Origin of the sequence: Avrilella dinanensis, from assembly GCF_002807015.1 — a bacterium.
In the GTDB taxonomy this organism is placed as follows: Bacteria; Bacteroidota; Bacteroidia; order Flavobacteriales; family Flavobacteriaceae; genus Flavobacterium; species Flavobacterium dinanensis.
In genome coordinates this window covers 1,264,199-1,379,541 of the sequence record NZ_NIPO01000001.1, presented here as the reverse complement: position 1 = coordinate 1,379,541, position 115,343 = coordinate 1,264,199, and the positions used below count along the sequence as shown (strand labels likewise).

Here is a 115,343-nt window from a genome sequence, read left to right as displayed (position 1 = left end):
TTTCTACCAAATCAAAGCGGTTGAAAGATTTTATTTTTTTAACCAGCACATCGCTGATGCCTTCCACCGACTTTAATTCTTTCGCATTCACTTCAAAAATTTTTTGAGGCGAATCAAAATGACGGAGTAGTTTTTTGGCAATAACACTTCCCACGCGGTCAATACGCGAGAGTGCCATCAGGTAATATAATTCTTCCTTTTTCATGCAAATTTTGTTGTCGGATAAAGATAGAAAAATACTTATAAACAACCTTATTCAAAATGTTGAAAAATTATCAATGAATAGTATTTGAATGTGTATGATTAATTAATATATTTGTATTATGAGATTAGAAAAGTATATATCCGATTTATTATACAGACACCAATGCGTGGTTGTTCCTGGGTTCGGGGCATTCATCGCGGAAGAAGTAAGTGCAACTTATAATCCGAAAAGTCAGACTTTTATTCCGCCAAGGAAATTGGTTTATCTCAATACGTTATTAAAAAATAATGACGGTTTGCTAGCTCAATATATTGCCAGAGAAAAGCAAATTACCTACTCAACTGCAGTAGAATTCATCAGTGAAAATGTTACTATGTGGAATAGTGCAATTGAGCAAAAAAAACCGATTGAATTGAGCGGTTTAGGGACAATATTAAAAAATGAAGAGGGTATCGTTGGTTTCGAGGCTTATGGTATTCAGAATTATCTGACTACTTCGTTTGGATTGAGCAATGTTATGGTATCTAAACTTCAGCAAGCAGAAAAAGAAACCAAAATAATTCCTATTCAATCCCGCAAATCCGGATACAGAAAATATGCACAAGCTGCTGCTGCGGTACTTATCGGTGCAGGAGCATGGTTCGGTTACAACAATTACCAGGAATATACTTATTTTGAATCACAGAAAAATGCAGTAACGCAGGCTGTGAACGACAAAGTGCAGCAACAGTTGCAACAGGCAACCTTTTTTATCGAACCTCCTCAAATAAAATTTGAAACCAATGAAACCAAAATCAATCATTATCTGATTGCAGGAGCTTTCAGAACAGAAAAAAGAGCCAGTGTACTTGTTGAAGAACTCAAAGAAAAAGGCTTTGAAAACGCCCGGTTTTTATCTAAAACCAAGTATAATCTCTACCCGGTAACTTATGGTTCTTATACCGACGAAACCGAAGCAAGAGAAAAGCTAAGAGAGATACAAAAAACAGACAATAAAGAAGCTTGGATTTTGACACAGGAAAGCAAATAAACAATATTCTTAATAACATACACTACCCCGAAGAGAAATTTTCGGGGTATTTTTATATGTAGATTATTTATTTATTGAATGTGTTAGGTCTATAAAACGAGATTGTCCAGCTATAGTATTTATACGGAAAAAAGCATAGATTATTCATTCTTCGCAGATGGATTGAATCATATCTTTTTAGAGAGGTTAGAGTGTAGAAAAGTCGACCTAAGGGTAAATATATATATGACGTGAATCGATTAAGCTAAAAGCCCTCTCTCATTCTGATAGAGCCTCGAGGGCTTGAAATCTTTACTCGAACAGACAGAGCAATCTCAAATAATCATATATGCCCCTTTTTGCTTTTCTATACACGAAATTAGATTATATTAGGTATTGAATAAATCGAATATAAACAAAAAGTCCTTTACATTTCTGTAAAGGACTCTTAAAACAAGGCGGCGACCCGAGTCCCGATAGTCATCGGGACGAACTGCGCCGCTCGTATAAAAAAAGAAAGCCTGTCTTTTTCAAGACAGGCTTCACTAAAACAAGGCGGCGACATACTCTCCCGCATGGTATTGCAGTACCATCTGCGCAATCGGGCTTAACTTCTCTGTTCGGAATGGGAAGAGGTGAGCCCCGATGCTATAACCACCTTAAGCTTTTCAGGCAAGAGGCATTAGCCATAAGGCATTAGCTTTTTACCCCCCATTAGCTATTGNGTAATCAGGTTGGCACCTGTGCCGTTATACAGCACTTATGAAGAAATGTATGAATTCGGACAAATTCTCTCTGAAGGAATCAGACAAATGAAGTAGTTTTTAGAGCCTGTTTAAAATTATCTAATAATTTGTTTATGCTTCTTTTTGGTCATAACTGCGTTAAATTTTAAAACGATAGCTCTGCTATCCTTTGAAAATTTGCCTTGTTCTGCCTCAAAAATAAACTATAAACATTTTTACAATACAAATTTAAACAGACTCTTACTTTTAAAATTATAAAACCCGCATCTTTCAATTTGATATGATGCGGGTTTATTTTGAACTTAATAGGTCTTCAGAACCTGAAAAAGGTTTATTTTTTCACTATTTCTTGTTAATACGGATTTCAAACATTTTATCCCAGTTTTTTCCGGTCACAAAAAAAGTATCTGTTTTTTTGTTATAGGCAATTCCGTTCAATACGTCCATATCCGGGTGGTGAGTTACTTTATCCTTCAAGGAAGCAAGGTTCAGCACACCTTCAACCGCACCGGTATTTGGGTCGATTATTGCAACAGCGTCCTGCGTATAAACATTGGCATAAATTTTACCGTTCACCCATTCCATTTCATTGATTGCCGGAATAACATAGCTGTTGGTCGCAACGGTCACATAATCAATCATTGAAAAATCTTCCGGATTTACTTTATAAATATTCGGACTACCGCCGGTCATATATAAATTTTCTCCGTCAGTAACCAATCCCCAACCTTGCATATTTTGAAAATATTTAAAGGTTCTTTTCTTTTCCAGCGTATGCACGTCATACACATAACCTTCGTTATGCTGCCATGTCAACTGATAGATTTCGTCATTCAGTACAGTAGCTCCTTCCCCGAAATATTGGTCGTCCAGCTCTACTATTTTCAGGACTTCTCCGGTTTTCGGGTTCACTTGTCTTATACTTGATTTCCCTCTGTTTCCGGTTTTTTCACTTGCTCCGTTTCCGGTACTTTCAATCAGCATATCTCCGTAAAATTCCAATCCTTGCGTATAGGCTTTGAGGTCATGCGGATATTCGTTCACAATATCAAAAGTCAATACTTCCGGAATATCCTGTGGCAAAACATCTATATTTACCTGTGCCGCACCGGTACTTTTTCCGGAAAAAACTTCAGCACTAATGCGTTTCGGCCCATATTTTTCGGCAGATAAATCATACTGAAAAACATCGTCGCTTTTCGCTCTACCGATTCGTTTATCATTGGCATAATACACCACAGAATCTATCGAAATATTATCCGGATTAGTGATTTGCAAAGGCACCGACTGTCCTATGTCATAAGTTTGATTGAGCTTTGACGAATCAAATTGAAAAGTAGTTTTTTCTGTTGCTTTTTTATCTTCGCATGAAATCAACACCAAAGTAGAAAAGGCTACAAGTGATAATGTGTATATCTTTTTCATTGTTTTTAAATTATTTTAGTAGAAAATATCAGCGAATATACCCATTTTTTAAACGCCAAAAAAACTAAGCAACAAAAAATTAACACTCCAAATACTTTGCTTAAATTTGCTCAGTAACAAAAGGATAATGAAAAGAAAAATCTGTGTAATTGACAATTACGACTCGTTTGTGTATAATCTGGTTCATATTATCGAAGGATTAGACACGAGCGAAATTGTTGTATATAAAAATGATGAAATAGATTTTGAGGAATTACGTCATTGTGATAAAATATTGCTCTCGCCCGGGCCGGGCGTACCTCGTGAATCCGGACAACTGATGGAAGTTATTCATCAATTTCATCAAACGCACGCTATATTGGGGGTATGTCTGGGGCACCAGGCAATCGGAGAGTATTTCGGCTGGAAACTTACCCAGCTCGACCGCCCTTTGCATGGTATCCCGACAATGATAAGCGTAACTGCCGACAATCTGTTGTTTCATCAGATTCCGAAAAAATTTCAAATTGGTCATTATCATTCCTGGATTATTACTCCACCAAAAGATATTACCAATAATGCTCTCGAAATAACTGCCGTAGATGAGCATCATCACGTAATGGCTGTCAGACACAATCATTTACCTGTTTATGGCGTGCAGTTCCACCCGGAATCTATCATGACGGAATTTGGTCGTGAAATACTAGCAAATTGGGTAAACAGCTAAATTTATCTGTATAAAAATTCTCAGTCTGTTGCAGAAAGATAAAAAAGTAGTATATTTGCACTGGCAAGTCCTACACGACCAGCTCCTGCAGAATCCCCCAGGGTGGGAACGCAGCAAGGGTATGTGGTTGTAGCGGTGCGATGTAGGTCGCTTGCCACTTTTTAACGAAATATCTTACATAAAAATACACAAAGGAACTGTTAATCAGTTCCTTTTTTGTTTGCTTAAGCTAATAAAAAACTGTCTGAAAAAAAATCCCAGACAGTCTTTTGTCAAAAAGTAACCAAGTAATTTAAATTAATTAATATTTAGCTGATAAGGCATAATAGCTTGTACACCTTTAGCTTGTTCCAAATAATTGATGCGTTCGAGCATTTCGTAATTTTCTTTTCCAATCTGTTCAATCATCATTGCTTTGTGATTGGCTTTCATCTTAACGCCAAGCAAATCTGCAATTAAATCACTAAATGAGATTTTATATTCAGGGAAAGACAATACTTTGTATTTACTTAATTCCACTTTACCGGCTGCGTATTCAATCGCATCGTCCAGCCCACCCAATTCATCTACTAAACCGATTTCTTTTGCTTTCACACCTGTCCAGACACGTCCCTGACCGATTTCATCAACTTGCTCTTTGGTCATGTTTCGTCCTTCAGAAACGTGTGTAACAAACGTATCATACACACGTTCAATACTTTCCTGAATTTCAGCTTTAGCCTCAGGCGATAATTCCTTAAGCAGGGAATATCCTCCGGAACGCTGGTGTGTTTTTACTTCTTCTACATTAATTCCCCATTTATTTGCCAGTTTTTCCAGATTCGGAATCATGCCAAACACACCAATAGAACCGGTTATGGTAGTAGGCTCAGCAAAGATATGGTCGGCTCGGCTGGCAATATAATATCCGCCGGAAGCGGCCACATCGCCCATGGAAACAATCACCGGTTTTACTTTACGGGTTAAATCTACTTCTCTCAAAATCAAATCTGAGGTCAAAGCACTACCTCCCGGACTGTTCACACGCAAAACAACGGCTTTTATATTATCATCGTTTCTTGCTTTAACCAAAGCTCTGTTAATTGAACCTTCTCCAATAATTTTTGCGTTTCCTTCTCCACCTCTGATTTCACCCTGAGCATAAATAACCGCAATAGCGTCTTTTACAGAAGAATTATTAAATTTAGGCTTAACCTCAGTAACGTAATCCAATACTTTTATTTCGTTATATTTTTCATCTTTCTTGACACCCAATGCTTTTTTAATGCCATTTTCAAATTCATCTACATAAGCCACTTTGTCCACAAATTTTTTCTGTAAAGCCAGCTGCGGTGTTCTCGCCCCGAGATTATTAGCAATGCTATTCAATGAATCCAGCGAAATATTTCGGGCATCAGAAATATCTGTCGCTATCGTATTCCAGATAGAATTCAGCATATCGGTAATCTGCTCTCTGTTTGCTTCACTCATATTTTGCTGTAAAAACGGCTCAACTGCACTTTTGTATTTTCCGTGGCGGATAACCTGCATTTCGATGCCTGTTTTGTCCTGAAAATCTTTGAAGTAGGCTACTTGCGATGCCAACCCTCTAAAATCAAAATCGCCAACCGGATTCACGTATAAAGTATCTGCAATCGAGCTTAAATAGTAAGTTCCTTGTGAATAAGCATCAGCGTAAGCTACCACGAATTTACCGGTCTTTTTGAACTCTTCCAGCTTTTCTCTCAATTCTTTAGATTGGGTCAAACCTAAACTTATTCTCGGATTGAAAATTTTTATTCCTTTAATACGGTCGTCTGTTTTGGCATATTCAATGGCATTCATCACATCAACCAAACCATCTGATTTTTGGTCGGAAAACTGAAAATCTTCGATATAGGTTTTTCCGCCGTAATCATCAGTAACCATTGTCAAATCTAAATCAATCACCGAATTGGATTTAGTTTTTACCGTGTTATTACTGCCGCTTGCGGAAAGAAAAACTCCGACAATCATCAGCATAAAAAAGCTGATAAACAGGAAAATAAAAATCCCGACAACTGTTGCTAATACATTTTTAAAAAAATTCATAATTCTGATTTGTTTTACCTAATAAGTAGTCATCATACGCGATTTGTTACAAACGGATAGATTTTTTTGCTTAATTTGCACCCATGCAACACAAAGTCATTCTTTCGTTAGGAAGTAATTTAGGTAACCGTGAAGATTATTTACAAGAAGCTATCCACCAGATTAATCTCCGGGTAGGTACTGTGGTTTCTGTTTCCGGACTATATGAAACACCATCGTGGGGTTTTGACAGTCATCATTTTTTAAATGCTGCCACGCTTGTTCACAGCTATTTTCCGGCTGAGGATATTTTAGCTGAAATCCTGCAAATAGAAAAAGAACTAGGGCGAAATCGAAAGGACAGCGAAGGTTATCAGGCGAGAACTATTGATATAGATATTATCGCTTATGACGATGCTATTATCAAAATGACTGATTTAATTATCCCGCACCCACAGCTGGCTCACAGAAAATTTGTGTTGATGCCCTTGGTCGATATATGCCCGGATTGGGTGCACCCGGAAAGCAAAACTTCCGTTAAAGATTTACTTAAAAATACTGGTGATACGTCCGCATTAACAGCGACCGGCACGCTGATTGCTCCGATTGACAAATATAAAAATCTGTTTGAAAAATATACAGTTATTGAAGGAAATATCGGTAGCGGAAAAACGAGTCTGGTCAAAAAAATAAGTGAAGATTTTAGTATTACACCTGTTTTGGAAAGTTTTGAAAATAATCCTTTTATTGCTGATTTTTACCAAAATCCGGAATGCAAAGCATTTACACTTGAAATGCACTTTCTGCTGGAACGCATAGACCAGCTCAGTGTTTTAAACAATTCCACCAAATACATCAGCGATTATCATCTAGAGAAATGTCTGCTTTTTGCCCGACAGACTTTGAATAAAAATGAATACGCTTTGTTTATAAAAGCATTTAACAAGTTGTCTTTCAACACCAAATCGATTGATTCGTATATTTATTTACACCAGCCGACTGATAAACTGCTGCGACAAATCAAAACAAGAAACCGTTCTTTTGAAACGAATATTTCTTCCGGTTATCTCGAAAAAATCGGTCAGGCTTACGAAAATCAGTTTGAATTAATCCATGCGGAAAACAAAAAAAGAATTGATATGAGCCAACTGGATTTTAAAAAAAATCCGGCGGACTATATGACAATTCTGTCTGATATTTTCAGCCGTTAAAGCTGTGCTATTTTCCTGTAAAAATCCCACATAGCTATTCCGGCACTCACCGAAACATTGAGTGAATGTTTGGTGCCTTCCTGCGGAATTTCAATAACCGCGTCGCAATTATCTACTACGGACTGTTGCACGCCCTTGACCTCGTTACCAAAAATAAGTGCATAAACCGTGTCTGGTTTGAGCGTAAAATCCTGTAACATTACCGAGCCTTCTGTTTGTTCCAAAGCTATGGTGCAAACTGATTGCTCTTTCAGTTCCTTCAAAAGTTGCATCACATCTTCTCGGTACTCCCACTCTACTGTTTCGGTTGCTCCCAATGCGGTTTTACGGATTTCTTTATGCGGCGGACAAGCTGTAATGCCACACAAATAAATTTTCTGAATTAAAAAAGCATCTGCCGTCCGGAACACCGCCCCGATATTGTGCAAACTGCGAATATTATCCAATATAATAATGACAGGCTTTTTCGCTGCCTGTTTAAACTCTTCCGTCGTTTTGCGATTAAGCTCGTCTAAGATTAGTTTTTTCATTTGTTGTTTATTTTTTCCCGTTTACCTGAAAATCCTTCAGGTAATAAGGTTCAAAATAGGCTACATCTTCAAAGGATTTTTCCTGATATTTCTTCAGATTCAACGCTGTCATATCTTTGGCTGAGGGATAAATATTATCTGGATAATAAACAAATTTCGGTTCGCTGAGTACTTCCCGACATTTCAACGCACCATCGCCGACAAGATGAATCTTATCTTTATATTCTGAAAAGCTGTTCGGCTCAATCACCTTCGCATTGGGCATTTCGATATAATGCTTATTACTGTCAAAAACACAGGTAAACACTTCCATTCGGCGGGCATCAATCATCGGAATAATCAGTCCATCTTCCGGATTGATTTGTTGTGCCAGCACTTCCAGCGTGCTGTGTGCCAGTAACGGAATATTCAACGCATAGCACAACCCTTTCGCCGCCGAGACACCTATCCGTAATCCGGTGTAGGAACCAGGACCTTTGCTGACTGCTACTGCATCTAAATCAGAAAAAGACAATCCTGTCTGCGTGACCACCTGATTGATAAACTCGTGTAGTTTTTCAGCATGGGTATATTGTTCTTTCGCCAATTCTTCACAAGCCAAAAGCTTTTCGCCTTCGGTCAATGCAACAGAACATTGCTTTGTTGCGGTTTCAACAGACAAGATTATGGGCAATGTATTCATTCTTATTTTTTGACTGTATCCAAATTATCTTTTACAAAAACTTTGGCACCGGGTATCAGCAACTTACTTACTGTAGAATATGGCCCTGTAATCACTTCATCGCCTTTTTCCAATCCGCTGATAATTTCGATATTTTTATCGTCCTGAATACCTGTTTGTACATACTTGATTTCTGCCAAATCACCGTTTTTCACATACACTGCTTCTTTTCTGGTATCCGAACCTTCTTCCTGGTGCATGATGATTGCCCCGATTGGCACAGCCAGAATATCACTTTTTTCGTTGGAAATGATGTCCACCGTAGCAGTCATTCCCGGTCTGAATGGCGAATAGGTTTCCGGTTTGCCTTCCATCAAATCTTCGTATGAGGATTTGTTAATTCTTATTTTTACTTTGAAATTTGTTACCTGGTCGGCAGTCAATGTTTCATCGGCTGAATTGGAAATAGACGTTACTATTCCGTCGAATTTCTTTTTCATATAGGCATCTACTTCTATGACCGCCTTATTTCCGACTGCAATTTTTACAATGTCATTTTCATTGACATCTACTTCTACCTCCATATTATTCAGATTGGCAATACGCATCAATTCAGTTCCTGTCATTTGTTGTGTACCCAAAACTCTTTCGCCCAGTTCCACATCTAATTTAGAAATAGTTCCGCTTGCCGGGGCATAAATCGTTGTTCTGTTCATGTTGTCATGAGCTTCAGTAACCGTTGCCTGAGCACCTTGCACATTGTAATATGCTGAGTTTTTAGAAGCTTTTGCCACTTCATAAGCCGCCTCAATTTTTTCCCATTCTGCTCTCGAAATCACTCCTTTATCTAACAAAGTTTTGTTTCGGTCGAAGTTATATTTGGCTTCTGCCAGTTGGGCTTCTGCCTGATTAAGATTTGCCCGAGCGGTGGACAATGAAGCTATGGTTCGGTCTATTGCTGACTGATACAAATCCGGATTAATCCGTACCAGCAGCTGTCCTTTTTCCACAACCTGACCTTCAACCACCGGTAAATCAATAATTTCGCCGGATACTTCCGAAGATATTTTCACTTCTACTTCAGGCTGTACTTTCCCTGTCGCAGATACTTTTTCTGTTATCGCCGAAGTGGAAATTGCTGTAACTTCTACTTCAGTGCCTTCGCCTTTGTTAGCAAATTGTTTGGACACAAACATTCCGATAACCAAAACAGCTGCAACAATAATGAGAATAATGATTATAATTTTTTTTCTTGACATCTTAATCTAATTTAAAAATGGGTAATCCGAAGTAATATTCTAATATTTTTGTTTTGAATATAAAATCATATTTAGCACGCAATAATTCTGACTGAGCTGCCACCAGCATATTCTGGTTTTGGTTTAAATCGAAGATATTAATCAGCCCGACATCATATCTTTGCTGTGCATATTCCATGGATTGCTTACGAGCCTCCAAAGTAGTTCTTGCTGCCTGATAGGCCTGCAAAGCACCTTGCGTATCTGTGTAAGCGGTGTACACTTTTTGTTCGAGCTGCAATTCATTTTCCTTTACAGCCAGCAAGGCTTTCTCATGAGCAAGCTTAGCTCTTTTCACATTATTCCGTACTGAAAAACCATTGAGAATTGGTATCGAAATTCCTATACCGAAATTATGCCCTTTGTTCATATCAAACTGTTCCAGCAACGGTGCCGGTTTACCGAAAACAGGTTGTGTACGAGGTGCCAATACTCTTTGATTAGTTCCTTCCACAATTCCAATTTGCTGCGGATTATTTACATCTACGATATAATCTGTAACCACATCAGCGTGGGCAGCTCTGGTCGCCAAGTTGTAAAAAGCCCGTATGGACGGAAGTCTTGCAGATTTGGCAATCGCTACATCGGTTTCTGCCAGTTCAACCTGCGTTTGGAGTATTTTATAATCCTGCAATACATCTTTAGACTGCTCAATAATCTGTTGCGGGTCTTGTAGCAAAACTTCAGACGCTTCTATTTCAAAACTTTCGTCAGCAACATCAAAATTCTGATAATCATCAATCTGCAACAGCTGTGTTAGTGAGAGTTTGGCTAACTTCAAATTATTTTCAGCAACAATCACATTTTGCTTACTCGCCTCTACGGTCGCCTGACTGTCTAACACATCGCCCTGCGGTGCAGAACCGGCATCAACTAAACTTTGTACTCTGTCGAGTTGCTGTTCATCAAAACGAAGCTGAGCTAAGTTTGCCTTTAGAATTTCTTTGGAAAAAATAATCTGCAAATAGGCATTTACTACATTAATGGAAACATCATCAACGATTTTTTCTGTCTGGTAGCGGGCTGCCAACGTGGACAAATCGGCTCGACGCATTCTTTTGTGATTCTGCCCGCCTTTGTATATGTCTATACCGACATCGAATCCGGCAGAAGTAAATTGTGTTGTTTGATTTTCCAACAACCCGGTGGTAATGTTCTGATTCAAACCAACTGTCCAGGAATGTGAGCCGGACGCATTAATTGTCGGGAAAAAATTTCCGACAGCATCTTTTTTATCCAGTTCTGCGGTTTTCTCATCTAAAAGATATTGCTGGATAGAAAGGTTATTCTGACGTGCATAACTCACGCATTCTTCTAATGTCCATTGCTTGTTCTGTGCATTGAGCCATGCGAATGTGAGTGTGAATATGCCTACTAATATTTTTTTCATACCTGATTAACTCTGTATGGTGTTAGTAGGGCTTTTGAGAAATATGTTACATTGTCAGGCGACTTTTTTTTGTTTTTTATCTTTCATGATTCTGTATATGGCAAAACCGACCAACGCCACCAATATATAAGGAAAAGCCATCAGATAGACAATTCCGTTGTTGATGCCTTCCGCTTTGTTGCCTCCATCTTCAGTAATTAAAGTTGCCCGGCACATGGCACACTGAGCCTGAGCCTGATAACAAAAACCAAGCATAAATATAACAAATAAAATTAATCTTCTTTTCATCATTTTAATGTTGATAATATGGGGAAATCATCAGATAAACAATCACACCGGTAACGGCTACATACAACCACAACGGGTATGCAATACGGGCAATTTTCTTGTGCTTTGCATAATTACCCAAAATTCCACGTGAATAAGTAATCAGCACAAACGGAATGATAATTATCGACAGTATGATATGTGTAATAAGAATAAAAAAGTAAACATATTTGATTGCACCTGTGCCACCATAGCTTGTTTCTACCGAAGTCATATGATAAGCAACGTACATCGCCAGAAAAGCAACAGAACAGCCAATCGCAATCTTTACCAATCGTTCGTGCAGATTTCGGTTTCCCCTTTTAATGGCTCTTACTGCCAAAACAAGTAATACTGCCGTAATCCCGTTAATGGTTGCGTAAATCGGTGGTAAAAAACTTAATGGTTTTACATCATAGCCCAACTTTTGCAGGTTCACGCCAAACAATAAAGCCACCACAGCCGGGATAGCAATGGACAAAACTTTTATCCAGAAATTATATTTTTTTTCTAAGGCTAATTTATCCTCCATTATTCTGCCAATAAAATTTTAATGTCTTCTTTTAACATTTCCACACCTTCTTGTTCTGTGCCGTCATAGTACAAAATCGGATTGCCTGAATTATCCTTCCGGCAACGGATATTTCCCTTTTTGTCTATCAAAGCAAAATAACCGGAATGCTCAAACCCTCCAGGGACATCATCGTTTTGTGCAGCATAGAGATTAAAATTTTTTACCAAAGCAAATATTTCTTCCTGCGTATTGGTCAAAAACTGCCAATTCGGATTCACAACGCCTAATGATTTGGCATGTGATTTTAATTCCTCGGGTGTATCGTTGGTTGGATCGATGGTAAATGAAGCTATACCAAAATTGTTTTCGAACTTGAAAGTGTTTTGTAGCTTCACCATATTTTCATTCATTATTGGGCAAATCGTCGGGCAGGAAGTGAAGAAAAATTCTACTAAATAAACTTTTCCGTCATAAAAATCATTGGTAATCGTTTCGTTATCCTGATTAGTAAAACTAAACTCCGGGGCTCTGCCAATGGTAAGCAATTCTTTTTCGGCAGATTTATTCAATCGATCATTTTGAACAATGGTATCATTCTTAAAGCCATCAACGATTTTCGGCACAAACAAAATTCCGAAAACCAAAACAGCAAAAGCTACGACGATGTAGGAATATTTTTTCATTCTGATTCTTGTGTTTTATAGTTTTTCTTTGTTGCTAATCGATATTCTGCCAAAACCACTTTCAGATCGTCTTCCATTTCGTTGTGCAAGATTTCTATTGGTTCTGAAGACAGATAACCGTCCTGATATTGCTGATTGTCTAATTTTTTCTTTCTCCCGCGAAGTTTAAAATCTTTATCTACGATAAAAACGTAAGGTGTATTGGCATCAACCATCGGAACATCTACCTGTAATTTTTGGTAATATTCCCGAATTTCTTCCGGCTGGGCAAAAATATAATTCCATGAAGGCATTTCGGTAGTTCTGCTTAACTTTTCGACATATTCCTCCACTTCATTCTTGCGTTCTTCCGGCACTACATACACGACCTGCAAATCGAGATAACGTTTGTTTTTTTGGTAAACTTCCTGACTAACATTAGTCATATTGGATTGATTCTCAAAAGACAAATCACCTATAAAGCCTAAAATTGTTACCTTGTCGTTCAGCCGAATATGTTGCCCATCGCTGGTTTGCCAATGATTCGGGATTTCGGGAATCTGCTCATTTACTACGGGTAACTTCACAAAGATGTTTACACCCGAAGAGAAAAAGAGATAAACAACAATAGGAATTACAAACAAAGCTATGAATAAACCTACTTTTTTCATCTGAAACTGTTTCGTGCAAATATAAAAAATGGCGGTCATAAAACCGCCATTTTAACTATATATTAATCTTTAGAATATCCATCTGTATCCGGCTACCGGCGAGTTATAAACATCATATACATATTGACCTTCATCAAGAATCAAAAGAGTCATATATATAATCAGGAATACCATTGTACCGGCAATCGTCCAGACGAAACCTTTTTTCTCGCCTTCCAGGTGCATGAACGCCCACATAATATAATAAGCTTTCACTATGGTAAGAATAATGAATATCCAGTTTAGTAAACTTAGGTGCAGAATCCAAAAACCTGCTTTGGTATGGAACAGAAAATCTGGTTTAAATATACCCAAGGCTACCTCGACAATCGTTAAAACTGACAAAATACCAAATACTGTCCAAATTCTTTTTGTGTTCGATTCGTGTGTATGAGCTGACATAATTTAAGCTGTTTTTCTAATTAAACAAGATAGAAGAATGTGAATACGAATACCCAAACAAGGTCAACAAAGTGCCAGTATAATCCTACTTTTTCCACCATTTCGTATGAACCTCTTTTTTCGTAAGTACCTAACAGTACATTGAAAAATATGATGATATTCAGCAATACTCCGATTGAAACGTGGAATCCATGGAACCCTGTAATGAAAAAGAACAGGTTCGCAAATGTTTTGTGTCCGAATTCGTTTCTTATCAGATTAGCTCCTTCCACCACATAGGTAAAGTCACTGATTCTTGCTAAGCTTTCTTCCCGTGATAAAACGATTTTTTCGTGAGCATTATCCGGTGTTGTATATTGCGTTCTGATTCTGATATTAGGATCAGCCTCCAATCCGGCAATTACCTGGTTTAATGATACCGACGTTGTAGATTTAGAACCTAAAAACCATGAACCGTCATTTCTGGACAAGGCGGCATCTTCTCTGTGTACTGAGGTATCAGCAAAATCAGCTAATGCTAATTTTTTCCCTTCCCCGTCAACAAAGTGCAAGATTTCTCCTCCTTTTGTTTCAACAGCTCCGTAGGTTCCGTTAATAAAGTTTTTCCACTCCCAAGCTTGCGAACCAAGGAAAATTCCTCCTCCTACAATAGTAAGCAGCATATAAAGGGCTACTTTGTTTTTTTTCATTTGATGTCCGGCATCAACTGCCAATACCATTGTTACTGATGAAAAAATCAAAATAAATGTCATCAAGGCAACATAGTACATTGGTGCATCTACCCCGTGCATAAACGGAAAGTGGTTAAACACCTCATCGGCAATCGGCCAAGAGTCTGCAAATTTAAATCTTGTAAATCCATAGGCTACCAGAAACCCACAAAAAGTTAAAGAATCTGATACGATGAAATACCACATCATCATTTTACCATAGCTGGCTCCGAAAGGCTTTACGGCTTCGCCTCCGCCCCAAACTTTTTGCTTTGTAGCTACTGAATCAACTGTCGCTCCCATAGTATTGTTAATATTTTTAAAAAGTGTTCAAATTTACATTTTTTTTTGTTCAACCAAAAGCAATTTCGTTATTTATAAAACGTGAAGAACAAAAATAAATACAACCACAAGAAATCCATAAAGTGCCAGTAAATCGCACCTAACTCAATTCCAAGCGTTTGAGAAGAAGTGTACTTTTGTTTAAAATGATTATAAATTATAACCAAAAGAGAAATCATTCCACCAAACAAGTGTGCCAAATGCACAATTACAATCACGTAAAGGAATGAGGTAGTAATGGTGCTTTCACTTCCTGTAAAATAATACCCTTGTTCAACAATCTGCCCAAAGCCAATAAACTGTAATATCACAAAAGCTACTCCGAGCAATAAAGTCAATAACAGAAAAAGCGTGGTATTAGACCGATTACCTTTTTTTATCGCACTCACTGCCAAGTGAAAAGTCGCACTACTGATTAGTATCACAATCGTACTCCAAAGGAAAGATTGTGGCAGGTCAAAATCAGTCAGCCAATCCGGACGTGATTTACTTACCACATAAGCACTGGTCAATCCTGCAAAAATCATTACAATACTTGCCATAGCAAGAAAAAGCATCGTTTTGTACGATTTTTCTTTTCTTTTTTGTCTAAGTGTTATTTCTTCCGGTTGATTCATTAGAATAAAAATTTATCTATCACGAATATGATTTGTATCAAAGATATATAAGTCACACTGACCAACATTAATGATTTAGCTGCTTTGTTAGTTCTTTTCTGATAAAGTTGAATGGCTGCCCAAATCATCCACAAACCACATACAAATACAATAATCGCAGCTGGAATGCTCAGATTTAAACTTCCTGTCAGTCCGGTTGCCGGAAACACAGAAACTACCGTTAACCAAATACTGTACAAAATAGCCTGTAATGCAGTTTTAGTATCTTTTCTTCCGGTTGGCAGCATAGAAAAACCTGCTTTTTGGTAATCGTCATACAAAAACCAGCCGATAGCCCAAAAGTGCGGAAACTGCCAGAAAAATTGTATCAAAAACAATGTTCCCGCCTCAACGCCAAATTCTCCGGTGCAAGCTACCCAGCCAAGCATGAAAGGAATAGCTCCCGGGAACGCTCCGACAAATACCGATAAAGGTGTGATGGGTTTGAGGGGCGTATATATACACGTATATAAAAAGATAGATATCGCACCGAACATGGCTGTTTTCGGATTGATGATGTACAAGATAACCACTCCGGCAATCGCTAATAACGACGCAACAGCAAAAGCGGTATTCACAGACATTCTACCAGACGCTACCGGCCGGTTTTTTGTCCTGTCCATTTTGGCGTCAATATCTTTTTCTATAATCTGATTGTAGGCGTTGGACGCTCCGACCATGCAATAACCTCCAATTGCTAACATAGCAACAATCGTCCAGTTGACTTCCGACCACGAATCTACTGCCAAAAAGTAACCGGCAATAGAAGAAAAAACAACGCTAACAGCCAAGCCTACTTTGGTCAATTCCTTAAAATCTTTGAAAACTGAATAAGTCGATGTTTTGGTATTCACTGCTCGCTGTGGTATAATCGTTGTTCTGACTGCAAATATACTTTAAAAAATATCTTTTCGCTAACTATTTTAAAATATTGTTTAGCAAACAACAATCAGTACCTTCAAAGCCGTAAAATCCACAAAGAAAAAAACACTAACAGCCCTTAACGGGTCGGTAACAAACATAAAAAAACCTCACTGTGTGTGAGGTTTTAGTTTGCGGTATATCAGACAAATGCCTGTTCCGGTTATGACTCCTGCAGTATTACACAGCACGTCCAACCATTCAAAGGAACGCCTTGTTGGAAATACATCTTGTAAAATTTCCACCATCAGTCCGAAGAGGATTAATCCGGCTACAATCAATATAATGATGAGTCCCGAAAGTTTTTTCTTTCTTGCTGATAATGCCCACAGCCACAAAAATGAAGCGGTGGTGTAAAACACAAAATGTACAATTTTGTCGATATGCGGAAAGGATATTTTCTGAACGCTGTCGATGTTTGACAGATTAATCAGACAGAAAATCAATATCAATACATTCCACAATACCGCCAAAAGCGTTTTTTTGTTAGGCACCTATCAATTCTTTGTATTGCTCGTCTGACAATAAATCTGCAATTTGTGATTCGTCAGAAAGCTTGATTTTTATCATCCAGCCTTTTCCGTACGGGTCTGTATTTACCAATTCCGGTTCGGTTTCCAATTCTTCATTGAATTCGATAATCTCTCCCGACAAAGGCAAGAATAAATCAGAAACTGTTTTTACGGCTTCTACTGTACCAAACACTTCTTCTCTGTCTAAATTTTGGTCAAGAGTTTCTACCTCAACATATACAATATCGCCCAATTCTTTTTGAGCAAAATCAGTGATACCCACTGTAGCGATATCACCCTCTACGTTCACCCATTCGTGATCTTTTGTGTACTTTAAATTAACTGGTATATTCATTGTGATTAAGTTTTCAGCAAATGTAACATTATTTTTTTAGTAGACGATGAAAAATTATTTATTACAGTTCAAGACATTGTTAAATAACAAAAAAATGTAGCAGTTTTCCGCCCTGATGTTATGTGACGTACAAATTTTCCTTTATGAGTTTTTCACTTTTTATCTGTGAAAGAACAATACTATGACTTTTTTTGAATATGCGATAAAAATTCTTGTTTGACAGCTTCATTCTCAAACTGTCCCGAATAACTAACCGTAACGGTTTTGCTATTGGTATCTGTAATGCCTCTTGAAGCCACACACAAATGGTCCGCTTCTATTACAACTGCCACATCATCGTGTTGCAATATTTCTTTTAATGCTTCCGAAATCTGAACAGTCAAACGCTCCTGAACTTGTGGTCGTTTGGCGTAATACTGCACCAATCGGTTGATTTTAGACAGCCCGATAACTTGCTTGTCGGGAATGTAAGCTACGTGTACTTTACCAATAATAGGCACAAAATGATGTTCGCAATTGGAATATAACGTAATGTCTTTTTCAATGAGCATTTTTTTGTAACCGTATTTGTTTTCAAAAAGACTGATTTCGGGTTTGTTGTCGGGGTTTAGTCCGCTGAATGTTTCCTTTACAAACATTTTTGCCACTCGTTTCGGTGTTCCGTTCAAACTATCGTCAGAAAGGTCGAGTCCGAGTATTTGCATTATCTCTGCAAAATGATGTTCTATCTGGTTTATCTTTTCACTGTCGCTCAACTCAAAAGCGTTGTTAAGAATAGGTGTATCTGTTACGATTTTGTCTAAACCGGTATTTAATAATTCCTGCATGATAAAATTATAATTCGTTAATTTTTTTCATTACATTTTCTACCATTGCGTCGCAATAAATCAAATTAAATTCAAATAATTCGCTGGCAGAATAAGCGTTTTCTATCTCACTTCGCAGCATTGTTTTTGCTCTGTTTAAACGCACTTTTACGTTTGCTTCACTGATATTCAGCATTGCTGCGGTTTCGGAAACATTTAATCCGTTTATTTCCCGTAACGAAAAAACCATTCGATAATCCAGTGGAATTTTTACAAGCGAATTTTCAATGATAGTTCCCAGCTCACGGCTTTGAATTACTTTGTCTGTCTCATTATTTCTATTGGTAAACATTGGCGTTGCGTGTTCGTTTACGTCTTGCATAATTTCATTTCTAAAACTTGATTTTTCTCTTTTCCGATAGCAGTTATTCATCATAATACGAATAATCCACGTTTTAAAACTGGAACGATTTTCAAATTGTGATAAACTTTTAAAAGCATCAATATAAGTATCTTGCATCAAGTCCTGTGTATCCTCGTGATTGTAATTGTACGACCTGCCAATTTTATATAAATAAGCATTAAACCGCCTTACGATAAGTTCGTAAAGCGATTTTTCTCCTTTTAAAACTCGTTCAATGATTTCTGTTTCTGTCAGTTTTTCAAATTGTTTCATACTTTATTCAACAATTTTAGATAATCTTGCCATAGCCAAAGCCGAAATTGCCATTACGAGGTCACGTACAGCTACGTCCACATAGTTGAAACCAAGTAATAATGTCAATGCAATAGCTGTTAACCAAGCGGCAACAATATATCCGCCAATTTCAGCTTTTTTCAGTACAATGATACCTGCAACAATTTCAATAACGCCTACAATCATCATAAAAGTTGAGGCAGAAAACGGTAATAAATCAGCCATTGCAGGATTGATGTATTGTTCCCAATTTATTAGCAAATTAGTGAATTTATCAGCTCCTGCAACAATAGGCACAATTCCGAATGTGTATTTTAACAGGTTGAATGTCTGTGTCAAAGATTGACTTTTAATTGTACTTTCCATTTTTGAAAATTTTAAATGTTTATACCTGATTAGAGTAAACATAAAATGAAAAGGTTACAAAAAGATGTCAGAAAGTGAATATTTCAGGTGAGGTTTCTGGCAATTTCAGACCAAATTGTTGTTATGGATATTTTTTATTTTTCAATCAGTTTTTTAGCATATTCAAGTTCTGTGTCGTAACCCTTAATGTACTCGTCAAAAGTGGGTTGAATTTGAAAATCAGGTATTATACCATTACCAAACTTTCCTTTTTTTACATCTAAAACAAATTTTAAAATTGGAATATCAACAACCAATTTGGTGTTTGGCAAAGTCAATTCTAAAGACGATCCACTCGTGTTTCCATAGTATCCGCCTCCGGTTTCTTCTCCGATAAAAATAGCATCTGTATATTCTTTCATTAAAGTCGAAAACTCGGCTCCTCCCGAATAAGTCCAGCCACTTGTTAAAACATAAACTTGTCCTTTAAACGGATTGTTTTTTAATGGTTCTTGAAGATAAATACCCGGTTTTCGGTAAATTTTCCCATCATCTGAGTTTTCGTTTTCTGCTCTTAACTCATTTTCTAATTCTTTTCTGTCTTCGGGACTTGAATAATCTGTATGATTAAGAAAACTAAACGAAAATCTTGATAATTCAACGTGTTTGTATTTATTGTAGGGTTTGTCAGTCAGATAAGAAAACAGATAATCCTCGTTTCCTTCCGAACCACCTCCGTTATCTCTCAAATCTATTATCAGATTCGTTGATTTTTGCTTTGAAATTTCTATAAATGATGAGTCCACAAATTGTTCGAAATTCATATTGTACTCTTCAAAATCGCTGTTACCAAAAGTCGTGAAAGTTAAAACCGCAGTGTTATTCTCTATAAATAGCAATTCTCCAGGTTTGTCTATTTCTTCTCTTATTTTGTTTTCATTAAAAACTTGTGCCGTAAGTTCGCTTAGTCTTTTGTACGAAACAGATTTTAACTGATGGGTTTCCGTTTTTCCTGTTGATAGGTCTTTTGTAGTTATTGTGTTTTCTTTTTGTTGGTCAATAACTTTTGCATACTCTCTTGAAAAACCTCTTAAATCTAAATATCTGTACTTGGACGATAGAATGAATCCATCTGAGGCGAATGTGTTGAATATTCTTTGATAGATTTCTTCAATTTTAACTCCGTTAATTTCTGTCAATGTCAATCCTTTGTATGGCTGATTTAAAATCAACGGTTTTTCATTGAGGTTTGTAATAATTAATGGAAGAAAAAATCCCTTTTCAGCTAATGCGTTGTTCAGTTCATCAGACAACGAAATATCGCAATGGTCTTCTTTAGAGAAAGCTATAATTGGAGAAACGATATTATAAAATTGTAAGCTGTTTAGATTGTCTTTTAATAAAGTTCGTTGAATGGAAACTAAACTATCAAATTGTTTTTCAGTCGAATACCAATATAATCCTGTATGAGCTTCTTTCAAACTATTTACTAATAAATCAAAATCAGCTTGAAGTTCAGAAAAAGAAAGTTGTTTTAGTTCTAAATTTTGGAATGATGATATTTTGTTGGTTGCGTTTTCATTCTGTTTACAAGAAAAAAGAAATAATAAACTTATAATTGTTAGTAAATTTTTCATAGCTTGGTTTTAAAATATCGTACAACGTCTCGAGCCTTGGCGATAGTGTATAACCCCACATTTAGCTTCGCTGAACCACTTCGTTAGGTTTCGCTAAGCCTTTGTGCTTGTTGGACAACTCAAATATAAAAAAAATTCGTATCTTGCTGTATGCAAGGACGAAAAGATTTTACCCCGCAGCTAAAAAAGTAACCTCCTTAAAATTGTTTTAAAGAGGTCGTTTTTTATGTTTTTTTCTGTTCTTGCTCTGAAAATTGGAGTTGTGCAATGGTTGGTTCGGGCTTTTCGTCAGCCTTTAATAGACGACAAATATACCCAAATAATGAAAAGAATTTGCAACGGTATTCTGAACCATAAATAAATTAGTCCATTTCCGTCAAAAGTTCCTTTCTGGTAGTCAATGTGTTTTATGGTTGCATAGATGTTTGCAGGAAGTATGAGTATGAAAAATGCAATTAACAACCACGCTGTAACCATTCGGAAATTTGGAATAAAAAGCCCGATTGCTGCGGCAATTTCAATAATACCTGTCAAGTAAACTGTTTCGCTTTTGAATGGAATAAAGTCGGGTAGCATCATTGCCATACCTTTGGTAAATGCAAAGTGTCCTATTGCAGTGAAGGCAAGCATTGCCGACATTGCAATTCGTCCTGATAATGCAAGTTCAAAATTTCCACGAACAATTTTTGTTGTCAAAAGCGAAACTGCAAATACTGAAAGTAAAACTATTAAAGGCTTCATCTGTTTTTATTTTGCGACAAAGGTCAATAGAATTATAGAGCGAAACAATGAACTTGGGTTAATAAATTCGCTTACGTATTCTGCTCAATGCTTGTGGTGTAACTCCAATATAAGAAGCAATGTATTTTAAAGGGATTTTTTCTATGAGTTCAGGTTGTTCTGTAAATAAATTCAGGTAACGTTGTTCGGCTGTTTCGTTTAGTAGTGAAAGTTCTCTTTTTGATTTTTTCAGGAATAAATCTTCACTCGCTTGTCGTCCGATTGTATTTCCAATCTCTGTTTCATCGTAAATTGTTTGAAGGTCGTTATATGTCAGTCGCCAAAGTGTAGTTTTTGTTAGGGTTTCCACGTGGTAAATTGATGGTCTTTGGGTCAAAAATGAGTCGTACCCACTTACGAAGTTGTTGTCAAATATAAAAGTAAATGTCAGGTCGTTTTCTTCTTTGGGAATATAGAAACGTATAATACCTGTTTCGACAAATGAAAGGTAATTTTCAACTTGCCCAACTTTTAATAGAACGTGTTTTTTAGAAAATTCCTGTTTCGTAAGTTTTGAGGAAAAAATCTGCCAATCTTTGTCAGTCAGCATAAATGTCTTTTCAAAATATTTTCGGATTTGTTCCATTGTTCATTTTTACACTGTCGTTCGTCAGCCTGACCGCTAACACTCAAATTAACGCAATCAAGCCAAATACTAATTCTACATTTTTCGTATGGCTAACATATTTCATTGTAAATTAATTTGCGAAATTATATCGCAGGGTTACTCCCGATCGAATGTTTGTAATCGGGTACATCGTAGATATAACCGCATTGTTAAACATGTGCTCGTAGAAGAAATCGCCTTGGAAATTTTTACTGAATGTGTATGTTGCTCTCAAATTAACCATCCAGTTATCTTGTCCGCCACCGAGTTGCGTGTTATCAAAATCGAGGTATCTGATATAGGTTTTGTTTTTTCTCCATGAAAAATTCACAACTACGTCCACATCGCTGACAATTCGTCCGCCGTTTCCTGCTTCCGCAAAATCGGTATTGATTGCCACATCTTTTATACGGAATCCGACTTCAACCGAGTAGGTATTTCCTTGTACCTCAGTGAGTAAGTTATTATCAAAACTCAATGACAACATTCTGTCTTTATCCATTCGGGCTTTGAAGCTGAATGCTGATTTGGTTGTAAAACCTACCTCTACCAACGGCATGAAACGCTCTATCATATTGATATTGCCCACCACTGTTGGCGAAGGATAATTTCCTGCTGCGTTGAGTGCGTCTGGATCGGCAATGTAATCATAATTGGTCTGGAAAGAATTTACCGAATATGACGATTGATATTGATGCTTGATTGTGAAATTGGTAAACTTATCTTTCAACCACGGTAATTTAGATAAACCTGAATAAGTGATATTCCAGTTCGGAAGCGGAATATTCATTTTAAATCCGCTAAGCTTATCCGAATTTTGTCCTGTATATGCCGAAATAAATGCCGGTATCAATACGTCTTGGCTTGTGCGTCCATATCCCACAGGATAACCGTATTCGTCAATATTATTCGGGTCAGATAAATCTATACCACGTTGGCGTGCCAAATCGAAAGCAATGTTCTGACGACTGTTCCGGAAAGCATCAAAAACCTCCGAACCGTTGATGTCACTTCTGCCAAAAGCTGTCGGCAACATAATTGTTGATATGGAATAATTACCAAATTCATACGGCGACCTCGAATTGTAAAATCCGTTGCTGTCCACATCATATTGTTCGCTCATGCTATTGGATTCCTGCATATTGGCTGTAAGGTCAATAACCAAATCATTTAATGGTCTTACTTCTGCTTTGAAAGACAAACTTTTTTGGTGTACTTCGCTATACATCTGGTTGAATCCTTGGTAGTTCGTCAGCCAGCCGTTGCGTGCAGCGAGATAACGAACATCTTCCTGACTACCGAACACAAAGCCTAAAGTTGGCTTACTCGACCCGAAGAATCCTAAGCCCGGCAAGTAACCCGGCAACACCGTTCCATTGCTTTCCGTATAAGAAAGCTGGACATTCTTCACGCTGGTAGCCAGATTAATCAACGCATCAACAAAGGCACTTCCTTCTTTTTCTTCTTCCTCATTTCCTTCTTGTTTGCCCTGCATTGCATTTGCCTCCAATTTTTGTCCAGGACGTAATCTTTGTTGTGTTGAGGCTGTTCGGCTGTTCAACGTTTTTTTCTTATTCTTAGTTGGTTCTAATCCGATATACTTGTAGAATCTTCCCATATCCAGCCTGGTGTTCAACTGGTGTTTGTTGGAATTCTGAATTGTATTCCCCAGATTGTAATAATTTCCGTCGAGGTAAATATTCGACATGGCATCAGATGAACGCTGCCAATGGAAATTACTTGTGTAGGTATATGTTCCGTTAATGAATGCTAAAAACGGTATTTTACTAAATGGTAACTGATAACTCGCATTGAATTGCTGCATGTGGGTGTTGTGTTGCCCCATATCAAAATAACCGTCCCAGATGCCCAGTGAATTATCGACATAATAATTATCGTCCATATAATTACGAACCAAATTATTGTTGTTCACTGTATATTGTACATTGATAGATTTTGTGAGCTTGAAATTCAATCCGTAGCCATAATTAAAGAAATAATTTCTTCTGTACAAGGGCTGGATTTCAATTCCCTGAATATCAATCATTCGATATTTCTGCTGATTCAACTGACGAACAATATTGGTATTGAAAGTCACATTTGACGGCATAAGATTCAGATTAAAATCAGTCAGCCATTTGAAATATTTTTTCTGTTTAAATTCTTTGCTGTTTTTAAACGGTTCGATATTCCATGGTTTGAATCCATAGTTATAATCCAACGAAGTCCGTGCTTGCTGGTCAACCAGTTTTTCAATCTCAAAGGTTTTTTGCTCGAGTTTGCTATAAGAATGTGACAATGTAAAATTCTCGATATTGTAAAACCGTTCTTTCTGGTTTTCGCCGAGATTTTTTCTCACTCCGGTAAAGTTAATACTCGTTCTTTTGGTATGTTCAACCGCCCGGTCTTTGATTCTGTCTTTTTCTTCCTGTGACTGTGCGTAATCTATGGCATCTTGTAATTTCACATCAGGGTCATTCGGATCCCATTCCGGTGTAATAAATTCTTCAGAAACCGAATAGCTTATCGGCAGAGTAACATTCCATTTTTTAGGCAGGAATTTATCGGCATTTACCGATGTTGCCACGCCGTACTGGAACACGTCTGCCCGGCTTCTTTCCTGCGGTCCTTGTTCCAATGCTCCGAACCCTGAAGTCGATGTATTGACTGATGCCGAAATCGAGGCTACATCAGCAATGTTCGCGTCCATTGTGGCGAGAGCAGCCCAACCACCGCTATTGTCCATATCCGACAAACGGAGTTCGTTGAACCAAACTTCTCCCCTCACGTCTTTTGGTTGCTGTGCTGTACTTTGGTATAAAATATCTGTCTGGTTTCTTACCCCCAACATCATGGTTCTTACCAAACCGTAATTCGGGTTTCCTTTTACCCCGATACGCAATCGGTTAGGTTTTGGCGAAACCAGCTCGGGTGCGATTTCATCTTCGTATTTAAAATAAATTCTGCTTGGGTCATAGTTCGGGTCTGACCGCATTGCCAGTTTGAGTTTTGTTAACAATTCCAACTGTACTTCAATTTCATTTTCCAAAGGCCATACATCGTAAGCAGAGCTTTGCCCCCATTCGGTCAATTTCAACGGCACTTCAATCTGGTAGAAGTTATCTGTAAAATCATTTCCGAAACGGATAAAGGCTACCAATTCATCATCTTCCAATCGGGTTGGGTCTTCTGGTCCGTCCAATGCTTCGGCATGTAGGAACATACGCATTTTTTTATAGCTACGCATGTCTATCGGATCATAGAAATTTTTGAAAACAGCTCTGGAATCTCCCGGCTCTAAACCTGACGGAACAGCGATATTTTTATTCTGCTGATAAACCGTCAACGACAATGATTGCTCATTTTGATTAATAACAGTGTTGTTCTGATTAATCTGCTCCCGGTCTATTCCCGGTGGCATTACATAAGGAATTGGCTGTCTGGAAAAGTTGTCAATCACATTGACAGATTGTACGTCAAAACCAGTATTGCTTCCGTCAACGATAAGGGTCGGATCTTCTACCAAATCTTTCTCATATCTGTACCACATGCTTTTTACCAAATCCAACGATGCGAAACGCAAAGTTACCTCATCAGAAAAGTCTGTTACATACATTCGCATAAACTGGATAGACTGCAAATCGGCAATTGCTCCGACCGCTCTGTCCGGGTTAGCCTGTATCGGCACTTTGTATTGCACCCATTTTACCGGTGTGGTTGAACCATCTGCAAGCTGAGCGTCTGTAAGCCGTACATCGGTTACATAATTTTCGCCTACCACCGGATTTGGTTTTACCTCCACTTTATACTCATAATAAGCATTGATGGTGTTCATCGTATTATCCCCATCAATGTCCTCTTTATCCGGGATATTATTGTTACCTCTATTATTATCCGAAAACTCAATAGGGTTGTTGCCTTCCAATCCGTTATAGTTTCTATAACGCTGGATAATATTACCTGACGCAGTCAAAAAGAATTCATAATTATCTGCGGAAGGGTCATCTAAATGAGCAAAATCCGGGAATTTTGCACGTTCATCATCATCAAGAAATCCGTCGAGTCCGGCATCTTGATAACGTCGGTTATTAGGGTCTGTGTCAAAAGCATAAATTAAGGCAGTTGATGCCGGCACTCTCCCCCAATCACTACTGATTGTCGGTGTGCTGTTATCAGCTCCCGGCAATCCGTTTTCGTATTGTTTCAATCCGTCCTGCAGAATATCTTCGGAAATATATCCGAAATTCAGATAAAGACTACCTTCGTTGGTAATATCTACCACATCTCCCGGATTGCCAGTATAAGGGTCCATCATCCAAAATTCAACATACTCGATATTATTTTGCTCAAAATTCGGCGATGACATCGAACGCATAATACCTGCCCAGTTTTGTGAAGGATTTAATGAACCTGAACTACTTAAATATTCCGGATTAAAGTTATATGGTCCTCTTTCTTTTGGATAATAAGTTAAATCCAACGTATTAATAACGAGTAATTCTCCGGCAGCTACGTCCATGCTCGGGAAAATTTCTTCTTTCAGAATACGACGGGTTCGGTTTGATGCTAAATCAACATCGGTAATTCCGTTTGGTCTTCTGCTTGGCGAATAGAAAATAGGGTCAATGCGATACCAAGCCATTTTAGCTCTGCGGTAACCACTTTGTAAATCCTGGAATTGTTCTCCAAACCCTACTGGCACACTCGACAAATACCACGAATTAGGTGCCAGCAAGCTGATGTTTGAATGACTCCCCTCAAAACTATCTACAAACGAGGTAGCCTCTCCATTCAGCTGATCGCGATTGGACGCTCCCGGAATCAGATAGGCAAACTCTCCTTTCAGGCTGATGTCAGACATAGCATCGGTATCAACATTTGGTAATTTGTTAACCCAGCGTGTCAGAAATGGTGCCTCGGTGTAATAATTAGCATTAAAGCCTAAAATCGTGTTGTTGACAGCTTCCTGTCCGTACGCACTTTTTATAGTCAGCGGTTGTTCGGATAGCCTTAGATAGGTTCCTCCGATAGAGAAATTTTCATTAAACTTATGGTCAACATGTACACCGAAAAAAGTCTTTTGTGTTTGATTGAACATATTGTTGCTTTCTACAGAAATTTCTATCTGAGAGTTTTCCAAAGACGGGTTGATAATTTCTACTCTTCCGGACTGGTAATCAACATTATAATCTTGTCCTTCAATCAATGTACGTCCGCTGGCAGTAACTGTAACAGAGCCCGGTTGTACGTTATACCCGACATTGATTCCGCCACCCGTTCCGGACGAACGGTATTTTCCTTTCATTTGGAATTTATTTTTCTGGCTGTCCTGCAATGCTTTGGTTGCATTCCGCCGGTATAAATCCCGGAAAACGTATTTTTTCTGATTGTCATTATATGACGCATCTACTTCATAATCCTCTCCGCTATTGGTGGAAAGTTTATCAAACAAATATTTACCAAATGGTTCTACTGTTGTAAAAATTATCAAGCCATTTCGCGGGTCGATGGTTATACCATCAAAAGTATTGGTATTGGTCATTTGACCGCCTTGGCTGCCCATACCTCCGCCTCTACCACCTTGGTAGCCACCTTGATTCCCTCCGTAAGAATTGCTATTATAATCCGGATTGGTCGTCATACTCGAACTGATAAAATCGAAGTAGCCGTCGCCTCCTTGCTGCGGGTCGTTGGTGTTGTTCAACCGGTCTAAATGAAATACATTCAGCAATGCGGTACTTTCCACATCTTCGGGGAGTGGCGTACTGCCAACCGGTGCAATATAATTCAGTGGTTGCGGGTCGGTATATAAGATATTGAATAAAAATCCTTCCTGAGAAATCTGTTGATATCCGCCACCTCCGATTTGATAAATGTTTTTCATCATCAAATCCCACACTGGCTGGTCGGTGGAAGTCAAACTGCTTTTCAGCATTTTCAAAATAATACTTTGTGTGGCCGGAATATCATCGCCATTATCATCTTGTGTGGTCACATTAGCATCTACGCCGTCGGTTCCGAATTCTCCAACACGATAGACTTCGCCCCCTATTGTATATTCATACGCCACCGCCAAAACTTCATTATTATTCAACGGCTGACGAAGTGAAATATACCCCAACTGCGGGTGGAAAGTAAAATCGGAAGAATTAAGTTTCCTTGCATTTTCCAGCTTTACATAATCCTTACCTTCGGTAACCTGAATATTAAATCCGCTGGCAATGGTGTTGATATTCCGCAAAGATTCATTGAGGAAGTTATTGCCGATGTTTCTCGGGTCATACTGGTTATTTCGGTTGTTCGGCGGTGTATCTGCCGGAACGTTAAAAAATCCCGGGTGCAGATTAAGGTCGGTAACAATGGTTCGTTCCAGATTAGCATTCATCAGGCGGGATTCCCCCAAATCCTGAATAGCCACAATATTCCTTTGGTTGTTGTTTACTTCATTTAAACGATTTTGCCTGTTTGTTACCCACACTTCAACTCTTGTAATACGAACACGACTGTTGATAAACGGATAGTTTTCCAAAGCCTCATCGTACTTATTTCTGAAATATTGCGACAGAAAAAAGTGTCTGTTTGCGTCATAATCGAGAGCAAAAAGTTCGAACTCTTCCACCATTCCTCCACCTTCAGCAACAATGGTTCTTCGTTCTGAATTTTGTCTGGAAAAAACACCGGTTACTGTTGTCGGTCCAAACTGCAAAGTAGATTTAACTCCAAACAAGTTTTGTGCTCCTCTTACCAGTGAATTATTAACTGGCATACTCACGTTACCCACCTCAAGAGCTTGCAGAATGTCGTCTTCGCCCGGCTGATAGTTGAGTTTTGCCATTTGCTGCTGCATACCGAACTGAGACTGCGTATCGTAATTGATATTCACGTCCATGTTTGTACCTACTTTTCCTTGTAATCCCACAGATATTCGCGGATCGAAGGACAAAGCAAAAACCGAACGGTTCCGTGGCGAAATCATCGGGTTATCTTGTTTAGAATAACGCACACCCAAATCCAATTCCAAACTTCCGCTTGGTTTGATATCAATGGTATTACTACCAAAAATAGACTCAAATAATTTAGAGTTTACCGTGTACATCGGCAACATATCCTGTTGTTCTTCTTCAGACAGCCTACCTTCGGTAGCACTCATTTTTTGTCTGAAAAAAGTACGCATATTGCGTTTGAGCAACAAAGCTTCGTACTCTTCACGGGTCAGAATTATCGGATAATTGATATTGTAATCTTCATATTTTTTTGAATAAATGTACCGGTCAGATTCCGGGTCATATTCATAGGATTCTATGATTTTGTCAATGTCTTCCAATACGACATTTCCTTTTATTACATTTTGCTCTTCCTGTTCGGGTTCATCTTCTTCATCAACCTGAGCAAAAACAGTGGCGGGCATACACAATAAAAGTACAACCAGCCACTTAAAAAACATATTTCTATCAGATGTCATCATCCAAATTACAGATTTTTCAGTGCTTGCTTAATAATCATTTCTGACGTAGCATCGGGATTGGTACTTACTATTTTTTTAATCACTTTCTCAGTTGATTTCCTGTTAAATCCTAATACTTCTAATGCAGATAACGCTTCTTCTGTATTTGTATTGTGATGAATGACCGATAAATCTTCGAAAGCACCCAATTTTAACACCTTTTCCTGTAATTCCAACACAATTCGCTGGGCGGTTTTAGGCCCGACTCCTTTAATCGCTTTTAATGTTGCGACATCAGCATTGGCTATGGCGGCCATCAATTCCGAAGGTGTAATATAAGACAACATATTACGTGCCGTATTGGCTCCGATGCCCGAAACGGATATCAGCAGTTTAAAAATCTGCCTTTCGGATTTTTCCATAAATCCATAAAGTACATGGGCATCTTCCCGTACCTGCAGGTAAGTGTATATCAAAATATTTTCCTCCGCAGGCAGCAAGGAATAGCTATGCAGAGAAATGCTCACTTCATAGCCTATACCTCCACATTCGACCACTATTTCAGTCGGTGATTTTTCTATTAATTTTCCTCTTAACAAGGTAATCATACACAGCAATTTTTTCGTAACAATGTGTTACTTTTTATTTTTCTTTCTTTTTTTCTTTTCGTCTGCATCTACCACAGCCACAGCGGTCATATTGACCATTTCCTCTACGCTTGCACCCAGTTGAAACACGTGAACCGCCTTGTCTAACCCCAAAATAATCGGTCCGATAGAAGTAGCTCCGTTAAGCTCTTTCAGCATTTTGTAGGTAGAATTCGCTGCGTCCAGATTAGCAAATATAAGCGTATTTACTTTCCTGTTAACTAACTTTGAGAAAGGAAAATTCTCTTTTAACAACTCTTGATTCAAAGCAAAATCCATTTGTATATCGCCGTCCACGATTAAATCCGGATATCTTTCATGTAAGGATTCTACTGCTTTCTGAATTTTTCTCGGCGATTCTAAATTAGACGAACCGAAATTACTGTATGAAATCATCGCTGTTACCGGCTCCATACCAAACATTTTCACTGTGGTTGCGGTCATCAGAGCGATGTCAGCTAATTCTTCTGCGGTCGGGTCGGGATTAATCGCCGTATCAGCCAAAAATACCGGTCCTCTTTTTTGGGTAAGCATCAGATTGGCTGATGATATTTTCCTCACGCCTTGTATTTTTGGTATCATTTCCAATACCGGTTTCAATGCCGTACGGTAACTTCTCGAATAGCCCGACAACATAGCATCTGCCTGTTCTTCCAACACCAACATTGAGGCGAAATAGCTCCGGTCTCTCATCATTTTACGGGCATCATTCAGGGTTACTCCATGACGTTCTCTGCTTTTCCAGAATTTTTGAGCAAAAATTTCTCTACGTTCAGCTTCTTCATCTGTTTTCGGGTCTATGATTTCAACATCGGCATGAAATCCTAATTCTTCTTTCAGTTCTAAAATAACCTTTTTATTTCCGAGTAGTATCGGTGTAGCAATGCCTTCTTCATAAACAATTTGAGCTGCTTTCAATACATTAATTTGGTCAGCCTCGGTATAAACAACTTTTTGTGAAGTTGTTTTTGCCCGGTTCATCAGTAACCGCACCATTTTATTGTCGTTCCCCAAACGGTCGGCAAGCTCATCTCTGTATTTGTCCCAATCGGTAATCGGCGAGGTTGCCACACCTGAATCTATGGCGGCTTTTGCTACTGCCAACGGAACCTCTGTAATCAGCCTTGGGTCAAACGGTTTTGGAATAATATATTCTCTGCCAAACGAAAGTTTCGTTTCGCCATAAGCAATATTCACCTGTTCAGGAACAGTCTCTTTAGCTAAATCAGCCAATGCCCGGACAGCTGCCATTTTCATTTCTTCATTGATTTTTGTCGCACGAACATCTAACGCACCTCTGAAAATATAAGGAAACCCAAGTACATTATTTACCTGATTAGGGTGGTCGGAACGCCCGGTTGCCATAATCACATCGTTTCGGGCAGCTATCGCCAAATCATATTTTATTTCCGGATTAGGATTTGCCATCGCGAACACAATCGGGTTATCTGCCATAGATAAAAGCATATCTGCCGAAAGAATATCTCCGGTAGAAAGACCGATAAAAACATCGGCTCCTTTCACAGCATCTGCAAGTGTTGAAACCGGTTTGTCGGTCGCATACTCCAGTTGTAACGAAGATAATTTTTCATTGTCTTTTTTCAGTACGCCCTTACTGTTCAGCATCAGAAAATTTTCTTTTTTCGCTCCTAATGCCACATACAGATTAGCACAGGCAATAGCTGCCGAACCTGCTCCGGACACGACAATTTCTATTTCCTCCAGCTTTTTTCCTGCCAGCTCTACCGCATTCAATAATGCTGCTGCCGATATAATTGCAGTTCCGTGCTGGTCATCGTGCATAACCGGAATATCCAGCTCTTCTTTTAATCTTCTTTCTATTTCAAAAGATTCGGGTGCTTTGATATCTTCAAGATTAATTCCGCCGAAAGTCGGTGCAATTCTTTTTACTGTTTCAACAAATTCGTCAATATTTTTAGTGTCGACTTCTATGTCAAAAACATCTATTCCTGCAAATATTTTAAACAAAAGACCTTTTCCTTCCATGACCGGTTTAGACGCTTCGGGACCGATATCTCCCAAGCCTAAAACAGCTGTACCATTAGAAATTACGGCAACCAGATTTCCTTTTGCCGTATATTTATACACATTATTAACATCTTTGGCAATCTCGAGGCACGGCTCTGCAACGCCCGGCGAATACGCCAGGGATAAATCCCGCTGAGACGAAGTTGGTTTGGTTGGAACTATGGATATTTTTCCCGGAGCAGGCTTAGCATGATAAAGTAAAGCCTCCCGTCTTTTGCTGTCTTTGTGCATATTTTATGTTTTTTTTAATAAACTGAACTCACAAAGATACAAATTCCTAATTAAACAACACTTATGATTTTTTTGTTTAAAGTTTTGAAAACTATGACGAAGTAACGAAATAACCGCTAAGACTAATAATGGCTTTTGACTAATAGCTATTTTGTTTCAGGTTTCAAAAGCTAACAGGATAGATTCAACAGGACATAAAAAAACCTGCCTGAAAAAAAACTTTTTTTCAGGCAGGTCAGGTTGCTTACAGCTTATCGCCTAAAGCTTTTATTTTATACTCGGAACCTGTACAAGCTCGTTGGTTTCTGCATCGTAATCGATATCATCTATATTGAATCCGAATAGCTGGAAAAAATCGTTTCGGTATCCTTCGATATCCGATATTTCTTCGATATTTTCTGAAGTCACTTTGTCCCAAAGCACAGCTACTTCCGCCTGAACATCTTCTCTCATTTCCCAATCATCTACACGGATTCTTCCGTTTTCATCCAAAAGAATTTCATCGGCATATAATCTGTCGGCAAACAAACGTTGCATCTGCTCGATACAACCTTCGTGGATACCTTTTTCTTTCATGACTTTATACAATAATGAGATATATAAAGGCACCACAGGAATCGCTGAACTGGATTGTGTAACCAGTGCTTTGTTCACAGAAACATACGCTTTTCCGTTCACTCCGCTCAAAATATCATTGATTACAGGAACGGTAGCCTCCAAATCGTCTTTGGCTTTCCCGATAGTTCCATTACGGTAAATCGGGTAGGTCAATTCCGGCCCGATGTAGGAATAAGCTACTGTTTTTGCATCATCAGCCAAAACACCTGCTTTAGATAATTCTTCCATCCAGAATTTCCAGTCTTCCCCACCCATCACAGCGATTGTGTTGGCGATATCTTCGTCGCTATCAATCGGGTCAATAGAAATATCGGAAACTACTCCGGTGTGGAAATCAACAGTTTTATTGGTAAAAGGCTTGCCAATCGGTTTAAGTACAGAAGCGTAACTCACACCGGTTTTCGGGTGCGTACGCCGTGGCGATGCCAAACTATACACCACCAAGTCAACCTGACCTAAATCCTGCTTAATCAAATCAATAGTCTGCTGCTTGATTTCATCAGAAAAAGCATCGCCGTTGATTGATTTAGCATAAAGTCCGGCTGCATGAGCTTCTTTTTCAAACGCCGCACTGTTGTACCAGCCAGCTGTGGCAGGACGCCCTTCTGTGGCAGGTTTTTCAAAGAACACACCAATTGTCGCCGCATCAGAACCGAAAGCGTTTGCGATACGAGAAGCGATTCCGAAACCGGTAGATGCTCCGATGACCAATACTTTTTTCGGTCCGTTGTTGATTTTACCTTTTGATTTTACGTAATCTATCTGTCTTTTGATATTTTTTGCAGCTCCTTCCGGGTGTGCTGTCAAACAAATGAATCCTCTTGTTCTCGGTTTGATAATCATATTTTGCTATTTTTTTGCTTTATTAAATACCCAAATAATTTGTCGGATTGATTTTTTTCAATTCTGCTTTTACTTCGGCAGAAATATCTAAATTTTCAATAAACTGATGGATACTGCTTCGGGTAATCGCCTCATTCGTTCTTGTTAAATCTTTCAGTGCTTCATACGGGTTGGGATAACCTTCACGACGAAGAATAGTCTGGATAGCCTCGGCAACTACCGCCCAGTTGTCTTCCAAATCCTGCATAATTGCTGCCTCATTGAGTAACAACTTATCCAATCCTTTTAATGTTGATTCAAAAGCGATGAGTGTATGTCCGAACGGTACACCAATGTTTCTGAAAACGGTACTGTCGGTCAAATCACGCTGTAATCTGGATACCGGAAGTTTGGCAGACAAATGCTCAAATACAGCATTGGCTATACCTAAATTTCCTTCTGAATTTTCAAAATCAATCGGATTAACTTTATGTGGCATGGCTGATGAACCGATTTCGCCTGCTTTAATTTTCTGTTTGAAATATTCCATCGACACATAAGTCCAAACATCTCTGTTCAAATCCAACACAATGGTATTGATACGTTTGAGTGCATCGAACAAAGCTGCAAAATGGTCATAATGTTCAATCTGTGTGGTCGGGAACGAATGTTTTAACGCCAAAGTTTCTTCCACAAAACTTTCTCCGAACGCCCGCCAGTCATATTCCGGATAAGCCACGTGATGTGCGTTGTAATTTCCGGTAGCTCCTCCGAATTTAGCCGCAAACGGAATATTGTTTAACAACCTCAACTGCTCTTCCAGACGCACCACAAAAACCTGAATTTCTTTTCCCAAGCGGGTTGGCGATGCAGGTTGTCCGTGTGTTTTCGCCAGCATCGGGACGTCTTTCCACTCGATGCTCAATTCTTTCAATCTCGTAATCAGGTTGATAAGCATTGGTTTGTACACATTCACAAATGCGTCTTTGGCAGAAAGCGGTATGGCTGTATTGTTGATGTCCTGAGAAGTCAGCCCGAAATGGATAAACTCTTTGTATTCCTGCAATCCTAAACGGTCAAAAGCTGATTTGATGAAGTATTCAACTGCTTTGACATCGTGGTTGGTTGTTTTCTCAATTTCTTTGATTGCCTGAGCGTCGTCTGCAGAAAAATTTCTGTAAATATCCCGCAAAGCGTCAAACAAATTTTTATCCACACCCATCAATTGAGGTAATGGCAACTCGCAAAGAGCGATAAAATACTCCACCTCAATCAAAACCCGATATTTAATCAAAGCTTCTTCCGAGAAATAATGAGCCAGAGCCTCTGTTTTTTTTCTGTATCGACCGTCAATCGGCGATATTGCGTTTAATTCTGTTAGCATATCTACATTCGTTGATGTTTTGCAAATATAACTATCATTTTTTAGATTTTAGAATGTAAATTTATAAATCAGTTGGATTCTATCAACTTCTACTAAACATATCTCTGAACTGATAAAGCAGTCGTTCTATCAATCGCAAATCTTCTGTGATGATGTCTGCTGTCCCGGTCATTTCTTGTTGGAATATAATTTCTTTATCGTAAGAGGTTTCTAAACCATCAGGCAGGGTTACGTCAATAAGCAGGTTGTTTTCTTTGTCGGGTGTTAGGGAAATGGTTTTTACTTCTCCTTTGACGATTCCAAACTCTCTGTCTGGGTAATTTGCCAAACGGATATTGACTGCCTGTCCTGTTTTAATTTTCCCGGAGTTTAATGCAGGTGCTTTGATTTTTCCCACAAAATCAGATTTCGTTTGCGGCACAATCACAAAAGTATTTTCTCCGGCGTTGATGGTTTGGTTTTCTGTCCAGATTTGCATAAACGAAACTTGTCCCGAAATAGAAGAACGCAAAACGTACGTTAATTCCCATTCTGTTATGGATTTTTTGAGTTGGTTGAAAGATAAGATAACATTTCGCAGTAAATTAATATTGTCTTTCGACTGATTTACCGTTGTCGTTTTTTTGTTTCGGTTTAAATCGTTGAGCGACGAACGCAATTGAGAAATTTGCGATTGTAAACTATTGTTGCTTTTTTCCTGTTGCAGATATTCTACATTTTTCTGTTCCCATTCCTGTGCAGAAATTACGCCTTTTTCATACAAGTTTTTATAGCGATTTAGTTCTGTTTTTTTGTATTGGAGTTCTTTTTGTCCGATTTCTTTCTGCCCGATAAGCAATTTCAGTCTTTCGTGCTGTTGAGAAGTTTCGATGTTTTGGGCAGTAATTTCAATTTGATAAGGTTCTAAATCTTTATTCAGTTTATACGCCAGATAATCTTTTTGGAACAGAGCATAGGCACTTTCAATGGTTCCTAAATTCAAAACAGGGAGCTTTTCTAACGGAAAAATAAAATCATCATTGTTTATTTTAATGCTATCAACCACCGATTTCAACAAAAAAACATCGTTGTAATCTGCCGGATTTTCGATAACTGCCAAAGGTGTATTTTCAGCAACAGAACTTCGGTCTTCTACAAATATCTTTTCAATTTTACCAGAACTGTTAGCTACTAATTTTTCAGGTGGAATTTGGGTTGTGATTGTTATTTCTGTTGTGATAATATCGGGATATCTGATAAGCCAGGAAAACAGAAAAATCAAAACGATAATAAACAAAATAAGCACATTTCCCCATCGTATCATCCAATGCGGAACACGAGTAAGAATGTCCTGAACTTCCTCACTTCTTAATTCAATCCTCCCCAACCCCTCCAAAGGAGGGGATTCGTTTTCTGTATTGTTATTGTCAAAATTCATTTTTATTTTTTAAGTTCAACAGCTCCTCCCTTTACTTCGTCAGTTCGCTTCGCTCGTGTGGGGAGGTCGGGAGGAGATTTAATTTCCTAACTGTAATTGATTTTTAACCAATTCGTAATAATTTCCTTTTAAGGCTACTAACTCTTTGTGACTTCCTTGCTCGATGATTTTCCCTTTGTCCAAAACCACGATTTGGTCTGCATTCATCACGGTACTCAGTCTATGAGCAATAACCACAACCGTTTTGTTTTTGAAAAAGATATTGAGTTTTTCCATAATTTCCTTTTCATTATTGGCATCTAACGCACTTGTTGCCTCGTCAAAAAACAACATTTCAGGATTTTTATAAACTGCCCTTGCAATCAAAAGCCGTTGTTTTTGTCCGGTACTCATCCCCATTCCTTCCATTCCTATTTTGGTATTGTAACCTAAAGGCAAACTATCAATATACGATTTTATGTTCGCTACATCTGTGGCATATTGAAGTCTGTGCTTGTCTATTATATCCACGCCCACAGCAATATTATTAGCAATTGTATCGTTAAAAATATATCCCTCCTGCATGACCGAACCTATGTGATTTCTCCACGATTTTTGAGAAATATTTTTTAAGTCTATTGTGTTATAAAAGATGTTTCCTTCAATAGGTTCATAGAATTTTAAAAGCATTTTCATTAAAGTAGTTTTGCCACTTCCACTAACTCCTACGATTGCCGTTATTTTGTTTTTCGGAATGGTAAGGTTTAATTTATCCAAAACAAACGTATCAGAACCTGTGTATCTGAAAGACACGTCTTTAAGAACAATATCCGCTTTTTCAGGAATATCTTTTATGGATTCGCTTTCGGTTTGTGATTCGTCTTCTTTATCGTGGATTTCTCCTAAGCGGGCTAACGATATTTTTGCATCTTGCAATTCTCTGACAAAGCCAATAAGTTGCATAACAGGAGCATTCAGATTTCCAACAATAGACGAAATTGCCATCATCATACCCAGCGTAATTTCTCCGTCAATGACTAATTTTGCAGAAAGAAAAACGATAAAAATATTTTTTAATTCATTGATAAAATTAGATCCAATACCTTGGGTTTGCTCTAATACTAATCCCTCCATTGATACTTTAAACAGTCGAGCCTGTACATATTCCCAACCCCAACGTTTTTGCTTTTCGGCATTGTGAAGCTTGATTTCCTGCATTCCGTTAATCAGTTCGATGACTTTGCTTTGTTCCTGACTTACTTCGGAAAATCTTTTGTAGTCTAACTTTTCCCTTCTTTTTAAAAATAAAATAATCCAACCGAAATACAACAAGCTTCCCAAAAAGAAAATTCCGAATATTTGTAGATTGTAGTACGCCAAAACGCTGCCCATAATCAACATATTTACCACCGAAAACAACACACTCAAAGAAGATGTTGTGAGTATTCTTTCGATTCGGCTATGGTCATTGATGCGTTGCATAATATCTCCTGTCATTCGTACATCAAAAAACGAAATCGGGAGATTCATCAGCTTGATAAAAAAGTCTGAAATCAGAGAAATATTGATTCTCGTTGATAAATGCAATAATATCCAGCTGCGGATAAACTCCAAGGCAGTTTTTCCGAAAAACAAAAAAAGTTGAGCAATAAGCACCAGCCAGATAAAGTGCATATTTTGGTTTTGTATGCCGACATCTACAATGCTTTGTGTCAAAAACGGAAAAATAAGCTGTAAGATACTTCCTGCTAAAAGTCCGATAGCCAGCTGAATGATAAACGATTTGTATTTGAAAAGATATTTGGATAGAAAGCGGAAACCGAAAATCCTCCCCCCAGCCCCCTCCTTTGGAGGGGGAGCTTGTTCGTAGAAGTTAGGTGTCGGTTCTAACAATAAAGCGATTCCTTCTTCGGTAGTTTCATCGGCATTATTCCCTATCCAGTGTTTTAAAAATTCTTCCTGAGTGTATTCCAATAAACCAAAAGCCGGGTCAGAAATCCCCACCCTAACCCTCCCCAAAGGGGAGGGAATTTGTTTGTTGCCTTTCCGAAAGAACTTCCCTCCTTTGGAGGGATTGAGGGAGGATAAAACCACATAGTGATTCTTATTCCAATGCAAAATACAAGGCAAAGGAGCTTCCAACAGTTTTTCTAATGATAGCTTAACTCCCAAAGTTCGGAAACCGATTTGCTCTGCTGCTTCACTTAATGACAATAGGTTTGCTCCCTCACGAGTAGTTTCTGAAAGCTCCCGTAAGGTTTGGATATTAAGCGTTCTGCCATAATGTTTGGCAATGATTTTAAGGCAGGTAGCTCCGCAATCTTTGGCATCGGCTTGTTTGTAGTGGGGGAACTTTTTAGGCATTTTTTTCTTCTAAATCCGAAATAAAATATTTCAGTTCTTCTAAATCGTAATCACTTGGATATACGTTTTTGTTGAAAACAATAACAGGTGTATAATTTAGATTATTTCCAACACAAAACAGATATTGCTTTTCTAGCTCTGATTTTGTGATTTCTGAAATTTCTGTTTGCTTCCATTTTCTAAGCCAATCTTCTAAAGACATTTTTTTTATATACCAATCATCAAGGGCATTTATAATAGTATTGTTTTCAGACAAAAATATTTCATACATACTTTCTACAACAGGAATAAAAGGGTTTTCTGTATTTTGAATGTTTACGTTAAACAATATTTCTAAAGAAATTTTTTCGGGATAGCTTTTAAAAAACTCCAATCCTTTTTTATAAGTGCTATAGCAATGTCCACAACTCGGACTTAAAAACAATTGTAGTTTAATTGAATTTTCTTGGTTGTTTATGGTTATTCCTCTTAATATTTCAATCTCTTCATTAACAGGATTTTTATTCGACAGAAATTCAAATATTTCAAATTTGCGTTTAAATCTGAACAAAGTTCTGTTTTTTGAAACCAAATCATTTCTGCTTATAAGGACTTTTTCAACTGTTTTCCATAAAAACCAAGCTACAATAACGGTTATAACATATTGTAAATATTCATAAATATTCCAAGCCATTTCATCGTATGAAAACAGAAAAATTATCGCTTGTAGAAATAAAACAAATGAGACTCCTAAACACAGAATACACCATTTTTTGATTTTGAATTGCTGTAAATAAACAGAATACAAAATAACAGGAACAGACAAAAGACAGAAAAATCCTATTGGCTCAAAAAATGTAGGTTTTGCAACAATCAGAAACAAATTTGCAAAAAAGAAAACAATGGGTAAATCCGAAAAACTGATTCCAAAAAGAAGTTTACTTTCGTTTGATTTTACAACAGAATCGCAGGAAACAGTTTTGTTTGAACCGTTACAAACTTTGGAAACAACAGGATTTGCTTCGCCCAAAGATTCCTGTACAATAAAAATTCCCAACAAAAGCCCGATTATTGAAAGCAGCAAAAATGCAGTATAATTCCAGAAAAATAGTTCAGAATTTATCTGATTTAGCAAACCTCCAAAAAACAATAAAACCAAAGGAACTGTAAACCAAATATTTTTATTTTCAAAAACAGAAGGTTTTGGTTTTTCTTTTATTTCGTTTTCTCCAATAGCTAAAATAAGTCCGTCCCAAATGTTTTTAAATTCATCAAAAGTAATTTTTATTGTTTTGCCTTTTCGGTTTTCATAAGAGATTCTTGCTTGGTCTTTATTGACCAAAACAAACTCTGTTTTGTTTTCTATAAAAATAGATGCCATGAATTTTTCAGGTAAATTTTGTAGCTGTTCTTTAGGTACTGTAGCAGTTACGATTTCAATTCCTGAAAGTTCCAAACTATCCGTAATAGCATACAAGCTCGGATAATTAGGGTGCGATAAATAATTTTCTTTAAACTCCTCAAAATATGACGGTTCGTACTTATTTTGAGATAAGTATTGAGAAATAAGGATTTGCATTTAAAAATTAGTTCTTTAAAAGTTTATCAAGTTCTTGTTTGATAATATCACTATCGGGACTTGGAGCGTTTTTGTGAACCAGATTACCTTGTTTATCATATAGTAAATATCTCGGAATAGAGCGTAAGTTCAATTCTTTATAAAAATCAGCATTCGGATAATTAACAGTTAATAAGCTAAAACGATTTTGTGATAGTCCTTCGTCCCTATTTGCCTTTTGCCATTTTTCAAAATCATTATCAATAGACAGATACAAAAACACGACATCTTTATCTTTGTATTGTTTGTGCAGCTCTCTTGAAGCAGGCATTAAAGCCCTACAAGGAGCACACCAGCTTGCCCAAAAATCTATGTAGATTACTTTACCTTTATTTTCTTCTAAAATTTGAGATAAGGTTTGTTTTTGTTTTTGGGAGTTTATAAAGTAAATTTCTTGGGTTTCTTTTTTTAGGTCTGTAAAGTTCAGTAAATACTTGTCTTCCAAAAAAGCAACTAAAGTTGTGTCTTTTGCTGTTTGCTTAAAGTTATTAAATCGATCTCTGAAATCATTGTATGAAAAACTTTCTGTCATTCGATCTAAATAATAAAACAACAAATAATCCTTTGCTTTTTCTCCATAAATGTCTGATTGATAAACCGAATCAAAAGCTGTTTTATAATTTGGAAAGGAACCGTTGTTACTTTTGATATTAGTTATATTAAATTTTTTAAAAGCTTGGTTTACAATATAACTTTGATATTCCTCTAAACCAATAATTGAATCATTCTTTAAAAATATATTATCGTCAAAATCGTTGCTTTTGATTTTTTGAGAATATAAGAATTTGATTTTTATAATTTTATAAAACGGTTCGAAAATTAAATTGTTCCTGTACAATGAATCTAATCTTTCTGCTGCTAAAATATAATTTAGGCTGTCTTTCTTTATAGCTTTTATCTTCAAGGCTACATTTTCAATCATAAAATCAGGTATAAATAGAATTGAATCTTTTATATTTGTCTTTTGGATATCTCCAACTAACGTATTACTATTTTTATAATATTCTTTTATATCTTCTAAGTTGGTATAATCGACTACGATAGTATCTCCTCTTTTAAGATAATAGGTGTTTTGTATTAGAGCTGAAAAATTTAAATTCACAAGCATAATGTTATTGGTATGCTTGATTCTTATTGTATCAACTTTACCGCTAAGGTTGTTTTTATAATTAGCTAAACTATTTTTATAATCTATTATTTCAACAAAATTCGGCTTATTAAGTGCATATATATGTTTTTCTAAAACTTCTGTTTCTCTTTCAGGAGAAAAGTTATTTAAGATCAAAACAGAATATAATGGACGAGTATTCTCTTTTATTTCTCTTTTATTTTCAGCACAGCTAATAAAAATAAATAGTATAAAAAAAAAACTAAATAAATTATTCATAAGATTAGTATGTAAAGATTAGAAAGAAACAATCTAAAGTAAAGAAAATAAATAATGTAAAATTACATGATTGATAAATTCAATAGAAAGTTTCTTTCTGTTTTTTTAAGAAATTAATACCAAGAGGCACCACCACAGCTATCACAGCACCATTTCCCGCCGTAAGCACCAGCTCCACCTTGAGCAGTTTCTTTATCCACATTTCTTACAACAATTGAACCCTGACCATAATTACATTGAGGACCATGTTCACCTGGTGCTGTACATTTTGGGATATAGAAAGCGCAAGTCCCAGTACCTGCACTTGCTGAAAGTCCAATATCAGATATTGCATAATTACCCCCTGTTAAGTTTATCTGTTGCTCTTTGGTTAAAACAGCAACACCTTCCAAATTTAAAATTGAATTTAACATAATTCAAAAAATATTTAATTACACATAATTTCAGCAAAGCCACTTTAGCTTTGCCTAATCCTTATCTTTCATCTTTTCAAATCTTATGCGCACTTAGTTCTGTTAAAACGAAGATAAGAATGTTTTTATCGTTACAAACATAAATCATTTACACAGATATGCTTATACAAAAAATAAACAGATTTTGGACAAATTTTAGACAAGTTTCGCACATTTATTTTGTATTTATCTAAAAGATTCTACTTTTGTAAAAATTGCTCTCATGAAAAAGACAAAATTAATTAATGCTCGGAAACAAAAGGGTCTGAGTATTAAAGAAGTAGCTGATTTGATGAAAATGGAAGATTACTCATACAGAAGACGAGAAAATGGCAAAGTAAAAATTTCTAATGAAGAATGGGTAAGATTAGCTGAAATCTTAGAAGTGAAATTTGAAGATATATTTGAATCAGAAAATATCACCTTCGCAGAAAGCCAAGACCAACCCTCAAATATATATACTGTTCCTGAACACCTCCTTGAAAACCAAAGAGAGTATATAGATACACTAAAGGGTGAAATATCTAAACTTAAGGCAGAAATACAATCTCTCAAAGCGAGGAAGATTGACAGAACCGACATTTACCCGGATTCAGACAAAACTATACAACCTCATGCCAAGCAAAATAAAAAGTAATAAAAACTCCCAAGTAGGTAAGACCACACCTGACCATAAAAAAACCGACTCTTCCGAGCCGGTTTGTTTTTAGTTTATTCAGACCATTCCTTGATGGATTGCTCATTCATTCTTACGTATTCTTTGTTTCCTGCCTTGGCAGCTGCCTCAGAAGATTTTTGAGCAGTTTCAATCGCTCCTTTTTTATCGCCGAGTTTTGCCTGGATTAAAGCCTTTTGTCTCAAGACATAAAACGGTGTTTCTCCGTCCGACATTTTGACACTTTGCTCAATAAATTCCATTGCTTTTTTCAATTCAATATCCTCAGTATAAAGATACTGTGCCGCCAGGAAATAATCCCGTGCTGACGAGGTTCCGGCATTGAGTCCTTTTTCAATGCTTTGCAGAGCTTTTTTCTGTGTAGGCACTTCAAACGGAACGGTCGCTTTTGTTTTTTCCCACGAAATAACCAATTCTCCGCTATTGTTATCTATCGGGTTAACGGCAATAGTCAGATATTCGGTAAAATCGGTCGGGCTGAGCTTTGCTCCGGCTTTCAAAGCAATTTTTTTATCGTCCCAATTTTGAGGTACGCCCCAGCTTTTGGTATCGCTATAAAAAATGACTGTCCAGCTGTCTTTTTCAGGAATAGTGTATAAGGCATATTCCCCTTTTGGCAAATGATTTCCACCAATAATCACATCGTCTGAAAAGCTGATTTTGGTATTTTCATTTGCACCGGTTCGCCAAATTTGTCCATAAGGAATCATATCACCAAAAACAGTTCTTCCTTTCACTCCCGGACGGGCATATTCCAATTCTATTTCTGTCAATCCGACTACTTGTTCAGATTCTATTTTCGGGCTTGCTGCCGGTACCTTAACTTGTGCATAAGTAGATAAACTCATGGCAAATACTGCGGTTAAAATTATTTTTTTCATGATATATTATTTATTATAGTTATCTAATCCTGATTGCAACCAACCGGCATATTCATCGACATTAGGTGTATAACCAACCGGTTCTGCCAGCTGGTTTTCGTTTTCATCTAAAAGAATATAATACGGCTGTGCATTCATCTGGTATTTTTCAATCTGGAAATCACTCCATTTGTTACCGATAGAACGGATTTTCTTTCCGGTTGTTTCTGAAATATATTGCTCACTTTCCGGCAACGGTTTTTTATCATCAACATATAATGAAATCAACACAAATTCATTTTTTATCTTAGATAAAACAGCGTCTTCCGACCAAACGTAATCTTCCATTTTACGGCAGTTCACACAAGCAAATCCGGTAAAATCCAATAAAATCGGTTTTCCGACAGATTTGGCATAATCCACACCTGTTTGGTAATCGGTAAAGGCAATAATGCCGTGAGGCCCTTCTTTGGCTCCTTCCGGTAATTCCTGAACAGCTGAGCTGCCACCCCCGCCTCCTACCCCGTGCGGACTTTCCGAATAGGTCATCGGTGGCGGAAATCCGGAAATGATTTTAAGCGGTGCTCCCCATAATCCCGGAATTAAATAAATAGTAAATGTAGATACCAGCAATGCCATAAACAATCGTCCAACTGAAAGTTTTTCGATAACACTATCATGTGGTAAACGTATTTTCCCGAGCAAATACAATGCCCATGTTCCGAATACAGCTATCCAGATAGCTAAAAACACTTCTCTTTCCAGCCAATGTTTTTGCAATACCAAATCTGCATTGGATAAAAATTTAAATGCCAAAGCTAATTCCAGAAATCCTAACGATACTTTCACGGTATTCATCCAACCACCCGAACGCGGCAAGGTGTTGAGCCAACCCGGGAACATTGCAAATAGCATAAAAGGCAAAGCCAATGCCAGTGAAAAACCAAACATTCCGATAAGCGGTGCTAAGCCGCCTTTTGACGCTGCTTCAACCAAAATCGTTCCGACAATCGGTCCTGTACATGAAAATGACACTACTGCCAGAGCTAATGCCATAAAGAAAATACCTACCATACCACCGCGGTCTGCCTGACGGTCAATTTTATTCGCCCAGGAATTAGGTAACATAATCTCAAATGCACCTAAAAAGGAAACGGCAAAAATCACTAAAATTCCAAAGAAAATGACATTAAACCAAACATTGGTGGACATGGCATTGAGGGCATCTGCACCGAATATTTTGGTTACTATCAGTCCTAAAACAACGTAAATCACAATGATAGATACGCCATAAATAATAGCATTCCGAATACCTTTAGCCCGGTTTTTACTTTGTTTGGTAAAAAAGCTGACCGTCATCGGAATCATCGGGAACACGCACGGTGTGAGCAATGCAGCAAAACCACCTATAAATGAGGCAATAAATATCCCCCAGAAACTTCTGCTTTCATCTTGCTTTACCGGTTTATCGGTCGCTTTATTATCATTTTCGGTTGTTGCTTTATCTTTTTGTTGTTGCTGGAAAGCCTCAAAATTTCTGACTTCCTGAGCTGTTAATTCTTTTAAATCAAATACAAAGTATTTATCTTGAGGAATACAAACATCTACGCAAGCTTGATAGAACAAGGTTAATTGTATATTTTCTGCCTCAGGATTGGTTACTTTTATTTTTTGTGTAAAAGTTACTTCATCAACAAAATAATATTCATCTACTTCAAAAATATCATTGAACTGAACCACATATTCACTTTCTTCGGCTTTGCCCACCGGCTCATAATTGCCCTCGGCATTTTCAAACACCAATTCGGTGGGTTGTGCACCTCCTTCTGGTGTAAACTGCGAATACATATGCCATTCGTCTTCAATCATTCCTTTTAAAGTAATAACATACTCATTGTCAGACGATTTCTCTATTTGAGATTGCCATTTTACCGGGTCTTGTATTTGGGCAAATCCGGCTGTGGTTAACAGAATAGTTAAAATAGAAATTAAAGTTCTCATTATATAATATACTTAATATTTAATTGTTTTTGTGTTTTAGCTGTTGTCTTAAACCGGTCGTCCATTCGGTGCCCGATTATCCAGATAACCCGGTCTTTATTATCAGTTAAAATCCACGTTTCTTCTTTCTCAAAAAGGCTAAATTTTTCATCTTTGAAATATTTACTCAGTTTTTTCTTTCCTTTCATTCCGAATGGATAAAAATAATCTCCTGCTTTCCACTTCCTTATACAAAGCGGAAAATCAAGCAAATCTTCATCTACTACAATCTGATTTTTATCCGTTACAGGATTTTTTTCTTCAAAAATACCCAAAGTTAATGATATTGGTTCAAAAACCTTCTTTTCATCTTTGTTAATTTTGTAATAATCTTTATTATTTTGAAAATTAATGGTTTTCAGCACGAGCCTTTCTCTATCTTTAAGCAAAATATGCGTAGGCGAAAAAACCTGTTTTCCACTTTCGGAATCCATAAGTTGGTTAATATCTTCCCAGGCTGTGAAATTATATTTTTTCAGAAACTGATAAAGAAAAGCCTGAGGATTTTTATAAGATTTCAATTTGCTAATATCTATATACACCTCATCATCTGATAGATAGCTCACACATTTATTTTCAAAGCCGGCAATGGCTTCTTCCAATATATCATTAACCTGATTGAGATTGGCTTTGGTTTGCAAAAAAGTTTGCAAAAACTGCGGATTGATAGTTTCCAAAACCGGCACAACATGATGACGAATCCGGTTGCGGGCATATTTATCGGAAGAATTAGACTTATCTTCTCGCCAATTCAGTTGGTTTTCTTCGGCATATTGCAAAATTTCCTGCTTAGTGAATGGCAACAACGGACGAATGATTCCGTTGTTTTCTTTGATACCCAAAAGTCCGCTCAAACCTGTACCCCGAACGAAATTAATCAGAAAAGTTTCTGTATCGTCATTCAGATGATGAGCCGTCGCCAGGCAGGAATAACCGTATTGTTTTTTCAGTTCGTCAAACCAATCATACCGCAATTTTCGGGCAGCCAATTGTATGGACAAATTATTTTGCCGGGCATAATTTTCCGTATCAAAATGCGTCAGATGCAGTGGCAGATTATTTTCCCGGGCGAAGTTTTCCACAAACTTCTGGTCTTCATCGCTTTCTTTTCCTCTCAATTTAAAATTGACATGTGCCACAGCAATATTAAAATCCAGTTTTTGAAGTATATATGCCAATACCACGCTATCCACACCACCGCTTACGGCGACAAGCACCGGGCAATCTTTGAGGTGGCGGTAATTTTCTGCGATGTGAAGTTCCATTTTAATGAAAAAACTAATGGTCAAAAATACATAAATTAGTTCACACTTATGACATAAAAAAAACTGCCCGGAAATTCCGGACAGTTTTTCAACAAATTTTGAACCTGTTTAAATTTGTATTGTAAAAATGTTTATAGGTTATTTCTGTGCTTTGGCTTTAACCACTTTATCAGCCATAATCAAAGCATTGTATAAGTTCACGAATTTTCCGGAAGTAGAAATATCCTGGAAATTACGTTTGTCGGAAGCATCTCCGGATACAATCACGTCAAAGTTTACCGGTACACCTGAATCTTTCATGATTTGTTTTACCTCAGGTGCTGTAAGGCTCGGGAAATAAGAACGAATCATCGCGGCAACACCGGCTGCGTTTGGCGAAGCCATTGAAGTCCCTTGTAAATACTCATATTTTCCATGAGGAACAGTTGCGTAAATTTTAACTCCCGGTGCGAAAACATCTACATCAACATGACCAAAGTTAGAGAACTCAGCAACCATTTTTTCTCCGAAAGTAGGGTTCAAGGCACCTACAACCAAAAAGTTATCAGCGATTTCATTTCTTTCGCCTACTTTTCTGTCGTTCGGATATCTTTTGATTTCGTCGCCTTCTACCGGATTCAAATCCATATTATCGTTACCGGCAGCAACGACAATCAACACGTCTTTTTCTGCAGCATATTTAATTGCGTCATATACCCACTCGCTGTGCTGAGCGAAATATTTACCGAAACTTCCATTGATTACTTTAGCTCCATTGTCGGCTGCATAACGAATCGCCAAAGCAACATCTTTATCATATTCATCTCCGTCCGGCACGGCTCTTACCGCCATGATTTCAACGTTTTTACTGGCAACACCGTCGCCGCCCAACTTGTTCCCACGAGCCTGAGCAATGATTCCGGCTACGTGTGTTCCGTGTTTGGCATGGTCTCTGTCACCCAACACATCATTGTTACCATAATCGGTATCGTTAATGTCGTCCGGATTGTCGCCAACGATTGCTCTTCCGTCGAAGTTTACATTCAAGTGACTGTTTGCTTGAGAGTTATAATATTCTGCGATATCGTCGATATAATCAAATCCATCACGTCCAGCCATGTAGATATTCAAGAAAAGACTCGTTCCTGCTATTACTTCTTCAGGAGCATCTTCTGGAATTGCCAACAAATCTTCTTTCTCGAATCTGTCTTTGCCTAAGTACTCTGTCACGGCATTACGCAATTCTTTAAATTGCTCTACACGCTTTCCAAGAGGCTCGATACCTGCAAGTTCTTCGTCTAATTTAGCCTTAGCTTCTTTGTATAATTCAGAACCGTCATCGCCTTTTTTCACGATACGGGTAAACTCTAAATTTTCTGCATTGGACTCACCTAACAAATTCCAACCATGTATATCATCTACATAACCATTGTTGTCATCATCAATACCATTTCCGGCTTTTTCTTTCGGGTTAGTCCAGATAGCATGTTTCAAATCTTCGTGGTCAATTTCAATACCAGAATCTATAACAGCAACCACGACTTTTTGTCCTTTTTTGTTTTTAATGATAGATTCGTAGGCTCTGTCCACCGACATTCCCGGAACGGTATCTCTCAAAATATCTAAATGACTCCAGCGTTTTAACTGGTCTTCACTTAAATCGGTCGTTCTCGCCGGGATATGGTCAACCGATTTGATTGGTGTCATATCACTTAAATCCGGCAAAGTTTGTACGGATTTACAGCTTGTTAATGCAATCGCTAATGCAGCGGATAAATAAAAGGGTTTTGTGAATTTCATGTTTATGTGATTTATCTCTTGAATAAGTTGTAAATATATTTCTTGTGTTACAGTTTACGTTTATTTTAACATTATTTTAAAACATCTTGCAGGGTCAAAACCTCATCAAGACGAGGTCCTTTTTCGGTATTTTGCAATGTAATTACCGGGTTATGGGCATCATGTTCCAAAAAGAGTAAAAACCGTTCATCAACTGCCATTTGCAAAAACTTTTGTTTCTCAGGCAAAGTCAATAGTGGTCGGGTATCATATCCCATTACATAAGGCAACGGAATGTGTCCGGCGGTAGGTAGCAAATCTGCACAAAAAGCAATGGTATTTCCCTGATAATCAATCAACGGAATCATTTGTTTTTCGGTATGTCCGTCAACGAAAAAAATCCCAAAACCCAATTCGGATTTTTTTAGCAAATCTCCGTCAGGGCGTTGGATAAAATGAAGCTGCCCGGATTCCTGCAACGGCAGAATATTTTCAGACAAGAAAGAGGCTTTTTCTCTTGCATTGGGCTTCGTTGCCCATTCCCAATGGTTTTCGTTCGTCCAATAACGGGCATTTTTAAACGTCGGCACATAACCGGTGCGGTCTTTATTCCACGAAACAGCTCCGCCCACATGGTCAAAATGCAAGTGCGTCAGAAAAACATCGGTAATATCATCGGGGCAAAAACCTTTTTCTCTGAGGGATTTTTCCAACGAATAATCTCCCCATAAATGATAGTAACCAAAAAATTTATCCGATTGTTTATCGCCCATTCCGGTATCAATCAAAATGAGGCGGTCGGCATCTTCGATAAGCAAGCACCGAGCTGCAATATCTATCTGGTTATTTTCATCTGCGGGATTAGTTTTGTTCCAAATCGCTTTTGGCACAACACCGAACATAGCTCCTCCGTCTAATTTGAAGTTTCCCGCTTCGATTGCATGTAATTTCATATTAAATCTGACTTTTGATGAGGTAAAGATACGATAATTCTGTTTAGCTGTCAGCAGTCAGAACTTGAAACAAGAAAAACCTGAAACTTTAAACTCCACTTCACACACCAATAACCGTTTAGTAATATTTGATTAACCACAAGATTAATTATCTCCAATAGTTTTGTGCCAGATAAAAATTACAATTTTAATTAGACAATGAAAAGAATTTTTACACTTATTACCTTAGGCATTACTTCCTTTACTTGGGCACAAAGTGGTGTTATTTCCGGTGAAGTTACCGACGCTTATGACGGTTTTGCCTTACCCGGAGCTTCTTTGTATATCGAAGACAGCAACCGCTACACCGTTTCTGACCAGAATGGCGGATATCAATTTTTGGACGTTCCGGAAGGGACATACACCGTATATGTGGAATATATAGGTTATACAACTGAATTTGGCGAAATAGTTGTCGAATCAGGAAAAACTGCCCGATTGAATTTCCAAATGCTTATTGGCGATAACACACTGGAGGAACTCGTTATTGTCGGAGATTTCCTTCGCGGTCAGGCAAAAGCTTTGAATCAACAAAAAAACAACAGCAACATCACGAACATCATTTCATCAGACCAGGTCGGACGGTTTCCGGACACCAATGTGGGTGATGCGTTGAAACGTGTTCCTGGAATTACTATGCAGAATGACCAGGGTGAGGCTCGTAATATCATCATTCGCGGACTATCACCTGAATTAAACTCTGTAACATTGAACGGCGACCGTATTCCGTCTGCTGAAGGCGATAACAGAAATGTACAAATGGATTTGATTCCGTCTGATATGATTTCGACCATCGAAGTGAATAAAACGCTTACTCCGGATATGGACGCTGACGCTATCGGTGGTTCGGTAAACCTGATTACCCGTGCTGTACCGGGCAGAGAAAGACTTTCTGCTTCATTGTCAGGTGGTTTTGCACCAATTCGTGACAAAGGAATTTACAACGGAAGTTTCATTTACGGAAACAGATTTCTGGACGACCGCTTAGGCATCGTGGCATCGGGAACTTACCAGACACAGAATTTCGGCTCAGATAACATCGAGGCTGTTTGGGATAAAGATGATAATGAAAATACTTATTTAAGCGAAATGGACATTCGTAAATATGATGTACAAAGGATACGAAGAAGTGTTTCCTTAGGTTCAGATTATATCATCGACGACAACAACCGTTTGGATTTCAACATTATGTACAACTGGCGTGACGACCGTGAAAACCGTTTCAGAACGCGATACAGAGATATTGAATTGCAAGACGACGGTACTTATATGGGAAGTATCCGCAGAGAAACCAAAGGTGGTATTGACAATAATCGCAACAAAAACGCTCGTCTGGAAGACCAAAGAGTTTTCAACACTTCCCTCAAAGGACAGCATTTGATTTCTTCCAAACTGGATATGGACTGGGCATTGTCTTACTCTAAAGCCAGCGAAGAACGTCCGAATGAGCGATATATTGATTTCCAGCAAAAAGATGTGTTGATGATGCAAGACCTCAGCAACCCTAACCTACCATTGGTTTCTGCTGTAAATGGAGAAAATCCGGCTGATTTCGAGTTGCGAAAAATCACTGAAAATTATAATTACACCGAAGAAAGTGAATTAGGTTTTAAATTGAACTTCAGAACACCGCTTTCTGTCATTGAAGGGCAAAAAGGACGACTTCGTTTTGGTGGAAGATTAAGAATAAAAGACAAAAACAGAGAAAACAACTTTTTCTCTTACGAAAGCATCGACGGAATCGGCAACCTGAATGAAGTTCCGAATCAATTTTTCTCCGGAAACGGTTTCAACCCCGGAAGTAAATACGCTCCCGGCTATTTTGCCCAGGAAAGTTATTTGGGCAACCTCGATTTGAAAAACCCCGCGTTGTTTGACGAAATCGACGAACCTTCAGAATATCTGGCTTTAAACTATGAAGCTAAAGAAAATATCGTTGCCGGATATATTCGCTGGGACCAGGATATTACAGATAAAACCTCAGTAATCATAGGTGCAAGGATAGAAAATACTTCTATTGAATATACCGGAAATTACGTTCTGGAAGAAGAAGAACTTGCCGGAAAATTAGAAAATTCCAACAGCTACACCAATATTTTGCCGGGCGTTACCGTTAAACATAATTTTACCAAAGATTTTATTCTTCGCGGGGCAATCACTACCGGATTAGCAAGACCAAACTATTACCAACTGGCTCCTTTCGTGAGTGCTACTGTGGAAGATGCCGAAATCGAAGCGGGTAATCCAAACCTAAAACCGACTTATGCGACAAACTTCGATTTGATGATTGAAAATTATTTTGAAAACATAGGAATTGTTTCTGCCGGTGTTTTCTACAAAAAACTGAATAATTTCATCTATACCTACCGCAACGGACAATTTACCAATCAGGATTTTTCAGATAATTTCTCAGGTATCAGCAACCCAATTCCTGCCGGCGAACGTTGGGAATTTACGCAGGCACGTAACGGAGAAAGTGTAGATGTATTCGGATTTGAAGTAGCTATTCAGAAAAAACTAGATTTCTTACCGGGATTCCTAAGCAATTTCAGCCTATTCGCTAACTATACGTTCACAGATTCTAAAGCAAAAGGAATTACCAACGAAGACGGCGACGTGCGTGACGACTTAGGTTTACCGAGAACTGCTCCGCATATGTTAAACGGCTCATTATCTTGGGAAAATGACAAATTCTCAGCGAGGATATCAGCCAATTTCACATCAGATTATCTGGACGAAATCGGTGGAAACGAATTTGAAGATGCTTATTACGACAAACAATTTTTCCTTGATTTTAATGCCGCTTACAAAATCACTCCACAGTTCAGGATTTTCGCTGAAGCCAACAACCTGACCAACCAGCCGTTGAGATATTATCAGGGAGCTTCCAACCGCATGAAACAATTGGAATATTACCAACCACGATATGTTTTAGGATTAAAATTTGATTTATAATGAACAGACACAGTAGATTTTTAAGCATACTTTTTTTAATACTTTTTTCATATTTCAATGGTTTGAGTCAGGAACGCCCTGACTCAAACCTTAATCATGTCATCACAGATACCAAAGACATTGAGGCTGTCGAGGACGGCTTGTCTTTTCTGGCGATTGGCGATTTCGGGCGACACGGGCATTTTACCCAGAAAGAAGTTGCCAGAGATATGGGTTCAGTAGCCGAAATTCTCGATTTGACTTTTACTGTTTCCGTTGGCGATAATTTTTATCCGAACGGGGTACAAAGCACACAGGATTACCAATGGATTTCTTCCTATGAAAGTATTTACACCCATCATTTGCTGCACGAGCCCTGGTACGTTGCTTTGGGCAATCACGATTATGAAGGCATTGCACAAGCCCAGATTGATTACACCAAAGTGTCCAGAAGGTGGGAAATGCCTAACCATTATTTTGAAAAAATGATTGAAATCGACAATAACCAATACCTTCAGTTGTTGGTTATCGACACCAATCCTTTTGTAAAAAAATACCACAACGAACCGGAAAAATATGTAGAAATCGCTGAACAAGATACCGAAAAACAACTGAAATGGCTGAATGAAAAACTGCAAAACAACGACCCGAAAATTGTTTGGAAAGTAGTCGTTGGACACCACCCTTTGTATTCGGGTGGTAAACGCAAAACCAGCGAAGAAACCGTTCAGATAAGAGATATTTTCCAACCGATATTTAACCAGCATCAGGTGGACGCTTACATTTGCGGGCATGAGCACGATTTGCAAATCATCAAAAAGAAAAACGATACTTTCACACAGTTTTTGTCGGGTGCGGGAAGTGAGCTCCGCGAAACCGGATTTACCGAAGGTACGTTGTATGCCGAAGCTGTTCCTGGGTTTATGGCATTTGCCGTTACAGCGGATAAACTGAAAGTATATGTTATCAAATCCGGCAAAAACGATTTTGAAGTAAGTTACCAATCAGAAATTACCAAATAATGAAAAAATCATTTTTTATAATAAGCACTTCCCTACTCCTTATCGGGTGTGGAGACAAACTGGCTCCTGTAGCCGAAAATGCTGTTCAGCCAACCGTTACAACTGAGCAAACGCCAAATGACACTGATGACCCGGCTATCTGGGTAAATCCGGTTCAGCCTGAAAAATCTTTGATTTTAGGCACAGACAAAGAGGAAAAAACCGGTGGACTTTATGCGTATAATCTTCAGGGAGAAATTGTTAATAAGGTTTATCCGATGGACAGACCCAACAATGTGGACGTAACCTATGGTTTCCTTCTCAACGGAACTGCCACCGACATTGCCGTCGTGACTGAACGCATGACCAATAAAGTACGAATTTTCAGTCTGCCTGATTTGAATCCGATAGACAACGGAGGTCTGGACGTTTTTGAGGGCGAAGAACTACGAGCTCCGATGGGTATTGCCACTTATCAGAATCCGGCTAACGGAAAAACCTATATTATCGTAGGGCGAAAAGACGGAAATTCCGAAGAATATCTTTTCCAATATGAACTAATGGAAAAAGATGGCTACATAACCGGAAAACTGGTAAGAAAATTCGGGAAATATTCCGGCAAAAAGGAAATTGAAGCTATTGCGGTCGATAACGAGCTGGGCTATGTTTACTATTCTGACGAAACAGCCGGTGTGCGGAAATATTATGCCGACCCGGACAAAGGGAATACAGAACTAACTTTCTTTGCTCAAAACGATGCGAAACGCGACCACGAAGGTATTGCTTTATACAAGAAAGATGCAAAAACCGGTTACATTTTGGTATCTGACCAGCAGGCGAATAACTTTTTGGTGTATAAAAGAGAAGGCGAAAGTGCCAACCCGCATGAACATAAATTGATTGCCCGGATTCCGGTTTCGACTATCGAATGTGACGGTGCAGATGCGGTTAACGTCAACCTTGGCAAAGGTTTTGAAAACGGAATTTTTGTAGCAATGAGTAACGGAAGGGTTTTTCAATTCTACGACTGGAATATCATCAGCGAGGCTATTGAAACTTTTCGGGTTTCAGCAAGCGAATAGAAAAATAACCATAAAGGCACAAAGGACACAATAAATCTCTGTGTCCTTTTTTTGTAGTTGTAAGTTTACAGTTCAAACCTGAAACAAAAAACTCTCGTCACAAAACTGCAACAAGGTTTTTAAAACAAGTCCGAGTGTGTTCCTGTTCTGATAAGCGAAATCAATTTTATTTCTTCATTTTGTTCCCAAATAAGCAACCAATCTGGCTGGATATGGCATTCCCAAGTTCCCACATAGTTCCCTGAAAGTTTATGTGGTTTATATTTACTGGGGAGTTTACCTTTATTTCCGAGAAGAAGAACCACTTCCTTTAACAAATCTTCTTTCAATCCTCTCTTTAAAGATTTTTTAAAGTCTTTTTTTAAACCTATTCGTAGCAACAACTTTGTACATCAACTTTTGAGTTTTTCAAATAATTCATCTACACTCTCTGCCTCTATTAATCCAATACCTGATTTAGCTTCTTTAATTGCCTTTTCTGTTTCTTTGTTGTAACGTGATTTTTCATTTTCCGTGATAATAACATCTTTGTTTTTTTCAGCAAGCAACTTCGCCATTTCTAAAAGCAATTTTCCGGCTTTTGTTCGTTTATCTACAGTGATTGTCGTCATAGCTTTATGTGTTTGTTTATACTCACAAAGATACAAAAAATATTGAGATGATTTTTGACCTAACGCGGTACGACAAAGTTGAACTTTAAACTTTAAACAAAAGAAACCCGAAACAAAACCTTGCAGATTTCTCCAGGCATCAAGCACCCAAATAAAAAATCCCCGGTTATACAAACCGAGGATTTACACTTCGTTTTACGTCAATTAAAACTTATATCTGGCACCGATACCTAATTCCAGATTAATGTTGTTGTAATCGTGGTATTCCGTGATATAAATATTCGGCTTCAAATCCAGAAAGAACTGGAAAGGAGCCGGTTTCAGATGATACTCGATACCTCCAATTCCTGACAATGCCACGATAGCCCCGTCGTCTTTGTGCGAACCGTTTTTATAACTCCACGACCCCAGGCTACCACCAGCACCTACATACCAATGAAATCCATGCTGAATTGGAAAAACCCATTCATATAATCCTGTGATTTTCACTGCACTAAAATGACGAGAGTTCGCAAAGCCCAAATTCAACTCCAAACGGTTTTCGCTACTCAAAGCTCTCTGATAAGTGATTTCCCCACCGGCAATCCTGCTGGTAGTAAATTTCATTCCGATAGCATTTTTGGACATTCCTTGTCCGCTCTGCTGTGCCTGTGTTTCGGTCAGCCCTAATCCGGCTACAACCATTAAGGTAAAAACTATTTTTCTCATGTTTAACTATTTTTCTCTATCCACTTTCTTGCGTTCACAAATGCCTCCAACCATGGGCTTACCTCATCATTTCTATCTGGATAATTTGCCCAGTTCCACTGGAATATCGAGCGTTCGATATGTGGCATGGTTACCAAATGTCGCCCTGTTTTATCGCACATCATGGCTACGTTATAATCTGAACCGTTCGGGTTACCCGGATAGCTGTCATAAGCATATTTTGCCACGATATTATATTCTTTTTCTTCTCTCGGCAAGCTGAATTTTCCTTCGCCGTGTGAAATCCAAACACCCAATGTAGTTCCTGCCAAAGTAGATAACATCACAGAGTTATTCCCTTCTATTTTCACAGAAATAAAATTAGATTCGTGTTTTTGCGATACGTTATAAGTCATTTTGCCATGTACATCGTGTTCCGGATTAATCAAATCCAACTCCATAAACAACTGGCAGCCGTTACAGATTCCAACGGACAAAGTATTTGGTCTGTCAAAGAAATTCTTCAAAGCGTTTTTCGCTTTTTCGTTATACATAAACGCTCCTGCCCAACCTTTTGCCGAACCTAATACATCTGAATTGGAAAATCCGCCGACAGCTCCGATAAACTGAATGTCTTCCAGCGTTTCTCTGCCCGAAATCAAATCAGTCATGTGTACATCTTTCACATCAAACCCTGCCAGATACATCGCATGAGCCATTTCTCTTTCAGAGTTGGAACCTTTTTCGCGAATAATCGCCGCTTTGGGTCTGGCTGTTACTATATTGTTTTCCGGTAATTTTCCGGTAAAATGCTCCGGAAAAGTAAAGTTCAACGGTTGATATTTGTAATTGCTGTAACGTTCGTCTGCCATGCCGTTCTTCGACTGTTTCTGGTCGAGCAGGTAAGACGTTTTGTACCAAACATCACGCAAAGCACTTACGCTGAATTCGTATTTTTCATCAAAATGATTGATTTTGAATTCCTGCCCTTCGGACGGTACACCAATTTTAACAAAATCCACCTGATTTTCAGCTAATTTCCGTTCAAATGATTCATCATTATTCGCTTGTAAAACTACCGCGATATTTTCATTGAACAATGCTTTCATAATATCTCTTTCACCAAGCGGTGTCAAATCAATATCCGCATCTAAATTGTATCCTGAAAAACACATTTCGAGCAAAGTCGTAATCAATCCGCCCGAACCGATGTCGTGTCCTGCCGCAATTTCGTCTTCCAGAATTAACTGCTGAATCACATTAAATGCTTTTTTGAAATAAGCCGCATCAATAATTGTTGGTACCTCATCGCCTATTTTATTCAAAATCTGAGCAAATGAAGAACCTCCCAGTTTAAAATCATCTTTCGACAAATTGATATAGTAAATCGATCCGGCTGTTTTTTTCAAAACCGGTTCTACTACTTTTTTGATATCTGTACAGTTTCCTGCTGCGGAAATAATCACTGTTCCCGGCGATAAAACATTTTTCCCGTCCGGGTATTTCTGCTTCATTGACAAGGAATCTTTCCCCGTCGGAATATTGATTCCCAATTCGATAGCAAAATCAGAACAGCCTTTTACCGCCTGATACAACCGAGCATCTTCTCCAGGATTGTTACAAGCCCACATCCAGTTTGCCGAAAGCGACACACCGGAAAGTCCGTTTTTAACCGGAGCAAAAATCATATTAGACAAAGCCTCTCCAATCGCATTTCTCGAACCAGCAACCGGGTCAACCAAAGCCGTCAGCGGCGAATGACCGATAGTTGTCGCTACGCCTTCTTTTCCTTTGTAATCTAATGCCATTACGCCCACGTTGTTCAACGGCAGTTGTAAAGCTCCGGCACATTGTTGCTTGGCTACTTTTCCACCCACGCATCTGTCCACTTTATTCGTCAGCCAGTCTTTACAAGCCACCGCTTCGAGCTGTAAAACACTACGCAAATATATTTCTAACTGATTGATATCATAGGTTAATGGTTCATATTGATAATCAACAGTTTTATCATTCATAATTGTTTTTGGCGAAGAGCCGAACATATCTTCCAAGTCAAAATCCATTGGGGTAATTCCCTTGGTTTTTGAACTGAAAGTAAACCGATGGTCATCAGTTACATCGCCGACCACATACATCGGTGCACGTTCTCTTTCGGCAACTCTTTCCAAAACACTTACATTATCCCGGCTGATTACCAAGCCCATTCTTTCCTGTGACTCGTTTCCGATAATTTCTTTTGCCGATAAAGTCGGGTCGCCTACCGGTAATTTATCCAAATCAATCAATCCGCCGGTATCTTCCACTAATTCAGACAAACAGTTCAAATGTCCGCCTGCACCATGGTCGTGAATAGACACAATCGGATTTTCTTTGGATTCAACCATACCTCGAACGGCATTAGCCACCCTTTTTTGCATTTCGGGATTGGAACGCTGAATGGCATTCAGCTCTATTCCGCTGCCCATAGCTCCAGTATCTGCTGATGAAACGGCCGCTCCGCCCATTCCGATTCGATAGTTTTCTCCGCCCAAAATTACAATCTGATCGCCTGTATGTGGTGCTTTTTTCAGTGCCTGGTCTCTTTTTCCGTAACCAACTCCTCCGGCAAGCATAATCACTTTGTCGTAACCCACACGGATATCTTTTTCTTCGTGTTCAAACGTAAACACAGAACCGGCAATCAAAGGTTGCCCGAATTTATTTCCAAAGTCAGAAGCTCCGTTAGATGCTTTGATCAGAATATCCATTGGTGTTTGATATAACCACTCTCGTTCTTCCATGCCGTTTTCCCAGTTTCTGTCATCAGTCAATCGGGAGTATGAAGTCATGTACACCGCTGTTCCTGCCAATGGTAATGCTCCTTGCCCTCCTGCCAGACGGTCTCTGATTTCTCCACCCGAACCAGTCGCTGCTCCGCTGAATGGTTCAACCGTGGTCGGAAAATTATGGGTTTCGGCTTTGAGGGATATTACCGACTCAAAGTCATCTTCGTAGTAATAATCGGGTTTGTCCGCTGATTTCGGGGCAAACTGAACGAGTTGAGGTCCTTGAATAAATGCCACATTATCTGAATATGCCGAAACAATTTCATTCGGATTGGTTTCAGATGTTTTTTTTATCAGCTTAAACAACGAGCTTGGCATTTCTTCTCCGTCAATAACGAATGTTCCGTTGAAAATCTTATGACGACAATGTTCTGAATTGACCTGTGAAAAACCAAACACTTCAGAATCGGTTAATTTTCGTCCGATTTTTCGGCTAAGGTTTTCGAGATATTCCACCTCTTCGTCGCTCAAAGACAAGCCTTCCTTCACATTGTACAGAGCTATATCGTCAATCTCCTGAATGGCTTCCGGCTCAATATTTATGGTAAATATATCCTGGTTAAGCTGCTCATAAACCTGATTAATCATCGGGTCAATATCGCTGTTTTCTGTGCCGTATGGTTCAAATTCTTCAATTCGGATAATTCCGTGAATACCCATATTTTGGGTAATTTCTACTGCATTAGTACTCCATGGTGTAATCATTGCGGCTCTTGGTCCTACAAACCTGCTGCTGATTACCGTTGTTTGTACTTTTTTTGCATTCCCGAAAAGCCATTCCAATTTGGCAATATCTTCCGGTAAGATATCTTGTTGAGCTTCTACTGCATAGACTTTTTGAGAAGCATTTTCAAAGAAATGAATCATTACTGCTGATGTTTAACGTTGCGTTTAGTAAGCTACAAAGTTAATCTTTTTTTCGTTATGTTTTTGTGAAAAAATCGACTGGATTTTGGTGTTTACCGGAATTATTTTAACGTGAATTTGAGTTCAGCAGCTTTATTACTCGTATTTCAAAATTTCAAAATCGTATAATGCAATATAATCAATTTTGTGTTGCCAAATTTCTTTAGTATCTACACCGGGAAACGCCCCGACTATACTCGTATTTTCAAATTCATCATTGAAATAATATTTTATATCAGCTTTATAGGTAACTGGTTTTTTTAAATTATTCCGGATATTTAGTAATGTTACATAATCTTTATCTTCTTTTCCTTCATTATAATAACCTCCGACAAAAAAAATCTCAACAGTATTTTCCAGAGGTTCTTCACTAAATAAATTCTTACTTTCATCAAATGAATAATATTCTTCGCAAGGTTCAAAACTCAAAATCCTGTATTCATATTTATCGCCATCGATTTCTTTTAGTTCTAAAGTGATTTTTGACCAAAGAGGAAAGGAATATTTACCGTAGTCTGAAGGAAATTTGCCACTCTCTGTTTCCTGAGAACAGACACTTTGATTACTTAAAATAAATGCTAAAAAAAGTATCAGTATTTTCTTCATAATTTGCACTACAATTAGAATTTTATTTATCCAAATATTTAATACTTACCAACTTAACTCTTTCGCTGTAATTAATCATTTCAATCTGCAAAGGGTTATTGAGGCTGTCTTTGGCGTTAATCACATATTTTTTTCCGCCGTCTTCGGGCACATTGCTCTGTGAAAAATCTACATCGCCGTTAGTGAGGTACTGAGTCAGTTGGGCTGTCGTGAAAACTTCCATAGCGTCTTTTGCTTCCGAAGTCATAATAAGCGGTTTGGAACGTAGGTCTTTCAGCACACGGCAATTCGGCAGATAACAAAACTGCGTGTCTTTGGCTCCCCAAAAATAAAACACAATCGTACTTCCGATTAATAACCCCAAAAGATAATAGGCTAAACGCTGAGAAAATTTCATCTGTAATTAAATTTCGGCAAAGATAAGGCAGTTGTTTCAGAGTAGCAACAGGTTAATGTCTTTATTGTCGAGTCCGCACCATTCGCCTGCCTGACGGCTAACCAAAATGCCTTTGTAGAGGTAAATTCCGGACCGGATTGTTTTTACCCGCCCGATATAATCTTCAATACCTCCATATTCGCCGATATTCATCAAATATGTCGATAATATATTGCTGATTGCCTGAGAAGAAGTTTTAGAATATCTCGACGAAATATTCGGAACACAGTAGTGGATAACACCATGTTTTCTCAACACAGGTTTTTGATGCGAGGTTAGCTCAGAAGTTTCCACGCAACCACCGTTGTCGATGCAAACGTCGATAATTACTGCATTGGCTTTCATAATTTGCACCATGTCTTCGGTAATTACAATCGGAGAGCGGTTGATTCCTCTGATTGCTCCGATAACCACGTCACACCGTCTTAACGCTTTTTTCAATACTTTTTCCTGAATGGTTGATGTTGATATAGGTTGTGGTAACAATTTCTGTATTCTTTTCAACCGGTGGATAGAATTATCAAACACTTTGACGCTTGCTCCGAAAGCTAAAGCTGTTCTTGCGGAATATTCTGCTACCGTTCCTGCTCCGATAATAACCACTTCGGTAGGAAGCACACCGGTAATATTCCCAAACAACAAACCTTTTCCTTTCTTATATTTGTTCATATATTCCGAAGCGATATGAATAGACGCAACCCCGGCAATCTCACTCATCGCATTCAAAAAAGGGCAAGAGCCTTCTTCGTCCTGAACACATTCGTAGCTTAGAGCTGTAATTTTCTTTTTAGACAGTGTTTTGAAATATTCTGCCGTTTGCGTTTTGAATTGAAGGGCTGAGAAAAGATAGCTCCCCGGTTTCATCCATTCAATCTCCTGAATCGTTGGTGACTGTACCTTTATCACAATCGGACAGGCAAATACTTTTTCGGTATCGTGCGTGATTTCTGCCCCAGCTTCGCTGTATTCTTTGTCGGTGTAACTTGCCATTTTTCCTGCATCAGATTCCATCAGCACACGATGACCGTTTGCTGTGAGCATAGCTACGGCTTCCGGTGTAAGGCAAATACGGTATTCCGCATTAAAATCTTCTTTGGGCAAACCGATAAAAAGCTGGTCGCGGTGTTTTTTAATATCCAGTTTTTCTTCCTGCGGAATCAGCTCTTCTTGTGAAAAAGGAGTATTTACAGCCATAATTACAAAAATTTTAATCTTCTTGTTTGTGCATCAATGATATCCAATTGAATTTGATGAAAATCTTCCAAAATCGGCATAATTTTCTCCGGCCATTCGATAAAACAATAGTTTCCTGAATCCAGATATTCCTCAATACCGATATCATAGGCTTCCGACAAATCTTTCAGCCGGAACAAATCAAAATGATAGAGCAACCCACCGTCACATTCATATTCATTGACCAACGAAAAAGTGGGACTACTGGTTATATTCTGCACACCCAGACACTTAGCCATAGCTTTCGTCAGCGTGGTTTTGCCTGCCCCCATTTCTCCTTCAAACAAGATGATTTTATGTCTGTTTAAAGATAATATTTTTTTTGCAATTTCATCAATTTCATCTAAAGAAAACTCCATTTCCATATTTTACCGGGGATTTAATACCACAAACGGAATAATCATTTCTTCGAGCGAAATACCTCCGTGTTGATAAGTATTTCTGAAATAATTTACATAGTGATTGTAATTATTCTGATACGCCAAAAAGTAATCACTTTTAGCAAAAATAAATGAACTGCTGAGGTTGATAGACGGCAACTGAATCTCGTTCGGGTTTTTGACCGCGTACACATCTTTGTTTTGATAAGTCAATGATTTTCCGGTTTTGTACCGCAAGTTCAGGCTCGTGTTTCTGTCGCCGATTACCTTCGACGGATTTTTACAGTTTATCGTTCCGTGATCGGTCGTAATAATCAGTTTAAAACCCTCTTTGCGTGCTTCCTGAATAATTGCCAGAAGCGGCGAGTTTTTGAACCAGCTCAACGTCAACGAACGATAGGCTTTATCATTGGAAGCCAACTCCTTAATCACTTCCATTTCGGTTTTGGCATGCGAAATCATATCCACAAAATTATACACCAAAGCAATCAGTTTATTATCTTTATAGGATTTAAAATTTTCCGCCACTTTGATACCGTCACGCAGGTTGGTAATTTTGATGTATTTATTCTTGATATCCAATCTCATTCGCTGAATCTGAGCTTCCAAAAACTGTGATTCAAAGAGGTTTTTTCCACCATCATCGGTATCGTTTTTCCAATATTCCGGGTGTTTTTTTTCCATTTCGAGCGGTGTCATTCCTGAGAATATTGCATTTCGGGCATATTGTGTCGCGGTCGGCAATATGGAATAGTAGTAACTATCCTTTTCGATTTTGTAATATTCGTTAATCGTACTTTCAAAGGTTTTCCATTGGTCATAACGCAAATTGTCAATCACGACAAACAGGACTTTTTCTTCCGATTTGAGTTCAGGTATTACCCATTTTCTAAAAATCTGATGAGAAAAAATCGGTGCGTCTTCCGGATTATTAATCCAGTATTTGTATTCTTTTTCAATGAATTTTCCAAACTCGGTATTGGCTTGTTGTTTTTGGTCTTCCAATATCTGCATCAATCCGGAATCGGCCGTATTTTCCAGCTCCAGTTCCCAGAAAACTAATTTTTTATACAGTTCCGCCCATTGTTCGTGCGTATTAATCTGCATCAATTCCAAGGCAATATTCCTGAATTCTTTTTGGTAATCTAAAGTGGTTTTTTGCGAAACCAACCGGTTTACGTCCAGATTTTTCTTCAAGCTCAACAAAATCTGATTTGGGTTAACCGGCTTGATGAGGTAATCGGCAATTTTCGACCCGATAGCTTCGTCCATGATATATTCCTCCTCACTTTTCGTAATCATGATAACCGGAATAGTTGACTTGTGTTCCTTCAACTCCGACAAAGTTTCCAACCCACTGATTCCGGGCATATTTTCATCTAAAAAAACAATATCAAAATTTTCCTGACCAAACAAGTCAATCGCATCTTGACCATTCGTCGCCGTAACAACCTGATAACCTTTCTGTTCCAGAAACAATATATGCGGTTTCAAATATTCAATTTCGTCATCTACCCAAAGTATCTTTATCATATTCTTTTGCTTAAATTAATGTTATTCCGGACTAAAGTACCACAATGCCTACGAAACCTGTAATAAAGAAATATTAAATTTTCTTCTGAGATTATTCCACGTACGACCCAATCGGCAATTCGCTGATTTGTATCGTTCTGTCATAGTTCGTAAATGTTGCCTGAGTGATTTCAAAATCGTACACCAACTGAACAGTCCCTGCAATATCCACCTCGCGAGCCGTTACTTTCACGTTACCTTCGTTGGCTGTCCAAACATCGAAAAACAAGGCATCATTACCAAAATCGCAAGGCTGATAACCTTCAATCTGACTCAAAATCCCTTGATTAATTTTGATTTTTATATACTGACCGTCAGACAATTGAAAATTCTGCTCTCCTACAGCCGGTTGCAGCGACTCACTGAGTTTTAATTGCATCACTTTATCGCTGGTTTCCATATAAAATTCCATGTTACCGCAAAAATTGATTTCATCACGATCAAACTGATTAAAATTCAACGTATAAGACTCTGCTTGATAAGTACCAAACGTATAATCCGGATATTTAATCTGCTGGTCGCCTCTGCTCAGCACAATATTTCTAAACAAAATCGAAAAATTATATGCTACCGAAAAATTTTTCGGCTGATTTTCATCGTTTCTGACCTGCAATTGTTTAGAAATCAATATCGAGCCATTGTTTTCCGACACGTATTCGTCCACCACTTGCGGAAAAGCCGGCGGAACATCATCACACAGCATACTCTGATTACTGATATTATTATCATACAAACGGTAAATAATCTGATTGGTGTTGTTGGTCAAAACCTCCAGCTCCTCTCCTACCTGCAAATTATCATTGATAAGTGGTTCGCCTGTCGGACTGATGAGATTCAAAATCAACATTTCTCTGTCTTTCGCTTTGAAATACAACTCTTTATCCTCACATTTCTGCATAGTAACATCATCAAAATTGAGTGATTCAAACACCATATCTCCGTCATCACACGACACCGCAAGCATTAATCCGAAAACAAGCAACAGGATTTTTTTCATGGAATAATTTCTTTAATTTAAGAACAAAAATAAGTTTTTTAGCCCGAATGCAATCCCATAATGGCTTAATTTTTATCTTTGGGAGTTATTATTCAGCAAATACTATGGCAAAAACAGCACAACCGACCAATTATCCGGCATTGTACACATTGATTCTCGTGTTTTTTTTCTGGGGATTTATTGCAGCCGGAAACAATATTTTTATTCCTTTTTGTAAAGAATATTTTCATCTAGACCAGTTTCAGTCCCAGTTAATTGACTTTGCTTTTTACACCGCTTATTATTCCGGAGCTTTGATTTTGTTTGGCATAAGCATGATTCGAGGCAAAGATTTGGTTACCCGCTGGGGATATAAGAAAAGCATCATTTTCGGATTGCTATTTTCTGCTCTCGGAGCTGTCGCAATGATACTGGCTGTCAAAGCCGATGTATATCTCGGCATGCTCGTCGGATTATTCATCGTTGCATTAGGATTTTCATTACAGCAAACCGCAGCCAATCCTTTCGCGATTCTCTTGGGCGACCCGAAAACCGGAGCCAGCCGTGTGAATCTGGCAGGCGGAATCAATTCGTTGGGCACAACCATTGGACCATTGATTGTTGGTTATGTATTGTTTGGAACTGCAGCTGCACAAAATCAGCAAATTGCAGCACTAAGTCTGGATAAAGTAATTTGGCTGTATGTCTGCGTGGGATTACTCTTTGTTGGTGTTGCTGCTTTGTTTCATTTTTCCAGAAAATTACCGTTGGGTCAATCTGATGAACCTATCGAAAAAGCCGGCAAAGCCTTCCGGACATTAGTTATTATGACAGTTTTGCTACTCGGTTGCATGTCGGTAGTTTTTCAAACCTACCGCTCTGACGACAACCGGGAAGTCGCCCGATTGGAAACAGAATTATCCCGCTGGGACTCTGTCATCGCTTCTTCCGACAAAGAACAATTACCAAGCGATTATTATCTTGTCGAACAAAAATTGGAAGACGCAAAATCTTCATTGGAGAATAAGCGAATAACCTGGTTGTCGGTGGCGATGATTGTGATTATCGGCAGTTTGCTATATTCTTTATGGAGTGCCGGCAAAAAATCAACCGGTTGGGGAGCCATGCAACACCCGCAACTGATTTTGGGTATGTTGGCGATATTTATGTATGTTGGCGTGGAAGTTGCCATCGGGAGCAATCTGGGAGAATTGCTCAGCCTTGATGAATTTGGAGGATTATCAGCCGCTGAAGTCGCACCTTATGTTTCCATGTATTGGGGAAGTTTAATGATAGGTAGATGGACCGGTGCTGTGAGTGCTTTTGATTTTTCCGACAAACTCAAAAAAATATTACTTTTTGTGATTCCGCTGGTAGCTTTCGGCGTGATTTTAGTGGTTAACGCTATTGCCGGTTATGAAATTTCACATTTATATTACTATATCATTTGTGTGCTTTTGCAGATTGGTGCCGCTTATATCAGCAAAGACAAACCTGCACGTACTTTGTTAATATTCAGCTTATTTGGCATTACTTCATTACTCATCGGGCTAAATACAACCGGAATGACCGCTATTTATGCTTTTCTGGCAGGCGGACTGGCGTGTAGCATCATGTGGCCGGCAATTTTTAATCTGGCATTGATGGGATTAGGTAAATATACCGCACAAGGTTCTGCATTTTTGGTTATGATGATTCTGGGTGGTGGAATCATTCCGCCGATTCAGGGTAAATTTGCCGATATTGTCGGTATTCATTCTTCTTATTTCGTATCGTTGATTTGCTTTGTATATCTACTGTTTTTTGCATGGTTTGTTCGTAAAGTGCTGAACAAACAAGGTTTTGATATTGCTTAATATGTCCCAAAAAAATTACTACATAGCCGGATTGATGTCTTTTGCGATATGGGGATTTATGTCTTTAGCAATCAAACCGTTGATTGCTTATTCATCATTCAGCATATTGTTTTACCGAATATTTTTTGCCGGATTAGTCGGTTTGGTAGCATTTGTTATTTTCCGTCGGAAATCATTGCTCAGCACCCGGAAAAAGTATGCAGAGCTGATTAAGAAAGACAAGCAAAAATTTTGGCTTTACACTATTTCCGGAACGATTTTCCTGATGTTTAACTGGTTGCTGTTCATTTATGTAGTAAATAACATCAATGTACAAACCGCTTCGTTCGCCCTGTTTATGGCACCGATTATTACTGCTTTTCTGGCATATATTTTATTGAAAGAACGCATTTCGGGTATAAAAAAAGCAGCTATTTTCATTAGCTTTATAGCTTGTGTTAGTTATTACATGGCACAGCACGGAGATATTCTTTTTGCCTTACTGACAGCTTTATGCTATTCAATATATATGATTACACAAAAACGAAACAATTATCTGCCAAAAGATTTTATCGTGGTTATACAAATGGTTTTAATGCTGATTTTGATTATGCCATATTTCTTTTTAGTTGATTTTCAGCTACCTTCGGAAATTTCATTTTATGGCTGGACAATGATTTTAGGAATTGTTTTTACCTTACTAACTCTGTACCTGAATCTCTATGCTTTGCAAGGCATTCCGGCATCTACAGTCGGGATTTTACTATATATCAGCCCGATAATTACTTTTATTTTAGCAATTACTTATTTCAAAGAAACGGTAAATCCTTTACAAATTCTTTCTTATTTATTAATTTTGCTTGCCGTAGTATTATTTAATTATACTTCGATCAGGAAAATTTCAAATCTGTAAAACAAAATTTATGAGTCAGATATATCTCGATAACGCTGCCACAACCTCCGTCCGACCAGAGGTTGTCGAAGAAATGGTTAAAGTATTAACCAACGATTTCGGAAACCCGTCATCAACCTATGCTGTCGGCAGGCACGCCAAATCACTTATCGAAGCTGCCCGAAAATCTATCGCTAAACAAATTAATGCTCAGGCTTCGGATATTATTTTCACTTCGTGCGGAACGGAAGGTAACAACTGGATAATCCGTTCTTGCGTAAGGGATTTGGGAATCAAGCGGATTATTTCCACCACAATGGAACATCATTGTACCTTATATTCCATACAGCAAATCAAAAAAGAATATGGAACGGAAATCGTATATCTTCGTATTTTACCCAGCGGTCAGATTGATTATCAGCAATTAGAAGATTTATTACAGGACGACAAACCAACATTGGTCAGCCTGATGCATGTCAATAACGAAATCGGGACAATTCTGGATTTGAACCGGGTAGGAAATTTATGCAAACAAAACAATGCCTTGTTCCATTCTGATACCGTTCAATCTGTCGGAAAAACAGAATTTGATATGGCAAATACACCAGTAGATTTTATCGTGGCAAGTGCCCATAAATTCCACGGACCGAAAGGAGCCGGATTTGTTTATATCCGTAACAAAAGTAACTTCAAAGCTCTAATCGTTGGTGGTGAACAAGAAAAAGGTCTGCGTGCCGGAACCGAAGCACCGCATCAGGTAGTAGGCATGGCGAAAGCACTGGAACTGGCTTATCAGGATTTGGACGAACATCGAAGACATATCAGCGGACTGAAAGATTATTGCAAAGCAAAACTGTCGGAACATTTTCCAAAAGTGCGTTTTAATGGTGGCGACAACACTTTTTATAATGTAGTGAATGTATCACTGCCAATTTCGCCGGAAAAAGCGGCCATGCTTTTATTCCAGTTAGACATCAAAGGAATTGCCGTATCGAGAGGAAGTGCCTGCCAATCGGGCAGTCAAAAACCTTCGCACGTGCTGGCGTCATTTCTGACTGAAGAAGAATTGAAAAGTCCTAACCTCAGATTATCTTTCGGACATGACAACACACAAAAAGATATCGATTTTCTGATAGACATATTACAATCTGTTTAAGAATTATTTTTAACCTGAATTCGATTAACAAGGGGCTATGGTTTTGATTTTAGATTAATAATAATCGAATTCAGGTTTATATTGATTTTAATGAAGGAAATCATCCAGTATCTTCAAAAAAGGCAAACCTATAAACTTTACTTTATATAACTAATAACAGAACATCTCGGCAAACTAAACAAGATACTTTTGCCTATATTCTTTCGGCGTTATGCCTGTATATTTTTTGAAAAATGTCAAAAACCAATTATAATTTTCGTAACCTAAATTGATCGATATTTGCTTTATTGACCAATCTATATTATGTAATGCATTTTTTATAGTTTCTATTCTTTTTTCTATAATTAATTGCTTAGGCGTTTTACCTGTGTTTTTCTTACAAACTCTCCTTAATTGACTCTCGGTAACGTTTAATTTTTGAGAGAACGAACGAACCGAGTTAACAGACAACTTGTTCAAGTCATTAATAAGTATCTTAAATCTTCTATAAATTTTAATTTCCTTTGCGGATTTTATCTTTATATCTTTTTTCATTAAATCATACAAAAACACCATCAACATTTCTGTGTAAGCTTTTAAAGCTAAGCCTTTGTTATCTTTTCGTTTAAAGAAATTTTCAACAATTTCAGAAACAATAAAATTTATATGGTTTATTTCAGGTTTATTTTCGATTAAGTTATGTGTTTGGAATTCATCAAGGACAAACACAAGGTTTTTCTCTTTTTTAATTAACTCTTCTAATGCCAATTCATTAAAAGATAAAAGCCAACCCTTAGTTTGAGAGCTTACAATGAAACTGTAAGATAAATTACTCGGTAAAGTAAAAAAAACATTGGGTTTAATTTCAATACTTTTATCTTGTAGAAGTAATTTTCCTTCTCCTTTTTGCACAAAAACCAATTGAAACAAATTTTGGTGAGTATATATATCAATATTAGTTTTGTCCAGTGGAGTAATTAAGTTTTTAATAGATACAACATTTATCAACGCACGTTCAAAATAGATTTCATCGTTATTATAAATACTCTTACAATTTACAAACTTATTCATAGCCAATGAATTTACGAGTTCATAAATATAATACTTTTCCATTGAAAAACAAAGATTAATTGTTTTTATCATCAATTTTACAAAGTTTTTTGTCGATTTCACAAACCCTTTATTTCATTTTTTTACTATATATTGCACAAATAAACATAAAAACAGATGCAATGAAAAACATTTTTTTATTAGTTGGTATACTGATGTTAAGCATAACATCATGCCAAAAAGAAACCGATGATTTAGTCGAAAGCAATGCAATTCAAAGTAATTCGATTGAAAAAAAATCATCAGAAGTTGAAAATTTCAGGAAAGCCATTAACGAAATGAACCAGCCAAAGTATCACCCTACAAAGGAGTACACCGAAAAGTACGGCAGTGAACTTTCGCCCGAGCGTAAGCAAATTTTACTCGAACCTGCCAAAGAACTCATTTATTCAACAGGTATTGATGAACGAGCCTTACAAAATGAAGCCAATGGCGACATTAACATTATTTTAAACAAAGCGTTTGAAATTTACATTTCACAAACCTCTAAAAAATAACAATTATGAAAAAGTTAGCCTCATTAATTTTAGCTTTCGTATTTGTGCCAAGCGTTTTTGCTGCACCAAGTACAATGAATGTAATAAACAGCACGACAAATTTCACACTCTACTTTAATCTTATAGCAAAGAAAACTGGAGATTGTTATCCTCAGGTTAGAGATTATTACCCTTCGTCGGTAATGTCGGGATATTGCGACCTTGCCGCTGGTAATTCAATCTCGTTTGACAACTATACAGACCTATCTTCGTATTATCCAGGTTTACAATGTATAATTCAGACGAGTGCGGGTGGACCACCTTCAGCACTTCAAAATCCCAGTATAGGGGACAATGTAATGAATGGTGTAGGCATGGAATGGGCTTACATTATCAGTAAAGTTGAAAACAGTTCTGGAACAATTACCGAGGGAGAACCGTTAAGTTTCTCTGATTTTGCAAGTTGTGATGGTTTGCCCGATAGTTGGTATCAAACCAATACCATTGCAATTACTTATTTTACAATAGGTACATCTCGCTATTTTGTTGCAGCATAATTACTAACCAATGGTAGCATTGTTCTCATTTTAAGAACAATGCTACCATTCCATCTTTTTCAAGTTATGAAAATTTATATTACTATCATCATACTATTATTAGCCAATAGCGTCATTGCTCAACCGTTTAATGAATACGCAAAAAACTGGGCAACATATTTTGGCGGGCAAGGCATTCGGTTTATTTCAAGTGTTGTAGATTCAGAAGGAAACATCATTGCTATTGCGGATGATGCACATTCAATAAACCAAATTATACAAGACGAAAATTATTGGAATCAATTTGCTACAAACCCCAATATGCTATATAACAATACTATTCCGCCAACCATTTCTACTCATATTTTGCAAAGTTTAATTGTAAAATTTTCACCAAACGGCGAATTGTTAGAGTCGGGTTATTTACCTTTTCAAACATATAAAATGAGAATTGATAATTACGACAATATATACATAATTGCCCAAACCGAATTGGATAATTTAGCAACAGCAGGCGCCTGGCAAACTACGGCTGTAAATCCAGCCAATACGATAATAACAAAACTCAATCCTGATTTTTCAACTAATTGGTGTACCTATTTCCCAGGTAGTGGTTGCAATGATATTTGTTTTGACAGTGAATTAAATATTTACGGTGTAGGACAGACAGACATAAGTGATTCAATAACTACCGCAAATGTTTTTCAACCTAATTTTATTACGGAATATAATAGCAATAATCACCTCTATAATAATGGATATATATTCAAATTAAATAATGACGGACAACTGCAATGGGCGACTTATTTTGGAGTAGGCACACATAGTTTTGCGATTGCTTATCTTAATGACGAAATTATTACTTCATTTACTTGGGGTGATAATGATGATTCTTTATCACAATACAACAGCTATTATTATACACCTAACGCTTATCAACAAGATGTTTCAAGACAAATAATTACAAAATTCAATGCAACCACAGGAGAACGCACTTACGGCACTTATTTAGGTAATGATGGATTAGCTGTAACGCATATTACTTGTGATACTGAAAATTTTTACTTTTTAGGAATTGCAATAGATGAATTAGATAGCGATTTAATTAGTCCTGATGGGTACCAACCCAATATTGGTGGTTCTTTTGATCTGTATTTAGGTAAATTTGACACTAACGTTAACCCCATTTGGGGAACTTATATTGGAGGCTCTGATTATGAACAAACTAATTTTCAAGAAAATTTTTCTTTTAAAAATAATGCCCTATATTTTTCTGGAATAACATATAGTAACGAATTTAATCTTAGCCCTAATACTTATCAAAACAATAATAATGGCTACGGTGACCAACTAATGATGAAATTTTCTACTGATGATGCTCGTGCAGAACTTATTTGGGGCAGCTTTTTTGGCGGTGATAATCAAGAATTTTACGGAAGTATCGTTCCTGTAAGCGATGATACTTTTTATATTGTAGGCAATACTCTTAGCCAAACTAGCATTGCTACCGCAGATAGTTACCAACAAAATATAAGTTTTCACCCTTCATATCCAAATATTAATTTTGGAAACGGCTTTGTCGCAAAATTTGCACCAGAAGATGATCTTTCTGTTGATGATTTTAATGAAAATAGCTTTTCAATTTTCCCTAATCCTGCAAAAGACAAAGTAACAATTATAGGCAATTTCCATCAAAACAGTACAATTGAACTATATAATGTTCTTGGACAAAGAGTTTTAGAAGAAAAAGTGAATTTTGGTTCAGAAAAAACATTAAACCTATCAAATATACAAAGTGGAACTTACTTTTTATCAATTACAAACAACAACAAAAATTCATCAAAACACAAATTGATAGTTAAGTAATTATTACTTTATAACAACTTAACTTTAGTACTGTGCTGCTTACAAAATGAAGCCAATAGCGATATTAACATTATTTTAAACAAAGCGTTTGAAATATACATTTCACAAACCTCTAAAAAATAACGATTATGAAAAAGTTAGCCTCATTAATTTTAGTCTTCGTATGGATAAGTAGCATTGCTCAACCGTTTAATGAATACACAAAAAACTGGGCAACGTATTTTGGCGGGCAAGGCACGCGTTTTACCAATAGTTTTGTGGACAGTAATGGGGATATTATAGCAGTTGGCGAAATTACAGGCGGAATAAATCAGGTACTTTCCGACGAAGATTATTACAATTCATTTTGCACTTCAACACTTCCTGAATTTATGTACAACACTTCTTTGGTAACACCCTCTTACGCGAACCAAACAATAATTGCAAAATTTTCGCCCAGTGGCAATTTAATAAAATCTGTTTACTTACCTTTTTACACTATGGTAGCCAAAATAGATAGTAATGACAATATTTATATTGGAGGAAGTACGCACACAAACAATCTTGCTACACCTAATGCTTGGAACGAAACACCTTTCCCCGAAACCGTAAATAACTATGGAATAATGGCAAAACTAAACGATGATTTTTCTATCAACTGGTTAACTTATGTTCCTTCCTTTTCCATTAGTGAATTTTGCTTAGACGAAAATGATAATATTTATGGTATTACCACCACAGAAACAATGAATGGTATTACTACCACAAACGCATTTCAAGAAAATTTTATATATGAAATAACAGACAATAATGAATATTTTGAAAATGGTTATTTGTTTAAACTAAACAACCAAGGCCAACTGCAATGGGCAACATACTATGGACTAACTAGAGGTATAGCTGTTGATTATATGAATGGTGAACTAATAACATCATTTAACAGAAGTAGTTTAATACTAACACAATACGATGCCGATTTTTACACACCCAATGCTTACTCGCAAAATCCATCTTCACAAATTATTACAAAATTTAATGCTACAACAGGCGAACGCACATACAGCACCTATTTAGATTCTGGCATTTTTCGAATAATTAATGATGGCGAAAACTATTATTTTTATGGAGCTGGTTCTGAAATAACATTAAATGGGCTAATAAGCCCTAATGCATATCAGCCAAATTTTGGAGGTATGTTAGATTTATATTTAGGAAAATTTGACCAAAATATAAATCCCATTTGGGGAACTTACATTGGTGGAACAGATGTAGAATTAATTTTCGAACATCAAAACATAATAATTAAAGACAATGCTTTATATATGATAGGCTTAACAACAAGTAACTTTGATATTAATTCTCCATTCCCATACCAAAATAATTATGCAGGTGATAATGATCTTTTAATGATGAAATTTTCATTAAACGGTGATTTTATATGGGGCAGCTTTTTGGGCGGTGATAATCAAGAATTTTACGGAAGTATTGTTCCTGTAAGCGATGATACTTTTTATATTGTAGGCAATACTTATAGCCAAACTAACATTTCTACCGCAGATAGTTACCAAGAAAATATAAGTTTTCACCCTTCATATCCAAATATTAATTTTGGAAACGGCTTTGTCGCAAAATTTGCCCCAGAAAACGATCTTTCTGTTGATGATTTTAATGAAAATAGCTTTTCAATTTTCCCTAATCCTGCAAAAGACAAAGTAACAATTATAGGCAATTTCCATCAAAACAGTACAATTGAACTATATAATGTTCTTGGACAAAGAGTTTTAGAAGAAAAAGTGAATTTTGGTTCAGAAAAAACATTAAACCTATCAAATATACAAAGTGGAACTTACTTTTTATCAATTACAAACAACAACAAAAATTCATCAAAACACAAATTGATAGTTAAGTAATTATTACTTTCAAACCATTATTTAACTCAAATGCACCAACAGCAAGAATTAACACCAAAATCTTACAAAAAGAAAAACAGTACAAATAAGAATATCTGTACTGTTTAGTTAAAGTTTTTTATTTGCCTAATCCAGTATCAGTTTTTTCAGGACGTTATAATTAATAATAATCGAATTCAGGTTTTACTACTCAACAAAAATTAAGAATGGAAAATAATTTATTGATTTTCAGACTTTCTAGGCTTTTAAAACCTGGAAGGCCTTAGCAAAAACACAAGAGTTTTTATCATAACTTAAGAATTATTTATATTTTTGTAATAACCAACAAATAAAAAATATGGGATTTATTAAAGAATTTAAGGAGTTTGCCGTAAAAGGAAACGTTATGGATTTGGCTGTCGGTGTAATTATCGGTGGAGCATTCGGGAAAATCATTGACAGTGCAGTTAATGATTTAATCATGCCTGTTGTTTCGGCCATTATTGGTACACCAGACTTTACCAATATGTACTATGTACTAAAAGGTAATATCGAAGCAGGAATGACCCTTGAAGACGCTAAGGCTGTTGAAGGAGCTGTGGTATTATCTTATGGTAATTTTATTACCATTTTAATTAATTTTATCTTATTAGCATTAGTTGTATTTCTGATGGTTAAAGGAATGAATAATCTGAGAAAGAAAAAAGAAGAAGAAGCTCCGGCTGCACCAGCTGGACCAACCCAAGAGGAATTACTATCAGAAATCAGAGATTTGCTTAAAAAGGATAACTAATTTATCTTTAAAAACAAAAAAGAAGGGGTTAGGATTAGCCTAACTCCTTTTTTTATATTCCTGACTGAATAGGAGTAAAAAATCATAATTATCGAAATGAGCAATGGAAGAATATATTGTTTTTCCATAAAAAGTTCACTTTACATTTTCAACTCTTCTTTGTTATTTTAATTGATTAAACTATAAAAAAACTGCTGTAAAAATTTTACAACAGCTAAAAATGTTTTTCCTACCAATTTAAATTGGCTTTTATTCCGATGGTTACCCATCTGCCTGGCATAGGCAATGCACCGGCTTCGTTATATTGCGTGTCGAAAATATTCTGCATATCAGCATAATACACCAAGTTTTTATACTGATAACTCAATCTGAAATCTGTCAGAAAATAATCTTGATAACCTACCCGCTCATTAAATCTGTTTGCCAGCGAAACCGACCAGCTTTTGTGTGTATAATTAATCGTATTAATAATCTGATGCCTGAAACTTCTCACTCTGTATTTAGATAAAATATCTTCGTCCAGGTTCATCTCGGCATTCAGATAAGTATAAGTCAATTTAAAATTCCAGTTTTTCCAATCATACCCAAAAGCCAGGTTTCCTCCGAAAGTTTGCAGTTTTCCGACATTATTAGACTGAAAAGGTTCGGTTTCATCGACTCTTGTCCAATCAATAAAATCATAAATATTACGATGGAAAACATTAGCTTTCAACGTCCAGCTGTCATCTATGTGCTGATAGCCCCCTTCAACCTGATAAGCTCTTTCTGATTCAACAAACTCATTTCCAATATTTCCGATTTGGTTGAGATACAAATCGTTAAACGACGGAATACGTTGTCCTGAGCCTGCACTAAACGTGATTTTGTCCTTCTCTGTAACCGACAAACTGGCATCTATGCCCGGAAAAATCTGCCAGCCGAAAACCGTATTGTAATTCACATAAGTTCCTACTGTAAATATCAGATTTTGAATGCTGTAATTTTTATATTCTGCATATAAACCATAATTATTTCGTTCATGCTTGCCCAAATTATTTGAATTAATCTGCTCGTAACGCATTTCTGTTCCCACGCCGATTTCGCCTTCATTCATCGCATAATTCGCATTAACCTCTGCGTTGACTGCATTGGTGTAATGCTGGCTCCTTGCCGTAGAAATATTCTGTCGAATGTAACGATAATCGTCATAGTTATAACGGTAGCCGATTTGCGGAACCAATCTCAATCTGTCACTCAGTTGATGAGTCGATTTGATTGCAGCCATTGTTGTTGATACAATTTCTTTGGCTTCTCTGTCGCCCGGTGCAGCATAAAACCCGTTGGCACCGAACGAGCTGCGTACCCACCCCACTTGTGCCTCGATTTGGTTATTTTCATTAATGGTATAATCGCCCAAATACAACAACCTGTTGTTGTGAAAAGCCGTATTGTACTGATAGCCACTCCCCGATTCGTGCGAGCCGTATAATTGCTGATTAAATTTATTTTTAGACAAAGTCAGACCAAACTGTACACCTCTGTTATTATACATTCCGGAATCGGTTTCTTCATCTTTTTTGAAATTACTTCCGCCAAAAACATGGGCAAAAACCTGATTGCTGTCTGCTTTTTTGGTCACGATATTGACTGCACCTGTCAGAGCATTTACGCCATAAATCCGAGCTGCCGGTCCACGTAGTATTTCAATACGTTCAATCGCTTCGACCGGCACGGGCAAGTTCAAAGAATTATGTGCTGTTTGGTGGTCGATGATTTTCACTCCGTTGAGTAAGACCAATGTTTGCTCAAAGCTTCCTCCGTCAATGCTGATGTCGGCTTGTGTTCCGAATCCTCCGCGTTGCCGGATATCTACACCGTCGGCATAGTAGAGAATTTCGCTGAGGGTTTGTACCGGAAGTTTTTCAATGTCTTCCGAAGTGATGATTTGCACATTCCTGTTTTGCTGCGAAACTGGTATCTGGAGCCGGTTGCTCTGAATAATGATTTCGTCTAATTGCTGAATGCTGTCGTTTGGGGATTGCGCATAGACGCACCCCACCATAAACATGGTAAAGATTGTTGTTGGTTTCATTGGTTTATTTGTGTTTTTTGGTTGGCACAAATATAATCATTTACCCGTAACGTCCAAAAATAAAAATCCCGGGAATTTCCCGGGATTATTTGTTGAAGAATCAAAAACAAAAATTATTTTGTTGCTTCTTCTACTTTTTTAGCTCCTTCTTCAGCAGTTTTCTCTACTTCATTAACAGCTTCCTCAGCAGTTTTTTCTACTTCGTTAGCAGCTTCATTGATAGCTTCTTCTGTTTGATTAGCAGCTTCATTAATAGCTTCTCCTGCTTCGTTAGCAGCATTTTCTACGTTTTCTTGTGCTTCATTAGCAGCTTCTTCAGCTTCTTTTTTAGTCTCTGTACAAGAAACGAATACTACAGATGCAAGTACTACAGCTAAGCTTAAAACAATTTTTTTCATCTTTTTAATTAAATAAATTGGTTATTAATTTCGAGGCAAATATATAAAAAATTATTATTCGATATATAATTGCTTAAATTATTTTTCATTTGAAGTTAAAATAAAGTTCACTTATAATTCACAAGTTATCAGATTGTTCTGTATTATCTTTTTTTTCCACTTGTTCGGATTGGCTGGCTTTTTCTTGCTCTTCTATTTCTTTCTTTTTCGCATCAATGTCAGTTTTCAAATCATCAAACATGGTAAACTTCCACATTTTCGCTCCTGTCAGGTAAGCTACTCGTCCGACCAAAAAACCGGCTATGGGTGAGGTCATAATCAGGAAAAATACAATCGCTATTGATTTTGTTGTTACGGCAAAATCTACAAAATACATACTTACTGCAATAAGAATAAATCCTATACCAACTGTTACCGCCTTTACCGTTACTGACAAACGGGCATAGAAATCGGGCATTTTGAATATTCCGATTGAGGCAATCAAAGCGAACAAAGCACCTAATGTGCTAAAAATCATTATCAATATATCAGTCATCTTTCTTGGAGTTTTGAATGTAAAACGAAAGAGCTACGGTACTCAGAAAAGCAATGAGTGCCAATATCATCGCTACGTCCAGAAATATGGAATTATCGACAATAATGCTAAATATCAGTATGAATGCAACCCCTACCGTAATGAGCAAATCTAGTGCAACAATACGGTCAACAACTTGCGGACCTTTCAGAAACCGCAATAGTATGAACAGTTGTGCCAGACACAAAATCGGCATAATGACATATAATAAATAATCGTGTACACTCATGACTTATCTTAATATTTCCAACAGTTTGTTTTCGGTTCTTCGTTTGAAATTGTCTATAAATTTTTGCTTATCTCTGATATACATCACGTGAATATATATGAATTTTTTGTCATCTGAAATATGAATTACCAGTGTTCCGGGCGTCAGTGAAATCATATTACAAAGCATCGTGATTTCAAAATCGGTTTTGGCATCTGTTTCATATTTGATAATACCGGGTTTCATGTTATAATTCGGAGTCATTACATCGATGGAAACCTCTATGTTTGCTTTGAGCATATCGTACAGAAAATACAGTATAAATATGATAATATTGGGTACTTTGTAGAAATATTCTGTTCCGCTGGTAGATTTTCGGTTAACCAGCCACAGAATGTAAAACCCTAACACAAACCCAAATGAGAAATTTGCATAGTTGAGCTCCCCGGTAAGAGCTACCCAGACAAATGTCAGCATGATATTGAGTAAAAAATTCTGTGTCATATTAGTTTTTATTTAATACTGCGTCAATGTATATAGACGGATTTTTGAGTTCGTGAGCCGCCTGTCCTGCCAGTTCAAAAACTGCCGAAGCTCCCAGCCCGATGCACAAAGTGACTCCCGCAAGGAACAATATAGGAAAAATCAAAGCAAATTTACCACTTTTGGAAAAATTCCTGAACCGGTCTATTTCTTCTGTCAAAGGTTTCGGCGAATCTTTCCAGAATACCTCAGACCACATTCTGGCAATGACGAATAGCGTTACAAAACTCGCAAACACTAAACTTACCAACAAGAAATAATTTCCCTGACCGAATGATTCCTGGAATAAATATATTTTTGACCAGAATCCGGACAAAGGCGGTATGCCTACCAAAGAAAACAGAACAATAGCCGTAACAAATGAAAACATCGGATAATCTTTCAGCATTCCGCCCAAACGGTACATATCCACCGTATCTCTGGCTTTGTAGATTACACCGATAATCATAAACAGATTACTTTTCACAACCACATCATGAATCAGGTAAAAAATAGCCGCAGTAAATGCGATTTCGGTATATAATCCCAAACCGGCTATCAGGTAGCCAATATGGCAAACGATAAGATACGACAACACCCGTCTGATATTTCGTTTGTTAATCGTTCCTAAAGCTCCGGTTATCATCGTGAGTCCTGCCAATGTTGTCATCAAAGCAATGGTAAAATCATCAGGAACAAAAATTACAGTAAAAACTCTGAACAAGGCGTAAACTCCCATTTTCGTTAACAGTCCACCAAAAATAGCGGCTATTGCTGAAGGTGGCGTGTGATAAGATGACGGTAACCAGAAATATAATGGAAAAACCGCTGATTTAATCCCAAATCCGACAAAAAACAACAAGGCGGTAATAGATACTAAACCAGTATTTTCCACCTGGGCTATTTTCATGCTGATATCAGCAATATTTAGCGTTCCGGTAATTCCGTACAGAATAGCAATAGCTGTCAGAAATATGATTGATGCCAGCATATTCATCGTAACATATTTGATAGCTCCTTCCATTTGCATTTTTTTTCCGCCCACCGTTAGCAATATGAATGAAGAAATAATCACGACTTCAAACCAGACATAAAGATTAAAAATATCTCCGGTGAGGAACGCACCCAACAATCCCATAATGAGAAAATGGAAAGTAAAGAAATAGCCATACTTAATCCGGCTGACATTAATCGCCGAAGTGGAATATATACCCACTGCCCAACCTACAATGGCAGTAAGCAAAACCATAATTGCACTGAAAGTGTCTGATATAAAACTAATTCCGAACGGTGCGTCCCAGCCACCTGCCTGCAACAGCAAATGTTTGTGTTTGAGTGTTAAATCAAACAATTTGATGCAAAGCAAAAAAGCAATGGTGTTTCCAACAATACTGATAAGCTTCTGAGCTCTTAGGTTTCCCCAAAAGAAAAGCAGCAAAATTGCCGTAAACATATGTACCAATATCGGTGCTAATATAAAGTTTGTTGTCATATATCTAAATCTTGAATATTCAGCGAATCCAAATCATCTGAGCCTGTGGTGCTGTAAACTTTATGCAACAACACAATCGCAAATGCGGTTAATGCAAAGCTGATAACGATTGCAGTCAATATTAACGATTGAGGAATAGGGTCGGCATAAATATCTGTAAAATATTTTTCGTCTGCGGCGATAATCGGGGCTTTGCCTTTGGTAATTCCGCCTATCAGGAAAATCAGGATATTCGCTCCGTTTCCAATAAGCAGCAAACCCAGCAACATTCTGACCATACTTCGTCTGAACATCAGGTAAACTCCCGCTCCATACAACACACCTACTAAAATAACCAATAATAATTCCATATTTTTTTATACGTTTTCTGAGATTGTAAATAATATTGTCAAAACAACGCCAACCACAACGAGATAAACGCCTAAATCAAATATTAATGCCGAGCCTACCGAGCCGATAATTTCCAACGATTCGGCAAACCAAAGGGCAGACAAAAAGTTTTTGCCTATCAAAGTAGGAAGCACCGCACTAACAAATGATAATATCAATCCGGACGGAATCAGAAAAAACGGGTCTCGACGGAATAATAATTTTGTTTTCCGGGTATTATAAGCAAATGAATGTAAAACAAATGCAATCGACGCAATCAATCCACCTACAAATCCGCCGCCGGGCAGATAATGCCCTCGCAATAACACAAATACAGAAAACAGTAACAGCAACGGTAACAGATAGTTGGAAGCCGTCCGCAAGAAAGTGTTCTGTAATTTCAACACGGTTTTTCTCTCTAAATCATCTTTATCTTTCGCCATCTTGAGTTTTATATTTTAAAATACTGTAAACGCCCACTGCCGCAATTGCCAGCACAATGGTTTCAATCATGGTATCGAAACCTCTGTAATCTACCAGAATAATATTGACTACATTTTTTCCTTTGGCGACAACATAAGCATTTTCAGCATAGAAATTAGATACTGATTTATCTGAAGGATACACCAAAGCCTGCAAAGTAAGCATCGACATTAATATACCGAAAAATCCGGCAATAATAGCATCTCTTATAATTACTTTCCGGTTGGAATATCCTAAAAATGAAGGTAATTTTGACAATACGAGAATAAACAGCACTACGGTTAGTGTGTCTATCACAAATTGTGTAATCGCAATATCCGGTGCTCCGTAGAACACAAAAATCAAACAGATACAATAGCCGATAACGCCCGTACCGAGAATAGCTGTCAGCCGTGAGCGGGTAATGATGATAAAGAAAATGGCTATCAGAATGAGTATAAAAACTGCAAATTCGTATATTCTGAATGCAGATAATCCTTCTGTATTCACTTTCAAATCCACATCGGTAAATAGCTTATAACCCACAATTAAGGTTGTAAAAGCGATAATGATAGACAAATATATCCGCAAATATCCGTTATGAAAAAACCGGGTATAGCTGAATGCAAATTTTCTTATTCCAACGGCAATTGTTGTCATTACAGCCTTGCTGCTGTATTTTTCCAGACTATGCAATTTAACTTCCTGACCTGATTTTTCCCCCGATATTTTTCTGAAAACAATAATATAAATGAGAAAAGCCAAAAAGATAGTGACCAAACTCAATAGCAATACCGGACTAAAGCCATGCCATATTGCCAAATGCTGGCTTACTGCTTCGCCGAAAATGCTTTTTGTCGCCGATGCAATAATTCCGTAATCCGCCAATGACGGCAAAACACCGAATAGCAAAGTGCATATACTCAACAAAACAGGCGGTAGCCACAAATAAAAATCCGGTTTGTGAATATCTTCCTGTTTATGGCTCAGCGAACCTAAAAACGGTTTGAAACCAACCATAAATCCTGACGTTCCAATAAAAGCATTGGTTAGCAATAATAATGCTAAAAGTGCATAAATTCCCCATTCATAAAACAAACTACTCTCGAAAACCGATTCGTAAAACAATTCTTTACTGATAAAACCAAATGTGAGCGGTATTCCGGCACTGGATAATGCAGCAACAAATACCGCAATAGCCACGAAAGGCATCACTTTGCCCATTCCGGACAACAGCCTGATATCTCTGGTGTGTACCGCATGGTCAACAATTCCGGCAGAAAGGAAAAAAGTAGCTTTATACAAGGCATGAACCAGAATAAACGTTACTGCAGCAAACAAAGCGGTTTCTGTTCCAATACCAATAAAAAACACCAACAAACCTAATGCTGATATAGTCGAATACGCTAAAATTCCTTTCATATCCCGCTTGAACAAACTGACATATGCCGCTACCGACATCGTCATTCCACCCACTATCATCAATGTTCCATTCCAAACCCAGCCGTCACTAAGCACCGGCGAAAATCTGGCTAAAAGATAAATCCCCGCTTTAACCATTGTTGCCGAATGCAGATAGGCAGAAACCGGTGTTGGAGCTTTCATCGCTCCGGGCAGCCAGAAATGAAACGGAAATTGTGCCGATTTGGTAAATGCTCCGATAAACAGCAGGAAAATAATGACATAATAATATTGACTATCAATTAAATCTGTCGAATGATTGAGTAATTCTGTAATGGAATAAGTTCCTGCCACAGCTCCTATCAACGTAAAGGAAACCAACAGAAAAAAACCGCCCAGCCCGGTAAGCGACAACGCCCACATGGCACTTTTCCGGGAGTCTTCATCTTCATTGTTGAATCCTATCAGGAAGAAAGAACTGATACTGGTCAATTCCCAAAAAATAAATAATGTAATAATATTATCAGACAAAACCACTCCAAGCATGGCTCCCATAAACATGGTCAGGTAGCTGTAAAACCTGTGTAGCAATGGGTGTCCTCGCAAATAAGACGAGGAATAAAGGTAAACCAACGTACCGATTCCGGTAATCAGCAAGGCGAATAACAAAGCCAAGCCGTCTATTTTAAAATCCAGAGAAATGCCCAATTGCGGAATCCAGCTATTGCTGAAAAAAACTGCTTTTTTTCCGTCACTGACGACAGGCAAAAAACTGAGAAAATAGGCAAATAATCCAAAAGGCAACAGCGAAATTATCCGATAATATTTTGACTGAGCGAACCGCTTTGTCAGTAACAAAGTAAAGGCTGCAATAAAAATCAACAAGACTGGGAAAAGCATATATGATATTGATTCTGAGTATATTATTTTTTCATAGCTAATAATTCCGAACAAAAATAAAAAAAAAAACTGAATTTTTAGTGTAAACAACCTATCAAAAAACAGGTATTTTTTGCTGATTTCTGTTCGGCAAATTCCATTTCTTTTGTTTAATTTTGAAAAACAAGCTGATACTTATGAAATTTTTGCATACTGCTGACTGGCATCTCGGACAAACTTTTTACGAATACGACCGTACTGCTGAACACCAAGCTTTTCTCGACTGGCTGAAACACACCATCGAAAAAGAAAAAATAGACGTTTTGCTCGTTGCCGGCGATATTTTTGATACAGCAAATCCTGCTGCATCAACCGTCAGATTGTTTTATGATTTTCTGAATCACATCAGCAGTCAACAACCGGAATTACAAACTTTTATCATCGCAGGAAATCACGATTCTGCCATTCGCCTGGAAACTCCGACTCCACTGCTTGCCGGAACAAATATTCATCTTGTCGGGCAGGTAAAAAAAACCGATGATCATCAGATTGATTACGAAAAACTCATTTATCCTGTTCAGCAAAATAATGAACCCGTTGCCTGTTGTGTAGCAGTTCCTTTTCTGCGATTGGGCGATTATCCGAAAAGTGACAAAGGCGGGTACGATTACCTCGAAGGCATCACACGATTCTATGAAGAAATTCTGGACGAAGCCAAAGATATTGCTGATGGAAAACCGATTATCGTTATGGGACATTTGCATGCTTCCGGGACTGATTTTTCTGTTAATGATACCGCCGAGCGTGCTATCATGGGTGGAATTGAAGGTTTGTCTATCAACACATTGGCAGAAAAAGCCGATTATTGGGCATTGGGTCATATCCACAAACCGCAGGCTGTTGACGGAAATCAGCATATTCGTTACTCCGGAAGTCCGGTTCCGTTGTCTTTTTCAGAAATTGATTATCCACATCAGGTGGTTATTTTTGAAGTCAATCAAAATAAAGTGCAAAACATTGATTCGCTGCTAATTCCTGTCGATGTACCGTTGATAAACATTCCGAAAAACGGATACAAAGACCTCGAAAGTGTGTTGGAAGAAATTCGTCAATTACCTGAAAAAGAATTATTTGACACAAAAGACTATCCTTACCTGCAAATCAGGATTGCTATGAACAAACCCAATCCCGACATTAAGCCTAAAATCCAGCAGGGAATTGCTAACAAAGCCGTACGGTTGGCAAAAATTGATGCCAGAATGCACATTTCCAATGATAAAATGACGCTAAAAAAACAACCAGAGATAATTGATTTACAAAATATTAATCCGAAAGAAGTTTTAAAAAAATCTTTTGAAAACAAATACAATCAGCCTCTGCCCGATTATTACGAAACCATGCTGAATACCATTTTAGCCGACATCGACCAGCAAAAAAATCAACGTTAAGCCATGAAAATCATCTCGTTAGAAATACATAATATTGCCTCTATTGAAGGACCTCATCTGTTGAATTTTGAAGAAGAACCGTTGCAATCCGCTAGCATATTCGCCATTACCGGAGCCACAGGTTCAGGAAAATCGACTATTCTCGACGCAATTTGTCTGGCTTTGTATGATAAAACACCAAGATTATCAGGCGTTTTCAGTAACATTTCCGTAGAAAATATACTAGTAAAAGATGCTCGAAATTTATTACGGAAAGGAGCTGTAAATGGTTATGTAAAAGTAGTTTTTACCGGAATAGACAATCAATTTTATGAAGCTGAATGGACAGTCAGACGTGCTTACAACAAAGCGTCCGGGAGTTTACAAAGTGTTGAAATGCGGTTGTTCAACCTCAGTAAAAATGAGCCTTTCCCAGAAAACAGAAAGTCGCTCGTCAAAGAAGAAATCGAACGTTTAGTGGGGCTGAATTTTGAGCAATTTACCAAAAGTGTTATTCTGGCTCAGGGCGAATTTACCTCTTTTCTGAAAGCGGACGACGACAGCCGGGCGACCATTCTCGAAAAACTGACGGGAACGGAAATTTACCGCGATATTTCAATGGCAGTTTTTGAAAAACAAAGTATGTTGAAAAACAAGCTCAGCGAATTTGAAAAAATAATTGGTCAATACCCGCTTTTACCCGAAGAAGAACTCGATGAACTAAATAATCAGCAACGACAACTGACAGAGCAGAAAAACAACAGCAAAAAACAGCAGGAAATCCTTAGTAAACAATTGGATTGGTTTAATCATTTACATCAACTTCACGAAAATCATCTTTCGGCAAAAAAGGCTTTTGATGATATAATTCAGGAATTTGACAATCAACGGAAAAGAAAAGACACATTAACACAACTTCAACATATTCAATCGGTTAAGCAAGAAGTTATTCAGAAAAGTTGGGAAGAAAAAGAGATTGAAAATTTAAATGAAGTCATTAATCAGCTTACAGAAAAAATCGACCGGCAAAAAGAAATTATTAGCCAGCAAAAAGAATATATCCAAAAAAATGCTGATGAAATAACGCAACATAAATCACTGTCAGAAAAATTACACCCGGAAATCAATCGAGCAAGAGAGCTGGATTCATCTATCCGAAACGGTTTGAAACTCTATGAGGAAATTCTGGCAGATTATCGAAAAATACAAGAGGAAACTACGCAAATTCAGCATAAAATCAACCTGAAAAACGAGGAGTTGAAAGAAATTAACGAACATATTTCTTCTATTGAAAAATGGCAAAAAGACAACCAACTTTTCGCTCAGTTTGAACAGCATCAAAGCTGGATTAATTCCAAAATTAACGACCTAAAAAAAGAACAGCAAACTCTTGACAATCAACAGAAAAAACAATACAAAAACCAGCAACTTCTTCAACAGGCAGAAGCTACATCAGCACAAACAAAAAAACGCAGGGAAAGCATTGAAAAAGAACTTGTTGAATTAAAAAAATCCTTTCAGACGGTAAAAGAACAATTAACTCAATATGACGGTAAAAAATGGTTGGAAGAACGAAATAAAATCAGTGAAAAACAACGGCAAATCAATGAAGAAAAAGCCATTTTTCAAAATTATTACAACACGCTGAAAAGCTATCAGGAAATTGCTACCCGTATTGAGCAGAACAAAAACGTACTTCAAAATAAAACCAAAGAATTAACCGAAAAAAAAGCCCAAGAAACCATCGTCGAAACCGAAGTAAATACGCTCAAAAAAACGGTGGAAAAAATCCGGTACATTTATGATAAAAACCTCAGCGAATTACGGAATATGCTCAAAGAAAACGAACCTTGTATGGTTTGTGGCTCGACCGAACACCCTTATGTTGAGCACACGCTGAATGCTGTTCCGAGCGAAATTGAAGCGGATTATTCTGCCAAATGTGCCGAATGGGAAAAACTAAAAGAAAATATTATCAGTTTACAGATTGCGATTGATTATCAGAAACAGCAAAATCAGCTTGACACGATTCAATACAACAACATTTCACAAGAATTATCCACCATCGAAAACCGTTGGAAAAATTGCCGAAGTTTCAGCCTGATAACAGATAATGAAAATGCGGAACAATGGTTTGAAAATCAGCTCAATCATTGGCAAAATGTCTGGCAGGAAATTCAGCATAAGGAAGAAGCTTTCACTGAATTAAATACTGAATTTCAATCGATTAATAGTCAAATTCAAGAAAAATCAGCCGAAGAAAAAAACATTGAAACGGAACAAAACAACTTAGTTAATCAACAAAATTTATTGCAGCAGGAACTCACAATCATCAACAAAAATATGATTGAAATTACCGAAAATGTAACCCGGTTAAAACAAGAATTGCAAGAGCTTTTGGTCGATGAAAATTGGTATGCAAAATTAGAACAGGAAGATTATTTATTTCAACGGGATTTTCAGCAAGCGATTGAAAATTGGAAAAAATCAGCGGTAAAATCAACAGAATATCTCGCTAAAAAAGAAGAATTGTCTGTCAAACTCGATACGCTGAATCAAAAATCACAGTTTGAAACCAATCATTTAACCGCACTTTCCGAACGTTTGGAAAAAGGTAAAATCCACAATGAAGAACTTAAAAGTGAGAGGAATTCGCTATTGAGCGGAAAATCGGTGGGAGAAATCGAAAAATACATCAGTCAAAATGGAGAAAAACTGACACAACAACTTGATGAATCCAAAACCGATTTGAGCCGGCAGGAAGTCAATCTGGCAACGTTGCAAACGCAATTTGATGAAGCTCAAAAAACGAGAAAAAACAGACAGGAAAATCTGCAAAAAATTCATAAGCATATCGAAATATGGCTTCAAAACCAACCGGAAGAACACCAAATTTATCCGCAACAACTATTTGAACTGGCTCAATATAGCATCGAATTTATCCAAAAAGAGGAAAGTTTTTTCAGGCAATTGGAAGAAAATTATACCCGAACCAAAACTTTGTTTGACGAGCATCAAAATAACCTCAACAAACATCTGAAAACAGATAAACCCGAACAAAATGAGGAAACGCTTCGGGAAGAAAAAACGAATCTTGATAAACAATATAAAGAAATCGAGATTAGAATCAACGAGATTGATTATCAGCTCAAACGGCATCAGGAAAATCAACAGCAAAGACAAAAACTGATAGCAGAGCAGGAAGAAACCTATCATGATTATCAAAAATGGAACGAACTCAACGACCTGATTGGCAGCCGGGACGGGAAAAAATTCAGAAAAATTGCACAGGAATATACGCTCGATATGTTGTTGCAATATGCCAATCAGCACCTGAATAACATCAGTCAGCGATATACCCTTCATCGCATAGAAAATTCATTGAGCATATCTATTACCGACCACGATATGGCAGGCGAAATCCGTTCGGTTAATTCGCTTTCGGGTGGCGAATCGTTTTTGGTTTCACTGGCACTCGCGTTGGCTCTATCGTCGCTATCCTCTACCCGGCTCAATGTCGAATCGTTGTTTATTGACGAAGGTTTTGGTACATTAGACAGTGATACGCTTGCCATTGCTTTAGACGCTTTGGAAAGCCTGTATCATCAGGGGAAAAAAGTGGGTGTTATTTCGCACGTAGCAGAAATGGCGGAGCGTATTCCTGTTAAAATTCATCTGGAAAAACAAGGTAACGGGAAAAGCGTGATTGAAATTAGGATTTAGTGATTAGCTATTGCCTATTACAAATTCACAAAACGGCATTATATTTGTATTCATCAAACCACATAAAATCTATATATTATGAAAAAAATAGTTTTATCATTAAGTTTAGTTGCTGCGGTGTTGGTTTCTTGTAATGAGAAAAAAGAAACACCTGCGGAAAACACAGTAGAATCAACAGCTGTAACCGAAAATCCGGATCCGGCACACAATGCACAAAATTCATTGGATTGGGCGGGCGAATACACCGGTGTTTTGCCTTGTGCTGATTGTGAAGGTATAGAATATTTGGTCAAATTAAACGACGACAACACTTTTGAAGTTACTACAAAATACCTTCCAACTGGGGAAAGCTCCGTAGAAAAAGGTAACATTATGTGGCATGACGACGGAACGGTTGTTCATTTAAAAAACGATAATTTTGACGCAAAATATAAAGTTATCGAAAACGGGATTATCCATTTGGACCAGGACGGTAATGTGATTGAAGGCGAAATGGAAAGCCTGTATCACTTAATCAAGAAATAATAATCTATTAAAAAACCTGTAAGATTTTAAAATCTTACAGGTTTTTTTAAAAATATTGGATAGAACTTACAAGTCCTCTAACGTTTCAATAAATATCGGATAACCGTTTCGGCAGAGTACAATCCGAACAAAGCCGGAATCCAGCTGTTGGTACCAAAAAATGATTTTTTGAAATTGGTTCCGTCAGTCATTTTCAGACTGGATTCATCTGGGTGTTCTTTGGAAAATACGGCTTTTACACCTTTCGACACGCCCATTTTTTTCAATCTTTTTCTGATAACTTTTGCTAACGGACAAACATCTGTTTTGCTAATATCTTTAACCACCACTTTGGAGGCTTCCATTTTGCCACCAGCTCCCATATTACTAATGATTTTTACTTTTTGCTTTTTGGCAGCTACAATCAAATGCAGTTTTGGCGTGATACTGTCGATACAGTCCAATACATAATCATACTGAGAAGTCACAATTTCAGGTGCTCTTTCGGGCGTGACAAATTCTTCAATACGAGTGAGGTTTAATTCCGGATTAATATCCATCAGTCTGTCACCTACTATTTTTACTTTTGGTTCGTCAATCGTCGAATGCAAAGCCGGTAACTGCCGGTTGATGTTGGTTATATCGACCACATCGCCATCAACAATCGTAAGGTTTCCAACACCGGCACGAACTAAAAATTCTGCTGCAAATGAACCTACACCACCCAATCCGACCACCAAAACGTGAGCATTTTTCAGTTTTTCAATCCCTTCTGATTTGAACAACAACTCTGCTCTTTCCTGCCAAATAGCCATAACTTATTTTTTCAAATTCGGGTGCAAATTTAATTGAAATACCCGATTTACATTCTCTTTCAACTGATTTTTTAAACATTTGCCTTTTAATTTTTCCGCCATACGATATATGGATTGTATATCAGTTTTCGCATTATCGGTTTCGAAAAACAACCGGTTTTCGGGGCAATTCACAAAGGTTTCCTGTAAATTTGGGCTATGTAACAACATTTTACCAAAAGAAAGATAAAATCCTTTTTGCAACAATTGATTTGCCAATGGAGTATTTTTCGCAAAACCGTGTATGACCACCGGAATGTTTATCTTTTTTGCTGAACAGATTTCCATCAATTCCTGATAAGCCCGAACGCAGTGGATAATCAGCGGTTTGTTCAACGTTTGTGCTATATCCAATTGATGTATAAAAACTTCTTTTTGTATTTCTATCGGAATTTTACTCAGCTTGTCCAAACCACATTCGCCAACTGCCAAACAATTTTTCAGAGCAATTTTTTCCCTGACCAAATCAAGTTGTTTCTGCCAATTTTCATTAATATACCACGGGTGAATTCCGACGGAAAAATATTCTTCTCCCGAAATATTATCTTCCGGAAATTTATTGACGATTTCAAAAATATCCCGTTCTTTTTCCGGACGATGCGTATGTATGTTTATCCACATATCATCAAAATTTCACTCCGGCTTCTACACGCGTTTCTACCAAATTTTCCAGCGGAACAATCGGGCAGGAATAACCCGCAGCATAGGCACAATAAGGCTGATAAGCCAGATTGAAATTAATTACTAAAGTATCGGAATATGGGTTTTCCAAATCGAGATAACGCCCACCACCATACGTTTCCTCTCCATTAGTTTCATCTAAAAACGGTAGAAAAAGATAGTCTTCATAGCCGTCTTCATTGAGCAAATCTAAGTTTTGATAAACAATCAATTCGTGATATTTATCGTTCAGCTCAAAAGAAATTTTGGCAAATTTCATATACAATGGCTCATTTTCGCCCGTAGTAGGCATTTTAAATTTTTCCTGATTTTCCAATCGTTCAAAGTGAGCTTTAACGATATAAGTCGTATCAATCGGAAAAAAATGTATGCCTTCAAACGACCTTTTTTCTTCCTTACTCAAAGGTGTCGTTTTTGAGTTATCATAAAAGGATTTTAGTTTTTTCTGATGCCGTTCAATAGCAGGTATTGAACTGTTATCAACCGGTCTTTTTTGCGGATTGGAGCAACCGTATATTGTTGATATTAAAACAAACAATATGATTTTTGATATTATTTTTTTCATCATGACCAAATAGATTGATTTTTCAAAGTTACGGACTAATTTTGAGAGATTTATTTAGGTGTTTGCCTGTAAAATTAATAAATTTGCGTTCTGTATTTGTATAATCAAACATAAAAATATCTATGGACACTTTTGATGTTGCCATTATAGGCTCAGGTCCCGGCGGATATGTTGCCGCCATTCGTTGTGCTCAGTTGGGCATGAAAACAGCTATTATCGAGAAATATTCAACTCTTGGAGGAACTTGCCTTAATGTAGGCTGTATTCCTTCCAAAGCCTTGCTGGCATCTTCACACCATGTGGAAGAATTGGAAAAATTTGCCGAGCACGGTATCCAAATCGCCGGAGATGTTAAGGTTGATTTACAAAAAATGATTGAACGCAAACAATCTGTGGTTGACCAAACTTGTGCCGGTGTGAAGTTTTTGATGGACAAAAACCAAATTACTGTTTTTGAAGGTTTGGGTTCTTTTGAATCGGCTACACAAATCAAAATTACTAAAAATGATGGCAGCTCAGAAACTATCGAAGCGAAAAACACCATTATAGCAACCGGTTCAAAACCATCAAACCTGCCATTTATTACTTTAGACAAAGAAAGAGTCATCACTTCAACCGAAGCCTTAGAACTCAAAGAAGTGCCTAAACATCTTATCATCATCGGTGGCGGTGTTATCGGATTGGAGTTAGGACAAGTATATTTGCGTTTGGGAGCGAATGTTTCTGTGGTGGAATATGCCGACAGAATTCTTCCGACTATGGACGGAGCAGTTTCCAAAGAATTAACCAAAGTGTTGAAAAAACAAGGAATGAAATTCTACGTTTCACACAAAGTACAAAAAGCTGAGCGTCAAGGAGATTCAGTATTGGTTGAAGCTGAAAATAAAAAAGGAGAAATAGAAAAAATCGAAGGCGATTATGCTTTGGTTGCTGTCGGGCGTCGTCCGTACACCGACGGACTTCAAGCTGACAAAGCCGGAGTGAAAATCAATGATAGAGGGCAAGTAGAAGTAAATGAGCATTTGCAAACTTCTGCATCAAACATTTACGCTATCGGAGATGTTGTCAAAGGTGCGATGTTGGCTCACAAAGCATCAGAAGAAGGAATTATGGTAGCTGAAATCATTGCCGGTCAAAAACCACATATTGACTATAATCTTATCCCGGGCGTGGTATATACGTGGCCGGAAGTTGCCGCAGTAGGTAAAACCGAAGAGCAACTCAAAGCTGACGGTGTGGAATACAAAGCGGGGCAGTTCCCGTTCAGAGCATTAGGAAGAGCTCGTGCAAGTGATGACACCAACGGATTTGTAAAAATATTAGCTGATGCCAAAACAGATGAGATTTTGGGCGTACACATGGTAGGTGCCAGAGTCGCTGATTTGATTGCTGAGGCTGTTGTAGCTATGGAATTCAGAGCGTCGGCTGAAGATATCGCAAGAACTTCACACGCCCACCCAACTTTTGCAGAAGCCGTCATGGAAGCTGCTTTAGACGCTACCGAAAAAAGAGCTTTACACGTGTAAAAATATTGTAATTCAAAACTAAAAAAGCTGTTTGAAAATTTTCAAACAGCTTTTTTCATTATCTCAAAATCAGCCAATTTTACGGAATATATTTTTTATCAAAATTAGGTTTTCTTTTTTCCAGAAAAGCATTACGCCCTTCAATGGCTTCATCAGACATATAAGCCAATCGGGTTGCCTCGCCGGCAAAAACCTGTTGCCCCACCATACCATCATCAGTTAGATTCATCGCAAATTTCAACATTTTGATAGAAATCGGCGATTTTTCCAAAATCTCCAATGCCCACTGATAAGCTGTACTTTCCAGTTCGTCATGCGGAATCACAGCATTGACCATTCCCATTTCATAGGCATCTTGTGCTGAATAATTTCTTCCCAGAAAAAATATTTCTCTTGCCTTTTTCTGTCCGACCATTTTTGCCAGATAGGCAGAACCGTATCCGCCGTCGAAACTGGTTACATCTGCATCAGTTTGTTTGAATATAGCGTGCTCCTTACTTGCCAAAGTTAAATCACAAACGACATGCAACGAATGTCCTCCGCCGACTGCCCAACCCGGCACAACAGCAATAACAACTTTTGGCGTAAAACGGATTAACCGTTGTACTTCCAGAATATTCAAACGATGATAGCCATCTTCGCCGACATATCCCTGATAACCTCTTGTTTTTTGGTCGCCTCCACTACAAAAAGAATATACGCCATCTTTAGGCGAAGGTCCTTCTGCGGACAATAATATCACGCCAATAGATGTATCTTCGTGTGCATCAGAAAAAGCTCTGAGTAATTCGGCCGTTGTTTTCGGGCGAAAAGCATTTCGAACCTCGGGTCTGTTAAAAGCAATCCGGGCTACTCCACCACATTTTTTATAAGTAATATCATCAAATTCTATGGCGGTTTGCCAATTAATTGTTTCCATATATTTTTGATTTCTTTTTGTGTAAATATACGCCAATATCAGCATCTTTAAAATTTTACTAAGTAAAAATTAACACATTTGAACCTTAATAAAATTTGACAATTTGGTAACAAGCTTCGTATATTTGTTAGCATGATGAGAAAAAGTAATCTAATCCATATTACCGTAGTCGGTTTATCATTTTTATTGCCGACTTCTTGTGCTAAGGACGCACAGGCTCAAACCAGCATACACCTGCTTGAAAAAAAGCCCTTTGAAGTACCTTGCTCTACACTGACTCCCGAATATTTAATCGAGAAAAAAGCGGCTATCGACACCTATTTTCATTCATATATTAATAAAGGTAATTTTTCCGGCGGTTTTCTGGTTGCCAAAAACGGACAGATTATTTATGAAGACTATCAGGGTTACAGCAATTACGAAGACAAAAAGGAAATTGACAAGAACACGCCTATTCACGTGGCTTCAGTCGGAAAAACCCTGACTGCTATGAGCATTTTAAGATTAGTAGATTCAGGAAAACTGCAATTAGACCAAAAAGTCAATACTATTTTACCGAGTTTCCCTTACAAGGATATTACTGTCAGAATGCTGCTCAATCATCGTTCGGGCATTCCTTATTACGGCTATTTTACAGAGAAAAAAGGTGTTTGGGACAGAACTAAAACGATTTATAACGACGATGTTCTACATTTATTAGGCAGCAAAAACATCAAACTGGAATTTACGCCTGATACCCGTTTCCAATACTCTAATACCAATTATGTTATACTCGCCTCGATTGTAGAAAAAATTACTGAAAAATCTTTTCAGATGGCATTGAGAGAACTTATTCTTAATCCGTTGGGCATGCGTCATACTTTCGTGATGGACGATTTATCTAAAAAAGAGAAAGTTACGCAGTCGTATTACATCAACAACAAACGTATGCACTGGAATTATCTCGACGGAACGTATGGCGACAAAAATATTTACACCACTCCACGGGATATGGTTAAATTTGACCTGGCAATGTATTCCGATGATTTTTTGAGTAAAGATTTGAAAAAAGAAATTTTTAAAGGATATAGCTACGAAAGACCGGGACAAAATAATTACGGTTTAGGTTTTCGGCTTATTGAACCCAAAGATGACGGCGACCAGTACACCTTCCATAATGGTTGGTGGCGTGGCAACAGAACTTCTTATGTCACGGTTCGACAAGATACTGTGGCGATAATCTGTTTTGCCAACAACAACTCTACAAGTGCTTACAAAACAAAAGGTTTAGCCAAAGAATTTGGCAATTTCCCTTTTATTGAATCAGAATAATAGTATTGAAATATCCAAAAACAACCCTAAGATGAAGTTCATCTTAGGGTTGTTTTTTTTTTCACAAAAAAATCTAATCAGACAAATTCCGGATAAACTCTTCTTCGCTCCAGATAGGAATTCCCAATTTGTTGGCTTTTTCGAGTTTGGCAGGTCCCATATCGGCTCCGGCAACTACTACCGACGTTTTTCCGGTAATAGAACTTCCGTTTTTACCGCCGTAATCTTCTATTCTCCGTTTGATTTCATCACGTGAAAAATGTTCAAATTTACCCGAAACAACTAGAATCATTCCGGTAAATTTGTCAGAAACCTGTGTGCTTTCTTTTTCTTCCATTTCAAACTGTAAACCGTATGACTTTAATCTTTGAATCAATTCCAAATTGTTGTCATTGGCAAAAAAGGCAAGAATACTCAACGCTATTTTATCCCCGATTTCATCTACCTGAATCAGCGTATCATAATCTGCCATTATCAATGCTTCAATATTTTTAAAATGTTGAGCTATTTTTTTCGCAACGGTTTCGCCTACATAACGGATTCCTAAGGCAAACAATACCCGTTCAAACGGAATATTTTTCGACTGTTCGATTCCATTTATCAAGTTGTCCGCAGATTTTTCTGCCATTCTTTCGAGTGGTAAAATCTGTTCTTTTCTCAACTCATACAAATCTGCATAATCATTAACCAAGCCGTTCTTATATAACAAAGTAACCGTTTCGCCGCCCAAGCCTTCAATATCCATAGCTTTGCGGGAAATAAAATGCTCTATCCGACCGATGATTTGTGGCGGACAACCGTAGAAATTCGGGCAGTAATGTTGTGCTTCGCCTTCGGCTCTTACCAAGCTTGTACCACACTCGGGGCAAGTTTGGATATAGATAACCGGTTGGGAATCCCCCGGCCTGTTTTCGGTATCTACGCCAACAATTTTCGGAATGATTTCTCCTCCTTTTTCAACCATTACATGGTCGCCAACGCGTACGTCCAGCTTTTCAATTTGGTCGGCATTATGCAAAGATGCTCTCTTAACAATCGTACCTGCCAATTCCACCGGTTCGAGATTCGCAACAGGCGTAATCGCCCCTGTCCTTCCTACTTGATAATCAATGCTATTCAAGGTCGTTACCGCTTGTTCAGCCTTAAATTTATAGGCAATCGCCCAACGAGGATTTTTAGCTGTATAACCCAATTCTTCCTGCTGATACAAATCGTTTACCTTGATAACTACGCCGTCTGTTTCGTAAGGCAAATCGTGGCGGGCAGTATTCCAATAATCAATATAGGCAAAAACTTCGTCCATGTTATTGAGCAATTTTGATTGCTCCGGAACCTTGAATCCGTATGCTCTCGCACTTTGCAAAGCGTTGAATTGCGTTTTGAAATGCTCATCTGCACCGACAATATTATACAAAAAACATGCTAACGGTCTTTGTGCTACTGCAGAACTATCCTGTAATTTCAAACTTCCGGACGCAGTGTTTCTCGGGTTGGAATAAGGTGTTTCGCCCCTGGCTATCAGCTCCTCGTTCATTTTCTGAAATCCGGAAAAAGGCAGGATAATTTCCCCGCGAATATGGAATTTCGGCGGATAATTTCCTTTGAGTTTTAGCGGTACCGAACGAATGGTTTTCACATTGTTCGTCACGTCATCACCCTGAAAACCGTCGCCGCGGGTTACGGCACGTTTCAGTTGTCCGTTTTCATAAGTCAGAGAAATGGAAGCTCCGTCATATTTCAGTTCACAAACAAACTGCAAAGGCACATTTCCCAGATTTTTCTGCACGCGTTTTTCCCATTCGAGCAATTCTTCTTTGGAATAGGAATTTTCGAGCGAGTACATTCGGTTTTCGTGCACGACGGTTTCAAAATTTTTGGTAATTCCGCCTCCGACTCTCTGCGTAGGCGAGTTTTCATCAAAATATTCGGGATATTGATTTTCTAATTCCTGCAACCGTTTTAATTTCTGGTCGAATTCAAAATCAGAAATACTCGGTTCGTCCAGCACATAATAACGGTAATTGTGCTCAGACAATTCTTCCCGAAGGGCTAATATTTCCTGCTGTGCGTTCATTTTTTACTGTTTAGTAAATCGTAAATTTGTGCGTATAATTCGCCCTGACTTAAAATTCCGCCTTGCTTGATAAGGTCAAACAATTCATAATTTCTGTCTTTTTCAAACTTTTTGGTTCCGGTTCGGATTTCCACTTCAGGCGTAAACATTTTTTGTCCCAGCCATTCCAATCCGGATTTATCCATGAAATCTACTTCTTCATTCAATGATTTTATCATGATTACATCAATATTTTTCTCATCAAAACGAAAAAGAAAAATATGATTTTTGGCGAAATTCTCAATGAAATTGGCATTCTGCAAAGCTCCTTCCCAAATCAAATCCGAAAAAATATCTAATTCCTGCTCGGCTACTTCGGGTTTCTCCTTTTTAAGAATTTCCCATTCGTTTTTATCTATTTGTTGCGAGGCTAAGAAATTGGCAAATTCTTCGTGTAATTCTTCAAATTGTTCTTTGGTTAATCGTTCGTATTTCATATCAAAAGTTTACTGGCTAAATTAAGTTTTTTCTTGTATATACAAAAGAAAAAACCGTTCTGTCTGAGGTCAGACAAAACGGTTTTTATGGTATTAATTGCTAAATGATTAAACTTCAGCAACTACTTCGTAAGGTAAATCAACGACTACTTCTCTGTGTAAACGAACAGTAGCGTTATATTTTCCTACTCTCTTAACGATTGAAGATAAGATAAATTTCTTATCAATGTTATGCCCGTTTGAAGACAATTTTTCAGCGATATCTGCACTGGTTACAGAACCAAATAATTTGTTTCCTGCTCCAACTTTTGCTGTAATTTTGATTTCTAATGCTTTGATTGCTTCAGCAACTTTGTTTGCATCTTCTACCAATTTTGCTTCTTTGTGAGCTCTTTGTCTCAAGTTTTCTGCCAATACTTTTTTAGCAGACGGAGTAGCTAATACAGCTAATCCTTGTGGAATAAGGTAGTTGCGACCGTAACCTGGTTTTACTGTTACGATATCGTCTTTGAACCCTAATTTTTCCACATCTTGTTTTAAGATAATTTCCATGTTGTTGTCCTTTTTTTAATTAGAAGTTAGGCAACAGAACGTCGCCAACAACTAAGTTTTATTCTGATGATTATTTTAATAAATCGCCTACGTATGGCAACAATGCCAAGTGACGAGCTCTTTTTACTGCCACAGCTACTTTTCTTTGGTATTTCAAAGATGTACCTGTCAAACGGCGAGGTAAAATTTTACCTTGTTCGTTCAGCATTTTCAATAAGAAATCAGCATCTTTGTAATCAACATACTTGATACCTGATCTTTTGAATCGGCAATATTTTTTTGCTTTGCTTGTTTCGATATTAAGCGGAGTTAAATATCTGATGTCTCCGTCTTTTTTACCTTTTGCAGATTGTTCGATACTTGACATAATTAAGCTTTTTTAGTTTTTAGTTTCTCTCTTCTTCTTTCTGCCCAAGAAACAGCGTGTTTGTCTAAAGATACTGTTAAGAAACGCATTATTCGCTCATCGCGACGGAATTCTGTTTCTAATTCTTTAATTGCACTGCCTGGTACTTGGTACTCAAACAAATGGTAAAAACCACTTTTTTTCTTTTGGATTTCGTAAGCTAATTTTTTAAGCCCCCAATCCTCTTTAGCAATCATTTTCGCTCCTCTTGCAACTAAAAAATCTTCGAATTTAGTTACTGTTTCCTTTACCTGAGTTTCAGATAAAACGGGATTCAAAATGAAAACAGTTTCGTAATTGTTCATAATGTAAAAAATTTAATTTTTATAAATTGTCTGCAAAAATAGCATTTTTGATTCAAACGGCAAAAGTATTTTGTATTTATTTATCATCAACAAATTCCAGAATATCACCGGGTTGACAGTTGAGCTCTTTGCAGATGGCTTCTAACGTAGAAAAACGAATAGCTTTTGCCTTTCCGGTTTTCAGAATAGAAAGGTTGGCAGTCGTGATACCGATTTTGTCTGCCAGCTCCTGCGACTGCATTTTGCGTTTGGCGAGCATAACATCAAGGTTTACTATAATTGCCATAAGCTAAATGGTTAATTCGTTTTCTTCTTTTTGTCTTTTTGCTTCTTTGAAAACCTGACTGAGTACCAGAAAGAAAAAACCGATAATCAGCCCGCCTAACGGTGCTTTTAATTCGGATATAATTCGTTCGGACAAATTGGTCGAACTTGTGATAACTCTTTCTGAATGTATCGTAAATAGTTTTCCTAACAAGAATACGGCAATATAACTTGCCACAAAAATAAAGCCTATTTTTTTAAAGCGGCTGATGATTTTATTGTCAAAAAACAGGCGTTTTTCAAATTGCCGTACACATAAATTAAAAAGAAAAACCGCATAGAAATACAACAAGTAAACAAGATAGGAAATGGTCAGGAAAGTTCTGAAATAAATGGTGTTGCTTTCAGCCGGAATTTCTTTGCCCATAAATTCTATCAACCACGTTTGATGGTTGGCATGCTTAAAATCGGAATAGACTAACATTCCAAAAAAGACAGATAGCACCAACATCGATGCCCATAAAAAATGTGAAAGCCAGCCAAATGTTTTTAATGTTTTCATGATTAAATGGTTAATTCGTTTTCGTTTTGCATTTCAATTCCTTTTTTAAATATCAATGCCAATAAATAAATAATCCCCGCAAAAAAAAGTATTTCACTACCTGCCCAATTTATCGGAATATTTACTCCTTGATTTAAAATCCAATTTGAAAATTCGTTAGCGATTATTGCCAGAATTCCCGTCCCGAGTGAGATATAACTGATTTTTATAAACAAACTTGCAAATTCTTTGCTAAACGGTTTCACCAAGTTGAACTTTAAAAAGAATTTTACCGCAAAATAAGCAATCAATGATTTCAGTGCCGTTAATGTAATCAATAACAACACGATAGCAATATAATACGGTTTATTGACAACATACAATTCGGATAAATCAAGTCCTAAATATAAATTCTGTGCTCCGGCTGCATTTACAAAAAGACTGATTATAAAAGAAATTAAAATTGCTCCGGCTTTCATACACAGCCCGATGAATACTATCCAAAAAAGGATATGTACTGTTTTTAAAATAATTGAATTTGTTTTCATGATTTCTATTTTTAAATTGTTAATTCGTTTTCTTCTTTTTGTATTTTGGCTATTTTAAAAACCTCACTCAATGTTATAAAGAACAAGCCTATGGCAATATTAAAAAGCATTGAATCAGAATCATAACCAGTCAAATCCAATACGAATTCCTGATTTGTATATACATGGTAAAAAAAGGAAGAAACACTTGTCAGCAAGGCAACAATAATAAACACTTTTCCGATTGTATTAAAATTTCTAATCACTTTATCGTCAAACAAAAACTTTTCAATAAATAAATCAATTGTTTTTTTCAGTAGATAAATTGCATATACATAAAGTAAATAAGCAATGCTTCCTATTGCCATAATGATTTTTGTTCCAATAGTATATTCTTCTATATCATTTCCAGAAATCGTAACAGGAATATTCCAATCTGAATTAAACAAAATTAAAGGAATCATGACTAGAAGTACCACTCCGCCCATGACCAGAAAAAACAACATAAATTGAAGAATAGCCCGAAGAATAAAAATTTTTCTCATTTTTCATAAGTTTAAATTACTTCACAAAGATAAATAAATTATCGAAAAACAATAATTATTTATTGTAAAATAGAAATAAAAAAACAGAGGTCAAATAATAACCTCTGTTTAAATTTGAAAATTACTGAAGAAACTACTTCGTAATCACTACTTTTTGCGAGTAATACGAACCATCTGCTTCAAATTTTAAGATATATACTCCAGCTGTAAGAGCACTTACATCAATGGTATTATTTCCTTTATCCAAAGTTAGCGAACTTAATACTTGCTTACCTAACACATCGTAAAGAGCCACTTCAACAGTTGAACTAATACCCGTATTTACATCTATATTCAACTGGCTGTCGGTAACCGGATTAGGGTAAACGGTAATGTTACTTTTGAACTCTTGTTTGGTAACAGAAACCGTGTTAGGACCTACGTTTACTGCATACCAAGCATTGGCAACAGCTGCTGCCTCAGCAGAATCATCTCCATACAAATCTTGAGCTGCCTGAATGGTTGCTACGCGAGCGTCCATATAAGTTGCAGTCGTTGTCATATAATTCATCAAAGCACGATAGGCAATTTTCTCTGCTTTTTGAATAGTTTGAGCTGTCACGCTATAAGAATTTCCCACATCATTTGTACCAGAACCTCCTTCACTCAACAAATAAAACCAATAATTACCGATACCGCTGTTGGTATGCACTCCACCATAATCACTTGCCTCTGTCGTACCACTCGTATCTGCCCAGAGCTCCCCTTCATAAGTATCTGGCTGTCTTTGGTCCATAAGCGGGTCAGAATAAGCATCTTTTGGATTTGCCATATTTCTCATATGTCCCGGCTCTAACAACCATATATTTTCTCCTATTTTCCAATTAGGACTTAGATTAGTGTAAAACTCAATCGCCGTACCAAACATATCTGCAAATGATTCATTCAGTGCCCCGGATTCGCCTTGATAAATCAGACCTCCGTTACCGTTGCGAGAAATAACCAAATGAGAAAACTCATGTCCGGCAACATCTAATCCTACAACAATATCCATTAAACCAGAGTACCCCATACCATACAACATATAGGGATTGTTTTCAACATCTATGGCATAAGCCCCAGCATTAAATCCAAAACCGAACACTTCGTCTGAAAAATTATAATACCCTTTTACAATACTTCCGTTGTTATCATAACTGTTACGCTGGTGAATATCTGCATAATAATCGTGAGTTTGAGCTAATCCCCAAAGTATCTCGACCGGTGCTTCAGTCGCCGCCGAGGTAAAATTAGGTGTAGCATTCGTGTAATCGTACACATCGCCTATTAACTGAGCAGTAAATGAATCTATATTATAAACATCAATCGCATTAAATACGTGAATATTTCTTCCGTTATCTTTCAAACGATATTGCCCGTTATAGCTATCCACCGTAATAGGCTGATTTCCTCGATAATAAGTTTTTCCTGTTCCTGGTGTATCAGCGTGATATATTTTATTCTCTTCAAACAATACTTTTCCAGAAACTGCATCTACATAATAATTTTTAATATCGGCAGTATTCGCGTTAATTACATAAACTTTTTTAACTACATGATGATTAATTTTTCCTTCAAACTGAATTTTACTGATAATAGTTTTTATTTTGTCAGAAACATTAATCTTTTCAGCAGTTCCTTTTTGCCCGGCAAGAACAATATTTTTCACTTCCGCATCTGAAAGCATGTTTGTTACATCAAGGTCTTCAATATTGGTAATTTGTCCGTTGATTGATTTTACCACGTTATTTTTGCTATGAACCATAACCAATTCGCCTTCAATAGGAACACCTTTATAGCTATGTTGATAAATTTGGTGTTGCATACCGATATTATCCACATAATCACGTTGTTTTTCAAAGGTATGTTCACTTTCTTTCAAACCAAAAATAGTATGAAACTCATTAGTCAATGTTTCCGGCGAAATATTGAATGCTGTCAAATCTTCCCTGAAAGTTCCTTGTTCATTCAGCGAAACAACTTTTGGCAATCGATTATCCTGTGCATTGATTTCTACGGAATTTTTGTTTAAAAAACGGGAATAGCTATTTGTATTTTCAGCGAAAGATGAAATACCCATTAACCCAAAAAAGGATAATGTTAAAAATGCTCTTGATAGGATTTGGTTGTTTTTCCTCATAATTAATTATAATGGATTATATGTTTAATTTATTCTGTCTGAACTGGTCTTCTTCGTCACTTTCGATTCCCAAAGCTTTGTAGATATAGTAAAAAGTAGATAAGATTTCCGGTTTCCCGTCTATGATTGCCACATCGTGTTCAAAGTGGGCAGAAGGTTTGCCGTCGCGGGTAACGATTGTCCAACCGTCCTTCAACTGTTTGATTTCTTTTTTACCCATATTAATCATCGGTTCAATCGCTACGGTCATTCCTTCCGCAAATTTCTTACCTCTGCCTCTGCGTCCATAATTAGGCATTTCCGGACCTTCGTGCATTTTTCGCCCGATTCCATGCCCAACCAGTTCCCGCACCACGCTGTACCCTTTTTCTTCTGCATAAGTCTGAATGGCAAATCCAACATCGCCTACCCGGTTTCCGGCTCTGAATTCATTTATCCCGACATACAAAGATTCTTTCGTGGCTTGTAATAACTTTTTGGTTTCCGGTGCTACTTCGCCAACTTTAAACGTATAGGCATGGTCGCCGTAATATTCGTGAACAATCGCTCCTAAATCTGCCGACAAAATATCGCCATCTTCCAAAGGTCGGTCGGTCGGTAATCCGTGAACAATTTGTTCGTTCACACTTGTCAGCAAAGTACACGGACAGTCATACAATCCCAAAAAGCCAGGTTTTCCGCCGTGGTCTCTGATATATTGTTCTGCCAATTGGTCTAATTTTAAAGTGGTTACGCCGGGCTTTATCTCCGAAGCAAGCATACCTAACGTTTTACTGACCAACTGTGCGGCTTCACGCATTAATTCTATTTCTTCTCTTGTTTTTATTACTATCGAACTCATTGAATTGATTAATTTTCAGTTAATTGATACATTTTTTGCATAATTTCCTCCGTATCCCATTTCTCTCTGATATTCGGAGTCGCCATGATTTCATTCATTACGTCACGCTGCATATCTCCGATAGCAAGTGCCTCGGTATATGGACGCAGACTAAAAGTGACGCGGTCATACAACGGCAACCAACGCTCGGGATAAAGAGCTGTGAACTTGGCTTCTATTTTTTTCTGAAGTAAAAACATTTCATCAGCTGTTTTGGTACTCATCTCAATAAAATTACGGAAAGATAATTCCGCAATAGCATCTCCGTTGGGTTTACGGACATTTTCATAGTTTTCAAATACCGCCTGCCAGTCGTCACCGTGTTTTTGAATTTGTCGATACATTTCGGTAATATCCTCAAAACCAGCATTCATTCCCTGACCGTAAAAAGGCACGATGGCATGAGCCGCATCGCCAAGCAAAGCAACTTTATCCTGGTAAGTCCACGGAAAACATTGGGTAGTTACCAGTGAACTGGTCGGATTTTTAAAATAATCCGTCGTTAATTCCGGAATTAAATCTTTGGTATCCGGGAAATATTCTGCAAAAAAATGAAGTAATTTTTCTTCTGTATTGATATTTTCAAAAGATATTTCTCCTTCAAAGGGCATGAACAAAGTACAGGTAAAAGAACCGTCTTCATTCGCCAGAGCAATCAGCATAAAATCACCATGAGGCCAGATATGGAAAGAGTTTTTGTCTATTTTATGCGTACCGTCGGCACTGGCAGGAATTCTCAATTCTTTATATCCCAATGGTAAAAAATACTGTGAATAATCAAACCGGTTTTGCTTCTGCATTCTGGCTCTGATTTTGGAAAAAGCTCCGTCAGCCCCGAATATTTTATCAAACGGTAATTCTTCCCAATCACCTCGTTCTGACTTACCGACAAACAAACTTGGTTCGGACAAATTCACGTCCCAGATTTTACGCTCGAACTTGAATTCAACGCCAAATTCTTCTGCAATATCTACCATAATACGATTCAATCCGCCACGTGAAATCGAATAAATACTCCCTCCGTCAACGCCATATTTTTGATGTGTCACGCTACCATCGACTTTATGAATAGCCCGCTTGTCCATCGGAATAGCAAGCTGGCGGATTCTATCGCCAATACCAATATCGTCCAACGTTTTCCAGCCTCTTGTCGATATCGCCAAATTGATTGATTTACCTGAAAACTCTATTTCTCTGATATCCTTATTTTTATCAAAAACCTGAACATGATGCCCGATTTTTTTTAAGTATATAGCCAGTAGCGTTCCCACCAAACCGGCTCCGGCAACAGCTATATTTAAACTTTTTTGCATTTTTTCAGAAAGTTAAAACTTATAAAGCCACAAAGTTAACCATTTTTGAGCATAGAATAGTTATAATATCTTTACAGATACTGTTTTAAGAAATATTTAAAGGAAATATTTACCCGGAAGAATCAGAACAAAAATTTCACGAACGAAAGAAACATGTCTAAGCAAGTAATCTTAATCTCATCACAAATAGTTATTTATCTATTTCAAAGATAAACAAAAAAGTCCTTTACATTTCTTTAAAGGACTCTTAAAACAAGGCGGCGACCCGAGTCCCGATAGTCATCGGGACGAACTGCGCCGCTCGTATAAAAAAAGAAAGCCTGTCTTTTTCAAGACAGGCTTCACTAAAACAAGGCGGCGACATACTCTCCCGCATGGTATTGCAGTACCATCTGCGCAATCGGGCTTAACTTCTCTGTTCGGAATGGGAAGAGGTGAGCCCCGATGCTATAACCACCTTAAGCTTTTCAGGCAAGAGGCATTAGCCATAAGGCATTAGCTTTTTACCCCCCATTAGCTATTGNGAAGACCTATTAAGTTCAAAATAAACCCGCATCATATCAAATTGAAAGATGCGGGTTTTATAATTTTAAAAGTAAGAGTCTGTTTAAATTTGTATTGTAAAAATGTTTATAGTTTATTTTTGAGGCAGAACAAGGCAAATTTTCAAAGGATAGCAGAGCTATCGTTTTAAAATTTAACGCAGTTATGACCAAAAAGAAGCATAAACAAATTATTAGATAATTTTAAACAGGCTCTAAAAACTACTTCATTTGTCTGATTCCTTCAGAGAGAATTTGTCCGAATTCATACATTTCTTCATAAGTGCTGTATAACGGCACAGGTGCCAACCTGATTACGGCAGGTTCACGCCAATCTACAACAATACCGTTTTTCATCAGGTAATGGAATAAATCTTTGCCTTGTCCGTGTAAAATAACGGACAGTTGCGAACCTCTTTCAGCCGGATTTTCCGGTGTGATGATTTCCAGGCGGCTTTGGGTTTCTTCGGCAACTTGCTTGATGATAAATTCCAGATAAGCTGTTAATTGATTGCGTTTGGCAGACAATTTGTCCATACCAATTTCATCAAACATTTCCACAGATGCCAGATAAGGAGCCATCGCTAATACACCTGTACATGAACTTTGCCAGCCAAATGCTCCCGAATTCGGGTCAAACTCAGGTTCCATCAAAAAGCGACGTTCTTTGTTGTGACCATACCAGCCACCGAATCTTGGCAACGATTTATCATTGTGGTGTTTTTCGTGGATAAAATATCCCGAAACACTTCCCGGTCCGGCATTCATATATTTATAACTGCACCAACAGGCGAAATCTGCTTGCCAGTTGTGCAAAGATAATTCGATGTTTCCGACGGCATGTGCCAAATCCCAGCCAACTTTTGCTCCTGTTTCGTGACCTGCTTTGGTAATCACTTGCATATCCAACACTTGCCCCGTATAATAATTGATTCCACCGATTAAAACCAATGCCAGTTCATCACCAACTTCTCTGATTTTTTCAATAATGTCTTCGTTTCTCAGGTTGTGTTCTCCTTCACGGCGTTTCACTTCCACGATAGCCTCTTTTGGGTCGAAACCGTGAAAAGCGACTTGTGTTTGCAACATATACTGGTCGCTCGGAAAAGCTTTTTCTTCACAGATGATTTTGAATCTTTTAGCAGTCGGACGATAAAATGAAACCATCATCATGTGCAGATTGACCGTTAAGGTGTTCATCACAGAAACCTCGGAAGGCAAAGCCCCGACAATTTTTGACAATGGTACGGAAAATCTTTCGTGGTAGTCCCACCAAGGTTTTTCGGCATAAAAATGACCTTCAACGCCCATGTTTGCCCAATCGTCCATTACGTCATTGATATATTTTCGGGCACGTTTTGGAAGTAATCCCAATGAATTTCCGGTAAAATAAATTACTTTTTTACCATTCAGTTGCGGAAATTCAAATTCGGATTGGTATTTGGATAATTCGTCCTGTGTGTCCAAAGATTGTGCAAATGCTCTTGTATTCTGAAAAGTCATAATTATGATTTTGATTGTGCCAAAATTAAAACAAAAGATTTAGTTACTCAATTTTTGATTTAGAAAATCGAGTGATATGTGCCGGAAATATTATTTTTTCTATGTTTATAGAATAGAATTCAGAAGAAATGATTTTCATTAGTATAATTAGACAATCTTCCGGTTACCGAATGCCGTTAGCAGTATTTAGAAAACATACAATTGTTATACAAACTTTAAAAACTCGTTTTCCAGGATTTGAAGAAAAAACGCAAACGATTTTTGTGTAAATTCTCCATAATATTTCAGTTTTATATAAAATCTAACTGCTTTTGTGGTTATTGCTCAAAAATGTGATTATCAACTATCCATTAAAAAATCGGTTTCGTTTAATTGACTTTCCTTTTCTGAGTTGAATTGCATGAAAAATAGTAGGAACATCGTTTGTCCAGTTTTTCAGGGTAAGGATAATCGCAATAATTTCTATGCGGGTTAGTATGCCAACCCAAAAGCACAGTAAAAACAAGTATTTTGATTCGCATTGTAAAATAATCTGAACCAAAGTAGCAAACAATATCAAAGTCCAGAATTTCGCTCCGAGTGAATGCGTGGCAACTTCTTTTTTGAATTTGATAAAACTTACAACATACGTCAGGAGTTCACTTCCGATCAATACCGAAAGTAAGAGGAGATTGTTTTTAAAAAAATCGGGACAAAGTATATAGGCTGAAACAACTACGCTAATGAAAAATACCTGGTCAACAGAAGAGTCTAAGCGACGTAGTTTTTGGGTGGAAACCCTCAGTTTTCGTGCAATAATGCCATCGAAGATATCCGTTAAAAGTCCGACAGTCAACAATGCGACGATGATTTCTTTGTGGTATCCAGCCTGTAAAATACTCAAAAGGATAATCAGAAAGCCGATTATCAACCTTGAATAAATGAGTGTTATGGGGATTTTGGTTTTCATTCCTGCTTACAGCTAAATAGTGTAAATATACATAAACATGAAAAAAGTAGAAATAACTTATATTTTTAAACCATCAAATATTCCACCAACATATACCAACCCGCAATCGTAATAAACGAAATCGGAATACCAAAACCTACCATCATATTGCTTAGTTCGGGTTTGAGTCCGTAACTGGACGAGAGAATTGCACCAGTAATCATCGGTGCCATAGCAGCTTCAATAACGCACACTTTGGCGATTTCGTCGGTGCGTCCCAAAACCAGAAAAAACAAAGCGAAAATAACAGCGGGAAGTAAAATCAGTTGAAAAGCAAGCCCTAATGCCAGAAAACGAAAGTGTTTACTATAGGCTTTAAACTTCAGCTGAAATCCAACTGAAATCAATGCGACAGGCGAGAGGGTTGCTGCCAAATCTTTGAGTGTGGTACTAAAAAAATCAGGAAAATCTATGTTGAAAACCGCCATTGAAAAACCAATAAGAAATGCAACCAATGGTGGAAAAGTAAGCATTTTCTTCAACATGGAATCATTGTTGTTTTTCTGGCTGGAAAACAGCGTGGCAACCATTACGCCTACGGTAGAAAGCACTACAAATGTTCCGGGCAGGTCAATGATAATCAATGTTTTGAGAGCCTCGTCGCCATACAATGCCTGAATAACGGGAATACCGACAAACGAGGTGTTTCCGAGTCCTGCCGTAATAATTAAACAACCAATCAGTTTTTTCGACCAGTTGTACATTTTTCCCAGAAAAGTAAAAAGCAAATAGGATAATCCGAAAGCAATCCACGCTACTGAAGCGGGAAACAGTAAATCCCAGCCCAATTCAATTTTAGGCAGATAATACAACGCCATGGCAGGCAGGGCGATGAATAGAATATATTGGTTTAAAACGATTGCCGTATTTCGCGGAAAATTAGGAATACGCTGTATAACGATTCCAATAAATAGGCAGAGAAACAATAAGATTATACTCGACATTTTCTTAGTTTTCAGTATTCAGTCTCAGTATTAGTATTCAGTCTCAGTTTACAGTCATACTACTGCTAACTGAGAACTGCGACTGCAAACTAAACAACAGGTGTTCCGTACAAATCAAATTCTGTAGCATCATAAATTTCTACATTGACAAAATCTCCTGTTTTGACGTAATGTTTTGACGCATCAATCAAAACCTCGTTGTCCACATCAGGCGAGTCAAATTCGGTGCGTCCCACAAAATGATTCCCTTCTTTGCGGTCGATGATACAACGGAAAGTTTTTCCGATTTTCTCTTGATTTAATTCCCATGAAATCTGTGCCTGAATGTCCATGATTTCATTCGCACGGGCTTGTTTCACTTCGTTCGGTACATCGTCTTCAAGCAAGTAAGCATGCGTGTTTTCTTCGTGAGAATAAGTAAAACAGCCCAAACGCTCGAATCGCATTTCTTTGACCCAGTTTTTTAGTATTTCAAAGTCTTCTTCGGTTTCGCCCGGATAGCCCGTAATCAAAGTGGTACGGATAGCCATTCCCGGTACGGCTTCTCTGAAATCTTTGAGCAATCGGGTCGTTTTTTCGTAAGTCGTCCCGCGACGCATAGATTTCAGAATGTTATCAGAAATATGCTGCAACGGAATGTCAATGTAATTGCAGATTTTCGGTTCGCGTTTCATCAGTTCCAGAACGTCCATCGGGAAACCGGTAGGGAAGGCGTAATGCAGACGAATCCACTCAATGCCTTCAACTTTAACTAAGTTTTCCAGCAATTCTGCCAGGTTACGTTTTTTATATAAATCCAAACCGTAATAGGTCAAATCCTGTGCAATCAGAATCAGTTCTTTTACGCCGTCTTTGGCTAAATTCGTTGCTTCTTTAACCAGTTTTTCAATTGGTTGAGAAACGTGTTTTCCTCTCATTAGCGGAATCGCGCAAAACGAACAAGGTCGGTCACAACCTTCAGCAATTTTCAGGTAAGCGTAATTTTTCGGTGTGGTTGTCAGTCGTTCGCCTAGCAATTCGTGCTTGTAATCGGCACCTAAAGCTTTGAGTAACAGTGGTAATTCTGTTGTGCCGAAATATTGGTCAACATCAGGTATTTCTGATTCTAAATCGGGCTTGTAGCGTTCAGATAAACAGCCTGTTACGAAAATTTTATCGACCAATCCCTGTTCTTTTTTATCCACATATTCTAGAATAGTATTTACCGATTCCTCTTTGGCATTGTCGATAAATCCGCAGGTATTAATCACGATGATGTTGCCTTCGTCTTTTTTTGCCTCGTGAGTAACTTCTTTTCCGCTGGCTTTCAGCTGTCCCATCAACACCTCGCTGTCATAAAGGTTTTTGGAACAACCAAGTGTAACCACATTGATTTTATTTCTTTTTAATGATTTTGTTCTCATTGCTGGTTTTGTTAGATTCTGAAAATACCTCCGAAAGAAATGGTAGTTTCAAGGAAATTAAAATGATGACTGGCTTTGTCGGTCTTGCTGTGTGTCGTCCGAACGTTGTTCATGTTGATATGCCCGACTTTCACATCGTATTGTACAAAAAAATGCTTGAAAAAGATGAGGTTCAAACCTGCTTTGGCAGATAATCCGAAACCGGCAATGTTGAAATCGTCGTGTCGCTCTTTGCCTAATATCTGGGCATTGGTTTTCGGAAAAATGAATCCGCCACCTACGCCATAGGTAGCATTTAGCTGCACTTTGTCGGTATCAGGTAAATATACAAAACGCGACAAATCGTCCATGCGGCTGATTTCAGCATGGATATAATTCAGTCCGTCGGTGTGTTCAAACTGGACGAAATCTTCGGTAAGCCATAACAGATTGTCATTGACTTTTTCCCCATAACTACCTTCATTGGGATAATGACCGGAGTATTCCACCATTTGATTTTGTGTGGTCACATATTTCATGTGGTCGTAGCCCAGTGAAATATTGTATTTGTCGGAAATAAAATACCCGACTCTCAGGTTGGTTTGCGGAATTGTCATTCGTGCCGGATTGATGTAATCAATGTGCCAACCTTTGGGTTTGTCATGTGCCCGAGTTTCGTGCAACGTAAAATCATAATCTTCGCCCTGAAACCGAATATCAGAAGAGGAATACTGGCTTCTGTTTCCGCCCCAGTACACGAAAAATTTACCTTTATTATTCTCGGTATATTTAACAGGATTGTCTTGTGCAGTCATAGATAAACTGCACATAACGAACACAATAACAAAAAACGGTTTAAACATTTTCATAGATGAAAAAAATTTGTGCAAAAGTACAATAAAAAACTCGTTAATCGCTGAATTAACGAGTTGAATAAATTATTTGGAAAAAAGAGCCTGTTTAAAAATACACGTTATAAGAAAGTGTAATCATATTATTTTTCTGGGTAATTTTTGCCATATCATTCAAGCCTGAGCTAATCATTGGTGTGGCATATTTTTGTTGCAAATACGTGTATGCTAAATCAATACGTTTGTTGCCGAAGCTGTAACCAAATCCGGCAGAAATACCAAACAAATCGTCCATCAACTCTTTGTTTTTGTAAGGGCTTTGTTGCCATCTGTATCCACCTCTCAAACTCCATGCGTCAATACGGTATTCACCACCAACACGTATTTCGTTGGACGCCTGCAAATGGTCTTTATAGAAATTGTTGATAAGGGCAAATTCATCGCCTTTACCGTATTTCATGGTTGTATAGTCGGTACGGGAGTAATCTACGTTGATTAAACCGTTGTGACCGAAAACATACGCTAAACTCGCATTGATTTTGCCTGGTGTTTTCAGTTTGTATTTGTCATAAAGCGTAATCACATAGGGTGAAGCATCTACGTATTCCGAAGCACCATCAGTAACTACGATTGTTTCCATGAATTGTTCAAACTCATCGTTCAGGTTATACCACGTCGGCGATTGGTATGACAAACCGGCTCGTAACTCTTCTGTAACTTTTGCCATACCTCCGATGTTGAAAGAAAAACCATTTCCGTAAGTGTATAAGTCGTTGGTAAATAATATTTCTGTTACGCCGTTTTGCACATTGCTTTGTGTTCCTTCGTAAATTTCTTTGGTCATACGACGGTCTATTGTATGGAAATTAACGTTGGCTCCAACATAAAAACGATTGTTGAAATCAAAAGCCAGATTAGCAGTGATTTTGTTGTTTGTGCCACGACTTCTGGCATAATGTTCCTGTAAATAAGGGCCGTTTGCCATAGTGGAAACATAATTTCCTGCACCCGAATCAAAGTCCAGCAAATAAGACTGAAAACCTAATAATGCTTGTTGGGCAGAAAACCCTTGCGGAATGCTGTTCAAATCGGCATACAAATCGCCGATAGAAAGATTGCTGTCCTGAATCAAACCAATAGGCACAGCAGCACCGTCATAACCTTGATTGGCGTGTTGTAGGAAATAGTTTGCGATAGAATTTTCATTAATTCCTTTGAAATTTACGTCACGGTCAAGAAAACTGTTGCCAGAAATGTCGAAACTGAGCGTTGTCTTTTTCAGACTACTTTCCGGATTACTGTTTTCAAAATTAAATACTACCCCAACATTGCTGAAGTCAAAATTGGTTTTGTTGGCACGCTGGTTGTTGCCGAAATAATTTCCCTGATTGTTTTCCATATTCAGGTTTAGTCCGCCGGTGGCATAGTTTGCTACGTTTACCGCACTACCTGCCGGATTGATGTGGATACTCGAAATATCTCCACCAATTGCTCCAAACGAACCTCCCATTGCATTGAAACGGGCACTTCCTGTCTGGAAAGGGTTAGCGTACTGAACTCCCTCACCAGGCATCATTTCCTGTGCATGGACTGCATTGATTCCTATTAATAAGCTGCCTATTAAAAATGTTCTTTTTATCATAGTTGGTGTTTTTTATCTACTTCTGCCTGAGCCTCTTGATATTCCGCCACCTGTGCTTCTTGAGCCACCGGTGTTGATTGAGCGGGAAGGACTGAAGTTTCTGTTTGTATTTCGTTGTATAGTTTCTGAATTTCTGTTTTGTCTCATATTGTCAGAACGATTGATGGTGTTTCGGGAAACCGGTCTTCGTACGGTCTGGTTTCGTGAGTTATCAATATTTCTACTTCTTGAGTTTAATGTCCGCGAAGTTGTTAAATCTCTTGAGCGAAGTGTTCTTGTCTGGCGTAATGAATTGGTAGCCGGGCTGTAAACGGTTCGTCCTGGATTTCTGTGAAAAGAGCTTCTGGAAACATCTCTGTAAGCATATCTCGGATAACCCCAACCCCAGTAATAAGGGGTGTACCAATAGTATGGGTATCCCCAGCCCCAGCCAAAACCAGGATATCCCCAGCCAAAATAAGGGTCAGCCCAACCATAATGAAAACCATAACCAAACCCCCAATTCCAACCCCAATTGTTGTTGAAATAGATATTGGTATCGCCGGTTTGTTCGCCCCAACCCCCATATCTGTTAGGTTCGGATTGAGAAAAGTAATCTTCGGAGTCAATGATATAAGCATAACTGTCCGCTTCCTGTTTCATTTCATCGAAATAAGTGGCATAATCAACCGGTTGTTTGTCAACTTTCATCGGACGGTCGGTATAAATTCCGTCGGCATCGTAAAACCCTTGTGTTGAGGAACAAGAAGCCAGTGAAATAATACCAATCAATCCCAATATTTTGGAAAATGAGCGATAAGATTGCATATACTTGGACATAAGAAAAATATTTTTATTGTTGGACATTACAAAAATAGTTAGATTTGTGGGATATTTCTGTTAAAGAATACAAAACAAATTTCGTACCAATATTATGTTTTATGAGTAAAAGTATTACAACAAGAGCCGAAGATTATTCAAAATGGTATAATGAGCTGGTTGTCAAAGCCGATTTGGCAGAGAATTCCGGAGTGAGAGGGTGTATGGTTATCAAGCCGTATGGCTATGCAATTTGGGAAAAACTGCAAGCTGAATTAGACAAAAGATTTAAAGCCACCGGGCATCAAAATGCTTATTTTCCGATATTCGTACCTAAAAGTTATTTCGAAGCCGAAGAAAAAAATGCGGAAGGTTTTGCTAAAGAATGTGCTGTCGTGACCCATTATAGGCTGAAAAGCGATGAAGAAAATCCGGGCAAATTAAAAGTTGATGAAGATGCCAAGCTCGAAGAAGAATTGATTGTTCGTCCTACTTCTGAGGCGATTATCTGGAGTACATACAAAAATTGGATACAATCACACAGAGATTTACCGATATTGATTAATCAGTGGGCAAATGTTGTTCGTTGGGAAATGCGTACAAGATTATTTTTGCGTACTGCTGAATTTTTGTGGCAGGAAGGACACACCGCTCACGCAACAAAAGAAGAAGCCATTGCCGAGGCAGAACAAATGCTACACGTATATGCCGACGTGGCAGAAAATATCATGGCGATTCCGGTTGTGAAAGGAAGAAAAACAGAAACCGAACGTTTTGCCGGAGCAGAAGATACATTGACTATCGAGGCTTTGATGCAGGATGGGAAAGCCTT

At 37.7% G+C, this 115,343-nt stretch carries 102 protein-coding genes, 2 rRNA genes and 1 other RNA gene (2 of these 105 running past the window's edge); 22 read left to right on the top strand and 83 right to left on the bottom strand.

All coding sequences use genetic code 11. The features are described 5' to 3' along the window. Positions 1–205: the 5' end (the start) of a DNA-processing protein DprA gene (dprA, locus tag CDL10_RS06540; protein WP_100677784.1), read on the bottom strand. The gene continues 902 nt to the left of window position 1, outside the view; 205 of the gene's 1,107 nt are visible here — the first part of the coding sequence; the start codon lies at positions 203–205; its stop codon lies off the left edge, out of view. A 118-nt stretch (positions 206–323) separates the two neighbouring features. Between dprA and CDL10_RS06535 the strand changes: the two genes are divergently transcribed. Continuing rightward, complete coding sequence (locus CDL10_RS06535; RefSeq protein WP_100677783.1) at positions 324–1,235, top strand: HU domain-containing protein; 912 nt, start codon at positions 324–326, stop codon at positions 1,233–1,235. Positions 1,236–1,764: 529 nt separating this feature from the next. Here the strand turns inward: CDL10_RS06535 and rrf (CDL10_RS06530) are convergent. Both rrf (CDL10_RS06530) and CDL10_RS06525 read right to left on the bottom strand, forming a co-directional pair. Continuing rightward, positions 1,765–1,876: ribosomal RNA gene (gene rrf / locus CDL10_RS06530) — 5S ribosomal RNA — on the bottom strand. A gap of 426 nt (positions 1,877–2,302) precedes the next feature. Next, positions 2,303–3,385 (bottom strand): glutaminyl-peptide cyclotransferase, encoded by a 1,083-nt coding sequence (locus CDL10_RS06525; protein WP_243389302.1) that lies wholly within the window; start codon positions 3,383–3,385, stop codon positions 2,303–2,305. A 127-nt stretch (positions 3,386–3,512) separates the two neighbouring features. Here CDL10_RS06525 and CDL10_RS06520 point away from each other — a divergent pair, with 127 nt between their 5' ends. Beyond that, a complete protein-coding gene (locus CDL10_RS06520) occupies positions 3,513–4,091 on the top strand; it encodes an anthranilate synthase component II (protein ID WP_100677782.1) in 579 nt (192 codons plus the stop codon). A 61-nt stretch (positions 4,092–4,152) separates the two neighbouring features. Continuing rightward, an RNA gene (gene ffs, locus CDL10_RS06515) (signal recognition particle sRNA small type) lies at positions 4,153–4,250 on the top strand. Between the two features lie 138 nt (positions 4,251–4,388). Here the strand turns inward: ffs and sppA are convergent. Beyond that, on the bottom strand, positions 4,389–6,161 hold the full coding sequence (gene sppA / locus CDL10_RS06510; RefSeq protein WP_100677781.1) for a signal peptide peptidase SppA: 1,773 nt from the start codon (positions 6,159–6,161) through the stop codon (positions 4,389–4,391). A gap of 83 nt (positions 6,162–6,244) precedes the next feature. Here sppA and folK point away from each other — a divergent pair, with 83 nt between their 5' ends. Next, positions 6,245–7,351, top strand: a complete 1,107-nt coding sequence (gene folK / locus CDL10_RS06505) for a 2-amino-4-hydroxy-6-hydroxymethyldihydropteridine diphosphokinase (RefSeq protein WP_100677780.1) — start codon at positions 6,245–6,247, stop codon at positions 7,349–7,351. Here folK and CDL10_RS06500 read toward each other — a convergent pair. From CDL10_RS06500 to CDL10_RS06355, 30 genes are all read right to left on the bottom strand, one after another. Continuing rightward, positions 7,348–7,881, bottom strand: a complete 534-nt coding sequence (locus CDL10_RS06500; protein ID WP_100677779.1) for an RNA methyltransferase — start codon at positions 7,879–7,881, stop codon at positions 7,348–7,350. The two genes, folK and CDL10_RS06500, sit on opposite strands and share 4 nt — an antisense overlap. Before the next feature lie 7 nt (positions 7,882–7,888). After that, positions 7,889–8,563 (bottom strand): tRNA (adenosine(37)-N6)-threonylcarbamoyltransferase complex dimerization subunit type 1 TsaB, encoded by a 675-nt coding sequence (gene tsaB / locus CDL10_RS06495; RefSeq protein WP_317045737.1) that lies wholly within the window; start codon positions 8,561–8,563, stop codon positions 7,889–7,891. Between the two features lie 2 nt (positions 8,564–8,565). Next, the gene (locus CDL10_RS06490; RefSeq protein WP_100677778.1) at positions 8,566–9,801 is read right to left on the bottom strand and encodes an efflux RND transporter periplasmic adaptor subunit; all 1,236 of its coding nucleotides are present in this window, start codon (positions 9,799–9,801) and stop codon (positions 8,566–8,568) included. Between the two features lies 1 nt (position 9,802). Next, the gene (locus CDL10_RS06485; RefSeq protein WP_100677777.1) at positions 9,803–11,230 is read right to left on the bottom strand and encodes a TolC family protein; all 1,428 of its coding nucleotides are present in this window, start codon (positions 11,228–11,230) and stop codon (positions 9,803–9,805) included. Positions 11,231–11,284: 54 nt separating this feature from the next. After that, a complete protein-coding gene (locus CDL10_RS06480) occupies positions 11,285–11,521 on the bottom strand; it encodes a hypothetical protein (protein WP_100677776.1) in 237 nt (78 codons plus the stop codon). A 1-nt stretch (position 11,522) separates the two neighbouring features. Continuing rightward, the gene (locus CDL10_RS06475; protein ID WP_100677775.1) at positions 11,523–12,068 is read right to left on the bottom strand and encodes a DUF420 domain-containing protein; all 546 of its coding nucleotides are present in this window, start codon (positions 12,066–12,068) and stop codon (positions 11,523–11,525) included. Next, positions 12,068–12,733: an SCO family protein gene (locus CDL10_RS06470; RefSeq protein WP_100677774.1), complete on the bottom strand. Its 666-nt coding sequence runs from the start codon at positions 12,731–12,733 to the stop codon at positions 12,068–12,070. Before CDL10_RS06470 ends, CDL10_RS06475 begins: the two co-directional genes overlap by 1 nt. Beyond that, positions 12,730–13,383, bottom strand: a complete 654-nt coding sequence (locus CDL10_RS06465; RefSeq protein WP_100677773.1) for a hypothetical protein — start codon at positions 13,381–13,383, stop codon at positions 12,730–12,732. The genes CDL10_RS06470 and CDL10_RS06465 overlap by 4 nt, the downstream gene beginning before the upstream one ends. Positions 13,384–13,452: 69 nt before the next feature. Beyond that, positions 13,453–13,824 carry a cytochrome C oxidase subunit IV family protein gene (locus CDL10_RS06460; protein ID WP_100677772.1) on the bottom strand — a complete coding sequence of 124 codons (372 nt, stop codon included), beginning with the start codon at positions 13,822–13,824 and terminating at the stop codon, positions 13,453–13,455. 20 nt (positions 13,825–13,844) lie between these two features. After that, positions 13,845–14,837, bottom strand: a complete 993-nt coding sequence (locus CDL10_RS06455) for a cytochrome c oxidase subunit 3 (protein WP_100677771.1) — start codon at positions 14,835–14,837, stop codon at positions 13,845–13,847. Positions 14,838–14,905: 68 nt separating this feature from the next. Then, positions 14,906–15,493 carry a cytochrome c oxidase subunit 3 gene (locus CDL10_RS06450; protein ID WP_100677770.1) on the bottom strand — a complete coding sequence of 196 codons (588 nt, stop codon included), beginning with the start codon at positions 15,491–15,493 and terminating at the stop codon, positions 14,906–14,908. Beyond that, on the bottom strand, positions 15,493–16,386 hold the full coding sequence (gene cyoE / locus CDL10_RS06445; protein ID WP_207760144.1) for a heme o synthase: 894 nt from the start codon (positions 16,384–16,386) through the stop codon (positions 15,493–15,495). Before cyoE ends, CDL10_RS06450 begins: the two co-directional genes overlap by 1 nt. Before the next feature lie 177 nt (positions 16,387–16,563). Next, positions 16,564–16,947 carry a VanZ family protein gene (locus tag CDL10_RS06440; RefSeq protein WP_100677768.1) on the bottom strand — a complete coding sequence of 128 codons (384 nt, stop codon included), beginning with the start codon at positions 16,945–16,947 and terminating at the stop codon, positions 16,564–16,566. Continuing rightward, on the bottom strand, positions 16,940–17,320 hold the full coding sequence (gene gcvH / locus CDL10_RS06435; RefSeq protein WP_100677767.1) for a glycine cleavage system protein GcvH: 381 nt from the start codon (positions 17,318–17,320) through the stop codon (positions 16,940–16,942). The genes CDL10_RS06440 and gcvH overlap by 8 nt, the downstream gene beginning before the upstream one ends. A 179-nt stretch (positions 17,321–17,499) precedes the next feature. After that, positions 17,500–18,147, bottom strand: a complete 648-nt coding sequence (gene folE / locus CDL10_RS06430; RefSeq protein WP_100677766.1) for a GTP cyclohydrolase I FolE — start codon at positions 18,145–18,147, stop codon at positions 17,500–17,502. A 7-nt stretch (positions 18,148–18,154) separates the two neighbouring features. Then, entirely contained in the window at positions 18,155–18,802 is a 648-nt protein-coding gene (locus CDL10_RS06425) for a sigma-70 family RNA polymerase sigma factor (RefSeq protein ID WP_100677765.1), read from the bottom strand. A gap of 3 nt (positions 18,803–18,805) precedes the next feature. Continuing rightward, the gene (locus CDL10_RS06420; RefSeq protein ID WP_100678669.1) at positions 18,806–19,189 is read right to left on the bottom strand and encodes a hypothetical protein; all 384 of its coding nucleotides are present in this window, start codon (positions 19,187–19,189) and stop codon (positions 18,806–18,808) included. Between the two features lie 134 nt (positions 19,190–19,323). Further along, complete coding sequence (locus CDL10_RS06415) at positions 19,324–20,805, bottom strand: S41 family peptidase (protein ID WP_100677764.1); 1,482 nt, start codon at positions 20,803–20,805, stop codon at positions 19,324–19,326. Between the two features lie 288 nt (positions 20,806–21,093). Then, positions 21,094–21,546: a DoxX family protein gene (locus tag CDL10_RS06410; RefSeq protein ID WP_100677763.1), complete on the bottom strand. Its 453-nt coding sequence runs from the start codon at positions 21,544–21,546 to the stop codon at positions 21,094–21,096. Positions 21,547–21,604: 58 nt separating this feature from the next. Next, positions 21,605–22,171, bottom strand: a complete 567-nt coding sequence (locus CDL10_RS06405; RefSeq protein WP_100677762.1) for a Crp/Fnr family transcriptional regulator — start codon at positions 22,169–22,171, stop codon at positions 21,605–21,607. A 112-nt stretch (positions 22,172–22,283) separates the two neighbouring features. Then, entirely contained in the window at positions 22,284–29,654 is a 7,371-nt protein-coding gene (gene sov / locus CDL10_RS06400) for a T9SS outer membrane translocon Sov/SprA (protein ID WP_455423239.1), read from the bottom strand. Between the two features lie 8 nt (positions 29,655–29,662). Then, positions 29,663–30,244, bottom strand: a complete 582-nt coding sequence (ruvA, locus tag CDL10_RS06395; protein ID WP_100677760.1) for a Holliday junction branch migration protein RuvA — start codon at positions 30,242–30,244, stop codon at positions 29,663–29,665. 27 nt (positions 30,245–30,271) lie between these two features. Further along, complete coding sequence (locus CDL10_RS06390) at positions 30,272–32,563, bottom strand: NADP-dependent malic enzyme (RefSeq protein WP_100677759.1); 2,292 nt, start codon at positions 32,561–32,563, stop codon at positions 30,272–30,274. A 267-nt stretch (positions 32,564–32,830) separates the two neighbouring features. Then, on the bottom strand, positions 32,831–34,024 hold the full coding sequence (gene fabV, locus CDL10_RS06385) for an enoyl-ACP reductase FabV (protein ID WP_100677758.1): 1,194 nt from the start codon (positions 34,022–34,024) through the stop codon (positions 32,831–32,833). 22 nt (positions 34,025–34,046) lie between these two features. Next, positions 34,047–35,387, bottom strand: a complete 1,341-nt coding sequence (gene purB / locus CDL10_RS06380; RefSeq protein ID WP_100677757.1) for an adenylosuccinate lyase — start codon at positions 35,385–35,387, stop codon at positions 34,047–34,049. Between the two features lie 82 nt (positions 35,388–35,469). After that, entirely contained in the window at positions 35,470–36,804 is a 1,335-nt protein-coding gene (locus CDL10_RS06375; RefSeq protein ID WP_100677756.1) for an HlyD family secretion protein, read from the bottom strand. Positions 36,805–36,882: 78 nt separating this feature from the next. Then, complete coding sequence (locus CDL10_RS06370) at positions 36,883–39,147, bottom strand: peptidase domain-containing ABC transporter (protein WP_100677755.1); 2,265 nt, start codon at positions 39,145–39,147, stop codon at positions 36,883–36,885. Further along, complete coding sequence (locus tag CDL10_RS06365) at positions 39,140–40,705, bottom strand: vitamin K epoxide reductase family protein (protein WP_100677754.1); 1,566 nt, start codon at positions 40,703–40,705, stop codon at positions 39,140–39,142. Before CDL10_RS06365 ends, CDL10_RS06370 begins: the two co-directional genes overlap by 8 nt. Before the next feature lie 7 nt (positions 40,706–40,712). Continuing rightward, the gene (locus tag CDL10_RS06360; protein ID WP_100677753.1) at positions 40,713–42,131 is read right to left on the bottom strand and encodes a TlpA family protein disulfide reductase; all 1,419 of its coding nucleotides are present in this window, start codon (positions 42,129–42,131) and stop codon (positions 40,713–40,715) included. A gap of 113 nt (positions 42,132–42,244) precedes the next feature. After that, entirely contained in the window at positions 42,245–42,544 is a 300-nt protein-coding gene (locus CDL10_RS06355) for a hypothetical protein (RefSeq protein ID WP_100677752.1), read from the bottom strand. Positions 42,545–42,806: 262 nt separating this feature from the next. Between CDL10_RS06355 and CDL10_RS06350 the strand changes: the two genes are divergently transcribed. Beyond that, the gene (locus tag CDL10_RS06350; RefSeq protein ID WP_100677751.1) at positions 42,807–43,220 is read left to right on the top strand and encodes a helix-turn-helix domain-containing protein; all 414 of its coding nucleotides are present in this window, start codon (positions 42,807–42,809) and stop codon (positions 43,218–43,220) included. A gap of 74 nt (positions 43,221–43,294) precedes the next feature. Here the strand turns inward: CDL10_RS06350 and CDL10_RS06345 are convergent, their stop codons facing one another. The 5 genes from CDL10_RS06345 to CDL10_RS06325 form a co-directional block, all read right to left on the bottom strand. Then, the gene (locus CDL10_RS06345) at positions 43,295–44,140 is read right to left on the bottom strand and encodes a DUF2911 domain-containing protein (RefSeq protein ID WP_100677750.1); all 846 of its coding nucleotides are present in this window, start codon (positions 44,138–44,140) and stop codon (positions 43,295–43,297) included. A gap of 6 nt (positions 44,141–44,146) precedes the next feature. Next, complete coding sequence (locus CDL10_RS06340; protein WP_100677749.1) at positions 44,147–46,120, bottom strand: protein-disulfide reductase DsbD family protein; 1,974 nt, start codon at positions 46,118–46,120, stop codon at positions 44,147–44,149. Beyond that, positions 46,120–47,424, bottom strand: coding sequence for a tRNA lysidine(34) synthetase TilS (gene tilS / locus CDL10_RS06335; RefSeq protein WP_100677748.1), 1,305 nt, complete (start codon positions 47,422–47,424; stop codon positions 46,120–46,122). The genes CDL10_RS06340 and tilS overlap by 1 nt, the downstream gene beginning before the upstream one ends. Before the next feature lie 138 nt (positions 47,425–47,562). Next, positions 47,563–49,203 carry a S8 family peptidase gene (locus CDL10_RS06330; RefSeq protein WP_100677747.1) on the bottom strand — a complete coding sequence of 547 codons (1,641 nt, stop codon included), beginning with the start codon at positions 49,201–49,203 and terminating at the stop codon, positions 47,563–47,565. Between the two features lie 71 nt (positions 49,204–49,274). Then, on the bottom strand, positions 49,275–50,135 hold the full coding sequence (locus tag CDL10_RS06325; protein WP_100677746.1) for an MBL fold metallo-hydrolase: 861 nt from the start codon (positions 50,133–50,135) through the stop codon (positions 49,275–49,277). A 198-nt stretch (positions 50,136–50,333) separates the two neighbouring features. Between CDL10_RS06325 and CDL10_RS06320 the strand changes: the two genes are divergently transcribed. The 3 genes from CDL10_RS06320 to CDL10_RS06310 are packed head-to-tail and all read left to right on the top strand — an operon-like array spanning position 50,334 to position 55,191. Then, positions 50,334–53,129 (top strand): TonB-dependent receptor, encoded by a 2,796-nt coding sequence (locus CDL10_RS06320; protein WP_100677745.1) that lies wholly within the window; start codon positions 50,334–50,336, stop codon positions 53,127–53,129. Further along, a complete protein-coding gene (locus CDL10_RS06315; protein ID WP_100677744.1) occupies positions 53,129–54,130 on the top strand; it encodes a metallophosphoesterase in 1,002 nt (333 codons plus the stop codon). Before CDL10_RS06320 ends, CDL10_RS06315 begins: the two co-directional genes overlap by 1 nt. After that, positions 54,130–55,191 carry a phytase gene (locus tag CDL10_RS06310; RefSeq protein WP_100677743.1) on the top strand — a complete coding sequence of 354 codons (1,062 nt, stop codon included), beginning with the start codon at positions 54,130–54,132 and terminating at the stop codon, positions 55,189–55,191. The genes CDL10_RS06315 and CDL10_RS06310 overlap by 1 nt, the downstream gene beginning before the upstream one ends. A 119-nt stretch (positions 55,192–55,310) precedes the next feature. Here CDL10_RS06310 and CDL10_RS06305 read toward each other — a convergent pair whose 3' ends face one another. From CDL10_RS06305 to CDL10_RS06260, 10 genes are all read right to left on the bottom strand, one after another. Beyond that, on the bottom strand, positions 55,311–55,520 hold the full coding sequence (locus CDL10_RS06305) for a type II toxin-antitoxin system YafQ family toxin (RefSeq protein WP_243389301.1): 210 nt from the start codon (positions 55,518–55,520) through the stop codon (positions 55,311–55,313). Between the two features lie 63 nt (positions 55,521–55,583). Then, on the bottom strand, positions 55,584–55,802 hold the full coding sequence (locus tag CDL10_RS06300) for a hypothetical protein (protein ID WP_100677741.1): 219 nt from the start codon (positions 55,800–55,802) through the stop codon (positions 55,584–55,586). Between the two features lie 204 nt (positions 55,803–56,006). Next, positions 56,007–56,510, bottom strand: a complete 504-nt coding sequence (locus CDL10_RS06295) for a hypothetical protein (protein WP_133119464.1) — start codon at positions 56,508–56,510, stop codon at positions 56,007–56,009. Positions 56,511–56,512: 2 nt separating this feature from the next. Next, entirely contained in the window at positions 56,513–60,181 is a 3,669-nt protein-coding gene (gene purL, locus CDL10_RS06290) for a phosphoribosylformylglycinamidine synthase (RefSeq protein ID WP_100677739.1), read from the bottom strand. 135 nt (positions 60,182–60,316) lie between these two features. Then, positions 60,317–60,826, bottom strand: a complete 510-nt coding sequence (locus CDL10_RS06285) for a hypothetical protein (RefSeq protein WP_100677738.1) — start codon at positions 60,824–60,826, stop codon at positions 60,317–60,319. A gap of 22 nt (positions 60,827–60,848) precedes the next feature. Continuing rightward, the gene (locus tag CDL10_RS06280; RefSeq protein WP_100677737.1) at positions 60,849–61,223 is read right to left on the bottom strand and encodes a hypothetical protein; all 375 of its coding nucleotides are present in this window, start codon (positions 61,221–61,223) and stop codon (positions 60,849–60,851) included. 36 nt (positions 61,224–61,259) lie between these two features. Further along, complete coding sequence (locus CDL10_RS06275; protein WP_100677736.1) at positions 61,260–62,456, bottom strand: alanine dehydrogenase; 1,197 nt, start codon at positions 62,454–62,456, stop codon at positions 61,260–61,262. A 2-nt stretch (positions 62,457–62,458) separates the two neighbouring features. Then, positions 62,459–62,860, bottom strand: coding sequence for a tRNA (adenosine(37)-N6)-threonylcarbamoyltransferase complex ATPase subunit type 1 TsaE (tsaE, locus tag CDL10_RS06270; RefSeq protein WP_100677735.1), 402 nt, complete (start codon positions 62,858–62,860; stop codon positions 62,459–62,461). Between the two features lie 3 nt (positions 62,861–62,863). Further along, positions 62,864–64,408, bottom strand: coding sequence for a T9SS response regulator signal transducer PorX (gene porX, locus CDL10_RS06265; RefSeq protein ID WP_100677734.1), 1,545 nt, complete (start codon positions 64,406–64,408; stop codon positions 62,864–62,866). A gap of 91 nt (positions 64,409–64,499) precedes the next feature. Next, a complete protein-coding gene (locus tag CDL10_RS06260) occupies positions 64,500–65,444 on the bottom strand; it encodes a hypothetical protein (RefSeq protein ID WP_100677733.1) in 945 nt (314 codons plus the stop codon). Positions 65,445–65,548: 104 nt separating this feature from the next. On the opposite strand from CDL10_RS06260, the gene CDL10_RS06255 reads away from it, so the two are divergent. From CDL10_RS06255 to CDL10_RS06245, 3 genes are read left to right on the top strand one after another with little or no spacing between them, the layout of a single operon-like run. Next, positions 65,549–67,279, top strand: coding sequence for an MFS transporter (locus CDL10_RS06255; RefSeq protein WP_100677732.1), 1,731 nt, complete (start codon positions 65,549–65,551; stop codon positions 67,277–67,279). Position 67,280: 1 nt separating this feature from the next. Then, positions 67,281–68,171, top strand: coding sequence for an EamA family transporter (locus CDL10_RS06250; protein WP_100677731.1), 891 nt, complete (start codon positions 67,281–67,283; stop codon positions 68,169–68,171). Positions 68,172–68,181: 10 nt separating this feature from the next. After that, positions 68,182–69,306 carry a cysteine desulfurase family protein gene (locus CDL10_RS06245; protein ID WP_100677730.1) on the top strand — a complete coding sequence of 375 codons (1,125 nt, stop codon included), beginning with the start codon at positions 68,182–68,184 and terminating at the stop codon, positions 69,304–69,306. Between the two features lie 174 nt (positions 69,307–69,480). On the opposite strand, the gene CDL10_RS06240 is transcribed toward CDL10_RS06245, so the two are convergent. Further along, positions 69,481–70,356, bottom strand: coding sequence for an AraC family transcriptional regulator (locus tag CDL10_RS06240; RefSeq protein WP_165772990.1), 876 nt, complete (start codon positions 70,354–70,356; stop codon positions 69,481–69,483). Positions 70,357–70,517: 161 nt separating this feature from the next. Between CDL10_RS06240 and CDL10_RS06235 the strand changes: the two genes are divergently transcribed. The 5 genes from CDL10_RS06235 (at position 70,518) to mscL (ending at position 75,934) form a co-directional block, all read left to right on the top strand. Continuing rightward, the gene (locus tag CDL10_RS06235) at positions 70,518–70,892 is read left to right on the top strand and encodes a hypothetical protein (protein ID WP_133119462.1); all 375 of its coding nucleotides are present in this window, start codon (positions 70,518–70,520) and stop codon (positions 70,890–70,892) included. 5 nt (positions 70,893–70,897) lie between these two features. After that, positions 70,898–71,428, top strand: a complete 531-nt coding sequence (locus CDL10_RS06230; RefSeq protein WP_133119461.1) for a hypothetical protein — start codon at positions 70,898–70,900, stop codon at positions 71,426–71,428. A gap of 66 nt (positions 71,429–71,494) precedes the next feature. Continuing rightward, complete coding sequence (locus tag CDL10_RS06225; protein ID WP_165772989.1) at positions 71,495–73,273, top strand: T9SS type A sorting domain-containing protein; 1,779 nt, start codon at positions 71,495–71,497, stop codon at positions 73,271–73,273. Between the two features lie 128 nt (positions 73,274–73,401). After that, the gene (locus tag CDL10_RS06220) at positions 73,402–75,162 is read left to right on the top strand and encodes a T9SS type A sorting domain-containing protein (RefSeq protein WP_100677725.1); all 1,761 of its coding nucleotides are present in this window, start codon (positions 73,402–73,404) and stop codon (positions 75,160–75,162) included. Between the two features lie 337 nt (positions 75,163–75,499). After that, entirely contained in the window at positions 75,500–75,934 is a 435-nt protein-coding gene (gene mscL, locus CDL10_RS06215; protein WP_100677724.1) for a large conductance mechanosensitive channel protein MscL, read from the top strand. A 229-nt stretch (positions 75,935–76,163) separates the two neighbouring features. On the opposite strand, the gene CDL10_RS06210 is transcribed toward mscL, so the two are convergent. From CDL10_RS06210 to mbhE, 9 genes are all read right to left on the bottom strand, one after another. After that, on the bottom strand, positions 76,164–78,005 hold the full coding sequence (locus tag CDL10_RS06210; RefSeq protein WP_100677723.1) for a TonB-dependent receptor plug domain-containing protein: 1,842 nt from the start codon (positions 78,003–78,005) through the stop codon (positions 76,164–76,166). Positions 78,006–78,118: 113 nt separating this feature from the next. Next, entirely contained in the window at positions 78,119–78,403 is a 285-nt protein-coding gene (locus CDL10_RS06205) for a hypothetical protein (protein WP_100677722.1), read from the bottom strand. Between the two features lie 118 nt (positions 78,404–78,521). Continuing rightward, complete coding sequence (mnhG, locus tag CDL10_RS06200) at positions 78,522–78,938, bottom strand: monovalent cation/H(+) antiporter subunit G (protein ID WP_100677721.1); 417 nt, start codon at positions 78,936–78,938, stop codon at positions 78,522–78,524. Next, positions 78,931–79,206: a monovalent cation/H+ antiporter complex subunit F gene (locus CDL10_RS06195; RefSeq protein WP_100677720.1), complete on the bottom strand. Its 276-nt coding sequence runs from the start codon at positions 79,204–79,206 to the stop codon at positions 78,931–78,933. Before CDL10_RS06195 ends, mnhG begins: the two co-directional genes overlap by 8 nt. Before the next feature lie 3 nt (positions 79,207–79,209). Then, positions 79,210–79,689 (bottom strand): Na+/H+ antiporter subunit E, encoded by a 480-nt coding sequence (locus tag CDL10_RS06190; protein WP_100677719.1) that lies wholly within the window; start codon positions 79,687–79,689, stop codon positions 79,210–79,212. Between the two features lies 1 nt (position 79,690). Next, positions 79,691–81,199 carry a proton-conducting transporter transmembrane domain-containing protein gene (locus tag CDL10_RS06185; protein ID WP_100677718.1) on the bottom strand — a complete coding sequence of 503 codons (1,509 nt, stop codon included), beginning with the start codon at positions 81,197–81,199 and terminating at the stop codon, positions 79,691–79,693. Next, entirely contained in the window at positions 81,196–81,549 is a 354-nt protein-coding gene (locus CDL10_RS06180; RefSeq protein ID WP_100677717.1) for a Na+/H+ antiporter subunit C, read from the bottom strand. Before CDL10_RS06180 ends, CDL10_RS06185 begins: the two co-directional genes overlap by 4 nt. 6 nt (positions 81,550–81,555) lie before the next feature. Continuing rightward, the gene (locus CDL10_RS06175) at positions 81,556–82,011 is read right to left on the bottom strand and encodes a Na+/H+ antiporter subunit B (protein ID WP_100677716.1); all 456 of its coding nucleotides are present in this window, start codon (positions 82,009–82,011) and stop codon (positions 81,556–81,558) included. Beyond that, a complete protein-coding gene (gene mbhE, locus CDL10_RS06170; protein ID WP_100678668.1) occupies positions 81,998–84,331 on the bottom strand; it encodes a hydrogen gas-evolving membrane-bound hydrogenase subunit E in 2,334 nt (777 codons plus the stop codon). The genes CDL10_RS06175 and mbhE overlap by 14 nt, the downstream gene beginning before the upstream one ends. A 176-nt stretch (positions 84,332–84,507) precedes the next feature. Between mbhE and CDL10_RS06165 the strand changes: the two genes are divergently transcribed. The 3 genes from CDL10_RS06165 (at position 84,508) to CDL10_RS06155 (ending at position 89,985) form a co-directional block, all read left to right on the top strand. Continuing rightward, positions 84,508–85,758, top strand: a complete 1,251-nt coding sequence (locus CDL10_RS06165) for an exonuclease SbcCD subunit D (protein ID WP_100677715.1) — start codon at positions 84,508–84,510, stop codon at positions 85,756–85,758. Between the two features lie 3 nt (positions 85,759–85,761). Continuing rightward, positions 85,762–89,460, top strand: a complete 3,699-nt coding sequence (locus CDL10_RS06160) for an AAA family ATPase (protein ID WP_100677714.1) — start codon at positions 85,762–85,764, stop codon at positions 89,458–89,460. A 78-nt stretch (positions 89,461–89,538) separates the two neighbouring features. Continuing rightward, on the top strand, positions 89,539–89,985 hold the full coding sequence (locus CDL10_RS06155) for a copper resistance protein NlpE (protein WP_100677713.1): 447 nt from the start codon (positions 89,539–89,541) through the stop codon (positions 89,983–89,985). A 77-nt stretch (positions 89,986–90,062) separates the two neighbouring features. Here CDL10_RS06155 and CDL10_RS06150 read toward each other — a convergent pair whose 3' ends face one another. Genes CDL10_RS06150 through CDL10_RS06140 form a run of 3 tightly spaced genes read right to left on the bottom strand, consistent with a single transcriptional unit; the run spans position 90,063 to position 92,067 of the window. Beyond that, positions 90,063–90,779 (bottom strand): tRNA threonylcarbamoyladenosine dehydratase, encoded by a 717-nt coding sequence (locus CDL10_RS06150; RefSeq protein ID WP_100677712.1) that lies wholly within the window; start codon positions 90,777–90,779, stop codon positions 90,063–90,065. A gap of 3 nt (positions 90,780–90,782) precedes the next feature. Next, entirely contained in the window at positions 90,783–91,439 is a 657-nt protein-coding gene (locus tag CDL10_RS06145) for a TatD family hydrolase (protein WP_100677711.1), read from the bottom strand. Positions 91,440–91,443: 4 nt separating this feature from the next. After that, the gene (locus CDL10_RS06140) at positions 91,444–92,067 is read right to left on the bottom strand and encodes a DUF1684 domain-containing protein (protein ID WP_100677710.1); all 624 of its coding nucleotides are present in this window, start codon (positions 92,065–92,067) and stop codon (positions 91,444–91,446) included. A 119-nt stretch (positions 92,068–92,186) separates the two neighbouring features. On the opposite strand from CDL10_RS06140, the gene lpdA reads away from it, so the two are divergent. Continuing rightward, positions 92,187–93,590 (top strand): dihydrolipoyl dehydrogenase, encoded by a 1,404-nt coding sequence (gene lpdA, locus CDL10_RS06135; RefSeq protein ID WP_100677709.1) that lies wholly within the window; start codon positions 92,187–92,189, stop codon positions 93,588–93,590. Positions 93,591–93,669: 79 nt separating this feature from the next. Here lpdA and CDL10_RS06130 read toward each other — a convergent pair whose 3' ends face one another. Continuing rightward, positions 93,670–94,509, bottom strand: a complete 840-nt coding sequence (locus tag CDL10_RS06130; RefSeq protein ID WP_100678667.1) for a 1,4-dihydroxy-2-naphthoyl-CoA synthase — start codon at positions 94,507–94,509, stop codon at positions 93,670–93,672. A gap of 132 nt (positions 94,510–94,641) precedes the next feature. Here CDL10_RS06130 and CDL10_RS06125 point away from each other — a divergent pair, with 132 nt between their 5' ends. Continuing rightward, a complete protein-coding gene (locus tag CDL10_RS06125) occupies positions 94,642–95,820 on the top strand; it encodes a serine hydrolase domain-containing protein (protein ID WP_243389300.1) in 1,179 nt (392 codons plus the stop codon). A gap of 73 nt (positions 95,821–95,893) precedes the next feature. Here CDL10_RS06125 and ligA read toward each other — a convergent pair whose 3' ends face one another. The 20 genes from ligA to CDL10_RS06025 all read right to left on the bottom strand — a co-directional run bounded on the left by ligA (position 95,894) and on the right by CDL10_RS06025 (position 114,532). Continuing rightward, positions 95,894–97,894 (bottom strand): NAD-dependent DNA ligase LigA, encoded by a 2,001-nt coding sequence (ligA, locus tag CDL10_RS06120; protein ID WP_100677708.1) that lies wholly within the window; start codon positions 97,892–97,894, stop codon positions 95,894–95,896. After that, a complete protein-coding gene (locus CDL10_RS06115) occupies positions 97,891–98,370 on the bottom strand; it encodes a DUF6495 family protein (protein ID WP_100677707.1) in 480 nt (159 codons plus the stop codon). Before CDL10_RS06115 ends, ligA begins: the two co-directional genes overlap by 4 nt. A gap of 108 nt (positions 98,371–98,478) precedes the next feature. After that, a complete protein-coding gene (gene rplI / locus CDL10_RS06110; RefSeq protein WP_100677706.1) occupies positions 98,479–98,922 on the bottom strand; it encodes a 50S ribosomal protein L9 in 444 nt (147 codons plus the stop codon). A 70-nt stretch (positions 98,923–98,992) separates the two neighbouring features. After that, positions 98,993–99,292, bottom strand: coding sequence for a 30S ribosomal protein S18 (gene rpsR / locus CDL10_RS06105; RefSeq protein WP_207760161.1), 300 nt, complete (start codon positions 99,290–99,292; stop codon positions 98,993–98,995). Further along, positions 99,292–99,633, bottom strand: coding sequence for a 30S ribosomal protein S6 (rpsF, locus tag CDL10_RS06100; protein WP_100677704.1), 342 nt, complete (start codon positions 99,631–99,633; stop codon positions 99,292–99,294). Before rpsF ends, rpsR begins: the two co-directional genes overlap by 1 nt. 76 nt (positions 99,634–99,709) lie before the next feature. Continuing rightward, positions 99,710–99,919 carry a helix-turn-helix domain-containing protein gene (locus CDL10_RS06095; RefSeq protein ID WP_100677703.1) on the bottom strand — a complete coding sequence of 70 codons (210 nt, stop codon included), beginning with the start codon at positions 99,917–99,919 and terminating at the stop codon, positions 99,710–99,712. 3 nt (positions 99,920–99,922) lie between these two features. Further along, a complete protein-coding gene (locus tag CDL10_RS06090) occupies positions 99,923–100,459 on the bottom strand; it encodes a DUF2975 domain-containing protein (protein WP_100677702.1) in 537 nt (178 codons plus the stop codon). 2 nt (positions 100,460–100,461) lie between these two features. After that, positions 100,462–100,986, bottom strand: coding sequence for a DUF2975 domain-containing protein (locus CDL10_RS06085; protein WP_133119460.1), 525 nt, complete (start codon positions 100,984–100,986; stop codon positions 100,462–100,464). An 11-nt stretch (positions 100,987–100,997) separates the two neighbouring features. After that, entirely contained in the window at positions 100,998–101,510 is a 513-nt protein-coding gene (locus tag CDL10_RS06080; protein ID WP_100677700.1) for a DUF2975 domain-containing protein, read from the bottom strand. A 133-nt stretch (positions 101,511–101,643) separates the two neighbouring features. Then, positions 101,644–103,668 (bottom strand): M4 family metallopeptidase, encoded by a 2,025-nt coding sequence (locus CDL10_RS06075; RefSeq protein ID WP_100677699.1) that lies wholly within the window; start codon positions 103,666–103,668, stop codon positions 101,644–101,646. Between the two features lie 16 nt (positions 103,669–103,684). Continuing rightward, positions 103,685–104,509 carry a type I methionyl aminopeptidase gene (map, locus tag CDL10_RS06070; RefSeq protein WP_100677698.1) on the bottom strand — a complete coding sequence of 275 codons (825 nt, stop codon included), beginning with the start codon at positions 104,507–104,509 and terminating at the stop codon, positions 103,685–103,687. Positions 104,510–104,517: 8 nt separating this feature from the next. After that, complete coding sequence (locus CDL10_RS06065) at positions 104,518–105,861, bottom strand: FAD-dependent oxidoreductase (RefSeq protein ID WP_100677697.1); 1,344 nt, start codon at positions 105,859–105,861, stop codon at positions 104,518–104,520. Between the two features lie 349 nt (positions 105,862–106,210). Continuing rightward, positions 106,211–106,322: ribosomal RNA gene (rrf, locus tag CDL10_RS06060) — 5S ribosomal RNA — on the bottom strand. A 303-nt stretch (positions 106,323–106,625) separates the two neighbouring features. Then, positions 106,626–107,906, bottom strand: a complete 1,281-nt coding sequence (gene kynU, locus CDL10_RS06055) for a kynureninase (protein ID WP_100677696.1) — start codon at positions 107,904–107,906, stop codon at positions 106,626–106,628. A gap of 343 nt (positions 107,907–108,249) precedes the next feature. Beyond that, on the bottom strand, positions 108,250–108,855 hold the full coding sequence (locus CDL10_RS06050) for a CDP-alcohol phosphatidyltransferase family protein (protein ID WP_100677695.1): 606 nt from the start codon (positions 108,853–108,855) through the stop codon (positions 108,250–108,252). Positions 108,856–108,920: 65 nt separating this feature from the next. Continuing rightward, positions 108,921–109,838 (bottom strand): AEC family transporter, encoded by a 918-nt coding sequence (locus CDL10_RS06045; protein ID WP_100677694.1) that lies wholly within the window; start codon positions 109,836–109,838, stop codon positions 108,921–108,923. 89 nt (positions 109,839–109,927) lie between these two features. Then, positions 109,928–111,241, bottom strand: coding sequence for a 30S ribosomal protein S12 methylthiotransferase RimO (rimO, locus tag CDL10_RS06040; RefSeq protein WP_100677693.1), 1,314 nt, complete (start codon positions 111,239–111,241; stop codon positions 109,928–109,930). Between the two features lie 11 nt (positions 111,242–111,252). Beyond that, positions 111,253–112,089, bottom strand: coding sequence for a hypothetical protein (locus CDL10_RS06035; RefSeq protein WP_394363830.1), 837 nt, complete (start codon positions 112,087–112,089; stop codon positions 111,253–111,255). A 91-nt stretch (positions 112,090–112,180) separates the two neighbouring features. Beyond that, positions 112,181–113,713, bottom strand: coding sequence for an OmpP1/FadL family transporter (locus tag CDL10_RS06030; protein WP_100677692.1), 1,533 nt, complete (start codon positions 113,711–113,713; stop codon positions 112,181–112,183). 12 nt (positions 113,714–113,725) lie between these two features. Further along, positions 113,726–114,532: a hypothetical protein gene (locus CDL10_RS06025; protein ID WP_133119459.1), complete on the bottom strand. Its 807-nt coding sequence runs from the start codon at positions 114,530–114,532 to the stop codon at positions 113,726–113,728. A 101-nt stretch (positions 114,533–114,633) separates the two neighbouring features. Between CDL10_RS06025 and proS the strand changes: the two genes are divergently transcribed. Then, positions 114,634–115,343, top strand: partial view of a proline--tRNA ligase gene (gene proS, locus CDL10_RS06020; RefSeq protein WP_100677690.1) — the start only. 769 nt of this gene lie beyond the right edge of the window; the window shows 710 of its 1,479 coding nt (coding positions 1–710); the start codon lies at positions 114,634–114,636; its stop codon lies beyond the right edge, outside the window.

Excerpts from the sequence above, each read along its gene's own strand:
- CDL10_RS06185 (WP_100677718.1), bottom strand. The coding sequence starts at position 81,199 with ATGACAACAAACTTTATATTAGCACCGATATTGGTACATATGTTTACG.
- CDL10_RS06375 (WP_100677756.1), bottom strand. The coding sequence starts at position 36,804 with ATGAATTTTGACAATAACAATACAGAAAACGAATCCCCTCCTTTGGAG.
- porX (WP_100677734.1), bottom strand. The coding sequence starts at position 64,408 with ATGATAAAGATACTTTGGGTAGATGACGAAATTGAATATTTGAAACCG.
- CDL10_RS06075 (WP_100677699.1), bottom strand. The coding sequence starts at position 103,668 with ATGAGGAAAAACAACCAAATCCTATCAAGAGCATTTTTAACATTATCC.
- CDL10_RS06045 (WP_100677694.1), bottom strand. The coding sequence starts at position 109,838 with ATGTCGAGTATAATCTTATTGTTTCTCTGCCTATTTATTGGAATCGTT.
- CDL10_RS06345 (WP_100677750.1), bottom strand. The coding sequence starts at position 44,140 with ATGAAAAAAATAATTTTAACCGCAGTATTTGCCATGAGTTTATCTACT.
- CDL10_RS06310 (WP_100677743.1), top strand. The coding sequence starts at position 54,130 with ATGAAAAAATCATTTTTTATAATAAGCACTTCCCTACTCCTTATCGGG.
- CDL10_RS06465 (WP_100677773.1), bottom strand. The coding sequence starts at position 13,383 with ATGAAAAAAGTAGGTTTATTCATAGCTTTGTTTGTAATTCCTATTGTT.
- CDL10_RS06030 (WP_100677692.1), bottom strand. The coding sequence starts at position 113,713 with ATGATAAAAAGAACATTTTTAATAGGCAGCTTATTAATAGGAATCAAT.
- CDL10_RS06130 (WP_100678667.1), bottom strand. The coding sequence starts at position 94,509 with ATGGAAACAATTAATTGGCAAACCGCCATAGAATTTGATGATATTACT.
- CDL10_RS06485 (WP_100677777.1), bottom strand. The coding sequence starts at position 11,230 with ATGAAAAAAATATTAGTAGGCATATTCACACTCACATTCGCATGGCTC.
- CDL10_RS06500 (WP_100677779.1), bottom strand. The coding sequence starts at position 7,881 with ATGAAAAAACTAATCTTAGACGAGCTTAATCGCAAAACGACGGAAGAG.
- sppA (WP_100677781.1), bottom strand. The coding sequence starts at position 6,161 with ATGAATTTTTTTAAAAATGTATTAGCAACAGTTGTCGGGATTTTTATT.
- CDL10_RS06350 (WP_100677751.1), top strand. The coding sequence starts at position 42,807 with ATGAAAAAGACAAAATTAATTAATGCTCGGAAACAAAAGGGTCTGAGT.
- CDL10_RS06065 (WP_100677697.1), bottom strand. The coding sequence starts at position 105,861 with ATGCAAAAAAGTTTAAATATAGCTGTTGCCGGAGCCGGTTTGGTGGGA.
- CDL10_RS06220 (WP_100677725.1), top strand. The coding sequence starts at position 73,402 with ATGAAAAAGTTAGCCTCATTAATTTTAGTCTTCGTATGGATAAGTAGC.
- CDL10_RS06250 (WP_100677731.1), top strand. The coding sequence starts at position 67,281 with ATGTCCCAAAAAAATTACTACATAGCCGGATTGATGTCTTTTGCGATA.
- CDL10_RS06080 (WP_100677700.1), bottom strand. The coding sequence starts at position 101,510 with ATGAGAAAAATTTTTATTCTTCGGGCTATTCTTCAATTTATGTTGTTT.
- CDL10_RS06330 (WP_100677747.1), bottom strand. The coding sequence starts at position 49,203 with ATGAAATTCACAAAACCCTTTTATTTATCCGCTGCATTAGCGATTGCA.
- CDL10_RS06415 (WP_100677764.1), bottom strand. The coding sequence starts at position 20,805 with ATGAAAAATTTACTAACAATTATAAGTTTATTATTTCTTTTTTCTTGT.
- CDL10_RS06085 (WP_133119460.1), bottom strand. The coding sequence starts at position 100,986 with ATGAAAACAAATTCAATTATTTTAAAAACAGTACATATCCTTTTTTGG.
- gcvH (WP_100677767.1), bottom strand. The coding sequence starts at position 17,320 with ATGAATATACCAGTTAATTTAAAGTACACAAAAGATCACGAATGGGTG.
- CDL10_RS06420 (WP_100678669.1), bottom strand. The coding sequence starts at position 19,189 with ATGGAAAGTACAATTAAAAGTCAATCTTTGACACAGACATTCAACCTG.
- CDL10_RS06155 (WP_100677713.1), top strand. The coding sequence starts at position 89,539 with ATGAAAAAAATAGTTTTATCATTAAGTTTAGTTGCTGCGGTGTTGGTT.
- CDL10_RS06095 (WP_100677703.1), bottom strand. The coding sequence starts at position 99,919 with ATGGCAATTATAGTAAACCTTGATGTTATGCTCGCCAAACGCAAAATG.
- CDL10_RS06315 (WP_100677744.1), top strand. The coding sequence starts at position 53,129 with ATGAACAGACACAGTAGATTTTTAAGCATACTTTTTTTAATACTTTTT.
- kynU (WP_100677696.1), bottom strand. The coding sequence starts at position 107,906 with ATGACTTTTCAGAATACAAGAGCATTTGCACAATCTTTGGACACACAG.
- fabV (WP_100677758.1), bottom strand. The coding sequence starts at position 34,024 with ATGATTATCAAACCGAGAACAAGAGGATTCATTTGTTTGACAGCACAC.
- CDL10_RS06370 (WP_100677755.1), bottom strand. The coding sequence starts at position 39,147 with ATGCCTAAAAAGTTCCCCCACTACAAACAAGCCGATGCCAAAGATTGC.
- CDL10_RS06410 (WP_100677763.1), bottom strand. The coding sequence starts at position 21,546 with ATGAAGCCTTTAATAGTTTTACTTTCAGTATTTGCAGTTTCGCTTTTG.
- CDL10_RS06195 (WP_100677720.1), bottom strand. The coding sequence starts at position 79,206 with ATGAGTGTACACGATTATTTATTATATGTCATTATGCCGATTTTGTGT.
- CDL10_RS06240 (WP_165772990.1), bottom strand. The coding sequence starts at position 70,356 with ATGAATAAGTTTGTAAATTGTAAGAGTATTTATAATAACGATGAAATC.
- CDL10_RS06150 (WP_100677712.1), bottom strand. The coding sequence starts at position 90,779 with ATGGCTATTTGGCAGGAAAGAGCAGAGTTGTTGTTCAAATCAGAAGGG.
- CDL10_RS06480 (WP_100677776.1), bottom strand. The coding sequence starts at position 11,521 with ATGATGAAAAGAAGATTAATTTTATTTGTTATATTTATGCTTGGTTTT.
- sov (WP_455423239.1), bottom strand. The coding sequence starts at position 29,654 with ATGACATCTGATAGAAATATGTTTTTTAAGTGGCTGGTTGTACTTTTA.
- CDL10_RS06300 (WP_100677741.1), bottom strand. The coding sequence starts at position 55,802 with ATGACGACAATCACTGTAGATAAACGAACAAAAGCCGGAAAATTGCTT.
- ligA (WP_100677708.1), bottom strand. The coding sequence starts at position 97,894 with ATGAACGCACAGCAGGAAATATTAGCCCTTCGGGAAGAATTGTCTGAG.
- folE (WP_100677766.1), bottom strand. The coding sequence starts at position 18,147 with ATGCAGGAATTATTAAATACCGGTTTAGACAAAATCGTAACAGATACA.
- tsaE (WP_100677735.1), bottom strand. The coding sequence starts at position 62,860 with ATGGAAATGGAGTTTTCTTTAGATGAAATTGATGAAATTGCAAAAAAA.
- mbhE (WP_100678668.1), bottom strand. The coding sequence starts at position 84,331 with ATGCTTTTCCCAGTCTTGTTGATTTTTATTGCAGCCTTTACTTTGTTA.
- CDL10_RS06285 (WP_100677738.1), bottom strand. The coding sequence starts at position 60,826 with ATGAAGAAAATACTGATACTTTTTTTAGCATTTATTTTAAGTAATCAA.
- map (WP_100677698.1), bottom strand. The coding sequence starts at position 104,509 with ATGAGTTCGATAGTAATAAAAACAAGAGAAGAAATAGAATTAATGCGT.
- CDL10_RS06365 (WP_100677754.1), bottom strand. The coding sequence starts at position 40,705 with ATGCAAATCCTTATTTCTCAATACTTATCTCAAAATAAGTACGAACCG.
- CDL10_RS06275 (WP_100677736.1), bottom strand. The coding sequence starts at position 62,456 with ATGGCTGTAAATACTCCTTTTTCACAAGAAGAGCTGATTCCGCAGGAA.
- rplI (WP_100677706.1), bottom strand. The coding sequence starts at position 98,922 with ATGGAAATTATCTTAAAACAAGATGTGGAAAAATTAGGGTTCAAAGAC.
- purL (WP_100677739.1), bottom strand. The coding sequence starts at position 60,181 with ATGATTCATTTCTTTGAAAATGCTTCTCAAAAAGTCTATGCAGTAGAA.
- CDL10_RS06210 (WP_100677723.1), bottom strand. The coding sequence starts at position 78,005 with ATGAAACCAACAACAATCTTTACCATGTTTATGGTGGGGTGCGTCTAT.
- CDL10_RS06180 (WP_100677717.1), bottom strand. The coding sequence starts at position 81,549 with ATGGAATTATTATTGGTTATTTTAGTAGGTGTGTTGTATGGAGCGGGA.
- CDL10_RS06245 (WP_100677730.1), top strand. The coding sequence starts at position 68,182 with ATGAGTCAGATATATCTCGATAACGCTGCCACAACCTCCGTCCGACCA.
- tilS (WP_100677748.1), bottom strand. The coding sequence starts at position 47,424 with ATGGAACTTCACATCGCAGAAAATTACCGCCACCTCAAAGATTGCCCG.
- CDL10_RS06050 (WP_100677695.1), bottom strand. The coding sequence starts at position 108,855 with ATGAAAACCAAAATCCCCATAACACTCATTTATTCAAGGTTGATAATC.
- CDL10_RS06425 (WP_100677765.1), bottom strand. The coding sequence starts at position 18,802 with ATGAAACAATTTGAAAAACTGACAGAAACAGAAATCATTGAACGAGTT.
- CDL10_RS06405 (WP_100677762.1), bottom strand. The coding sequence starts at position 22,171 with ATGGAACAAATCCGAAAATATTTTGAAAAGACATTTATGCTGACTGAC.
- CDL10_RS06460 (WP_100677772.1), bottom strand. The coding sequence starts at position 13,824 with ATGTCAGCTCATACACACGAATCGAACACAAAAAGAATTTGGACAGTA.
- CDL10_RS06325 (WP_100677746.1), bottom strand. The coding sequence starts at position 50,135 with ATGAAATTACATGCAATCGAAGCGGGAAACTTCAAATTAGACGGAGGA.
- CDL10_RS06520 (WP_100677782.1), top strand. The coding sequence starts at position 3,513 with ATGAAAAGAAAAATCTGTGTAATTGACAATTACGACTCGTTTGTGTAT.
- CDL10_RS06205 (WP_100677722.1), bottom strand. The coding sequence starts at position 78,403 with ATGAAAAAAATTGTTTTAAGCTTAGCTGTAGTACTTGCATCTGTAGTA.
- CDL10_RS06340 (WP_100677749.1), bottom strand. The coding sequence starts at position 46,120 with ATGAGAACTTTAATTTCTATTTTAACTATTCTGTTAACCACAGCCGGA.
- CDL10_RS06455 (WP_100677771.1), bottom strand. The coding sequence starts at position 14,837 with ATGGGAGCGACAGTTGATTCAGTAGCTACAAAGCAAAAAGTTTGGGGC.
- CDL10_RS06140 (WP_100677710.1), bottom strand. The coding sequence starts at position 92,067 with ATGATGAAAAAAATAATATCAAAAATCATATTGTTTGTTTTAATATCA.
- rimO (WP_100677693.1), bottom strand. The coding sequence starts at position 111,241 with ATGAGAACAAAATCATTAAAAAGAAATAAAATCAATGTGGTTACACTT.
- CDL10_RS06280 (WP_100677737.1), bottom strand. The coding sequence starts at position 61,223 with ATGAAATTTTCTCAGCGTTTAGCCTATTATCTTTTGGGGTTATTAATC.
- rpsF (WP_100677704.1), bottom strand. The coding sequence starts at position 99,633 with ATGAACAATTACGAAACTGTTTTCATTTTGAATCCCGTTTTATCTGAA.
- purB (WP_100677757.1), bottom strand. The coding sequence starts at position 35,387 with ATGCTAACAGAATTAAACGCAATATCGCCGATTGACGGTCGATACAGA.
- CDL10_RS06115 (WP_100677707.1), bottom strand. The coding sequence starts at position 98,370 with ATGAAATACGAACGATTAACCAAAGAACAATTTGAAGAATTACACGAA.
- CDL10_RS06125 (WP_243389300.1), top strand. The coding sequence starts at position 94,642 with ATGATGAGAAAAAGTAATCTAATCCATATTACCGTAGTCGGTTTATCA.
- CDL10_RS06355 (WP_100677752.1), bottom strand. The coding sequence starts at position 42,544 with ATGTTAAATTCAATTTTAAATTTGGAAGGTGTTGCTGTTTTAACCAAA.
- CDL10_RS06525 (WP_243389302.1), bottom strand. The coding sequence starts at position 3,385 with ATGAAAAAGATATACACATTATCACTTGTAGCCTTTTCTACTTTGGTG.
- CDL10_RS06535 (WP_100677783.1), top strand. The coding sequence starts at position 324 with ATGAGATTAGAAAAGTATATATCCGATTTATTATACAGACACCAATGC.
- CDL10_RS06295 (WP_133119464.1), bottom strand. The coding sequence starts at position 56,510 with ATGAGAAAAATAGTTTTTACCTTAATGGTTGTAGCCGGATTAGGGCTG.
- CDL10_RS06255 (WP_100677732.1), top strand. The coding sequence starts at position 65,549 with ATGGCAAAAACAGCACAACCGACCAATTATCCGGCATTGTACACATTG.
- mscL (WP_100677724.1), top strand. The coding sequence starts at position 75,500 with ATGGGATTTATTAAAGAATTTAAGGAGTTTGCCGTAAAAGGAAACGTT.
- CDL10_RS06160 (WP_100677714.1), top strand. The coding sequence starts at position 85,762 with ATGAAAATCATCTCGTTAGAAATACATAATATTGCCTCTATTGAAGGA.
- lpdA (WP_100677709.1), top strand. The coding sequence starts at position 92,187 with ATGGACACTTTTGATGTTGCCATTATAGGCTCAGGTCCCGGCGGATAT.
- CDL10_RS06320 (WP_100677745.1), top strand. The coding sequence starts at position 50,334 with ATGAAAAGAATTTTTACACTTATTACCTTAGGCATTACTTCCTTTACT.
- CDL10_RS06230 (WP_133119461.1), top strand. The coding sequence starts at position 70,898 with ATGAAAAAGTTAGCCTCATTAATTTTAGCTTTCGTATTTGTGCCAAGC.
- CDL10_RS06390 (WP_100677759.1), bottom strand. The coding sequence starts at position 32,563 with ATGCACAAAGACAGCAAAAGACGGGAGGCTTTACTTTATCATGCTAAG.
- CDL10_RS06235 (WP_133119462.1), top strand. The coding sequence starts at position 70,518 with ATGAAAAACATTTTTTTATTAGTTGGTATACTGATGTTAAGCATAACA.
- tsaB (WP_317045737.1), bottom strand. The coding sequence starts at position 8,563 with ATGAATACATTGCCCATAATCTTGTCTGTTGAAACCGCAACAAAGCAA.
- folK (WP_100677780.1), top strand. The coding sequence starts at position 6,245 with ATGCAACACAAAGTCATTCTTTCGTTAGGAAGTAATTTAGGTAACCGT.
- CDL10_RS06490 (WP_100677778.1), bottom strand. The coding sequence starts at position 9,801 with ATGTCAAGAAAAAAAATTATAATCATTATTCTCATTATTGTTGCAGCT.
- CDL10_RS06225 (WP_165772989.1), top strand. The coding sequence starts at position 71,495 with ATGAAAATTTATATTACTATCATCATACTATTATTAGCCAATAGCGTC.
- CDL10_RS06145 (WP_100677711.1), bottom strand. The coding sequence starts at position 91,439 with ATGTGGATAAACATACATACGCATCGTCCGGAAAAAGAACGGGATATT.
- CDL10_RS06450 (WP_100677770.1), bottom strand. The coding sequence starts at position 15,493 with ATGAATCAACCGGAAGAAATAACACTTAGACAAAAAAGAAAAGAAAAA.
- CDL10_RS06470 (WP_100677774.1), bottom strand. The coding sequence starts at position 12,733 with ATGAAAAAATATTCCTACATCGTCGTAGCTTTTGCTGTTTTGGTTTTC.
- CDL10_RS06190 (WP_100677719.1), bottom strand. The coding sequence starts at position 79,689 with ATGACACAGAATTTTTTACTCAATATCATGCTGACATTTGTCTGGGTA.
- mnhG (WP_100677721.1), bottom strand. The coding sequence starts at position 78,938 with ATGACTGATATATTGATAATGATTTTTAGCACATTAGGTGCTTTGTTC.
- CDL10_RS06090 (WP_100677702.1), bottom strand. The coding sequence starts at position 100,459 with ATGAAAACATTAAAAACATTTGGCTGGCTTTCACATTTTTTATGGGCA.
- CDL10_RS06165 (WP_100677715.1), top strand. The coding sequence starts at position 84,508 with ATGAAATTTTTGCATACTGCTGACTGGCATCTCGGACAAACTTTTTAC.
- CDL10_RS06475 (WP_100677775.1), bottom strand. The coding sequence starts at position 12,068 with ATGGAGGATAAATTAGCCTTAGAAAAAAAATATAATTTCTGGATAAAA.
- CDL10_RS06025 (WP_133119459.1), bottom strand. The coding sequence starts at position 114,532 with ATGTCCAAGTATATGCAATCTTATCGCTCATTTTCCAAAATATTGGGA.
- CDL10_RS06260 (WP_100677733.1), bottom strand. The coding sequence starts at position 65,444 with ATGAAAAAAATCCTGTTGCTTGTTTTCGGATTAATGCTTGCGGTGTCG.
- CDL10_RS06035 (WP_394363830.1), bottom strand. The coding sequence starts at position 112,089 with ATGAAAATGTTTAAACCGTTTTTTGTTATTGTGTTCGTTATGTGCAGT.
- CDL10_RS06360 (WP_100677753.1), bottom strand. The coding sequence starts at position 42,131 with ATGAATAATTTATTTAGTTTTTTTTTTATACTATTTATTTTTATTAGC.
- CDL10_RS06175 (WP_100677716.1), bottom strand. The coding sequence starts at position 82,011 with ATGGCGAAAGATAAAGATGATTTAGAGAGAAAAACCGTGTTGAAATTA.
- ruvA (WP_100677760.1), bottom strand. The coding sequence starts at position 30,244 with ATGATTACCTTGTTAAGAGGAAAATTAATAGAAAAATCACCGACTGAA.